Here is a 112,333-nt window from a genome sequence, read left to right on the forward strand (position 1 = left end):
CAGCCAATACCGCCTATTGAAAAACCAAACTCGCACCGCCGCTTGCGGATTGGAGAAGTCCCGGTAAAAGGAGGAGGGGCGAAGCCCCGGGGGACATTCGAGAAAAGGGGTGCCCCGCCGGCGTGATCGCGCCCTGAACGCGAAGGAACAAATAGATCTAGCGCACTTCCTTCAAATACTCGTCAGAGAAGGCGCGCTGTGCAGCAGCCATGCGCCCGTAGTCCACGCTCTTCGCGCGCGCGTACTCGGCAGCAGGCAGGAACTGCGCCTCGATGTCCTTGGGCATCGCGCTGGCGCGCACCGGCCGCAGGTAGGCCTTGGCCCAGATGGCCTGGCCTTCGTCGGACAGCGTGAAGTCGAGCACCTTCTTCGCGTCGGCCGCGTGCGGGGCCTTGGCGACCAGGCTCATCACGTAGGGAACGGCCAGGGTGCCTTCGCTCGGGATGACGAAGGCGACGTTGGCCTTGTCCTTGTACTTGGCGCGGTAGGCGTTGAAGTCGTAGTCGAGCAGGATCGCGATCTCGCCCGACAGCACGCGCGCGTAAGAGGTTTGCTTCGGCACGATGGGCTCGTTCTTCTGCAGGGCCTTGAAGTAGTCGATGGCCGGCTTGAAGTTGTCGAGCGTGCCGCCGCGCGCCTCGTTCACCGCGACCGCACCCACATAGCCCACGAAGGCGGAGGCCGGGTCGAGGTAGCCGATGAGGCCTTTGTATTCGGGCTTGAGCAGGTCGGCCCACGACTTGGGAACCGGTTTGCCCTTGAGCGCGTCGACGTTGACCATGAAGCCGAGCGTGCCCGAATGGATGGTGAACCAGTTGCCCGCCGGGTCCTTCAGCCCGTCGGGAATGTCTTTCCACGCGGCGGGCTTGTAGGGCTCCACCAGCCCGTCTTTCGCGGCCTGCACCGCGAAGGTCACGCCGAGGTAGGTCACGTCGGCCACGGGGCTGGCTTTTTCGGCCGACATCTGCGCGAGCGACTGGCCCGAGTTCTTGTTGTCGGGCGGCACGGTCACGCCGGTCTTGGCCTTGATGGCCTTGATCTGCGTGCCCCAGTCGGCCCATTCGGTCGGGCAGTTGTAGCAAATGGCGGTCTGCGCCATGGCGCCGCCGGCGGCGAACACGGCGGCCAGCACGCCGAGGCGGGCGAATCGTTGGAAGCGGAGAGACATCGAGGAGCTCCTTGGAGGATGAGTTCGAAGAACGGGAGGTAGCGAGAGGAGGGACGAGGAAGGCGAAAGGTCAGGACACTGCGGCGTTGTTGTCTTCGCGCGCGCTTGCGCACGACTCGCCGTCTCTGAAGGCATGGGGCAGCAGCAGGCTGGCATCGGCCCGCAACGCGGTGCCACCGGCCATGACCTGCATCAGCAACTCGACGCTGTGCCGGCCGATGTCGCTGTTGGGTTGCGCGATGGTGGTGAGCGCCGGCGTCAGGTCTTCGCCCAGCGCAATGCCGTCGAAACCGACCACGCTCAGGTCGTCGGGCACGGCCAGGCCGCTGAGGTGCGCGGCGCGAATGCTGCGAATGGCCAGCAGGTCGTTCGAGCAGACCAGCGCGGTGGGGCGTTGGCGCACCTGGAGTTGGGCGCACAGTGCATCGACAGCGGTCTCGACGAAGGGCACCTCGATCAGCGCGGGTGCGTCGAGGCCGGCCTCGGCCATGCCGCGCTGGTAGCCGCGGTAGCGCTGCTGCGCGCGGTCGGAGGCGGCCAGCGTGCCGCTGACCATGGCGATGCGGCGGTGGCCCAGCAGCACCAGGCGCGTGACCGCGTCGGCCACGGCGCCTTCGCTGTCGACCGACACGCACGGGTGGTCGGGGTGGCGGTTGTAGGCCAGCACATAGGGCACGCCCGCGGCCTGCAGGCGGGGCAGGGTGGCCGACGTGGACGGGTTCGACACCACCAGGATCAGCCCGTCGACGTTGCCGGCCAGCAGCAGGTGCACGGCGCGCTCTTCCTCGTCGAGCCGGTAGCCGGTCGTAACGGGAATGATGGCGTAGCCACCCGCGACCGCCGCGCGCGCGATGCCTTGCAGGCACTCGGCGAAGGTCGGGTTCAGCAGCGTGGGCAGCACCACGCCGAGCACGCGGCTGCGCTGGGTGCGCAAGGTGCGCGCGCTCGCGTTGGGCAGGTAGTTGAGCTCGCGCGCCACGCGCTCCACCAGCTCGCGCGTGGCGGGCGTGACCTTGTCAGGGAAGTTGAAGGCCCGCGACACGGTGGCCACGGAGACCCCGGCTTTGGCGGCTACGGCTTGGATGCTCATCGTGCGGAAGTCAGTGATCGGTGTTCATGTAATCGATTACATTGGACCGCGGCAGTATGACTTTGCGATGACAGGGTTTGAAGCCGGGAGAAACCCTCGGCGCCCCGCGGCACCAAAGAAAAAGGGCCCGAAGGCCCTTGCTGGTGAACGCAGGGCTCGAAAGCCCTTGTTTAAAACGCCGCTTACTTGCCCCGGCGCACCCGCCGGATCTCGTCCACGATGAGGCAGATGGCCCCGAGCGTGATGGCGCTGTCCGCCGCGTTGAACGCCGGAAAGTACCAGTTGCCCGCGTGGAAGCTCAGAAAGTCGACCACGTAGCCGTGCATCATCCGGTCGACCACGTTGCCGATGGCGCCGCCCAGGATGCAGGCCATGGAAAAGGAGAACAGCTTCTGCCCCGCGTGCGAGCGCAGCATCCACACGATGAAGATGGCCGCGCCCACGCCGATGGCCGTGAACAGCCAGCGCTGCCAGCCCGAGTGGTCGGCCAGGAACGAGAAGGCCGCGCCCGTGTTGTGCGCGCGCACGACGTTGAAGAAGCTCGTCACGTAGGTCGCGTCGCCGAGCTTGTAGTAGCCCAGGATCAGCGTCTTGGTGAACTGGTCGATGATCACGATGATCACCGCCAGCCCCAGCCAGGGCCAGATGCCCAGGCTGCCGCCGCGTGAACGCGACGCCGATGCGGAGCGTGTGGAACGTGTCGTGGCCATCAGGCAAAGCTCCGCGATTCACCGGCGCCGAACAGGTTGCTGGTGCAGCGACCGCAGATCGTCGGGTGCGCGGCGTCCACGCCCACGTCGTCGCGGTAATGCCAGCAGCGCTCGCACTTCTGCGCGGTGCTGGGCGTGACCACCGTGGCCAGCGCGTCGCCGGCCGCCAGCGCGATGGCCGAGGTGATGAAGACGAACTTCAGGTCGTCGCCCAGCGAACCGAGCAGCGCGAAGTCGTCGGCCGGCGCGGTCACCTGCAGGTTGGCCTGCAGCGACGAGCCCACCTTGCCGTCGGCGCGCACCGCCTCGATGTCCTTGTTCACCGCGTCGCGGATCTCGCGAATGCGCTGCCACTTGGCCAGCAGCGCCTCGTCGGGTGCGTCGAACTGGCTGTACGTCTGCGTGAAGATCGACTCGCCCGGCTTGCCGGTGCCCACGAACTTCCAGGCCTCCTCGGCCGTGAAGCTCAGGAAGGGCGCCATCCAGCGCAGCATGGCTTGCGAGATGTGCCACAGCGCCGTCTGTGCGCTGCGGCGCGCCAGCGAGCCGGGGGCCGTGGTGTAGAGCCGGTCCTTCAGGATGTCGAGGTAGAAGCCGCCCAGGTCTTCCGAGCAGTAGATCTGCAGCTTGGCCACCACCGGGTGGAACTCGTACACCTTGTAGTGCGCGAGGATCTCGGCCTGGAACTGCGCGGCGCGCGCCAGCGCGTAGCGGTCGATCTCGAACAGCTGGTCGAGCGGCACGGCATCTTTTGCGATGTCGAAGTCGCTGGTGTTCGCCATCAGGAAGCGCAGCGTGTTGCGGATGCGGCGGTAGGCGTCGACCACGCGCGCCAGGATCTTGTCGTCGCCCGCGATGTCGCCCGAGTAGTCGCTCGCGGCCACCCACAGGCGGATGATTTCAGAGCCCAGCTTGGTGCTGATTTCTTGCGGGTCGATGCCGTTCTTGAGCGACTTGCTCATCTTGATTCCCTTGGAATCGACCGTGAAGCCGTGCGTGAGCAGCCCGCGGTACGGCGCGCGGTCTTCCAGCATGCAGGCGATGAGCAGCGACGAATGGAACCAGCCGCGGTGCTGGTCGTGGCCTTCGAGGTACAGGTCGGCCTCGGGGCCGGCGTCGTGGTGCACCTTGGGGTGCGTGCCGCGCAGCACGTGATAGAAGGTCGAGCCCGAGTCGAACCACACCTCCAGGATGTCGGTGCTCTTGGTGTAGCTGGGGGCGTCTTCGGCGCCGAGGATTTCCTCGGTCGTCACGCGGCTCCAAGCCTCGATGCCGCCCTTCTCGACGATGTCGGCGGCCTGGTCGAGGATTTCCATGGTGCGCGGATGCAGCTCGCCGGAATCCTTGTGCAGGAAGAACGGAATCGGCACGCCCCAGCTGCGCTGGCGGCTGATGCACCAGTCGGGCCGCCCGGCGATCATGTCGTGCAGGCGGGCCTTGCCGTTCTCTGGGTAGAAGCTGGTCTTCTCGATGGCGTCGAGCGCGGTCTGCCGCAGCGTCTTGGGCGCCTTGTCCTTCGTGAACACGCCTTCGCCCTCGTCCATGCGCACGAACCACTGGGCCGCGGCACGGTAGATCACCGGCGTCTTGTGGCGCCAGCAATGCGGGTAGCTGTGCGTGATGGTCTCGGTGGTCAGCAGGCGGCCGGCGTCGCGCAGCGCGGCGATGACGACCGGCACGGCCTTCCAGATGTTCTGGCCGCCGAACAGCGGAAAGTCGGGCGCGTAGCTGCCGTTGCCCTGCACCGGGTTCAGGATGTCGTCGTACGCCACGCCATGGGCGATGCAGGAGTTGAAGTCGTCCACGCCGTAGGCGGGCGAGGAGTGCACGAGGCCGGTGCCGTCGGTGGCGGTGGCGTAGTCGGCCAGGTACACGGGCGACAGGCGCTTGTAGCCAGCGTCCACGTCGTACAGCGGGTGCTCGAACTCGAGCCCGCCGAGCGCCTCGCCCTTCACCGTGGCCAGCACCTTGCCGTCCAGCGCGTAGCGCGTCATGCACATCTCGACCAGCGAGTTGGCCAGGATGAGCAGGCCGCGCTCGGTGTCGACCAGCGAGTACTCCAGCTCGGGGTTCAGGTTGATCGCCTGGTTGGCCGGGATGGTCCACGCGGTGGTGGTCCAGATGACCGCGAAGATGTCGCCCAGGATGGTGTGGTCGGTGCCGAAGGCCTTGAGCACCTTCTCGCGCTCGTGCGCCTTGAAGGCCACGTCGATGGTCTGGCTCTTCTTGTCGGCGTATTCGATCTCGAACTCGGCCAGCGAGGAGCCGCAGTCGAAGCACCAGTACACGGGCTTCAGGCCGCGGTACACGAAGCCGCGCTCGATCACGCGCTTGAACGCGCGCAGCTCGCCGGCTTCATTGGCGAAGTCCATCGTCTTGTAGGGGTGGTCCCATTCGCCGAGCACGCCCAGGCGCTGGAAGTCGGCCATCTGCTGGGCGATCTGCTCGGTGGCGTAGGCGCGGCTCTTGGCCTGCATTTCGTCGCGGCTCAAGTTGCGGCCGAACTGCTTTTCGATGGCGTTCTCGATGGGCAGGCCGTGGCAGTCCCAGCCGGGCACGTAGAGCGCGTCGAAGCCTTCGAGCTGGCGCGCCTTGGTGATCATGTCCTTCAGGATCTTGTTCACCGCGTGGCCCATGTGGATCTGGCCGTTGGCGTAGGGCGGGCCGTCGTGCAGGATGAACTTGGGCGCGCCGTGGCGGGCGTCGCGCAGGCGGTGGTAGCGGCCTTCGTCGTTCCATTCCTTCACCCAGCCCGGCTCGCGCTTGGGCAGGTCGCCGCGCATCGGGAAGGGGGTGTCGGGCAGGTTCAGCGTGGAACGGTAATCTTTGGGGGAAGCGGCGTCAGACATGGTGGGGTGCGGCGAAACAGGAGGGCTCCGACAGGCTCAGCCCGAAGCGCGGGAAGCGTGTCGGTGCGGAAGATAAAGCCGTTCGCCCTGAGCTTGTCGAAGGGCGGCAGCACGGTGCGTGCAGGGCTAAATTCGATCGCGCGTGGTCTGGCGATGGGTTTCTGCGTGGGTCGATGCAAAGAACGCACGTGCGTCGCGCCCATCCTTCGCGATGCCCGCTGTAAGGGCCTCGAGGCTGGTGTAGCGCAATTCGTCGTGCAGTTTGTGCAGCAGTTCCACGCGCACGATTTTACCGTAGGCCCCTTCGGTCCCGAGATGGGAGGGCCACTCCAGGCAATGGGTTTCCAGCAGCACGCGCCCGCCGTTGACGTCGTTGGCGTCCAGCGAAGGGCGCACGCCCAGGTTGGCCACGCCCGGCAGCGGCCGGTCGGACAGGCCGTGCACCAGCACCGCGAAGATGCCGCTGGCGGCCGGCTTCCAGTGCTTGAAGCGCAGGTTCAGCGTGCGAAAGCCGTCGTCCTGGCCCGGCGCCGAGGCGCCCAGGGCTCGGCCCAGCTTGCGGCCATGAACCACGTGGCCCGAGATGGTGTACGGCCGCCCCAGCAGCGTGTGGGCGTCGGCCATGCGGCCTTCGGCCAGCGCCTCGCGCACGGCGGAGCTGGAAACCCGCAGGCCGTGCACCTCGTAGCTGTTCATGCGCGCCACGTCGAAGCCGCGGGCGTCGCCGGCCGCGTCGAGCATGGCGTAGTCGCCCGCTCGCCTGGCGCCGAAGCGAAAGTCGTCGCCCACCAGCACGTAGCGCGCGCGCAGGCCGTCGACCAGCACGTTCTGGATGAACTCTTCAGGCGATTGCGAGGCCAGCCGGCCGTCGAACGGCAGCACGATGGTCTGCGCCACGCCGCAGGCGGCCAGCTCGCTGAGCTTGTCGCGCAGCGTGCCGATGCGCGCCGGCGCCAGGTCGGGCTTCTTGGTGAGCGCGGCGAAATAGTCGCGCGGATGGGGCTCGAAGGTGAGCACGCAGCTCGGCAGCCCGCGCTGGCGGGCCTCGGTCTGCAACAGCGCGAGCATGGCCTGGTGGCCACGGTGCACGCCGTCGAAATTGCCAATGGTGAGAGCGCAGGCAGGGGCCACGCCCGGGTGCCGAAAGCCGCGAAAAACCTGCATCGGTGAGTATCTTTTTGATAGCGCCTTTTGCCCGCCAAATGGGCGAATCAGGCCGATTTGTCACAAAGCCGGTATATTGTGACGCAGTGCGTTGATTGGCGTGGGTTTCCGGCGCACTCCGTGTCCCTGGTCTTTCCGTGTTCTCTCCCTTTTTTGAGGAGGCGTGTGTGAAGGTCTTGAAGCTGTCGGCCCAAGGGCTGCCCCAGTCATGGATTTCGCTCGAACAAGCGGTGATCCACTATGCGGCGGACGAAGTTCGCTGGGAGGTGGGCGCGCAAGTGGCGGTCTTCCGTGGCGGCCACAACGCGGTCACCGGCGAGCAGTCGCAGATTGCCATCAACAGCATCATCGGCACCAAGGGCGTGCCGCGCATCAACCCCTTCACCCAGCGCCCCGGCCTCACCAACAGCAAGCTGTTCTCGCGCGACCGCAACGTGTGCGCGTACTGCGGCGGTCATTTCCATGAAGACGAGCTCACGCGCGAGCACATCATCCCGTTCGCCCAGAAGGGCATCGACACCTGGATGAACGTGGTCACGGCCTGCAAGCCCTGCAACCACCGCAAGAGCAGCCGCACGCCCGAGCAGGCGAACATGCCGCTGCTGTACGCGCCCTATGTGCCCAGCCTGTGGGAAGACTTCATCCTGCGCAACCGCCGCATCCTGGCCGACCAGATGGAGTTCCTGATGGCGCACCTGCCGCAAAGCTCGCGGCTGCACGACAGCTAGCTTCGGCGCAGGCGGCCTGCGGACCGCTGGCGCGTTCTTGGGCCGGCCTAGCCGGCGCCGCCATCCCTGGTTTCAGTACGTCAGCTCGAGCACGGTCGTGTGCTCGCTCGCGGCCGGCCACGTCAGCCCCGTGACGCGCTCGCGGTTGAACTCGCCGGTCACCGCACGCGGTCCCCCGCCGCCTTCCAGCCGCAGCCGGGAGGTCGCCACGCCCGCGCCCTGCGGCGGCACGCCGGGCGGCGGGCTCTTGCCGTCGAAGCGCATGGTGTCGCGCTGCGCGTCGAAATACCCGCGCGGACGCGTGAATACCACCACCGAACTGGCGCCGTTGTCCGCGGCAACGATGCGCTCGGGCTTCAGGTGCACGAAGTTGCCGCTGCGCGGAAACGGGCTGCGGTAGATGTGCGTGGTGCCGAAGCCGGGCGCGGCCAGCACGAATTCATAGCTCGTCGTGATGTTGTACGCGTTGAACGGGCCCCAGCGGCCGTCGGCGCCGACGACCTTGCTGTGCACCGCCTCGCCCAGGCGCGCCCCGGTGGCCGGGTCGACGGCATACACCGTCACCGTCGCGCCGGTCAGCGACTGGTTTTCCGCCCCGATGGCGCGGCCGTCGAGCACCGGGCTTCCCTGCGACACGAAGCTGGTCGTGCGCGGCGCCTGGCCGGTCAGGAACTGCCATGTCGCCGCGAAGGCGGCCGGCGAGAACGAGGTCTCGCGGTGGTCGACCCGTGGCAGCACCACGTTGGTCGCGCCCTTCAGCGCCGGTCCGTCGAAGCCGATGTTCGTCGGCTTGCCGGGCGCGCCGATCCACACGCCGTCGGGCTGGGCGTACTTGTCGTTGTTGTCGGAGCGCAGGGTCAGCCACTTCACGCCGGGCGTGACCTCGTCGCCGTTCGGCCCCTTGGGCGCATTGAGCTGCTGCATGAAGCCCGACAGCCCCGAGAACTCGTTGTTCTCGCGAAACCCCTTCACCGCCCAGATGCCGTGCGCCGGGTTGCCGCCCAGCGCCACCTGGCTCACCACGGCCGCGCCGCCGCCGTTCTGCACGTAGTTGCGGATGGTGTTGCCGCCGCGCGAATTGCCGATGAGCACCACCTTGCTCGCGCCCGTGGCCTTCAGCACCTGCTCGACATTCGCCTTGAGGAACGCCGCCGATTCGCCCGTCGAGCTGCGCCCGGGCTGGGCCACGGCGTCGTCGTCGCGCGCGAGCGGGTTCGGCTGGTCGAAGGCGAAGAGCCGTTCGGCGGGCCAGCCGTTCGACTCGAAGCGCCAGATCGTGGTTTGCCACAGCGCGGCCGAATCGCCGTTGCCGTGCACGAACACGATGGGCGGCCGCTCCGCCAGCGTGGGCGGTGCGTCGGGGGCGGGGGCGATGGCGCAGGCGGTCAGCATGGCGGTGGCGACGGTCGCACAGGTGGTGGTGGCGGCCATGGCAATGAAGGTACGGCGGGATTGCATGTTTCGTTCCTGGGGTGGCGTTCCACGTAAAAACGCCCGCCGGCGCAAGGCGGGCGGGCGTTGGATGCTAGGGCAGAAAAATGTCAGGCGAACACGCCGGCCGTGTCCTGCATGCGCGCGGAGACTTCGCCCAGGTGGTGCAGCGTGTCGCCGAACGTCAGTTCCATCTGCGTGAGCTTGCGGAAGTAGTGGCTGCCGATGTATTCGTCAGTTACCCCGATGCCGCCGTGCAGCTGCACCGAGTTGGCGGCCACATAGCGCATCGACGTGCCCAGCTGGTACTTGGCGCGGGCGAGCGCCTGGCGGCGCTCGTCGGCCGGGGCGTTGAGCTTGAGCGTGGCGTAGTAGCTCATGGAGCGTGCGAGCTCCAGCTGCATCTTCATGTCGGCCACGCGGTGGCGCAGCGCCTGGAAGCTGGAGATGACCACGCCGAACTGCTTGCGCTGGTTCAGGTACTCGACGGTAAGCGCAACGGTCTTGTCCATGACGCCGACCGCTTCGGCGCAGGTGGCGGCAATGCCCACGTCCACCGCGTATTCCAGCGCGGCCAGGCCGTCGGCCGTGACCAGCGTGGCGTCGGCCTTGTCGAACACCACTTCGGCGGCGCGGCTGCCGTCCTGCGTGCCGTAGCCGCGGGCCTCGACGCCGCTGGCGCTGCGCTCGACCAGGAAGAGGGCGATCTTGCCGTCGAGCTTGGCGGGGACGATGAAGGCATCGGCCTCGTCGCCCACGGGCACCACGCTCTTGGCGCCGGTCAGCGCGTAGACGTCGCCCGACTTCACGGCCGTGGCCTCGCACACGTCCAAGCGGTAGCGCGCCTTGCGCTCCTGGTAGGCCAGCACCACGATGGCCTGGCCGCCGGCGATGCGCGGCAGCCAGCTTTCCTTCATGCCGCCGTCGGCATAGCCGCTGAGCACGGCGCCGGCGATCAGCGTCTGCGCGAAGGGCTCCAGCACGATGCCGCGGCCTAGCTCTTCCATGACGACCATGCCGGCCACCGGGCCCATGCCCAGGCCGCCGTCGTCCTCGCCGATGTACAGGCCACCCAGGCCGAGCTCGGCCAGTTCGTCCCACGCTTCGCGCGAGAAGCCGCCCTTGGCCTCGATGCCGCGGCGGCGCTCGAAGTCATAGCCCTTGTCGACCCACTTGCGAACGGCGTCGCGCAGCTGTTCCTGGTCGTCGGTGAAATTGAAATCCATGTTCGTGTCTCCTCAGCCCAGGACCGTCTGCGCGACGATGTTGCGTTGCACTTCGTTCGAACCGCCGTAGATGGTGGTCTTGCGCATGTTGAAGAAGGTGGACGTGAGCGGCGCGAGCGCCGGGTTGCCGCCCGGGAAGTTGCCTTGCCAGCCGGCCTCCATGGCCTCGCGGATCAGCGGCAGCGAGTACGGGCCGCCGGCCAGCATCATCAGTTCGCTGTAGCGCTGCTGGATCTCGCTGCCGCGGATCTTCAGCAGGCCCGCCACGTCGAGCGAGTTCTTGCCCGACGTGGCCGCCGACAGCACGCGCAGCACCATCATCTCGAGCGCGACGACATCGACTTCGAGCTTGGCGATCTCGTCGCGGAAGCGCGCGTCTTCATAGACGCCTTCGGTCTTGGCGATGCGCTTCAGGCGCTCGAGCTCGCGCTTGGCGCGGTTCACGTCGGCGATGTTGGTGCGCTCGTGGCTGAGCAGGTGCTTGGCGTAGGTCCAGCCCTTGTTCTCTTCGCCGATCAGGTTCTCGGCCGGCACTTCGACGTTGTCGAAGAACACCTCGTTCACCTCGTGGCCGCCGTCGAGCAGCTTGATCGGGCGCACGGTGACGCCGGGCGACTTCATGTCCAGCAGCAGGAAGCTGATGCCGGTCTGGGGCTTGCCCTCGTTGCTGGTGCGCACGAGGTTGAACATCCAGTCGCCGTACTGGCCGAGCGTGGTCCAGGTCTTCTGGCCGTTGACGATGTACTTGTCGCCCTTGCGTTCGGCCTTGGTCTTGACCGAGGCCAGGTCGGAGCCCGAGCCCGGCTCGCTGTAGCCCTGGCTCCACCACACCTCGCCGCTGGCGATGCCGGGCAGGAAGCGCTTTTGCTGCTCGGCGTTGCCGAAGGCCATGATCACCGGGGCCACCATGACGGGGCCGAAGGGGATGATGCGCGGCGCGCCGGCCAGCGCGGTTTCTTCCTCGAACAGGTGGCGCTGCACGGCGGTCCAGCCCGGGCCGCCGAATTCCTTCGGCCAGCCGTAGCCGAGCCAGCCCTTCTTGCCGAGGATCTTGGCCCAGCCTTGCAGATCGTCGCGCGTCAGTTCGAGCGCGTTGTGCACCTTGTGCGAAATCTCCTTGGGGAGGTTTTCTTTGACCCAGGCGCGAACTTCTTCGCGGAACTTCTGTTCTTCGGGTGTGAAGCTCAAATCCATGCGTGCCTCGCTGTGTTGATCGGTTCACCGCAGACGCGGTGTGTCTCCGGAACCCGGAGTTTTAGCACGGTCGTGCTGCGATCCGGTGTCCGCGCCGCGACATGGGAGGCGGGCACGGATAATCCCGCCTCCCATGAAGAACATCGTGATCTTGATTTCCGGCGGCGGCTCGAACATGGCCGCCATCGTGCGTGCCGCCGAGCACGAGCGCTGGGCCGAACGCTTCGGCGCGCGCGTTGCCGCGGTGGTGAGCAACAAGGCCGATGCGGGCGGCCTGGCGATCGCCGGCGCGCACGGCATCGACACCGCCGTCGTCCCGCACAAGGACTTCGCGACCCGCGAGGCCTTCGACGAGGCACTGGCCCGGGTGGTCGACGCCCATTCCCCGGCACTGGTGGTGCTGGCCGGCTTCATGCGCATCCTGACGCCGGGCTTCGTGGGGCGCTATGCGGGGCGGCTGGTGAACATTCATCCTTCGCTGCTGCCGGCGTTTCCGGGGCTGCACACGCACCAGCGGGCGATCGAGGCAGGTTGCAAGGTGGCTGGCGTGACGGTGCACCAGGTCACCACCGAACTCGACCACGGGCCCATCCTGGCGCAGGCCGTGGTGCCCGTTCTGCCCGACGACACCGCCGCCACGCTGGCCGGCCGGGTGCTGGCGCAAGAGCATCTGTTGTATCCGCGTGCCATCGCGGGATGGCTTGAAGATACATTGAGTCACATTCGTTAAAGTTGTTTATATTCGCGGGTTTTCCGGGAGTGTTGACGTGAAAACCCAATCGTTGCTGTTGACCGCCTTTGGTGCCGCTCTCCTGCTGGTGGGCTGTGCCGCTCCGGCACCGGCGCCCGCCCCCGCCGCTGCGGCGGCCCCCGCGCCGCCGCCGGAACCGGTCTACCAGTGCAGCGCCGATGGCGCGCGTTTTGCCGTCGGCCAGCCCCTGACGCCCCAGCTGGAAGCCGCCGCCCGCGTGCGTGCCGGCGCCGGCACGGTGCGCGTGCTGAAGCCGAACGAAGCGGCAACGACCGAATTGAATGGCGGGCGGCTCAACCTCGACGTGGACGCGCGCAACCGCGTGACGGACGTTCGCTGCGGTTGATCGGCGCCACGAGGGTGATCTAGGAATAGGGCGGGGCCCTGCCCAGGGTGCTAGATCTTGGTGAATCTTTGCCGCGGCGTGCCGTCGATGACGACGGTCTCGCCGAACATGGCGGCCGGCCGGACCCAGAGTCCGTTGGCGCCATAGAGGGCGCGGTACAGCGTCATCGGCTCCAGCGTCTCGCTGTGGCGCACGGTGCCGATCACCTCGTACTCGCCGCCTTTGTAGTGACGGTAGCGGCCGGGGGGTGTTTCGATGAGGGGAGGGAGGTCTTCGTCGTTCAACGGGGCTTCTTTCAAAAACTGTCTTGGCTTGATGTGACGGGAGTCGGATGGATCGCGCTGATTTTGTTCACCTGGTTCGACTGAGCGAGCATGCCAGTGCGGACGACAGTGCGCGCTATCGACGCAGCGTGGCAGCCTTTGCCGCGCTCGGTTACGTGTGGGTGCTGGGCTGCCTGGCGCTCGCGGTGGGCCTCATTGTGTGGGCGCTGTGGTCGATCCGCGAGGAGCGCTTCAGCTTCACGCGCGGCTGGGTGCTGCTGTTTGCCGGCGGCCTGCTCTGGACCACGCTGCGCGCGCTGTGGGTGCGCCTGGAGGAGCCCGAGGGCGTGGAGCTCCATCGCGACGACGCGCCCGCTCTGTTTGAGGCGCTGGACCGCATCCGCGCGAAGATCAAGGGGCCGCAGGTCCATCACGTCTACCTCGACGACGAATTCAACGCCAGCATCCGCCAGGTGCCGCGCTTCGGGCTGTTCGGGGGTGCCGTCAATTCGCTGAGCATCGGCCTGCCGCTCCTGATGATGCTCGACCGGCGCCGGCTGCTGTCGGTGCTGGCGCACGAGTACGGTCACCTGCGCGGCAACCACGGCAAGCTCAGCGCGTGGATCTATCGCACGCGGATCTCGTGGCTCAAGCTCGACGCCAACCTGCAGCGCAACGAGAGCGTGATGGCGCTGTTCTCGGGGGCGTTTTTTCGCTGGTACTTCCCGCGCTTCGCTGCCAAGACCTTCGCGCTGGCGCGGCAGGACGAATACGAGGCCGACCGCATTTCGGGGCGCCTGCTGGGCACGTCGGTGGCGGCCGCGGCCCTGACCGAGATCGCCATCAAGGGCAACTGGTACGCCAACGAGTTCTGGCCCTGGCACTGGTCGCGCGCCGAGCACGACCCGCAGCCGCCCGGCCCTTTCGCCGCGTTGCGCAAGCGCGTGCGCACGCCCCCCGGCGACGACTTCGCGCGGCAGGCGCTGCGCGAGGCGATGCGCCGCGTGAGCGACATGGACGACACCCACCCGGTGCTGCGCGACCGCCTCGAGGCGCTGGGCCAGAAGGCGGCCTTGCCCGAATGGTCGCAGCGCTCGGCGCTCGAATTGCTGGAAGACCGTAAGAAGTGGATCGAGCATTTCGACAACCGCTGGCGCCGCGCCCACGCCGCCGACTGGAAGCAGCACCACGCGCACCGCTCGCGCATTCGGGAGCGCATCTCGGTGCTGGCGGCGCGTGGCGAGCACAACACGCCGGACGAGATGGTCGAGTGGGCCGATTCGGAGCGCCGGCTCGACCCGGCCGCGCCGGTGCGCCCGCGCTATGAAAGCGCCCTGCGCATCGCGCCGGAGCACCCGGGCGCGCTGCGCGGGCTGGCTCAGATGCTGCCCGCGAACGACAGGGGTGCACGCCTCGCCGTGCTCGAAAGGCTGCACGGCGCCGGCGCTGCCAGCCGCTGGTGGGCCGCCAAGAGCGCCGTGGCCTCGCTGGAAGACCCCGATGCGGGCGCGCACGACGAAGAAGCGCTGAAGCTGTGGCGCGGCCGCCTCAAGGAGGCTGAGGAGGCCGAGACGCGCGCGTGGGAAGAAATTACCGGCACGCCTTTTTTCAGCCAGATCTCGCGGCACGACCTGAGCGACTACGAACTGGGCGAGCTTCGGGCCGACCTGGTGCGCTGCCTGCCCGCGTCGCGGGCGTGGCTGGTGCGCAAGAACCTGCGCGAGTTTCCGTGGCGCCGCGCCTACATCGTCTTCGTCGACCTGCCGGGCCTGGACGACGAGGACCGGTGGCAGATGTGCCGCCAGCTGGAGCAGACGCTGACGCTGCCGGGGGCGGCGCTGGTGCTGTGGGCGGGCCATTCGCCCACGGTGGAGGACATCGAACGGCAGGCTTTCGGCGAACTCTGGGCGCGTGCCGCATAGCCTGTTTGGCGTCGCTCGGGACCAAGGGGTCGGCTGGCTGAGACAATCGGGGGATGCACCCCAAAGCCCTGTTGGAGGCCACCGCCGATCTGGTCGGCCTTGTCCTGAAATTCGATCACCCGGCCGACCAGGTCGTTTCGCGGTTTTTCCGTGACCACCGCGAGTTCGGTCCGCGCGAGCGCGCGACGCTCGCCGAAACCGTCTACACCGTGCTTCGCAAGAAGCTGCTCTTCGACCATCTCTCGCCTTCGGGCTCCGGCTCTAAGGAGCGCCGCATGGCAATTCTGGGCTTTCACGGCCCGCGCGATTTCCTGAAGAGCGCGCTGAACGACACCGAGAAGCGCTGGCTCGACAACTGCGACGCCGTCAAACCCGACGACCTGCTCGAGCGCCATCGCCACAACCTGCCCGAGTGGCTGGTCGCGCCGCTGAAAGCGCAGCTCGGCGACGGCTTCTGGCCGCTGGTCGAGAGCCTGCAGCAGCCTGCACCGCTCGATCTGCGCGTCAATGCGCTGACCGACAAGCGGGCGGAAGTGAAGGCGGAGCTTGCCAAGGCTGCTATCAAATCTGAAGTAACGCCGTTTTCGCCCTGGGGCTTGCGCATCGAAGGCAAGCCGGCGCTGACAAAGCTCGACGCTTTTGTTCGCGGCGCCATCGAGGTGCAGGACGAAGGCTCGCAGCTGCTGGCATTGCTGCTGGACGCCAAGCGCGGCGAAATGGTGGTCGACTTCTGCGCCGGCGCGGGCGGCAAGACGCTCGCCATCGGCGCGACGATGCGCAACACCGGTCGCCTGTACGCCTTCGACACCTCGGCGCACCGGCTCGACGCGCTCAAGCCACGGCTGGCGCGCAGCAAGCTGTCGAACGTGCATCCGGCCGCGATCGCGCACGAGCGCGACGACCGAATCAAGCGCTTGGCGGGCAAGATCGACCGCGTGCTGGTCGACGCGCCGTGCTCGGGCCTGGGCACGCTGCGGCGCAATCCGGACCTGAAATGGCGCCAGTCGGCCAAATCGGTCGAGGAATTGACGGTCAAGCAGACCGCCATCCTGCAAAGCGCTTCCCGGCTTGTGAAATCGGGTGGGCGTCTGGTTTACGCCACGTGCAGCGTGCTGCCCGAGGAAAACGAGGCCATCGCCGAAGCTTTCAGCGCCGCCAACCCCGATTTCGTGTCTGTGGACGCCGCGGAGCTGCTGCAAGGCTTGAAAGTGGAGGGTTTCGAGGCGCTTTGCGCAGGCGGGGAGGGTGCCAGGCGCTATCTGCGGCTGTGGCCGCATCGCCATTCGACGGACGGTTTCTTTGCGGCGGTGTGGAACCGCAAATAGGGGCGGTACTCCAAACGAGGGTTAATCTGCGGTTTTCTTGAAGGTTTAAAGGGTCTGTGTCAGGCCCGCCCCTTTAAAATCGCTGGTTATCTGAAGGCTGCACCTTCGTGTGGCCATGGAGTACCTGACTCAATGTTGCTTCCTGACTCCGCCGTTCTCGACGCGGCCATCCAATGGCTCGGACACGGCCTGTGGGACCTCGCTTGGTGGCAAGTCGTGTTGTACACGCTCGTCACCACGCACATCACGATCGCCGCGGTCACCATCTTCCTGCACCGGACGCAAACGCACCGGGCCATGGACCTGGGCCCGATTCCGTCGCATTTCTTCCGCTTCTGGCTGTGGCTGGGCACCGGTATGGTGACCAAGGAATGGGTCGCCATTCACCGCAAGCACCACGCAAAGTGCGAAACCGTCGACGATCCGCACAGCCCGCAGGTCAAGGGCATCGACGAAGTGCTCTGGCGCGGCGCCGAGCTGTATCGCGCCGAATCGAAGAACAAGGAAACGATGGAGCGCTACGGTCATGGCACGCCCGATGACTGGATCGAACGCAACCTGTACACCCGATACAGCTGGCAAGGCGTGGGCCTGATGCTGGTCATCAACCTCGCGCTGTTCGGCACGCTCGGCATGGCCGTATGGGCCGTGCAGATGCTGTGGATTCCCATTACCGCCGCCGGCATCATCAACGGCATTGGTCACTACTGGGGCTACCGCAACTTCGAGGCGCAGGACGCCAGCCGCAACATCATGCCCTGGGGCCTGATCATCGGCGGCGAAGAGCTGCACAACAACCACCACACCTACCCGACCTCGGCCAAGTTCTCGGTCAAGAAGTACGAGTTCGACATCGGCTGGGTCTACATCCAGGCGTTCCAGAAGCTGGGTTGGGCCAAGGTCAAGAAGGTGCCGCCGAAGATGCAGATGGGCGACATCCAGCCCGTTGCCAACGAGAAAACGCTCGAGGCCGTCATCGCTAACCGTTATGAAGTCATGGCTGGCTATGCGCGCGAAATGCGCCATGCCACTAGCCTGGAACTGGAAGCGCTGAAGACGAAGGGTGCCGACCTGTCGGTGCTCAAGGCTGCGAAGCGCTGGTTGCATCGCGACGACGACAAGGTGCCCGCGTCGGCCCGCACGCACGTCGTGCAAGCCCGCGCTGCCCACCCGGTGCTCGACAAGATGGTGACGATGCGCGAAGAGCTGCGCCAGCTCTGGCTGAACACCTCGCAGTCCCGCGAGCAACTGGCGGCCGATCTGGCAGCTTGGTGCCATCGGGCGGAAGCCAGCGGCATTGCCGGCCTGCGCGACTTCTCGACCCGCTTGCGTGCAGCACGCGCCTGACGAGAAAGTTTTGCTCATCAAAAAGCCGACCCTAGGGTCGGCTTTTTTGCGACTGTCATTCCCATTTTCTTCCCTCAGCCATTTCCGGGAGATGCAGGAGGGTGGGATGAAAATTGCAGGCAACAAAAAAACCCGCTGGGTGAGCAGCGGGTTTTTCGTTTGGGAAAACCAGGGCTGAATTACTTCAGCTTGATTTCCTTGTATTCGACGTGCTTGCGTGCCTTGGGGTCGAACTTCATGATCGACATCTTTTCAGGCATCGTCTTCTTGTTCTTGCTCGTCGTGTAGAAATGGCCGGTACCCGCGGTGGATTCCAGCTTGATCTTTTCGCGTCCGCCTTTGCTCGTTGCCATGATTCAGCTCCTTAAGCTTGGCCGCGTGCACGCAGGTCTGCGAGCACGGCGTCGATACCGTTCTTGTCGATCAGGCGCAGGGCAGCGCTCGAAACACGCAGGCGAACCCAGCGGTTTTCAGTTTCGACCCAGAAACGGCGGTATTGCAGGTTCGGCAGGAACCGGCGCTTGGTTTTGTTGTTGGCGTGGGAAACGTTGTTTCCGACCATCGGGCCTTTGCCCGTTACGTCGCATACGCGTGCCATGAGGACACTCTTTCTTGAACAGCTGGCACCGCTCGCAACCGGAAAGTCGCAGGGTGTTTTGCAGCTTGACCTCGCCAGAAACGGGTGGCGGTACCCCGGCTTTGCCGTGACCCTGCCCCTCGTTGAAGGGTGGCCCTATTTCGGCAAAGCCTCGGATTATAGCCCTTTCGGGCGCCGCTGGGTCAGAGCGTGCCGTCTTGCTCCAGGAAGCGCTGGGCGTCCAGGGCGGCCATGCACCCCGTGCCGGCGCTGGTGATGGCCTGGCGGTACACGTTGTCCTGCACGTCGCCGGCGGCGAAAACGCCCGGAATGCTGGTCATCGTCGCAAAGCCCTGCAGGCCGGAGCGCGTCAGGATGTAGTTGTCCTTCATCTCCACCTGGCCCTGGAAGATGTCGGTGTTCGGGTGGTGCCCGATGGCGATGAAGCAGCCCTTGAGGTCGATCTGCTCGGTGGCGCCGGTCTGCGTGTTCTTGATGCGGATGCCCGTCACGCCGGTGTCGTCGCCCAGCACCTGGTCGAGTTCGTTGTGCAGTTTCAGCACGATCTTGCCTTCGGCCACTTTCTCCATCACCTTGTCGATCAGGATGGGCTCGGCGCGGAACTTGTCGCGGCGGTGCACCAGCGTGACCTTGTTGGCGATGTTGGCGAGGTACAGCGCTTCTTCGACGGCTGTGTTGCCGCCGCCGATCACGCAGACTTCCTGCTCGCGGTAGAAGAAGCCGTCGCAGGTGGCGCAGGCGGAAACGCCGCGGCCCATGAACTTCTCTTCCGAGTCGAGGCCCAGGTACTTGGCCGATGCGCCCGTCGCGATGATCAGCGAGTCGCAGGTGTAGGTGCCGCTGTCGCCGGTGAGGGTGAAGGGGCGCTTGCTCAGGTCGACCTTGTTGATGTGATCGAACACGATCTGCGTATTGAAGCGCTCGGCGTGTTCCAGAAAGCGTTGCATCAGGTCGGGGCCCTGTACGCCGTGGACGTCGGCGGGCCAGTTGTCGACCTCGGTGGTGGTCATCAACTGGCCGCCTTGGGCGATGCCGGTGATGAGCAGGGGCTTGAGGTTTGCACGGGCTGCATAGACCGCGGCGGTGTAGCCGGCGGGGCCGGAGCCGAGAATCAAAACCTTGGCGTGTTGGGGTGCGGACATGAGTAGAAAACCTAGGATGGACGCTGCGTCAGCGTGTACATTTTCAGGGTGGTAGCGATATATATGGAGTATCACTGCCCGGTTCAACACCGGGTAAACGGTGTTTTCAATGCGCGCGATTGTAGTAATCCATGGACTCGTCTTTCGGGCTGCTCCGCGCGCTGTCTCAGGGATTGATAAATGTCGATGCTGTCCAACCTCGAATTGCTTCGGCGCGTTCCACTGTTCGCGTCGCTGACGGCCACGCAGTCCGCCAGCATCGCGGATGCGATCATCAAGAAGCGTTTCAAGCGGGGAGAAGTCGTTGTGGAGCAGGGCAAGAAATCCGACGCGCTCTACATCATCCTGACCGGACGCGCACGCGTCACCAGCGCCGACAGCCGCGGACGCGAGGTCATCCTGGCCACGCTGCACCCCGGTGACTACCTGGGCGAAATGAGCTTGATCGACGACGAGCCGCATTCGGCCACCGTGCGCACCGAAATCCAGTGCGATGTGCTCATGCTGGGCCGCGACGCCTTCGCGCGTTGCCTGCCCGAGAACTCCTCCATGGCCTACAACATCATGCGCGGCCTGGTCCAGCGCCTGCGCCATGCCGACCGCAAGATCGAGTCGCTGGCGCTGATGGACGTGTATGGTCGCGTGGCCCGCTCGCTGCTCGAATTCGCCATCGAAGACGGCGCTGGCAACCTGAAGGTGCGCGACAAGATTTCCCGCCAGGACCTGGCCAAGATGGTGGGCGCTTCGCGCGAAATGGTGAGCCGCGTCATGAAGGACCTCGAGGAGCGCGGCTTCGTGCAGACCCTGGAGGACGGGTCGATGATCGTCAAGGAACGGCTCCTGTCCCTGGCTTGAGCCCGCGGGCCGGAGCTCCCGCCGCAGGCGGTCCCGGCCTTTTGTTGTAGTGTTCGTGCCGCCGGCCCCCGTTTTTCCTGGGCCGGTTGCCGTGTTTTTCATGACTTATTCGCTCAATACGCTTCAATCTTCTTCTGCTGCCGAGGGCCAACCCGTGCGCGCGCGCGCCATGCGTTTCGCCCATGAAATCACGCTGATCGCAGGGTTCGCAGCGCTGTTGTTCTGGCTGCTCGCCATGCTGAGCTTCACGCCCTCCGACGCGGCCTGGTCTACATCGGGCACCGGAGGCGACATCAAGAACTGGGGCGGCCGCATCGGCGCCTGGCTGGCCGATGGCAGCTACTTTCTTGCTGGCTATTCCGTGTGGTGGTGCCTGGCGGCCGGGCTGCGCGCCTGGCTTTCGTCGCTGGCCGGCTGGCTGCGCGGCGGTGAGCCCGCACCCGCGGTCGAGCAACCCCCACGCGGGCGCTTCAACCGCAGCCGCCTCGCATTCTGGTTCGGCCTGGTTCTGCTGCTGTGCGCGAGCACCGTGCTGGAGTGGTCGCGCCTGTACCGCCTCGAAGCGCATCTTCCCGGCTCCGGCGGTGGCGCGCTGGGCTACCTCGTCGGCCCGGCCAGCGTGCGCTGGATGGGCTTCACCGGCTCGGCGCTGATGGCCATTGCCGGAGGTGTGATCGGCTCGGCGCTGGTGTTCCGCTTTTCGTGGAGCCTGATTGCCGAGCGCATCGGTGCACGCGCCTATTCGCTGTTCGAGTCGCGCCGTGAAAAGCGCGAGATGGCCGCCGACATCGCCATGGGCAAGCAGGCCGCCCGCGAGCGCGCCGGTGACGAAGAGCCCGTGCCGGCACCGCGCCCCAAGAAAGCGCGCCCCGCCAAGGAGGCCGGGTTCGGCGAGCCGAGCCCGCAGGAGCCGAGCTTCGACAGCGACGACGAGGACGACATCCGCATCGATCCGGCGCCCAAGCGCCGCCCGGTGTCGCCGCCGGTGCAGATCGAACCCGCGATGACCGAGGTGCCCCGCAGCGACCGCGTCGTCAAGGAGCGCCAGAAGCCGCTCTTCAAGGAGCTGCCCGACAGCAAGCTGCCGCAGGTCGACCTGCTCGACGCCGCGCAGGTGCGCCAGGAAACGGTGTCTTCCGACACGCTCGAGATGACCTCTCGCATGATCGAGAAGAAGCTCAAGGACTTCGGCGTCGAGGTGCGCGTGGTGCTCGCGTCGCCCGGCCCCGTCATCACGCGCTACGAGATCGAGCCCGCCACCGGCGTCAAGGGTTCGCAGATCCTGGGCTTGGCCAAGGACCTGGCGCGTTCGCTCTCGCTGGTGTCGATCCGCGTGGTCGAGACCATTCCGGGCAAGAACTACATGGCGCTCGAGCTTCCGAACGCCAAGCGCCAGTCGATCAAGCTCAGCGAGATCCTGGGCTCGCAGATCTACAACGAAGGCAAGTCGATGCTCACCATGGGCCTCGGCAAGGACATCATCGGCAACCCCGTGGTGGCCGACCTCGCGAAGATGCCGCACGTGCTGGTCGCCGGTACCACCGGTTCGGGCAAGTCGGTGGGCATCAACGCGATGATCCTGTCGCTGCTCTACAAGGCCGAGGCACGCGACGTTCGCCTGCTGATGATCGACCCGAAGATGCTCGAAATGTCGGTCTACGAAGGCATTCCGCACCTGCTGGCGCCCGTGGTCACCGACATGCGCCAGGCCGCGCACGGCCTGAACTGGTGCGTGGCCGAGATGGAGCGCCGCTACAAGCTCATGAGCAAGCTCGGCGTGCGCAACCTGGCCGGCTACAACACCAAGATCGACGAGGCCAAGGCGCGCGAGGAGTTCATCTACAACCCCTTCAGCCTCACGCCGGACGATCCCGAGCCGCTGAAGCGCGAGCCGCACATCGTGGTGGTCATCGACGAGCTGGCCGACCTGATGATGGTCGTCGGCAAGAAGATCGAAGAGCTCATCGCGCGGCTTGCACAAAAGGCGCGCGCGGCCGGCATCCACCTGATTCTTGCCACGCAGCGCCCCAGCGTCGACGTGATCACCGGCCTGATCAAGGCGAACATTCCGACGCGCATCGCGTTCCAGGTGTCCAGCAAGATCGACAGCCGCACCATCCTCGACCAGATGGGCGCCGAAGCGCTGCTGGGCATGGGCGACATGCTCTACATGCCCAGCGGCACCGGCCTTCCGATTCGCGTGCACGGCGCCTTCGTGAGCGACGAGGAAGTGCACCGCGTGGTGGCCTACCTGAAGAGCCAGGGCGAGCCCGACTACATCGAGGGCGTGCTCGAAGGCGGCACGGTCGATGGCGACGGTGACGGTGATCTGCTGGGCGGCGGCGACGCCGAGAAGGACCCGATGTACGACCAGGCGGTCGAGGTCGTGCTGAAAAACCGCAAGGCCAGCATCTCGCTGGTGCAGCGTCACCTGAAGATCGGCTACAACCGCGCCGCGCGCCTAGTCGAGGACATGGAAAAGGCCGGCCTGGTCAGCGCCATGAGCGGCAGCGGGCAGCGCGAAATCCTGGTGCCGGCGCGCGCGGCGGAATAATTCGCCCAGGTTCGCCCCACGGTGGACCAGGCGATATCCGTCATCCGGTTACCTGCCGACAGGCAATTTGCAAAAGCGCCATGCAGCATTGCAAATCTTCATCCAGACCTACACCCGCCGCAATTCGCGGCGGTTAAGGTCGAAGCCAATTGCCACGTTAAAGCGGCAAAGCTATTGCAGCGTTGCAAAGAATCGCGAGGAATCCAAATTGAAATTGCGTCATTGGCTATTGATCGGCCTCCTGTGTTCCGCCAACGCGTGGGCCGGCGGGCTTGAAAGCCTCGAAACCTTCGTCAAGACTGTGAAGTCCGGCCGCGCCGACTTCACCCAGACCGTGACGGCCCCGCCGCGCGAAGGGCAGCCGGGCCGCACGAAGACTTCGACAGGCACCTTCGAATTCCAGCGCCCGGGCAAGTTCAAGTTCGACTACCAGAAGCCTTTCGCACAGAGCATCGTGGCCGACGGCAAGACGCTGTGGCTGTACGACGCCGACCTGAACCAGGTCACGCAGCGCGCGCAGGCGCAGGCCCTGGGCTCCACGCCCGCGGCACTGATTGCCGCTGCCCCCGACCTGCGCGCCCTGCAGGCTGACTTCACCCTAGATGCTGCGCCCGAGCGCGATGGCCTGCAGTGGGTCAAGGCCACGCCGAAGAACAAGGACGGCCAGCTGCAGAGCGTGCAGGTCGGCTTCCAGGGCGACGCACTGGCGGCGCTCGAGATTCTCGACAGCTTCGGCCAACGCTCGGTGCTCAAGTTCAGCAAGGTGGAAGTGAACCCGTCGTTGCCCGCGAGCGTGTTCGACTTCAAGGCGCCGGCCGGCGCCGACGTCGTCAAGCAGTAAGCGAAGCAAGCACACCCGCCGCCCAATCGCTTGGCCACTACCGCCCACCAACCCCTCGCCGAACGCCTGCGTCCCAAGACGCTCGGCGAAGTCATCGGCCAGCAGCACCTGCTGGGCCCGGGCATGCCGCTGCGCATCGCCTTCGAATCGGGCCAGCCGCATTCCTGCATCCTGTGGGGGCCGCCGGGCACTGGCAAGACGACCATCGCGCGGCTCATGGCCGATTCGTTCGATGCGCAGTTCCTCAGCATCAGCGCGGTGCTCGGGGGCGTGAAGGACATTCGCGAAGCGGTCGACCGAGCCACTTCGGCACGCGACGGGCTCGAGCAGCGGCGCACCATCGTCTTCGTCGACGAGGTGCACCGCTTCAACAAGAGCCAGCAGGACGCCTTCCTGCCGCATGTGGAGTCGGGCCTCTTCACCTTCATCGGCGCGACCACCGAGAACCCTTCGTTCGAAGTCAACTCCGCGTTGCTCTCGCGGGCCGCCGTGTACGTGCTGCAGTCGCTCAACGAGGAAGACCTCAAGCAGATCGTGGCGCGCGCCCAGGCCATCCAGGCCGTGCCGGGCATCGAGGCCGTCGCGGTCGACCGCCTGGTCGCTTACGCCGACGGCGATGCGCGCCGCCTGCTCAACACGCTGGAGACGCTCGCCGTCGCCGCGCGCGCCGAGAAGCTCGCCGATATCACCGACGAGTGGCTGCTGCGTGTGCTCGGCGAGCGCATGCGCCGCTACGACAAGGGCGGCGAGCAGTTCTACGACACCATCAGCGCGCTGCACAAGTCGGTGCGCGGCAGCGACCCCGACGCGGCCCTCTACTGGTTTGTGCGCATGCTCGATGGCGGCGCCGACCCGCGCTACATGGCGCGCCGCCTGGTGCGCATGGCCAGCGAGGACATCGGCCTGGCCGACCCGCGCGCGCTGCGCCTGGCGCTGGACGCGGCCGAGGTCTATGAACGGCTGGGTACCCCGGAAGGGGAGTTGGCGCTGGCCGAGTGCGTGGTGTACCTGGCGATCGCGCCCAAGTCGAACGCGGTCTACAAGGCCTACAACGCGGTGCGTGCCCTGATCAAGAAAGACAGCACGCGCCCCGTGCCCATGCATCTGCGCAATGCGCCGACCAAGCTCATGAAGGAGCTCGACTACGGCAAGGGCTACCGCTACGCGCATGACGAAGAGGGCGGTTTTGCCGCCGGCGAACGTTACCTTCCCGACGGGCTGGAAGGCCAGGTTTTCTACGAACCGGTGGACCACGGACTCGAAATCCGCATCGGCGAAAAGCTGCGTGAACTGCGCCGCCTGAACGCTGAAGGCAACGACTGATACGGTCTTGCAACATGCCCGCAAAGCGTGCATGACCCCACGCGCATACAGCATGAGGTGAGCGGGTAAACCCCGGTCAACACGCACCAATTCGGCGCTGGTGCGTGCTTACAATCCCGCCCACAAATCCGCCGGCGACACATGTTGGCTGGTTTTTTGCTTGTCATGCCAAGGGCGCCAAACCGGTGCCTCGGTGGGTGAATGGCACCCCGCAAACGGTGCAACACATAGGGAAACGCGATATGGACATTTTGCTGCAGCAGATCATCAACGGTCTGGTACTCGGCAGCATGTACGCCTTGATAGCCTTGGGCTACACCATGGTGTACGGCATCATCAATCTGATCAACTTTGCGCACGGAGAGGTATTGATGGTGGGGGCTCTGACGAGCTGGACCATCATCGGGCTGATGCAGGAATCGATGCCCGGAACGCCCGGCTGGTTGATCCTCCTCATTTCCCTGGTCATTGCCTGCATCGTCGCGGCAACCCTGAATTTCGTGATCGAGAAGGTGGCCTACCGGCCGCTGCGCAACAGCCCCAAGCTCGCTCCGCTGATCACCGCCATCGGCATGTCGATCCTGCTGCAGACGCTGGCCATGATCATCTGGAAGCCGACCAACAAGGCCTACCCCAACCTGCTGCCCACCGACCCCATCCACGTGGCCGGCGCAGTGATCTCTCCCACGCAGGTCATGATCCTGAGCGTTACCGCGTTCTCGCTGGTGGTGCTGATGTGGCTGGTCAACTACACCAAGCTCGGCCGCGCGATGCGCGCCACCGCCGAGAACCCGCGCGTGGCCGCCCTCATGGGCATTCGCCCCGACATGGTCATCTCGGCCACCTTCATCATCGGCGCCGTGCTCGCGGCCATTGCCGGCGTGATGTACGCATCGAACTACGGCATCGCGCAACACGCGATGGGCTTCCTGCCCGGCCTGAAGGCCTTCACCGCGGCGGTGTTCGGCGGCATCGGCAACCTCGCGGGCGCGGTGGTCGGCGGCATCCTGCTGGGGCTCATCGAAGCCATCGGCTCGGGCTACATCGGCACCCTCACGGGCGGCGTGCTGGGCAGCAACTACAGCGACATCTTCGCGTTCATCGTGCTGATCGTCATGCTCACCCTGCGACCGTCGGGCCTGCTCGGCGAACGCGTGGCGGACCGTGCGTAAGGAGCAGCAACCATGAAGAACAGCAAGAACCTCGCGCTCTACATCGTCGGCATCATCGCCGTGCTCGCGCTGCCCCTGCTGCTGCAGATGCAGGGCAACGCATGGGTGCGCATCGCCGACATCGCACTGCTCTACGTGCTGCTGGCACTGGGCCTGAACATCGTGGTCGGCTATGCCGGCCTGCTCGACCTAGGCTACGTGGCCTTCTTCGCGGTGGGGGCGTACCTCTTCGCGCTGATGGGCTCCTCGCACCTGACCGAGACCTTCCCGTGGTTCAAGGCCATGTTCCCGAACGGGATGCACACCTCGCTGCTGATCGTGATTCCGCTCGCGCTCGTGGTCGCGGGTTGCCTGGGCGTGCTGCTGGGCGCGCCCACGCTGAAGCTGCGGGGCGACTACCTCGCCATCGTGACGCTGGGCTTCGGTGAAATCATCCGCGTGTTCCTGAACAACCTCGACCAGCCGGTGAACATCACCAACGGGCCGAAGGGCATCACGGCCATCGATTCCATCAAGTTCTGGGGCCTCGACCTGGGCAAGGCGTGGAAGTTCGACGGCTTCACCATCTCCTCGGTGTCGCTGTACTACTACCTGTTCCTGGCGCTGGTGATTGCCACGGTGATCATCTCGCACCGGCTGCAGGTCTCGCGCATCGGTCGCGCCTGGATGGCCATCCGCGAAGACGAGATCGCCGCCAAGGCCATGGGCATCAACACCCGCAACATGAAGCTGCTGGCCTTCGGGATGGGCGCGAGCTTCGGTGGCGTGTCGGGCGCGATGTTCGCGGCCTTCCAGGGCTTCGTGTCGCCCGAGTCCTTCAGCCTGATGGAGTCGGTGATGATCGTCGCGATGGTCGTGCTCGGCGGCATCGGCCACCTGCCCGGCGTCATCCTCGGCGCCGTGCTGCTGGCGGCGTTGCCCGAGGTGCTGCGCTACGTGGCCGGTCCGCTGCAGTCGCTCACCGGCGGCCGCCTCGACGCTTCCATCCTGCGCCAGCTGTTCATCGCGCTGGCCATGATCGTCATCATGCTGGTGCGCCCGCGCGGCCTGTGGCCGTCGCCCGAGCACGGCAAGACGCTCACCAAGAAGGGCGGCGTGCCCGTCGACGCGGCCCACGCGGCCGTGGCCCCGGGTTCGTTGCAGACGCATGCGCCGGGCATCGATACGCCCGCCGACCAGTTGCCCGGCGGTGCCGAGCGTCCCATGTCGATCAATCCGTGAGCCGAGGAGACACAGACATGACGACAAACACCGACACCATCCTCGACGTTCGCGGCATCTCCAAGCGCTTCGGCGGCTTGCAGGCGCTCTCGGACGTGGGCATCACCATCAAGCGCGGCCAGGTCTACGGCCTGATCGGCCCCAACGGCGCGGGCAAGACCACGTTCTTCAACGTGATCACCGGGCTGTACACGCCCGACAGCGGCAGCTTCGAACTCGCGGGCAAGCCTTACCAGCCGACGGCCGTGCACGAAGTGGCCAAGGCCGGCATCGCGCGCACCTTCCAGAACATTCGCCTGTTCGCCGAAATGACGGCGCTGGAGAACGTGATGGTCGGGCGCCACATCCGCACGAATTCGGGCGTGTTCGGCGCCATGCTGCGCACCCGCAGCTTCAAGGCCGAAGAAAAAGCCATTGCCGACCGCGCGCACGAACTGCTTGACTACGTGGGCATCGGCAAGTTCGCCGACTACAAGGCGCGCACGCTGAGCTACGGCGACCAGCGCCGCCTCGAAATCGCGCGTGCCCTGGCCACCGACCCGCAGCTCATCGCGCTGGACGAACCGGCCGCCGGCATGAACTCCACCGAGAAGGTGGCGCTGCGCGAACTCATCGACCGCATCCGGCGGGACAACCGCACCATCCTGATCATCGAACACGACGTCAAGCTCATCATGGGCCTGTGCGACCGCGTGACCGTGCTGGACTACGGCAAGCAGATTGCCGAGGGAACCCCGGTGGACGTGCAGAAGAACGAGAAGGTGATCGAGGCCTACCTCGGCACCGGAGGCCACTGAAATGAGCGCAGCAACCATGAGCGAACAAGAAACCGTGTCGAATGCCGCGCAAGCCAAGGCGGCCGGCAAGACGCTGCTGAAGGTCAGCGGCCTGAAGGTGGGCTACGGCGGCATCCAGGCCGTGAAGGGCGTGGACTTCGAGGTGCGCGAGGGCGAGTTGGTCTCGCTCATCGGCTCCAACGGCGCCGGCAAGACCACCACCATGAAGGCCATCACCGGCACGCTGCCCGCGGGCGCGGGCCACATCGAGTTCCTGGGCCGCAGCATCAAGGGCCGCGGCGCCTGGGACCTGGTGGGCGAAGGCCTGGTGATGGTGCCGGAAGGCCGTGGCGTGTTCACGCGCATGACCATCACCGAGAACCTGCAGATCGGCGCCTACATCCGCAAGGACAAGGCCGAGATCGCCAGCGACATGGAGCGTGTGTTCGTCACCTTCCCGCGCCTGCGCGAGCGCAAGGACCAGCTGGCGGGCACGATGTCGGGCGGCGAGCAGCAGATGCTGGCCATGGGCCGCGCGTTGATGGCGCGCCCCAAGGTGCTGCTGCTGGACGAACCCACCATGGGCCTGTCGCCCATCATGTGCGACAAGATCTTCGAGGTGGTGCAGACCGTGGCCTCGCAGGGCGTGACCATCCTGCTGGTGGAGCAGAACGCCAACCGCGCGCTGCAACTGGCCGACCGGGGCTATGTCATGGAGTCGGGGCTCATCACGATGAATGGTGAAGCCAAGGCGCTGTTGAGCGACCCGCGCGTGCGGGCCGCGTACCTCGGCGAATAGGGTCGTCGAAGTCTCACTCAGCAATACCGCGGAACCGGCATTGCCGGGCCGCTGGTATTACCGCCCGAACGGGCGGCCAGGTGCATGACACGCTGGAGGTCAGTCGACCTTTGCGCCGGTCGCCTTCACGACCGCTTCGTACTTCGACAGCTCGCTCTTCATGAACGCGCCGAACTGCTCCGGCGAGCTGGCCACCGGCTCGGCCAGCAGGCCGGCGAAGCGGGTCTTGGTTTCCGGCGCGTTCAATGCCGCCACGAAGGCCTGGTTCAGTTTCACGACCACGTCGTGCGGCGTGCCGGCCGGCGCGACCAGCCCCCACCACGTGTCGATGGAAAAGCCCTTGAGCGTGTCCGCGATGGGCGGCACCTCGGGCAGCGAGCTGCTGCGCTGCAGCGTGGTCACCGCAATGGCCTTGAGCTTGCCCGAGCGGATGTTGGGCGCGGCGGTGGCGAGGTTGTCGAAGTTGAAGTCGACCTGCCCAGAAATCAGCGCCAGCTGCGCCGGGCTGCCGCCGTTGTACGGAATGTGCAGCGCGAAGATGCCCGCTTCCTTCTTGAACAGCTCGCCCGCCAGGTGCCCGGCGCTGCCGTTGCCGCCGCTGCCGTAGTTGAGCTTGGCGGGGTTGGCCTTGGCGTAGCGGATCAGGTCGGCCACGGTGTTGATGTTCAGGCGCTTGGCGGTGTCGGCGTTCATCACCAGCACGTTGGGTACGCGGACCATCTGCGTGATGGGCGCGAAGTCGGTCGCGGCGTTGAACGGGATCTTGTTGTAGAGCCAGGGGTTCACCGCGTTGGTAGCCGTGGCCGCAATGCCGATGGTGAGACCGTCGGCCGGCGCCTTGGCCACGATGTCGGCACCGATGTTGCCGCCCGCGCCTGGCTTGTTGTCGATGATGACCGGGCCCAGCGTGTCCTTCACGCGTTCGGCCAGGATGCGCGCCGTGTTGTCGATGGGCCCGCCGGCCGCGTACGGAACTACGAGGCGAATGGGGCGCTGTTGCTGGGCCATGGCCTGGCCGGTGCCCATCAGGGCGGTGGCGCTGGCGAGCAGCGTGAGGAGGAAGTGTCTCGTCTTCATTGTTTTGCGGGTTTTTCTCAGGGAAATCAGGGGAGCCAGGGGAATCAAGGGAATCAAGGGAATCAGGAGCGTCAGGGCAGGGCCTTGTCGGCCTCCGTGGTGAACGCGTCGGCGAAGAACTCTTCTTCGGGCAGGCCGGCCAGCGCCACGTAGTCGCGCTTGGCCGAGTCGACCACGATGGGCGCGCCGCAGGCATACACCTGGTGGCCCGAGAGGTCGGCAAAGTCTTGCAGCACGGCCTGGTGGACGAAGCCGGTGCGCCCGGTCCAGTTGTCGTCGGGCGTGGCGTTGGACACGACGGGCACGTAGCGCAGGTGGGGCATCTGCGCCATCTGCTCGCGCAGCCATGCGTCCATGTACAGGTCTTCGGGGCGGCGGCCGCCCCAGTAGAGCGTGACGGGCCGCTCGATGGCCTTGTGCTTCATGTGCTCCAGCAACGCCTTGATCGGCGCGAAGCCCGTGCCGGAGGCCAGCAGCACCATCGGCTTGTCGGAGTCCTCGCGCAGGAAGAAGCTGCCGAAGGGGCCTTCGATGCGCAGGATTTCCTTCTCTTTCATCGTGCCGAACACATGGTCGGTGAACTTGCCGCCGGGCAGGTGCCGCAGGTGCAGCTCGATGCCCGTGCCGGGCTCGCCCAGTGTGTGCGGCGCGTTGGCCATCGAGTAGCTGCGGCGGGCGCCGTCGCGCAGGATGAACTCCACGTACTGGCCCGCATGGAACTGCAGCGGCTCGCCGGCCGGCAGCTGCAGTCGCACCATCATCACGTCGTGCGACAGCCGCGTGAGGCCTTGCACGCGCACCGGCATCTTGCGGATCGGCATGGCGCCGGCCTCGGTGACCTGGCGCGACTCGAGCACCACGTCGCTCGTGGCGTGGGCGCAGCAGGTCAGCACAAAACCGGCGAGCTGTTCCTCGGCGCTCAGGGCCTTGCTCTGGTGCGGGCCGAGCGTGACCTCGCCGGAGAGCTTGCGGCACTTGCAGGAGCCGCAGGCGCCATCCTTGCAGCCGTAGGGGAGGCCGATGCCCTGGCGGATGCCGGCCGCCAGGATGGTTTCGTCGCCGTGGACCACGAAGTGGCGCCCGCTGGGTTCGACGGTGATGGAAAAGCCCGCCTCGTGCGGCGCGGTAGCAGTCATCGGTATTCTTCGGGGGGTAAATATCTCCCGGCTTGCGGGCAGGCTCGGGAGCAACTGAATTCGGACAGGAACCAAGATTTTGCCTTCAATCAATAGCCCCTCCGGCGCCCTGCCGGCGCGGTTCCGGCGCGAGCGCCTCCTGATCGTCGGTTGCGGCGATGTCGGCCAGCGCGTGGCGCGCGACCTCAGAGGCCGGATGCAACTCGTCGCGCTCACGTCCTCGGCCGACCGCGTGGGCGGCCTGCGCGCGGCCGGCATCCGCCCGCTGCTTGGCAACCTGGACGACGCGGCCACCCTGCGCCGGCTCGCGGGCATCGCCACCCGGGTGCTGCACCTGGCCCCGCCCGCGCGCGACGGCGGCGCCGCCTGGTGGCGCGACCAGCGCACCACGGCGCTGGCGCGCGCGCTTCGGTTGCGCTCGGTGCCTTCGACCATCGTCTATGGCTCGACCAGCGGCGTGTATGGCAACTGCGAAGGCGCCCACGTGAGCGAAACCCGCGCCGTGCGCCCCGACACCCCGCGCGCCCATCGCCGCGTGGACGCCGAGCGCGCCATGCGATGGCTGGGCCGCAGCGCCGGCGTGCGCGCCAGCATCCTGCGCATTCCGGGCATCTACGCGCCCGACCGCGAGAACGGCACGCCCCGCGCCCGCCTGGAGCGCGGCACGCCCGTGCTGAGGCGCGAAGACGACGTGTACACCAACCACATCCACGCCGACGACCTGGCGCGCGCCTGCGTGGCGGCGCTGTTCCGGGGCAAGCCACAGCGCATCGTGCATGCGTCGGACGACACCGAGCTGCGCATGGGCGACTACATCGACCTGGCCGCCGACCTGTACGGCATGCCGCGCCCGCCACGCGTCGCGCGCGGCGAGGCCGAGCGGCAATTGCCGGTGCAGCTGCTGAGTTTCATGGGGGAGTCGCGCCTGCTGGACAACACGCGACTGAAGCGCGAGTTGCGGGTGCGGTTGGCTTATCCAACGGTGCACACCGGTTTGCAGGAAGCGGCCTGACCTGAGGGTCAATGCAGATCAGGCCGTCAAAGTGTGGTGCCCGGGGCCGGAATCGAACCGGCACACCTTTCGGTGGGGGATTTTGAGTCCCCTGCGTCTACCAATTTCACCACCCGGGCAGGGTTCTGAAGCAAGCCCAAAATTATGGCACAGTGGCTGCCATGAATTATCCGACGATCGAAGATGCCATCGGCAAGACCCCCCTGGTCGCACTGCAACGCATCCATGCGGCAGAAAACGCCAAGCGCGGCAACGTGATTCTCGGCAAGCTCGAAGGCAACAACCCCGCAGGTTCGGTCAAAGACCGGCCGGCCCTCTCGATGATCAAGCGCGCCGAAGAGCGCGGCGAGATCAAGCCCGGCGACACGCTGATCGAAGCCACCTCCGGCAACACCGGCATTGCCCTGGCCATGGCCGCGGCCATCAAGGGTTATCGCATGGTGCTCATCATGCCGGAGGACCTCTCCGTGGAGCGCGCCCAGACCATGAAGGCCTTTGGCGCCGAGCTCGTGCTCACGCCCAAGAGCGGCGGCATGGAATACGCCCGCGACCTGGCCGAGCAGATGGTCGGCCAGGGCAAGGGCCGCGTGCTCGACCAGTTCGCCAACCCCGACAACCCGCGCATCCACTACGAGACCACCGGCCCCGAGATCTGGGCCGACACCAAGGGCAAGGTCACGCACTTCGTGAGCGCGATGGGCACCACCGGCACCATCACCGGCGTGTCGCGCTTCCTGAAAGAGAAGAACCCCGCGGTGCGCATCATCGGCGCGCAGCCGGCCGAGGGCTCCCGCATTCCGGGCATCCGCAAGTGGCCGGCCGAGTACATGCCCAAGATCTTCGATCCGAGCCGCGTCGATCAGGAAATCAGCGTGACCCAGGACGACGCCGAGGAAATGTGCCGGCGCCTGGCGCGTGAAGAGGGCATCTTCGGCGGCATTTCGGCAGCCGGCGCCCTGTGGGCCGCGCTCGAGGTGTCGAAGACGGTCGAGAACGCGACCATCGTGTTCGTGGTCTGCGACCGCGGCGACCGCTACCTCTCCACCGGCGTGTTCCCCGCCTGACCCAAAGCGCCAGGACCCCGCAGTACTTCTCAACCCGCCATCCGCCCGCTCGCTCGCCAGCAGGCGCGGCCATAAAAAGAAAAGAGACTTCCATGCCCCATCCCAAGTTCTGCCAGGTCTGCGCCACGCCGCTCGAGTGGATCGCGTTGATGGAAGACGGCGGCCCTAAGGAGCGGCTGCGCTGCCCCAACTGTGGCCACACGCACTGGAACAACCCCACGCCCGTGCTCGCCGCCATCGTCGAGTACCGCGGCCAGGTGCTGCTGGCGCGCAATGCGGCATGGCCGGGCAAGATGTTCGCGTTGATCACCGGCTTCATGGAAGCCGGCGAAACGCCCGAGGAAGGCATCGCGCGCGAGGTGAAGGAAGAAACCAACCTCGACGTCAGCGCCACCAAGCTGGTGGGGGCCTACGACTTCCAGCGCATGAACCAGATCATCATCGCGTACCACGTGGTGGCCGACGGCGAGGTCAAGCTCTCGCCCGAGCTGGTCGACTACCGCCTGTACGACCTGCCGGACCTGAAGTGCTGGCCCGCCGGCACCGGCTACGCGCTCGCCGACTGGCTGCGCACGCGCGGGCATGAGCCGGTGTTCTTCACCGCCGCGGAAAACGAAGAGCGTCGCCGCGGCCTGAACCTGCCGCCGGAGCCAGGCAATGCCAGCTGAAGTCGACCGCGAACTCGACACGCGCGGCCTGAACTGCCCGCTGCCCATCCTCAAGGCGAAGAAATCGCTCAACGACATGGCGAGCGGCCAGCTGCTCAAGGTGGTGTCCACCGACCCCGGATCGATCCGCGACTTCCAGGCCTTCGCGCGCCAGACGGGCAACGAGCTGGTGGAGCAGGAGACGGTGGGGAGCGACTTCATCCACGTCCTGAAGCGCCGCTGATCCGGCAGAACAAAAGCAAAAGGGCCGCATCAGCGGCCCTTTTCACAAGCATGTTCAGCGCAACCGCGCGCTGACGCGCACGCTTACAGCTTCAGGCTCTTGAGGTACTCGCGAAACTCCGCGCCCACCTCGGGGTGCGCCAGCGCCAGCTCCACGGACGCCTGCAGGAAGCCTTCCTTGCTGCCGCAGTCGTAGCGGATGCCCTTGTACGAATAGGCGTAGACCGATTCCTTCTTCATCAGCGCAGCGATGCCGTCGGTCAGCTGGATCTCGCCGCCCGCGCCCTTGGGCTGATTGCGAATCTCGGCGAACACGCCCGGCGTGAGGATGTAGCGGCCGGCCACGCCCAGGCGCGACGGTGCGTCTTCGGGCTTGGGCTTTTCCACCATGTGGCTGACCTTGACCAGGCCATCCTCGATGGCGTCGCCGGCCACGATGCCGTAGCGCTTCACGTGTTCCAGCGGCACTTCCTGCACCGCCAGCAGCGAGCTGCCCAGGCGGTCGAAGGTGGCGGTCATTTGCGCCAGCACCGGCTGGCCGCCGACGGGGCCGACCATCAGGTCGTCCGCCAGCAGCACGGCGAAGGGCTCGTTGCCCACCAGGTGCTCGGCGCACAGCACGGCATGGCCCAGGCCCAGCATGCGCGGCTGGCGCACGTACGAGCAGGTCATGTCGTCGGGCATCACCGAGCGCGCGATGTTCAGCAGGGCGGTCTTGCCGCTGGCCTCGAGCTGGCTTTCGAGCTCGTAGGCGGTGTCGTAGTGGTCTTCGATGGCGCGCTTGTTGCGGCCCGTGACGAAGATCATGTCGCGGATGCCCGCGGCATAGGCCTCTTCCACGGCGTACTGGATCAGCGGCTTGTCCACCACCGGCAGCATTTCCTTGGGCTGTGCCTTGGTGGCGGGCAGAAAGCGGGTGCCAAAGCCCGCCACGGGAAATACAGCCTTGCGGATACGTGTCGATGGTGTGGACATGGGCAGGTTCTGCTTCAGTTTTGTTGGAAGAAGGTAAGTAAGTGCGCCGGGCGCGCTGGAACAGCAAGCAATTGCTGAACCAGCATCCTAAACGCCCCCGATTTCACACGTCTGTCAGCCGAGGCGCACAAGCTGGTCGCGCAGGCGCTCCAGCGTGGCGCTGAAGTCGGCCAGGCGCTTGCGCTCCTGGTCGATCACCGCGGAAGGCGCCTTGGCCACGAAGGCCTCGTTGCCCAGCTTGCCGTGCACCTTGGCAATCTCGCCTTCGATGCGCGCAATTTCCTTGCCGATGCGCAGCTTCTCCGCGGCCTTGTCGATTTCCATGTGCAGGCACAGGCGCACCGCGCCCACCACCGCCACGGGTGCCGCCTCGGCCGCGGCCTGCCAGGAGGCCTCGTCGTCGAAGACCTTCACTTCCTTGAGCTTGCCCAGCGCCTGCAGCACCGGCGCCGATTCGCGCAGGAAAGCCGCGCCCTCGGCATCGTCGGCCACCGCGTACAGCGGCAGGCGCATGGCGGGCGACACGTTCATCTCGCCGCGCAGCGTGCGGCAGGCGTCGACCAGGCCCTTCAGCCGTGCGACGTGCGCCTCGGCGGCTTCGTCGATCTTCTCGGGCTGGCTCTTCGGATACGCCGCCACCATGATCGACGCGCCCTCGCGCCCCGCGACCGTCGACACCTTCTGCCACAGCTCTTCGGTGATGAACGGAATCACCGGGTGCGCCAGGCGCAGCAGCGTTTCCAGCGTGCGGATGAGCGTGCGGCGCGTGGCGCGCTTTTGCGAGTCGTCGCCGGTCTGGATCTGCACCTTGGCAATTTCCAGGTACCAGTCGCAGAACTCGTCCCAGGCGAACTGGTAGATGGCGTTGGCCACGTTGTCCAGGCGGTATTCCTCGAAGCCCTTGGCTACCTCGGCTTCCACGCGCTGCAGCTGCGACACGATCCAGTAGTCGGCGCGGCTGAACTTCAGGTAGCCGTGGGCCGGGCCGCCGACCTTGCAGTCTTCCTTGGTGTGTTCCAGCAGGCCGCAGTCCTGGCCCTCGCAGTTCATCAGCACGAAGCGCGTGGCGTTCCAGAGCTTGTTGCAGAAGTTGCGGTAGCCCTCGCAGCGCTTCGAGTCGAAGTTGATGCTGCGGCCCAGCGAAGCCAGCGAGGCGAAGGTGAAGCGCAGCGCATCGGCGCCGAAGGCCGGAATGCCCTCCGGGAATTCCTTCTGCGTGTTCTTGCGCACCGCGGGTGCGGTCTCGGGCTTGCGCAGGCCCTGCGTGCGCTTGTCGAGCAGCGCGGGCAGCTGGATGCCGTCGATCAGGTCCACCGGGTCGAGCACGTTGCCCTCGGATTTGCTCATCTTCTTGCCCTGCGCGTCGCGCACCAGGCCGTGGATGTACACGTGCTTGAACGGCACCTTGCCGATGAAGTGCTTGGTCATCATGATCATCCGGGCGACCCAGAAGAAGATGATGTCGTAGCCCGTCACCAGCACGGTGGAGGGCAGGTACAGCTCGAGGTCCTGCGTCTTCCCGGGCCAGCCCAGCGAAGAGAAGGGCACCAGGGCCGACGAGTACCAGGTGTCGAGCACGTCCTCGTCGCGCACCAGCGTCTTGCCCGGTGCCTTGGCTTGCGCGTCGGCCTCGTTCTCGGCCACGTACACGTTGCCGTCCTCGTCGTACCAGGCCGGAATCTGGTGGCCCCACCAGAGCTGGCGCGAGATGGTCCAGTCCTGGATGTTCTCCATCCAGTGGTTGTAGGTGTTGACCCAGTTCTCGGGCACGAAGCGCACCTCGCCCGACTTCACCACGTCGATGGCCTTCTGCGCGATCGACTGGCCGTCGGCGCCGGGGCGCGTCATGGCCACGTACCACTGGTCGGTGAGCATCGGCTCCACGATGGCGCCCGAGCGCGCGCAGCGCGGCACCATCAGCTTGTGCTTCTTCACCTCGACCAGCAGGCCCAGCGCGTCCAGGTCGGCCACGATGGCCTTGCGCGCCACGAAGCGGTCCAGCCCGCGGTACTTCTCGGGCGCGTTGTCGTTGATGGTCGCGTCCAGCGTGAGGATGCCGATCACCTCCAGCTTGTGGCGCTGGCCGACGGCATAGTCGTTGTAGTCGTGCGCCGGCGTGACCTTGACCACGCCCGTGCCGAAGGCCTTGTCGACGTAGTCGTCGGCAATGATCGGAATCAGGCGGTCCACCAGCGGCAGCTTCACGCGCTGGCCGATCAGGTGCTTGTAGCGGTCGTCTTCCGGGTGCACCATGACGGCGGTGTCGCCCAGCATGGTCTCGGGGCGGGTGGTGGCCACGGTCAGCGTGCCGCTGCCGTCTTCCAGCGGGTAGGCGATGTGCCAGAGCGAGCCTTCTTCCTCTTCGCTTTCCACCTCGAGGTCGCTCACCGAGGTCTTCAGCACCGGGTCCCAGTTGCCCAGGCGCTTGCCGCGGTAGATCAGGCCTTCTTCGTACAGCTTCACGAAGGTGTGGGTCACCACCTTCGAGAGGTCGTCGTCCATGGTGAAGTATTCGCGGCTCCAGTCGACCGTGTCGCCCATGCGGCGCATCTGCTCGGTGATGGTGTTGCCCGACTTTTCCTTCCATTCCCACACGCGCGCCACGAAGTTCTTGCGGCCCAGGTCGTGGCGGCTGACCTTCTGCTCCTGCAGTTGGCGCTCCACCACGATCTGCGTGGCGATGCCCGCGTGGTCGGTGCCCGGCACCCACACGGTGTTGTCGCCCTTCATGCGGTGGTAGCGCGTGAGGCTGTCCATGATCGTCTGGTTGAACGCATGGCCCATGTGCAGCGTGCCCGTCACGTTGGGGGGCGGCAGCTGGATGGCGAACGCGTCGGCACCTTCCTTGGGTTGCTGCGTGCCGCGGAAGCCCGCCTTGGCGTAGCCGCGCTTTTCCCATTCCGGGCCCCAGTGCGCCTCGATGGCGGCGGGTTCGAAGGATTTCGACAGGCTGTCGAGGCCGGGTTGGGCAGGGGGGGTGATGGGTTCGCTCATGGGGAATGCAAAACGGCACCCTCGGGTGCCGTTGGTGACAGGGTGGGATTGCCGGGGATTTTACCGGCGCCGTTCCGCGTCACGGCAGCCACTCATAATTCCGGGATGCTCTTCCTGCTCTCCCCTGCAAAGTCGCTCGACTACGACACCCCGGTCCCCTCCGAAATCCCCGCCACCCAACCCCATTTCGAATCCGCCCGCGGCCCCTCGGTCGAGCTGATCAAGCTGCTGCGCGAGAAGTCGCCCCAGCAGGTCTCCGAGCTCATGCACCTGTCGGACAAGCTCTCCGCGCTGAACGTGGCCCGCTACGAGGCCTGGGCCAGCAAGAGCACCCTGAAGAACGCGCGCCAGGCCGCCTTCGCCTTCGACGGCGATGTGTACGGAGGCCTCGACGCCCGCACGCTCACCCCGGCGCAAGTGGCCTGGGCGCAGGACCACATCGGCATCCTGAGCGGGCTGTACGGCCTGCTGCGCCCGCTCGACCTGCTGCAGCCCTACCGCCTCGAAATGGGCACCCAGCTGGCCAACCGCCACGGCAAGGACCTGTACGCCTTCTGGGGCTCGCGCATTGCCGAGCACCTGAACGAGCGCCTGGCGGCCGACCGCACGCCGGTGGTGGTGAACGTCGCTTCGCAGGAATACTTCAAGTCGGTCGACCGGAAGGTGCTCAAGGCCCGCGTGGTCGAATGCGTGTTCGAGGAATGGAAGGGCGACAAGTACAAGATCGTGAGCTTCTTCGCCAAGCGCGCCCGCGGCCTGCTGGCCCGCTGGGCCGTGCAGCACAAGGCCGCCACGCCCAAGGCACTGGAAAAGTTCGACCTCGAAGGTTATGGTTTCGCCGCAGAGGTATCCACGGCCGAAAGGCTGGTGTTCAGGAGGAAAGTCTGATGTCCCAACCGATCAGCCCGGAGCTGCGCGAATGGCTGGTGGCCCAGCTCGCGGCCGGGCACTCGGTGCCAGCGTTGCGCGCTTCGATGCGCGCGGCCGGCTGGCACGACGCTGCCGCCGACGTGGCGCTGGCGCAGCTCGAAGCCGGTTTCCCCAACGTCGAGGTGGCGCTGGCGCCCGCGCGCACTGAAATGCCCGGGCCCGACCTGGACGGCGCGCCGCTGTACATCGACGCCGGCGACCGCCGCGTGCAGGTGCTGCAGACCATGCGCCACCCGCGCGTGGTGGTGTTCGGCAACCTGCTGTCCGACGAGGAGTGCGACAGCCTGATCGCCGCCGCGCGCGTGCGCCTGGCGCGCTCGCTCACCGTCGAAACGCGTACCGGCGGCGAGGTGCTCAACGTCGATCGCACCAGCGACGGCATGTTCTTCGAGCGCGGCGAGAACGAGACCGTCGCGCGCCTGGAGCAGCGCCTCGCCACGCTGCTGCGCTGGCCGCTGGAGTTCGGCGAGGGCCTGCAGATATTGCGCTATGCCCCCGGCGCACAGTACCGCCCGCACTACGACTACTTCGACCCCGGCGAGAGCGGCACGCCCACCATCCTGAAGCGCGGCGGCCAGCGCGTGGCCACGCTCGTCATGTACCTGCAGGAGCCCGAGGGCGGCGGTGCCACCACCTTCCCCGACGTGGGGCTCGAGGTGGCGCCCGTGCGCGGCACCGGCGTGTTCTTCAGCTACGACCGGCCCGACCCCGTCACCCGCACGCTGCACGGCGGCGCGCCGGTGCTGGCGGGCGAGAAGTGGGTCGCCACCAAGTGGCTGCGCGAGCGCGAGTTCAAGTAGACCCCTCACACCAAGGACCCAAGGACCGGATGAAAGTCACCGCCAACGGACTGCAGATCGAAGTCGACGACACCGGGGGCGAGGGCCGCCCCGTCATCCTGCTCATCATGGGCCTGGGCATGCAGCTGGTGGCCTGGCCCACCGCCTTCGTGCAGCAGCTGGTGGACGCGGGCTTTCGCGTGGTGCGCCACGACAACCGCGACATCGGCCTGAGCCAGGGCTTCGACCATGCGGGCACCGGCAACGTGGTGTGGCAAACCATTCGCCACCGCCTCGGGCTGAAGGTGCACTCGGCCTACACGCTGCAGGACATGACGCTCGACTCCATCGGCGTGCTCGACGCGCTGGGCATCGAAAAAGCCCACATCGTGGGCGCGTCGATGGGCGGCATGATCGCCCAGCGCCTGGCCGCCACCGCGCCGCAGCGCACGGCCAGCCTCGTGAGCATCATGAGTTCCAGCGGCGCGCGCGGCCTGCCCGGCCCGCGTCGAGAAGTGGCCGCCATGCTCATGCGCCGGCCGCGCGGGCGCAGCGAGAGCGATCTGGTGGCGCACAGCATCCGGCTGCTGCGGCTCATCCAGAGCCCGGCCTATCCGCAGACCGACGAAGCGCTGGCCGAGCGCCTCACCTTCGGCCTGCGCCGCTCGTACCATCCGGCCGGCCTGATGCGCCAGATGCTCGCCATTGGCGCCGACGCCGAGCGCCCGCAGGTGCTGCCGCGCATCCACGTGCCTACGCTGGTGCTGCACGGCGACGCCGATGCGCTGGTGCCCATCGCCTGCGGCCAGGACACGGCGAAGCGCATTCCGGGCGCCAGGTTCGTCGCCGTTCCCGGCATGGGCCACGACCTGCCACCCGAGGTGTGCACCATCCTCGCCAACCACATCGCCCCGTTCGCCCACGCCGCGGACACCGCGGACACGGCGCACACCGCGCACCCCGCGGACACCGCGTTCGCCAAGGACACAGCCCCATGAGCCACGACAACCCCCACAACACCAACACCCCCGAGCAATCGCAGCTCGGCCGCGCTTCCGCCTACGCCGACCGCTACGACCCCACGCTGCTGTTCCCCATCGCGCGCGCCACGCAGCGCGAGGCCATGGGCATCAAGCCCGACGCCTTGCCCTTCTTCGGCGCCGACCTGTGGACCGCCTTCGAGGTCAGCTGGCTCAACGCCCGCGGCAAGCCGCAGCTGGCCATCGCGCACTTCACCATCCCGTGCGAGACGCCCAACATCATCGAGAGCAAGAGCTTCAAGCTCTACCTCAACAGCTTCAACAACAGCACCTTCGCCAGCGTCGACGAAGTGCGCGAGCACCTGCGCACCGACCTGGCCGAGGCCGCCTGGCGCGGCAGCGACCGCTCGGGCGGCATCGGTGTGACGCTGCTGGCGCCCGACCTGTTCGACCGCGAGCCGGTGCACGAGCTCGACGGGCTCGACCTCGACCGCCTGGACATCGAGTGCACCCACTACCAGCCCGCCCCCGAGCTGCTCAGCAGCGACACCACGCAGGTGCACGTGAACGAAACCCTGACCAGCCGGCTGCTGAAGAGCAACTGCCTGGTCACCGGCCAGCCCGACTGGGGCAGCGTGCAGATCCGCTACAGCGGCCCGCCCATCGACCAGGCCGGGCTGCTCGCGTACATCGTGAGCTTTCGCAACCACAACGAGTTCCACGAGCCCTGCGCCGAGCGCATGTTCACGGACATCTGGAACCGCTGCAAGCCGGTCAAGCTCGCGGTGTACGCGCGCTACACGCGCCGCGGCGGGCTGGACATCAACCCCTTCCGCACCAGCTGGCCGCAGGCGCTGCCGGCGAACATCCGCACCGCGCGGCAGTAGGCCGGGGCGTGCGCAGCGCGTTCAGCCGGGTGATGCGCGCCTGCATGCACGGCTGTGTATGCGGCTGTATGTGCGGCTCGATGCACCGGACAATCCGCGTTCCTCCCGCTTTCCTGTGGCCCCTCCGGTGAACCTGCATTTCGACCTGTTCGACCTGAAACTGTTCGTCTACGTGGCGGAGGCGCGCAGCCTCACGCGCGGCGCCGAGAAGGCCTGCATTTCCCTGGCGGCCGCCTCCACCCGCATCAAGCAGATGGAAGAAGCCGTGGGCGGCAAGCTGCTGCACCGCAGCGCCCAGGGCGTGAGCCTCACGGCCGCGGGGCAGGCCGTGCTGTACCACGCCAAGCGCGTGATGCAGCAGATGGAGCACCTGCGCTGCGACATGCAGGACTTCGGCAAGGGCATCAAGGGCCATGTGCGGGTGTTCGCCAACACCACCTCCATCACCGAATACCTGCCCCAGAAGCTCGCCGGCTTTCTCACGCAGCACCCGGCGGTGCAGGTGGACCTGCGCGAATACCTGAGCGAGGAAATCGTGCGCGCCGTGGCCGACGGCGAGGCCGACATCGGCATCCTGGCCGGCGACGTGCACACCGGCGACTTCGACGCGCGCGCCTTCGGCAGCAACCAGCTGGTGCTGGTGGTGCCCGTGGCGCATCACCTGGCCGGCGCGGCTTCGGTGGCCTTCGCCGACACGCTCGACGAGCAGCACGTGGGCCTGCACCACGGCAGCGCCATCCACCGCTTTCTGCAGCGCCGCGCCGAGCTGGCGGGCCGCGGTTTCAACCCGCGCATCCAGGTCAGCAGCTTCGAGGCCATCTGCCTGATGATCGAAGCGGGCGTGGGTGTCGGCGTGCTGCCGGCGTCTTCGGCGCAGCGGCTGTCGATGGCCATGCGCATCGCCACCGTGGCGCTCAGCGACGCCTGGGCCGAGCGCGAGCTCAAGCTCATCGCGCGCAACCGCGAGCAGCTGCCGGCCTCCGCGCGCGAGCTGTTCGACCACCTCGTCGCACCCTGAAGGCACCCGCGCCATGTCCGCCGACCTGAAGTCGCTGCGCCTGTTCGTCACCGTGGCCGACCACGGCAGCATCAGCGAAGGCGCCAAGCGCTGCCACATCGCGCTGGCCGCCGCCAGCAAGCGCATTTCCGACCTCGAGGCCCGCGCGCGGCTGCCGCTGCTGGTGCGCCATGCGCGCGGCGTCACGCTCACATCGGCGGGGCACGGCCTGCTGCTGCACGCGCGCTCGGTGCTCTCGGCCATGGACCGGCTGGGCGCCGAGCTGGACGACTTCCAGAACGGCGTGGCCGGCGTGGTGAGCATCACGGCCAATGCCTCGGCCATCGCGCAGTTCCTGCCCGCGCAGATCGGCTCCTTCTTGCGGCTGCACCCGGTGCTGAAGATCGACCTGCAGGAGCGCGCCAGCACCGAGGTGGTGAAGGCCGTGCAGGCGGGGCTGGCCGACATCGGCGTGATCGAGGGCCACACCCCGGCCGACGGGCTGGAGTGCCTGCCGTACCGCACCGACGAGCTGGCCGTGGTCATCGCGCGCGACCATCCGCTGGCGCGGCGCAAGCGCATCGGCGTGGCCGAGGTGCTGGTGTACGACCACATCGTGGTGCGCGAAGGCACGGCGCTGCACCGCGTGCTGCTGGCCGCCGCGCTGGAGGCGCAGGTGCCGCTGAAGGTGCGCATGCAGGTGGGCAGCTTCGACATGGTGTGCCGCATGGTGGAGCAGGGCATCGGCATCGGCGTGCTGCCCTATGCCGCCATCCTGCCGCAGCTGCAGAACATGAAGCTGCGCTGCCTGAAGCTGGACGCCCCCTGGGCGATGCGCCGCCACCTGCTGTGCGTGCGCCGGCAGCAGGAGCTGACCGTGGCCGCGCGCTCGGTCCTGGAGCACCTCGGCCGGCCTGATTGAGCTCCTGGGGCCCTGAACCCCCTGAACCCCCTGAGCCGCGAGCCTTCGCGCCGCGCGAAGGCTCGAAGTCGCCAAAAACGAATTGTTCTCCCGCGGCCCGCGCGCAAAGATGCGTGCAAACCAAAGGAGACAACCTTGAAGATCGTTCGCGTCAGCGCCACGCCGCTGAACATTCCCGTGACCGTCGACGTGGTCGGCCTGAACAAGCAGACCTCGCTGTCGCTGTGCCTGACCGAGATCGAGACCGACACCGGCCTCGTGGGCCATGGCATGACGGCCATCACCGAGGAAGAAATCATTGCCGCCGCCGTGCGCGAGGTGGCCGGCCCCGCGCTCATCGGCGAAGACCCGATGGCCACCGAGCGCCTGTGGGACAAGCTCTACTGGCTGCTGTCGCCGCGCGGGCAGACCGGCTACGCGAGCCACACCATCGCCGCGCTCGACATCGCCCTGTGGGACCTGAAGGCCAAGGCGCTCGGCCAGCCGCTGTGGCGCCTGCTGGGCGGCGCACGCGCCAAGGTGCCGGTGTACGCCACCTTCGGCTTCGGCTTCTTCGAGCGCGACCAGCTCGCCGCCGCCGCCAAGCTGTGGGTGTCGCAAGGCTTCCAGCGCCTGAAGATGACGGTGGGCAACCACGCGCTGGCGCGCCGCGACGAGCCGCGCCCGCTCGACGAGGTCATTGCCGAAGACGTGCGCCGCGTGGCCGCCGTGCGCGAGGCCGTGGGCCCCGACGTGAAGCTGTACGTGGACGCCAACTGCGGGCTGGACCTGTTCCACGCCACCGAGCTGGCGCAGCGCATCGAGCCCTACGGCATCACCTTCTTCGAGGAGCCGCTCACGCAGAACGACGTACGCCAGATGGCCCAACTGCGCGCGCGCACCCGCATCCCGCTGGCCTGCGGCCAGAACGAGGGACTGGCCTTCCGCTTTCGCGACCTGCTGGTGAACCAGGCGGCCGACGTGCTGCAGCCCAACGTGACCATCTCGGGCGGCTATTCGCAGTGCCTGAAGATCGCCGGCATGGCGCAGGCCTTCAACGTGCCTATCGACAACGGCGGCGCCTGGCCCTTCCACAACATGCACCTGCATGCGGGCGTGTCGAACGGCGGGCTGGTCGAGTACCACTACGTGGCGGTGCAGATGCTCAAGCAGATCTTCGACGGCCTGCCGGTGCCCGACCAGGGCTGGCTCACGCTGCCCGAGACGCCGGGCCTGGGCTTCGTGCCCAATGCCGAACGCGTGCGCGAACTGGCGAAGCTGCCGACCTCGCACGGCAAGGGCAAGGCCTGAGCGGCAAGCTCTTTTTCTCGAACGACTTTTCTTCACGACCAGGCCGCGCAGATGGCCGGCGAACCCGACCACAACGGAGACATGATGAAAGACAGACAAGCAATCCGCCCGCCACGCCGGCAGGCCCTGCGCACGGCGATGGCACTGGCCCTGGCCTCGGGCGCCGCCATGCTCGCCACGTTCGCCGCCCCGGCGGCGTGGGCCCAGAAGTACCCCGACAAACCCATTCGCCTCGTGGTCGGTTATTCGGCCGGCGGCGGTGTCGACGCGGTGGCGCGCCTGCTCGGCGTGCGCCTGTCGGCCGCGCTGGGCCAGCAGGTGCTGGTGGAGAACCGCACCGGCGCCACCGGCCTCATCGCGGCCGAGTTCGTCGCCAAGGCCCCCGCCGACGGCTACACGCTGATGATGGGCGACAGCGCCTTGCTCATCGCCAAGCTGCTGCAACCGAAGATCGGCATCGATCCGCTCACCAGCTTCAAGCCGGTGGCGGGCGCCTTCGTCTCGCCGCTGATGATCGTCACGGGCAACGACTTTCCGGCGAAGACGCCGGCCGAGCTGGTCAAGGAAATCAAGGCCAATCCGTCGCGCTACTCGTATGCCACCTCGGGCGTGGGCACCGTGCAGCACCTGGGTTTCGAAATGCTCAAGCAGGCCACCGGCAGCACGGTGGTGCACGTGCCGTACCGCGGCGCCGCGCAGATCGTGCCCGACGTGATCGGGGGCCAGATTCCCATCGGCGTGGTGAGCGCCACGGCCGGCATGGCGCAGGCCAAGGCGGGCAAGCTGCGCGCGCTGGCGTTGATGAACACGGCCAAGCTCGACGGCGTGGAAGGCGTGCCGCCGCTGGCCGACGCGCTGCCTGGTTTCGACGTGGCGCCGCGCATCTTCGTGCTTGCGCCTGCGGGGACGCCGAACGACGTGGTCGACAAGCTGTCGGCCGCGGTGAAGTCCGTGCTCGACACGCCGGACGCCGGCACCGCCGCGGCCACGCTGGGCACGCTGCGTGCCTACGCCACGCCGGCCCAGCTGGGCAAGGACATGGCTGCTGAAACCACGCGGTGGAAAAAGATCATTGCTGATCAGCACATCGTGGCCGAGGGGAATTGACGTCCGCGGTTCACCCGCCCCGAAAAAGAGCACACGTGCAAAGCAACCCAATCTGGAGCCAATGAAATGACAACGCCACTTCTAGGCCTCATCGTTCCCCCCGCAGCCGGCGCGGTGCCGGTAGACGGCCCGCTGCTCTACGGCGAGCGCATTCGCTTCACGGCAAAAGGCCTGGGTCTCGGAGAGATTTCCACGCGCGGTTACCTCGACGTGATCGACTCGGTGGTCGAGAAGGCGGTCGCGCTCAAGCAAGAGGGCGTGAGTGCGGTCTCGCTCATGGGCACCTCGCTGAGCTTCTTTCGGGGGGCGGCATTCAACCGGCAACTCGAAGTCGAGATGGCGCGCGCCACCGGTCTTCCCTGCACCACGATGAGCAACGCCATCGTCGGTGCGCTGCGGCACCTGAACGTGCGGCGCGTGGCAGTGGCCACCGCGTACATCGACGAGGTCAACGTGCACCTGCGCAAGTACCTGGAGCAGAGCGACTTCGAACCGCTCGCGCTCGAAGGCCTGTCGATTTCCGATGTGCGGGCCGTGGGCGAGGTGCCCACGCAGGTGCTGGTGGACCTGTGCGTGAAGGTGTTCGACGCGCAACCCGGCGCCGACGGCATCCTGATTTCCTGCGGCGGACTGGTCACGCTCGACGCGGTGCGCGAGGTGGAAGCGCAGCTCGGCGTGCCCGTGGTGTCCAGCTCGCCCGCGGGCTTCTGGGACCTGGTGGGCAGCGCGGGGCTCGATGCGCGCTCGCCTGGGCAGGGGCGACTCTTTGCCTGATTTCGCCTGATCTGGCCTGACCAGGTCCAGGACTCAGCCCAGCCAGCGCCCCACGCGCGGCGCGGCTTCCAGCTGCCACACCCGTTCGCACAGCGCTTTCGCCTCTTCGGCCGTGGCGCCCTCGCCGTAATGCGCAAGGCGCTGCATCTTGTCTTCGATCTCGGCGCGGCTCAGGCTGTTGCCCGGGTCGCCCTTGGGCTCGTCGACGCGGCCGTGCAGCGAGCGGCCGTCGGCGGTCTGCACGCTCACCTTGCCGATCCAGCGCGCGGGGTAGGCGGTGTCGACCTCGTCGTCGAGCTGCATCGTCACCTTCTCGCGGAAGGCCGAGACCTCGGGCGACACGAAGTCGCGGTCGAACTCGCCCAGGCCCGCGCGGCCGTGCACCGCGATCAGCCCCAGCACCGTGCCCATCGAGGACTTGCCCTGGTGCACGGTGGTCGGCACCGTCACGCGGCCCAGCACGTCGATGGCGCCCTGGTGCACGTGCGTGGTCACGCGCGACACGTCGGCGGGCGCGAGCCTGTGCTGCGTCATCACCTGCAGCAACGCGTCGGCGGCGGGGTGCGTGTGGCGGCACGAGGCGTGGTACTTGAACGATGTTTCGGCCAGCGTCCAGCGCGTGCCCAGGCCGTCGGTGAGCTTCGCCGGGTCGGCATCGCTCGACATGCCCACGCCCAGGCCCTGCGCGCCTTCGAGGATCTTCGCCGCGCCGGTGAAGCCGTCTTGCGCCAGGTAGGCCGACATCAGGCCGCTGGAGGCCGCGTGCGCGCAGTGCAGCTGCTTGGAGTCGGCCGCGTCGCGCAAGAACTCCCACACGCCGGCCGACTGCGTGCCCGCCGAGCCGAAGGCATGCAGCATCTGCTGCGGCGTGAGGTCCAGCAGCCGGCCCACCGCTGCGGCCGCAGCCAGCGTGCCGGCCGTTGCCGTCGTGTGAAAGGTCTTGTAGTGCGAGCGGCCCAGGAACTCGCCCACGCGAATGCCGACCTCGTAGCCCGCGACCACGGCCGCGAGCAGTTGCGCGCCGCTGGCGCCGATGCTCTGCGCCACGGCCAGCGCGGGCGCGATGACCACGGCGGCGGGGTGGAACACCGAGCCGTTGTGCACGTCGTCCTGCTCCACGAAGTGCGAGGCCGCGGCATTCACCATGGCCGCGAACAACGGCGAGCTGGTGCGGCGCGAGGTGAGTATTTCGCTCGGCCCCTCGGCCGGACCCATCGCCTGCGCGAAGCGCTCGATGCTGCGGATGGGCCGCGCCGTGCGCGCCGCGAGCACCGAGCCCAGCCAGTCGAGCATCAGGTCTTCGGTGCGGCGCAGCACCGGGGCGGGAATGTCGGCGAATTGCAGTTCGGCGGCGAAGGTCGCGAGCGTCTTGCCGGGATGGTCGGTGGCAGGGGAAGTCATGAAGGGTCCTTTTCGTGGAACACCGAGGAACCGGCTTGGCCGGGCCTCGGGTGTGGCCCCGGCAGGGGGCTGGCGAAGCGACACGATGTGCGCGAAACCTGGGCGAATCAAAACGACCGGGGCAGGCCGAGCATGTGTTCGGCCACGTAGCTCAGGATGAGGTTGGTCGAAATCGGCGCCACCTGGTACAGCCGCGTCTCGCGGAACTTGCGCTCGATGTCGTATTCGCACGCAAAGCCGAAGCCGCCGTGGAACTGCAGGCAGGCATTGGCGGCCTCCCAGCTCGCCTTGGCCGCGAGGTACTTCGCCATGTTGGCCTGCGCGCCGCAGGGCTGGCGCGCGTCGAACAGCCGGCAGGCCTCGTAGCGCATGAGGTTGGCCGCCTCGATCTCGATGAACGCTTCGGCTATCGGAAACTGCACGCCCTGGTTCTGGCCGATGGGCCGGCCGAACACCACGCGCTCCTTGGTGTAGGCCGTGACGCGGTCGATGAACCAGTAGCCGTCGCCGATGCATTCGGCCGCGATCAGCGTGCGCTCGGCGTTCAGGCCGTCCAGGATGTACCTGAAGCCCTGGCCTTCCTCGCCGATGAGGTTCTCGGCCGGAATCTCGAGGTTCTCGAAGAACAGCTCGTTGGTCTCGTGGTTGACCATGTTGAGAATGGGCTGCACCGTGAGCCCCTTGCAGATGGCCTCGCGCAGGTCGACGATGAAGATTGACATGCCTTCGGACTTCTTCTTCACGTCCGCCAGCGGCGTGGTGCGCGCCAGCAGGATCATCAGGTCCGAATGCTGGATGCGGGAGATCCACACCTTCTGCCCGTTGACGACGTAGCGGTCGCCCTTCTTCACGGCCGTGGTCTTGATCTTGGTGGTGTCGGTGCCGGTGGTGGGCTCGGTGACGCCCATCGATTGCAGGCGCAGTTCGCCGCTGGCGATGCGGGGCAGGTACTCGCGCTTTTGCGCCTCGCTGCCGTGGCGCAGCAGCGTGCCCATGTTGTACATCTGGCCGTGGCAGGCGCCGGAGTTGCCGCCGCAGCGGTTGATTTCTTCCATGATCACCGAGGCCTCGGTCAGGCCCAGGCCCGAGCCGCCGTACTCTTGCGGAATCAAGGCGGCCATCCAGCCGGCCTTGGTGAGCGCGTCGACGAACTCGGCGGGGTAGCCACGCGCTTCGTCGACCTTGCGGAAGTAGGCGTCGGGAAACTGCGCGCACAGGTCGCGCACGGCATCGCGGATGTCGGGGTAGCTCTTGTCGTTGGCGTTGTTCATGGCGACGAATCTAGCCCGCCCTCGGGGCCAGTGGTTCTCTGATTGCGAAACCCTCCCTTCGGAAAATGCAGATGCTCGAGAAAGGACGCAGAAGGGCGGGAGGGTGCCCGCGGCGGGCGGGGTACCGCTCGGACTTCTCCTGCACGCGGCTGCGCCGGCGTCCTCCACCCCGCGGGTGCGGCCCGCCGCATCGTGGTGCCTTCTACAAAAGGAAAACACCATGGCCGATGACCTGAGCAAACGCGGGCCGCAGGATGCGCGCCGCATCAACGTGAACGAACTGCACGAAGTGCGCTACTGGACCCAGACGCTGGGCGTGACCGAGGCGCAGCTGCGCTCGGCCATTGCCGCGGCCGGCGTTGAGGTGAAGGACGTGCGCGTCTACCTCGGCAAGCCCGAGCGCGCTTGAGGGCGCCGTTTTCGCGGCCCGGGCCGCAGGGGCTTCGTAGGCTCGCTCCTACAGCCTTTGCCGGGGGGCGGCACCATACTCGTATTTCCCCTCTCGTTTCAGGAAGTACCCCGTGACCGTGCCCCTCAACCCGACGCCCGTGGCCGCCGCGCGATGAAGTCTTCTCCCAGCGCGCGCAGCTGGATCGCCGCCGGCGTGCGCCACGAATTGCTCACCCGGGCGTTGCCCGCCCTCCGGCACGACATGGCGGCACCGGTGTCGGTGATTCGCATGGCGCTGCTGATGCTCAAGCGCCAGGTGGCCGCCGCCACCATCGACCCCGCCGCCTGCGAAGAGCGCGTGGCCCTCATCGACAACCAGGTGGGCGAACTGGTCGAGGCCATCCGCTCGCTGCGCGACTGGGAGCTGGCCACCACCGACGACGGCATCACCCGCAGCGCGCTGGTCGCGCAGTGCGTGATGCTGATGCGCTCCGCCTTCGACCTGCACGGCGTGTCGCTGGACACCGACGCCGCGCTGGAGCCGCAGGAGCCGCAAGACGAGCAGCGCAAGGAGCACAAGGAGCGCGAAGAACAGGAAGAGCACCGCTGGCCTTCGGCCGCCGCCTTGCGCTACCTGTTCCTCGGTGCCCTGGGCTACCTGCACGATTCCGCCGCCGAGGCCGGTTCGATCCGCATCGAGGCCGACGGCGCCAACGCCCTGCGCCTGCAGGCCGTGCCGCGCGAGCCCGGCACCACGCATGCGGTGCTCGACGCGCACCGCGCGCCGCGCGCACTGGCCATCGACGCCGTGGCGATGCAGAACCTGGCCGAAGACCTCGGCTACGCCGTGACCCTGGACGGCGGCAGCGTGCGCCTGGTGCTCGCCACCGGCAACTGAGCTTTCCCGGCCCCCGTGCCTCGGGGGCCTGGCTTGCTCGTGCCGCCCTTCGTCACCTTCGTCACCTTCGCAACCTTCGTCACGGCGCGCCGCGCGCGCCCCTGACCCTGGCGGTGCGCCTTCAGGAAGGCCAGCATGCGCCGCTCGGCCGCATGCAGCCCGCGCGAAGGCCGCGCCTGGCTGCTGCCGCCGATCTTCTCGAACAACGCGCCCGTGGCCTCGTCGCCATCGGACAGCGCGCTGCCCAGCGCCAGCACGGCCGGGTGCACATAGGCCTTCTTGCAGACCGCCGGCGTGTTGCCCAGCTGCTTGGCCACCGCCGCCAGGATGTCCTTGGCGGTGTAGCGGCTGCCGTCGGCCGCGGTGCGGCCCGGCTCGCAGGCCAGCCGCGTGAGCTCCAGCGCCTGCACCGTGCCGTGCCAGGTGCGGAAGTCTTTCGCGGTGAAGCGCTCGCCGCGCGCGGCCTCGGCCAGGTAGTCGTTCACGTCGGTGGACGACACGCTGTGCGGTTCGCCGTCGTCGTCCGCGTACTGGAACAGGGCCTGCCCCGGCAGCTGCTGGCACTGGCGCACCACCTTGGCGACGCGCGGGTCGTCCAGCCTGGCTTCGTGCATCACGCCGCTCTTGCCCTTGAAGCGCAGCCGCAGCGCCTGGCCCTGCACCGCCGCATGGCGGTTGCGCAGCGTGGTGAGGCCGTAGGAGCCGTTGCTGCTCGCGTACTCCTCGTTGCCCACGCGCATGAGCGTGGTGTCCAGCAGGCGCACCAGCGCCGCCAGCACCCGGTCACGCCCGGGCGTCTTCTGGCCGCGCGGCAGCTTCAGGTCGCGCACCACGCGGGCGCGGATGCGGGGCAGCGCCAGGGCGAAGGCCTCGAGGCGGTCGAACTTGGTCTCGTCCTTCATCGAGCGCCAGTCGGCGTGGTAGCGGTACTGCTTGCGCCCGCGCGCGTCGATGCCGGTGGCCTGCAGGTGGCCGTTGGGCAGCGGGCAGATCCACACCTGCGTGTAGGCCGGCGGAATGGCCAGCATGCGGATGCGCGAGATTTCGTCCACGTCGCGCAGCCAGCGCCCCTTGGCGTCCCGGTAGCGAAAGCGCTCGCCGTGCTTCAGGCGCTGGATGCCCGGCATCTCGGGGGTCACGTAGACCAGTCCGTTGGCGATGGGCGTGGGCTTCGACGGTGGGGTGGAGGCGGCCGGCATGGGGTGGGGTGCGTGAGATGAAGCGAATGACACACCGCTTTTGCCAGCGCCGACAATCGAGGGTTGTAGGACGCCGCAAGAGCAGGCCGTGCGCTGGGCGCGCTTGTTGCTCTGGTGACAGCGTCTCTTTTTTCTTCGCCATCGAGTGCCCCATGACTTCTTTCTCGTCTTTCGCCTTCAACGCCCGCTGGCTGGCCGTGCCCGCCGCGGCGCTGCTCTTCACCGCGTGCGCGTCCACGTCCACGCCTACGTCCACACCGGTGGCTTCGGCACCTGCGGCAGCGCCCGCATCGGCCACGCCCGTGAAGGTCAAGGTCTTCGTCGCCGCCATGTTCGAAATCGGCCAGAACACCGGCGACCGCGCCGGCGAGTTCCAGCACTGGTACGAGCGCTACTGGAAGGGCGCCCGGCCCATCGCCGTGCCCGGCGCGCTGCAGCCCGTGTACTGCAACGCCGACGGCGTGTGCGGCGCGGTGCTGGGCATGGGCAAGGTCAACTCGTCGTCGTCGATGCAGGCCATCCTGCTGAACCCGCAGCTCGATTTCTCGCAGGCCTACTACGTCATCTCCGGCGTGGCCGGCACCCCGCCTTCGCGCGGCACCATCGGCGAGGTGAGCTGGGCCACCTGGCTGGTCGACTACGACCTCGGCCACCGCTGGGCCCCCGAAGAGAACAAGCCCGGCGAGCCCACCTTCATGCCGCGCAAGGGCTACGAGGACTACCGCCGGTTCAGGCTCAACCCCGACCTCGTCAGCTGGGCCATGAAGCTCTCGGGCAACACACCGCTCAAGGACTCCGAGTCGGCCCGCAAGTACCGCCTGCGCTACCCCGACGCCGCCGCGCGCCGCGCCCCCTTCGTGGGCACCGGCACGCACATGACCGGCGACACCTTCTTCCACGGCCCGGGCATGTCGAAGCAGGCGCAGTACATCGCCAAGCTCTACGGCGCGGACGACTACGTCATCACCGAGATGGAGGCCGCCGCCATCACCCTGGTCATCAAGCGCACCCACGGCACCGACCGCGTGATGAGCCTGCGCGGCGCGGTCAACTTCGACCAGGGCAGCCCGAAGGAAACCACGCTGCAGCACCTGGACCCTGCGCCGGGCGAGACGGCGGGCGGGTTTGCCGAGACGGTGGAGAACATCGAGCTTGTTGGCAGCCGGGTGGTGGACCACATCGTTTCGAATTGGCCGGTCTGGTCGGCGGGCGTGCCGAAGCCTTGAGCGTGTCTGGGGCGTTTGTCCAGGGCGTGTGAACAGGCCGCCGGGTACTTCCCTCCGCGAATGTCCCCCGGCCTGCGGCCTCCTCCTTGATTTCGCTGCGGGAAGCACCCGACGCCCTGTTCACCTGGGCACGCTGTGGGTTAACCGCGACGGCGTGATCGCGCCCTGAAAGCGCACCCCGAAAATGCCAACGAATCTCAAGGCGCAGCAGCGCGCAAGTGCCAGGTCACCGTGAAATCGAACGGCGTCCATCGGCCGACCGTGACACCCGACTGCCGCAGCCCGCGCCCGGTCCACGTGTTGCAGGTCTCGAAGAGGTTGTAGCCGCCGTTGGCCTCGTAGAAGGCGTCCTGGTTGTCGTAGTGCGCCCCAGCGATGGGCGTGGCCCGGCCCTGGGGCAGGGCGGCACGCACGTAGTCGACGAGTCGCGCGTACTGCGCCTGCGTCAGCGGCAGGGCGTAGGCACCACGCGCCAGCTGGCCGCGTTGCAGGTAGCTCACGTGCATCAGCGCCCGGTTGCCGCCCGACAGCGCCCCGAAGGCGCGCGACGCCGTCAGGTCGCCCCAGGTGGGCGTGTTCAGGTAGAACTCGCGGTCGCCCCAGCCGATGGCGACGAACTCGGCATCGGGCGGTGGCGCGCGAAAGTCCTTCAGCCGGAACACCTGCAACCAGTCGACCGTGGCAGAGCGGATGGGGAACACGTAGTCGGTGTGCACGCCGTTGCTGAGCACCCAGGCCTGTATTTCGGCGGGTGCTTCGGCGCTCGGCTTCGCATTCGCAGGCCACAGCACCAACGCGAAGGCCGTGGCCACGTAGAGCCCGAGCAGCGCCACCAAACCCAGCAGAGTGAAGGCGATGCGGCGCAGCCAGCGTTTGAACATGCAGTGACAGGTCAGGTCAGGTCAGAACAGCGAAGCCGTGGTGGCCTGAACCTGCGACGCCGCACGCGGCGCGCCCGCCGGTGCCAGCGCTTCCGCGCTGTCCGCCTTGGCCAGCGCGCCCACGCGCACGCCCAGCAGCCGCAGCGGGCGCTCCAGCGGCACGCGCTTCAGGCACTGGCCGCCGGTCTGGCGGATCGTCTTCGCGTCGGCCGTGAAGCGGTCGATGGTCTGGTCGCGCGTGGCGATCCTGAAGTCGTCGTAACGCAGCTTGATGCCGATGGTCTTGCCCACGTAGCCCTTGCGCCGCAGGTCTTCTGCCACCTTCTCGCACAGCTGCGTGAAGATCGCGCCCAGCTCCGCGCGGTCGCGCACCGCGTGCAGGTCGCGTTCGAAGGTGGTCTCGCGGCTCATGGACACCGGCTCGCTCTCGGTCACCACGGGCCGGTCGTCGCGGCCCCAGGCCACCTCGTGCATCCACGCGCCGGTGGCCTTGCCGAAGTTGGCGATGAGCCAGTCGCGCTCGTGCGCCGCCAGCTGGCCCACGGTCTCGATGCCGAAGCGCTTGAGCTTCTCGTCGGCCTTGGGGCCGATGCCGTTCACCTTGCGGCAGGGCAGCGGCCAGATGCGGCTTTGCAGGTCGTGCTCGTACACCACCGAGATGCCGTTGGGCTTCTCGAACTCGCTCGCCATCTTGGCAATGAGCTTGTTGGGCGCCACGCCGATGGAGCAGGTGAGGCCCGTGGCGTCGAGGATGGCCTTCTGCAGCAGCCGCGCCAGCGAGCGGCCGCCGTCGCGCTGGCCGCCGGGCACGTGGGTGAAGTCGATGTAGACCTCGTCCACGCCGCGGTCTTCCATGAGCGGCGCCACCTCGAGGATCACCTGCTTGAAGGCGCGCGAATAGCGCCGGTATTCGTCGAAGTCCACCGGCAGGATGATGGCCTGCGGACACAGCTTGGCGGCCTTCATGAGCCCCATGGCCGAGCCCACGCCGAACTGGCGCGCGGGGTAGGTGGCGGTGGTGATCACGCCGCGGCCGGTGTAGTCCTTCAGCCGGGGAAAGGCGTCGACGGGAATGTCGGCCAGCGTGCCGCCTTCGGGCAGGTCGCGAATGGCCTCGTCCACCCGCCGGCGGCCGCCGCCGATGACCACCGGCTCGCCCTTGAGCTGCGGGTAGCGCAGCAGTTCGACGGAGCCGTAGAAGGCGTCCATGTCGAGGTGCGCGATGCGGCGGATGGGGGGTGACGGCGTCGGGGAACTCACGGAAACAATTGTCTCCCGGCTCGGGCCGTTCTGCCCACGCGGGGGAATGCGCGGTGGCGCTGGTTTCAGCGTGTTTCCACGGTCTTCAGCAGCGGCGAGTCGAACATGGCCACGGGCGAGATCACGGGCTCGTCCATGGGCACCTTGTCGCCGTAGCGCTCGTGCATCTTGGCGCGCACGGCCGGGTCGGCCAGGTTGAACTCGCGGATCTTCTGCAGCTCGCCGATGCGCACGCCCAGCGCGCGCTGGTAAAGCTTCCACACCAGCTCGGAGCAGTAGATGCGCCCGTCCGACCACTCGAAGGTGAGGTCGTAGGGGCGGCCTTCGAAGTCGCTGGTCTTCGCATGCAGGCGCGCGACGGCGCCGGGTGTCAGCAGCGTGTCGGCATTGCGCAGCCGCTTCGCGACGTAGTGCCCGCCGTTGCCGCGCGCCGTCCATTGCGCCAGCGGCGTGTAGCGCACGGTCTGCACCGCCTCGAACACATAGGGCTTGCCGCCGCGCATCAGCACGATGCCCATGTGGCTGTAGCGCGAGCCGGTGGCGCGCTGCACGGCCACGCTCTGGGCGGAGCGCGAGGTGTGGAAGACGATGTCGCCGTCCTGCAGGGCGGCGGCGCGGGCGGTGCCGAGGTGCAAGGCGCACAGGAGCAGCGCGAACGTTGGAGGCAAGAGCAGCGCACACGCCGCGGGGAGCTTGAAGGTCATGTGGCGCGCATTGTGCGGCACGCCCCCGGGGCTATTTTTCGTCGGGCGGCGCGCTGCCGTCGGCCGCGTCCGGCGGTGCCATCTCGCGCATCAGCTTGTCCACCGCCTCGTCGCTCATCGGCTGGTCGGGCGCCAGCGCGGTGGGCGCGCCGCGCAGCCAGTGCGTGGTCGCGGGCACGGCCATCACCAGCGCCGTGACGCCGGCGAGCACACCCAGGTAGGGCGCGAGCGCACGCGCGATGCCGGCCAGCGGCGGGCGCGGCGCCACCTGCCCGCGCGCCAGCACCAGCGCGTAGCCGAAGGGCGGCAGCAGGAAGCCGGCCTGCAGCACCAGCAGCGTGAGCGTGGCGATCCAGGCCGCGTCGCCCAGCTGCGCGAGCACCGGCGGCATCACGATGGGCACGACCAGGAAGATCAGCTCGAAGGCATCGAGCACGAAGGCGCAGGCCAGCAGCACGGCCAGCACCGCCGCCAGGCCGAGCATCGGATGGCCCTGCAGCGACAGCATGAGCCGCGCCACGAGCCCGTCGGTGCCGAAGCCGCGCAGCAGCAGCGAGAAGGTGGTGGCCGCCGCCAGCAGCGCATAGAGCGCGCCGGTGAGCGCCATGGCGTCGTCCAGCACCTGCCACAGCACGGGGCGCGTGAGCTGGCGCGACACCGCGCCCCAGCCCAGCAGCAGCACGCAGGCGGTGGCCGCGCCCTCGACCGCGCGCACCCGGCCCAGCGTGACCAGCACCAGCAGCGCGCCGATCAGCAGGGGTACCAGCAGCACCGTCCAGCCCTCCGGGCGGGACAGCGGCTCCCGTGCCTCGGCCGGCACGCGCGGCCGGGGCTTGCGCCGCGCGCCCCACCACGCCACCGCGAGCCAGCCGAGCAGCAGCGCCGCGGCCGGCACCAGCGCGGCCTGCAGGATGTCTTGCGTATCGACGATGCGCTGGGCGGCGCTGGCGGAGGGGAGCGAGAGCGCGCGGGCCATGTTCACGCCCTCGGTGTGCGCGCGCAGCATGGCATCGCCCAGCAGCAGCAACACCAGCGAGGGCGGCACGATCACGCCCAGCGTGCTGGTCACGGCCACGAGCGCGGTGCGCTGCGCCGCGGGCAGGCCTTCGCGTGCCCAGCCCGTGCCGGCGGTGCGCGCCAGCGTCAGCAGGCTGGCGCCGACCGAGCCGTTCATGGGCGCCAGCATCAGCCCCAGCACCATGCCGGCCAGCTCGGGCGCGGCCCGCGGCGCCACCCGGGCCAGCAGCTTGCGCAGGCCCTGGTACAGGTGCCCGGCCAACGCCAGCCGGTTGAGCAGCGCGCCCACCAGCGCATAGAGCGCCAGCGCCTGCAGCAGGTCGTGCTCCAGCAGGCCGACGATGCGCCACGGCAGGTTCTGCAGCAGCGCGACATCGAAGGCGCCCAGCGCGAGCCCGGCCAGCGCGCCCAGCGTGCACACGCCCAGCAGCACGGCGTAGGTGGGCCAGCCGGTGGTCATCATCAGCGCCAGGGCCAGCGCGAGCAGGGCGAGTCCGGTCCAGGCCATCTACGGCCCGGGGCGTTCCGGTGGCTCGGGTTGCGCGGCGGGGCGCAGTTCCTGCCACAGGTCGAGCATGCCCTGCACCGCCAGCAGGCCGGCCAGCAGGAGCAGCGCGACCTTGATCATGAAATAGCCCGGGTCGAAGGTGTCGGGAAACAGCTCCAGCGCCATCACCGCGCGCACCACCGGCACGGTGGCCGTCTCGACCAGGAACAGCGCCCACGGCAGCACGCACAGCGCCGCGCCGATGCGGCGCAACCGCGCATGGCGCCCGGCGGTGTCGTCGGCCAGGTCCGGCCGCGCCACCAGGTGCGCGCCGCGGCGCCCCGCATGGCGCACCGCCACGGCCACGTACAGCGCGAACAGCCACTGCGCCAGGTCGTTGGCCTGCGTGGGCCCGCTGCCGGAATCGGCCAGGTCGCGCAGCGGCCACTGCGCGAACAGCAGCAGCGCGACGACGACGGCCAGCGGCATCGCCGCGCGGTCGATCCAGCCGAGCCAGCGCGGTGCCGGTGCGGGCCCGGATGACGGAGGTGGCGGTGGCGCAAGCTCGGTCGGCAGCACGGTTGCGGGGTTGTCTTCGGGAGGCGTCATTCGGCGCTGATCGTGTTCCGCGAACCTGACTCCCACCTGCGAAGGCGGCGGGTCATTGCTTGCGCACCGCCGCGTGCCGGTGCCATCATCCGCGCCATGCAAACCGTCGCCTCCATCCTCTGGCGCAGGCTCGACGCACCGGGTCACGACGCCTGCCGTCTCGAACGCAACGCCTCGGCCTGGCAGCTCGACGGCGCGGCCGTGTTCCGCCTGGAGGGCGGGCGCATCGGCCAGCTGCACTACCGCGTGCGCTGCGACCTGCACTGGCACACGCAATGGGGCACGGTGCGCGGCTGGCTGGGCGACGCGGCCATCGACCTGTCGATTGCCCGCGACGCGCGCGGCCACTGGAAGCTCAACGACGAGGCCGTGCCCGACCTGTCGCACTGCGTGGACCTCGACCTGGGCTTCACGCCCGCCACCAACCTGCTGCAGCTGCGCCGCCTCAACCTGGCGCAGGGCGAGGCCGCCGACGCGCCGGCGGCCTGGGTCGACATCGAAGGCGGCGGCGTGCTCAGCGAGCTGTCGCAGCGCTACCAGCGAACGGGCGAGGGCGAGTACGCCTACGAGGCGAAGCGCTTCGACTACGCGGCCACGCTGGGCGTGAGCGAAGACGGCTTCGTGCGGGACTATCCGCGGCTGTGGGTGGCCGAGGCGTAGCCACTCGGCCGCTGTCGTTCAGCCCCTCAATCGAACTGCGACCGGTCCCCGGCCACCAGCTCGCGGTTGCGTCGCCGGTCGATGGCGATCTCGTGCGCGAAGTCGTCCGTGCTGCCGCCGGCCGGCAGGTTGTACGCACCGCGCAGCCGCTCCAGCACTGCATCGCTTCGCAGCACGCGGTTGATCTCCGCATTCAGCCGCTGCACCACCGCCGCCGGCGTGCGGGCGGGCGCGAAGATGCCGAAGAGCGAGTCGCGGTTGGCCTTCTCGAAACCCAGCTCGGCCAGCGTGGGCACCGCCGGCAGTGCCTCGATGCGCGCGGGCGAGCCCACGGCCAGCGCCTGGAAGCGCCCGCCCTCGATGTACTGCAGCTGCTGCGCCGCCACGTTGGTCGACAGCACCTCGAACTGCCCGCTGAGCGCATCGTTGAGCTGTGGCCCGCCGCCCTGGTAGGGAATGTGGGTGATGTCGGTGCGGCTTTGCATGCGCACCTGCGCCAGCACCATGTGGCCGATGGTGGCCACGCCCGAGCTGGCCCAGCGCATCGCGCCCGGATGCTGGCGCGCCTGCGCGATGAGCTCGCCGAAGCCGCGGCCGGTGAATGCGGGCGTGCCCACCACCAGCACCGGCGTGCGCATCACGCTGGCCACGGGCAGCACGCCGCGCAGCGGGTCGTAGGGCACGCGCGCCAGCAACGGATGCAGCGTGAGCGGGCTGATGGCCGAGAACGCCAGCGTGCGGCCGTCGGGCGCGGCGCGCGAGAGGGCGTCCATGCCCAGGCTGCCGCCGGCGCCGGGCCGGTTCTCGATGAGCACCGGCGCGCCCAGCGCCTGCGCCAGCGGCTCCGCCAGCACGCGCGCCATGCCGTCGCTCACGCCGCCGGGCGGGTACACCACGATCAGCCGCACCGAGCGGTTCGCGCCCAGCGCCGGCGCGGCGCGCAGCAGCAGCGGCACGGCGCAGGCCGCTGCTGCTGCTGCTGCTGCTGTGGCTGCAGGTGCGGCGAGTTGAATGAAACGGCGACGCCGAAGCAGGCTCATGACCCCGGATTCTCGATCGCAAGCCGGCGCAGCAGTGCAGCGAAGTGCTGCGCGGGCAGGTTGTCTTCCTCGGCGCGCGACACCAGCGTGAGCGGCGCGTCGAGCTGTCCACCGTCGGCCAGCCGCGCGTAGGCAATGGCATGCGCGTGCACGCCGGTCATCGAGGCCGGCACCACCGACAGGCCCACGCCGGCGGCCACGAGGTTCAGGTTGGTCATCATGCGGTCGACTTCGGCCACCACGCGCGGGCGCAGGCCCTTGGCGTGGCACAGCGCGAGCAGGTCGGCGTACAGGCCGGGCGCGCCGGGGCGGCGCACGAGGATGATGCCTTCCTCGCACAGCTTCGCCAGCGCGAGCGGGCGGGACGCCTTGCCCCGCGCGCCATTCGCCGGCGCAAAACGGTGGTCGCTGGGCATGGCCACCCACACCGGCTCGCGCAGCAGCGTCTCGAACACCAGCCCTTCGGGCCGCGCCACCGGCACGCGCAGCAGGCCGCAATGCAGGCGGCCGGCGGCCAGCGCCTCGGTGAGCTCGGCGGCGTTGTCCTCGCGAAGCTGCAGCTCCACCGACGGGTAGTCGCGGCGAAAGGCGCGCAGCGCCTGGGGCATGAAGCGGTGCGCCGCGGCCGAGCTGGTGAAGCCCACGGCCAGCGTGCCCGACTGGCCGGTGGCCACGCGCGCCATGCGCTGCTTCATGGCGTCCATGTCCTGCAGCATGCGCAGCGCCTCGGCCTGGAACAGGCGGCCCGCGTCGGTGAGCGCCACGCCGCGCGGATGCCGGCGAAACAGCAGCACGCCCAGCTCGCGTTCCAACGCCTTGACCTGCTGGCTCAGCGGCGGCTGCTGGATGCCCAGCTGCTCGGCCGCGCGCGTCATGTGGCCGGTTTCGGCCACGGCGGCGAAGTACCTCAGTGCACGGATGTCCATGTGTCTCTCATATTTTTTTCGTATCGGAAGTGCCTTGTTATTTTATTTGACCCTAAGTCACTCGTGAATCTATCGTCCGGCCGCCCATTCAAAAAAGCAGCCCGCCGAGGCTGCCTGCCGGAGACAAATTCATGCGCATACAGCGCCCCGCACCCAGGTTTCGTGTCGTTCTTGGCGCCATCGGCGTCTCGCTGGTCCTTGCCGCCTGTGGCGGCGGCGGTGGGGGAGGGGGAGGCGGTGCCGGCTTCTTCCTGCCGACCTCGCCAGCCACGGGCGGCAACACGCCCCCCGACGTGAATCCGCCTGCCGACGATCCGCCGGACAACGTGTCGCCCCCGCCTGTGCTGCCGGTGCTGCCCGTCGTGTCCTGCGCCGACCTCGCCGGCAAGAGCCTGCCCGCCTCGGCCATCAGCCTGCCCACGCAGGGCGCCACCGTCACCAGCGCCACGCCCGTGGCCGCGGGCGACGTGGGGAACACGCTGGGCGACTACTGCCGCGTGCGCGGCACCATCCAGCCGGTGGACCCCGCGTCGCAGTCCATCAACTTCGCGGTGAACCTGCCCGAGCAGTGGAACCAGAAGACCATTCACTTCGGCGGCGGCGGCTTCGACGGCGTGCTCATCGACGGCACCGAGGTCATCCGCTTCGGCCCCGCCGGCAAGCCCGCGCCGCTGGCGCTGGGCTATGCCACCTACGGCGACGACTCGGGCCACCAGTCGGGCAGCATCACCGACGGCCGGTTCGCGGCCAACGACGAGCAGCTGGCCAACTACGGCGGCCAGTCGCTCAAGAAGACGCGCGACGTGGCGCAGGCGCTGGTGTTCGCGCGCTACGCGGTCAAGCCGAAGCACGCCTACTTCCTGGGCACTTCCACCGGCGGGCGCGACGCGCTCAGCTACATCCAGCGCTGGCCGCTGGACTACGACGGCGTGATCGCCAACGAGCCCGCGCTCAACTACACCGGCACGCGGCTGTCGAACGTGGCGGTGGGGCGCGCGCTGTACGGCAACGGCGCCGTCGGCTGGCTAAGCCTGGCCAAGACGCTGCTGGTGCAGAAGACCGCCATGGACGCCTGCGACAAGCTCGACGGCGCGGCCGACCGCATCGTGAGCAACGTGGAAAGCTGCCGCCAGCTGAACACGCAGATCCTGGCCTCGCTGGCCTGCCCCGGCGGGCTGGACACGGGCCCCACCTGCCTGTCGAAGGAGCAGCTGGACACCGTGCGCGCCATCGAGAACCCGCTGGACTTCACGAACTACGCGCTGGCCAACGGCGTGAAGCGCGCGGGCGGCTACAACATCCTCGAAGGCACGCTGGTGGCCGGCCCGTTCACCACGCGCGACCTTGGCACCAAGGCCACCACGCGGGACGCCAACGTGTTCGTCACCGGCGACCAGTGGATGAAGTACTTCGTGACACGCAATGCTGCCTTTGACTCGGTCAGCTTCGACCCGCTCAACCCGGCTGCCGACCAGGCCGCGCGCGTGGCCGCGGTGTCGAACCTCACCGACGCGACCGACCCCAACCTGGCGCCGTTCTTCGACCGAGGCGGCCGGCTCATCATGCTGCACGGCCTGGCCGACGAGGTGATCAGCAACAACTCGACCATCGACTACTACAAGCAGGTGGTCGCCACGCTGGGCCAGCCCGCGGTGGACAAGGGCATGCGCTTCTACACCGTGCCCGGCATGGGCCACGGCACCGGCAGCTTCATTCCCAACTGGGACTCGCTGGCCGCGCTCGAAGGCTGGGTCGAAGGCGGGCTCGCGCCGGCCACCGGCATCGCGGTCGACGCGGTGGCCGGCACCTACGGCCGCACGCGCCCGCTGTGCCGCTTTCCGGCATGGCCCAAGTACCGCGGCAGCGGCAGCCTGGACGCGGCCGTCAACTACAACTGCGTGACCGAGGTCGGCAACCCGCTGGCCTGCCCGAACCTGCCCGCGTTGCTCACCAGCTACAAGGGTGGCGACAGCTTCGGCGAAGAACTGCGCGTGCAGATCGACCCGGCCACCATGGCCTACACCGTGACCATCGACGCGAGCCTGCAGCGCGCGGCCGGCACGCAACGCACCGGCACGCTGATTGCCGAGGGCAACTGCAGCTACACGAGCGCCGAGAGCGGCGCGGTGTTCAGCTTCGGGGCCGGCGGCGTGCTGTCGGGCGGCGTGAACGCACCCAGCGGCGGCGGCTTCGCGCCCCTGGTGGCGTTCCAGAACACCTTCTCGGCGGCTCCGGTGTCGGGCGATTTCAAGTCGATCGCCAACATCTTCAACGCCGTGGGCGTTCAGCAGGGCACGGGCGGCACCAGCGCGCAGATGCTGGCGGTGCGGCTGCGCAACGCAGGCACCTTCCAGTACTGCCGCGACCCGGTCTCGAGCGGCTTCATGGTGTACGACGCGAACTGCACGCAGACCGAGAAGGGCTACGCCGCCTACAACACCTTGCGCGCATCGTTCGACGTGTTCACCACCTCGCCCACGGGCACCGCCGTGACCACCGGCGGCACGCTCAGCGGCTCGATGGTGATCGGCATGGTCAACGGCGTGGCCGTGCCGATGCACCTGGTGCGCGAGTCGGCCACCAACGCGGGGCTGCGCGTGTTCGGCCTGCAGCAGGGCCTGGTGCCGGGCGTGGCGGACGGCAGCTACGCGCTGGCCAGTGTCAAGGGCGAGAACCACGATGCGACCGTGAGCGGCAACGGTTTCAATCTGGGCGGCGCGGCCGCGACGTTGAGCTACGACACGCCGGTGCCGGGCGTGGCGCAGGCCGACGCCGGCCGCCCGGGCAGCCTCATCTTCAACAGCGGCGTTCTCGCCTTCGTCTCCTCCGATGGAGCGAACGCAGCGCTGGAACTCGGAGTACGACATTGAAAAAAACACTCTGCGGCCTCGCGGCCTTCGCCGCGCTGGGCATGGCGCCATTGCTGTCCGCGCACGCGGCGCCCGGCGCGCCGAAGCCGGCGGCCTGCCCGTCGCCCGTGCCGGACACCGCGCGCTGCTACACCGGTGAAGACGGCACTGGCGCGCTCTACTGGATCGCGATTCCGAAGGACTGGAACCGCGGCGTGCTCGTCATGCACGCGCACGGCGGCCCCGAGACCGGGCCGCCCAAGCTCGAACGCAGCGAGGAAGACCTCAAGCGCTGGGCCGTCACCGTGAAGGCCGGCTACGCCTGGGCCGCCTCCACCTACCGGCGCGGCGGCTACGGCGTGACCATGGCGGCCGAAGACACCGAGCGGCTGCGCCAGCTCTTCGTGCGCCAATTCGGCCAGCCGCAGCGCACGCTGCTGCATGGGCAGAGCTACGGCGCGGGCGTGGCGGCCAAAGCGGCGGAGCTGTATGCGCCGGCCGGCGGCGCGGACAAGCCCAGGAGCCCCTACGACGGGTTGATGCTCACCAGCGGCGTGCTCGGCGGCGGCAACAGCGCCTACGACTTCCGGCTCGACCTGCGCGTGGTGTACCAGTACGTGTGCCGCAACCATCCGCGCGCCGACGAACCGCAATACCCGCTGTGGATGGGCCTGCCGCTGGACGCCACGCTCACGCGCGCCGACCTTGCCGCGCGCGTGAAGGCGTGCACCGGCGTCGGCCTGCCCGCCGCGCAGCGCACGCCCGAGCAGGCCGCGCACCTGAAGACGATTCTTTCGGTCGTGAAGATCCAGGAGCGCTCCCTGCTCGGCCACCTCACCTGGGCCACCTGGTTGTTCCAGGACCTGGTGCAGAAGCGGCTCGGCGGGCGCAACCCCTTTGGCAACATCGGCGTGGTGTACAGCGGCTCGGCCGACGACGCCGCGCTGAACGCCGGCGTGCTGCGTTACGCGGCCGACCCGCAGGCCAAGGGCGCGCTCGCGGCCGACAGCCAGCCCACCGGGCGCACCGCGCTGCCCACCGTGGGCCTGCACGCCATCGACGACCCGACCGCCTTCGTGGAGCTGGAGCATTCGTACCGCCGCATCCGCGACGCGGCCGGCACCGGCGACCTGCTGGTGCAGAGCTTCAGCAACGAGCGCGAGCACAGCTACCTGAGCGACTCCGAATACCCCGCGCTCTTCGCCGCGCTGCTCGACTGGATCGACAAGGGCGACAAGCCCACGCCCGAAGGCCTCGCGCAGCGTTGCAAGGCGCTGGCGCCGCGCTATGACACCGACGGCAAGAACGGCTGCCACATCCAGCCCGCGTGGCAACCGCCCGCGCTGGAAAGCCGCGTGCCGGCGCGCGCACCTTGAGGGCGTGCCCGCGCGCGCCTAACTGACTTTCACCATTTCCTTTTCAAGACCTACGGAGACTTCATGAAAAAACTGTTCGCCCTCGCAGCCATTGCCGCTGCCTCGCTGGGCGCCATGCACGCGCAGGCCCAGGACTTTCCGGGTAGCAAGTCGATCACCATCATCGTGCCCTTCGCGGCCGGCGGCCCCACCGACCGCGTGGCGCGCGACCTGGCGGAGGCGCTGCGCAAGCCGCTGGGCGGCGGCACCGTCATCATCGACAACGTGCCCGGCGCGGGCAGCTCCATCGGCGCGGCCAAGGTGGCGCGCGCCACGCCCGACGGCTACACCCTGCTGCTGAACCACATCGCCATGGCGACCGTGCCCAGCCTGGTGCGCAACGTGCCGTTCAAGGTCGAGACCGATTTCGAATACCTGGGCATCGTCAACGACGTGCCGATGACGCTCATCGCCAAGCCCAGCATTCCGGCCACCAACTACAAGGAGCTGAGCAGCTGGATCGCGGCCAACAAGGGCAAGATCAACATCGGCAACGCGGGCGTGGGCTCGGCATCGCACCTGTGCGGCCTGCTGTACCAGAGCGCCACCAAGACCGAGATGACGCCCGTGCCCTACAAGGGCACGGCGCCCGCCATCACCGACCTGATCGGCGGGCAGATCGACCTGCTGTGCGACCAGACCACCAACACCACGCCGCAGATCCAGGGCGGCAAGGTGAAGGCCTATGCGGTGACCACGCCGCACCGCCTGACGCTGCCGCTGCTGAAAGACCTGCCCACGCTCGACGAGGCCGGCCTGAAGAACTTCCAGGTCACCATCTGGCACGGCCTTTACGCGCCCAAGGGCACGCCCGCGCCGGTGCTGAAGAAGCTCAACGACGCGCTGAAGGTGGCGCTGAAAGACCCGGACTTCATCCGCCGCGAAGAGCTGCTGGGCGCCGTGGTGGCGACCGACGGGCGCATCGAGCCCGCGGGGCACAAGAAGTTCGTGATCGACGAGATTGCGAAGTGGACGCCGATCATCAAGGCGGCCGGCGTGTATGCGGATTGATGGCTCGATGGGTTGATTGCCTGATCGGTTGACCCTGGCGGGCCAGAAGCGAATTGCGTACTGGGCAAAAGAGATGCTCGTGCAATTCGCTTTCATGTAATCAAAAGATTCAAGTTTGAATTCCTTTGAATTCAACAATCTTTTCTTGTGTTCACAATTGCTGGGCACAATGCCCAGCATGCCAAACATTGCATCGATCCTTAAATCCGAGATTTCACGTGTCGCCCGCAAGGAAGTGCGCGTGGAAATCGAGACTCTCAAGAAGGCATCTGTACAGCATCGCGCGGCCATTGCCGCGTTGCGCCGGCAGGTGAGTGCGTTGGAAAAGGAACTGCGCAGCGTGGCCAAGGGGGCCACGCGCAGTGCCCGCGCTAGCGAGGCGAGCGGTGCGGGCGATGAGGCGCATGAAGGCGACGGCGCCACCAAGCGGCGCTTCAGCGCGGGGCGGCTGGCCTCGCACCGCACCAAGCTGGGTATTTCAGCGGCGTCCTACGGAAAGCTGGTGGGCGTGTCGGGCCAGACGATCTACCACTGGGAGCAGGGCAAGGCCAGGCCCCGGGCGGCGCAGCTGGAAAGCCTGGCCGCGGTGCGGGGGCTCGGCAAGCACGAAGTCGCCGAACGCCTCGGCGCCGAATAGGCAACCAGGCAAGTCGCGGAAAAGATTCAGGCAGGCACCGAAGCCTGCTGCGCCTGCGCCAGTTCGTTGCGGAAGGCTTCCATCGGCGGCTTGACCGCTTCGCTCGCCTGCTCGGCGAATTCCTTCACCGGCGCCCATTTGTGGCCGCGCCCGTCCAGCGACAGGTCGTACGCGCGCTGCAGGTGCGCCAGCAATTTGCGTGAAGCCGCCTGCGCCATCAGCAGCGCGTCGATGGCGCGCGGCATGTCGAAGCGCAGCGGGTCCACCGCCGCCAGGGCCGAGGTCACGCCTTCGAGTTCGAGCGAAAGATGCAGCAGGTCGAGCGCGGTTTCGTCCTGGTGCGACTTGACCTTCTCGGCCACCGCGTAGACCGCGCCGATCAGTTGCAGCGCGCCCTGGTGCAGTGCGAGGCGCGCCGCCGCGGCCATGGCCGCGTCACGCCGGGCCTCGAGCCAGCGCTGGCGCTGCACCGCCCACAGCCCCAGTCCGATGGCCGCGACCGAGCCGAAGGCCTGCGCCCACTCGGCCCAGTCCCCGGGCGTGAGCGGCGGGTAGGCCGCGAACACGCCGATCAACGCGCCGCCAATGAGTACGGCGGTGCCATACACCGCCGCGGTTTCCAACTTTGACTTCATGCCTCTTCACGCCTCTTCGCGCGCCTAGCCCTCGGAGGCCCGAAGTATGTCCCCCGGTGCGGCGATTGAATTGGCCGAACAGAGGGGCTTAACCGGCTCAGTGGTCGTGATGCAGGTAGCTCGCCTGGCGCGGCAGGCGCAGGCTCACCACGAAGGCCAGCACCATCATGGCGCTCACGTACCAGAAGAACGCCGACTCGTGGCCCAGCGACTTGAGCCCCAGCGCCACGTACTCCGCCGAGCCGCCGAAGATGGCATTGGCCACCGCGTAGGCCAGCCCCACGCCCAGCGCGCGCACCTCGGGCGGGAACATCTCGGCCTTCACGATGCCGCTGATCGACGTGTAGAAGCTCACGATGGCCAGCGCCACGATGATCAGCACGAAGGCCAGCACCGGGCTCGTGGTGTGCTGCAGCGCCGTCAGGATGGGCACCGTGGTCAGCGCGCCCAGGCCGCCGAACAACAGCATGTTGTTGCGCCGCCCGATGCGGTCGGACAGCGCGCCGAACACCGGCTGCATGCACATGTAGACGAACAGCGCGCCCGTCATCACGTAGCTGGCGGTCTTGATCGGCAGGTGCACCGTGTTCACCAGGTACTTCTGCATGTAGGTGGTGAAGGTGTAGAAGATGAGCGAGCCGCCGGCCGTGTAGCCCAGCACCGTGAGAAAGGCCGGCGTGTGGTGCTTGAACAGCGCGGCCATGCTGCCGGCCTCCTTGTTGGCCTTGGCCTCCGCGCTCTGCGTTTCGTGCAGCGTGCGGCGCAGCAGCAGCGCCACCACCGCGGCAATGGCGCCGATGACGAAGGGAATGCGCCAGCCGAAGGACTTCAGCTCGGCCTCTGTCAGCAGCTGCTCGAGCACCACGATGACCAGCACCGCCAGCAGCTGCCCGCCGATGAGCGTGACGTACTGGAACGACGAGAAGAAGCCGCGCTGGCCCTTCAGCGCCACCTCGCTCATGTAGGTGGCGGTGGTGCCGTATTCGCCACCCACCGACAGGCCCTGGAACAGCCGGCACACCAGCAGCAGGAAGGGCGCCCACGCGCCGATCTGCGCGTAGGTGGGCAGGGCCGCGATGACCAGCGAGCCGCCGCACATCATGGTGACGGAGATCAGCATCGAGGTCTTGCGCCCGAGCCGGTCGGCCACGCGGCCGAAGAGCCAGCCGCCGATGGGCCGCATGAGGAAGCCGGCCGCGAACACGCCGGCGGTGTTCAGCAGCTGCGCGGTGGGGTCCGACTTGGGGAAGAAGGCCGGCGCGAAGTACAGCGCGGAGAACGCGTACACGTAGAAGTCGAACCACTCGACCAAGTTGCCCGACGAGGCCGCCATGATGGCGAAGACGCGGTGGCGTTTTTCTTCGGCCGAGTAGTGGGGCGGGGAGGTGCTGGACGATGCAAGCGATGAGGAGGCCGCTGGGCCTCCCGGGGTAGGCGTGACTGCGCTCATGGTGCCTTCTTGTGCCGTGCGGGCAATGTTGTTGTTGCCAAAACATTCTGCGCCGCCATGGGGGTGGGGCGTGTCAGCCGGCACCGCATCGGCCTACCCCCGAAGTGGCCTTCGGGCCCCTGCATGTGCCTTCAGGCGCCTGTCACGGCGGCACTTTAGAACGTGCCCGGCAGCAGGATGCTCGAGTCCACGTCGTCGATGTTCGTGCGCCCGCAGAAGGCCATGGTGATGTCCAGTTCCTTGCGGATGATTTCGAGCGCGCGCGTCACGCCTTCCTGGCCGTGGGCGCCCAGCCCGTAGAGAAAGCTGCGGCCGATGAGCGTGCCGCGCGCGCCCAGCGCGCGGGCCTTGAGCACGTCCTGCCCGCTGCGGATGCCGCCGTCCATCCACACCTCGATCTCGGTGCCTACCGCGTCGACGATGGCCGGCAGCGCCGCGATGGAAGAGGGGGCGCCGTCGAGCTGGCGCCCGCCGTGGTTCGACACGATGAGCGCGTCGGCGCCGCTGGAGGCCGCGAGGCGCGCGTCTTCCACGTCCATCACGCCCTTCAGGATCAGCTTGCCGCCCCAGAGCTTCTTGATCCACTCCACGTCGGCCCAGCTCAGCGCGGGGTCGAACTGCTCGGCCGTCCACGACGACAGCGACGACAGGTCTTTCACGCCCTTGGCATGGCCCGCGATGTTGCCGAAGGTGCGGCGCTTGGTGCCCAGCATGCCCATGCACCAGCGCGGCTTGGTCGCGAGGTTGATCAGGTTCTTGATCGTCGGCTTGGGCGGCGCGGTGAGGCCGTTCTTGATGTCCTTGTGGCGCTGGCCCAGGATCTGCAGGTCCAGCGTGAGCTGCAGCGCGGTCACGTTGGCGGCCTTGGCGCGCTCGATCAGGCGCTCGATGAAGTCGCGGTCCTTCATGACGTAGAGCTGGAACCAGAACGGGTGGCGGCCGGTGTGCTCGGCGATGTCTTCGAGCGAGCAGATGCTCATGGTCGACAGCGTGAACGGAATGCCGAAGGCCTTGGCCGCGCGCGCGCCCAGGATCTCGCCGTCGGCGTGCTGCATGCCGGTGAGGCCGGTGGGCGCGATGGCCACGGGCATGGCGGTTTCCTGGCCGGCCATGGTGGTGCGCAGCGAGCGGCCTTCCATGTTCACGGCCACGCGCTGGCGCAGCTTGATCTTCTGGAAGTCGCTTTCGTTGGCGCGGTAGGTGCCTTCGGTCCAAGCGCCGGAGTCGGCGTAGTCGTAGAACATCTTGGGCACGCGGCGCTTGGCGATCACCCGCAGGTCTTCGATGCTGGTGATCTTGGAAAGGTCGGACACGGCTGTCTCCTGGCTGGTCTTTGTTGGGAAGGCGGGGGCGAACCGGCCATTATCGGCAGGGCCCTTCGGGGGCCATCTGAAAAAAGCCTGCGGGGCAACTGAAATAAATTCAGCTCCCGGGCTGCAAGTCGGATAAACCTCGGCTGCCCGTTGGCCGTGCGCCGGTTCAGTCGCGCAGCGCCTCGCGCAGCCACTCCACGAAGGTCGCGCACTCCCAGCGCTCCATCGCGCCCGGCCGCCAGCACAGGAAGTACGCGTTGGGCGAGGGCACGCTGCGCGCCGACAGCCGCACCAGCCGTCCGTTGTCCAGCCAGGCGCTGCCCAGGCGAAGGTGCATCAGTACCACGCCGAAGTCTTCGGCCGCCGCGTCGAGCGCCAGCCCCAGGTCGTTGAACTGGTGGCCCGTGGCCGGCTCGGGCAGGCCGATGCCGCAGGCCTTGAACCAGGTGCGCCACGACTCCAGCGGCGTGCGCAGCAGCTGCGCGCGCGACACCTCGGCATCGGTCGCGAAGCCGTCGAAGGGGCCGTGGCGTTTCAGGTAGGCGGGGCTGCACACCGGCGAGACCTCGTCGGCCAGCAGCTGGAAGAACTCGCGGTCGTGGAACGGCCCGGTGCCGAAGCGCAGCTCGATGTCGGCCTCTTCCACCGTGGTGTTGCGCACCGGCGCGGTCACCTGCAGCATCAGCTCGATGTTGGGGTACGCATCGCGAAAGCGCGCCAGCCGCGGCAGCAGCATCTGGCGCGAGAAGGTGGGCGTGACCGCCACGCGCAGCCGCCGCACCTGCGAAGCGGGCTCGCGCCCCGGCACCTGCTGCAGCGCCGCGATGGCTTCGCGCACCCGCGCCAGGTAGGCCATGCCGTCGGCGCTCAGGCTGAAGTCGCTGCCCGCGAAGAACTTCAGGCCCAGCAGCAGCTCGAGCTGGCGGATGCGATGGCTCACCGCGCTGGGCGTCACGCTGAGCTCCTCTGCCGCCAGGTTCACGCTGCGCAGCCGCGCGACGGCCTCGAAAGCCTGCAGGCCCTGGGTCGAGGGGAGACGCGGAGAAACCATCGGTTGGGGTGGGAGGAAAGTGGCGGCGCTCGATGGTAGCGAAGGCGCCGGCTGCTACCGCTCGGGCGGCGTCACGCCGTGGCCGGTGCGGCGGGCACCAGCGACGCACCCAGCGCCTGCAGCAGCCGGCGCAGGTCGTCCACCGCCTCGCGCGCCTGTGCCGCGCCGCCCATCTGCGCCTTGACGATGGCGCCGTCGATGCCCAGCGCGGCCGCCTGCGCGATGGCCGTGCGCTGCGGGCCCGCGAGCGCCTCCGGCAGCAGGCCGGCGATGACCTCGACCATCTCGCGCTTGTGCTCGCGCGCGATGTCGCTCGCGCCCGCCACGCTGTTGCCGACCTCCACCACCGAGTTGATGAACGCGCAGCCGCGAAACGCCGGGTCGGCGAACCACTCGGCCATGGCGTCGGCCAGCACCGGCAGCGCGTGCTGTGGCTGTCCGTTGCCGATGCGCTCCTGCGCGCCGCGCCGGCCCAGCGCATCGACGAACCACGCCATCCACAGGCCGTGGCGGTGGTCGAGAAAGGCGCGCACCAGGTCGTCCTTCGAGGGGAAGTGCCGGTAGAACGTGACCTTGGTGACGCCCGAGGCCGCAATGACGCGGTCGATGCCGGTGGCGCGGATGCCGTCGGCATAGAACAGGTCGTGCGCCGTCAGCAGGATGCGTTCGCGCGCGGGGAGCGAGGCGAGGGTGGAGATGTCCATGCCGCGATTGTAGGCATGTAGACAGGTCTGTCTACATGTGGCACATTGCGCCGCATTCGCTTGTCGATTTCTTCATCCCGCCCCGGTTCATTTCGCTCCGGTTCACCTCACTTCCTTCTCAGAAAGACCGCCATGGAATCCCGCCCGCCGCTGCCGCCCTTCACCCTCGAGACCGCCACCAGGAAAGTCCAGGCCGCCGAAGACGCCTGGAACACGCGCGACCCCGTGCGCGTGAGCCTGGCCTACACGCCCGACACCGAGTGGCGCAACCGCGCCGACTTCGTCGACGGGCGCGAGCAGGTGGTCGAGTTCCTCACGCGCAAGTGGGAGCGCGAGCACGACTACCGGCTGAAGAAGCAGCTCTGGGCCTTCATGGACAACCGCATCGCGGTGCGCTTCGAGTACGAATGGCACGACGCGGCCGGGCAATGGTTTCGCAGCCATGGCAACGAGAACTGGGAGTTCGCGGAGAACGGGTTGATGCAACGGCGCTACGCGAGCATCAACGACCAGGCGATCGCCGAGTCGGAGCGCAAGTTCCATTGGGAGCGCTGACCCGCGTTGTTTTCTCTCCCGCTTGCGGGAGAGGGAGCAAGACCCCCGGCACAGCAGTTGCTTGACTGCCCCCGTTCAAACAGGAGACCGCATGAACCGCAACGACGTCACCGAGAAGATCATCACCGTCAAGGTGAGCAAGGGCATCCAGTGGGCCGACGTGGCACGCAAGGTCGGCCAGTCGAAGGAGTGGACCACCGCAGCCTGCCTCGGCCAGATGACGCTCGACGACAAGCAGGCCAGGACGGTCGGCAAGATCTTCGGCCTCACCGCCGAGGAACAGAAGTGGCTGCAGGTGGTGCCCTACAAGGGCTCGCTGCCCACGCCGGTGCCGACCGACCCGCTCATCTACCGCTGGTACGAGATCGTGAGCGTGTACGGCACCACCATCAAGGAGCTGATCCATGAAGAGTTCGGCGACGGCATCATGAGCGCCATCGACTTCAGCATGGACATCCAGCGCCAGCCCGACCCCAAGGGCGACCGCGTCAACGTGGTGCTGTCGGGCAAGTTCCTGCCCTACAAGACCTACTGAACGCCTGCTGAAGGCTACTGAACGTACTCCGCCGGATGCGGCCGGTGCCGCGGCGCGGGGCGCAGCGTGCCGGCCGTGATGCCGTAGCCCTCGATGGCCCCGGCAATCGAGCGGGCCACGCCGTCCACCGGCACCGCGATGCGCCGGTGGGTGCGCATGCGCTCACGGCAGTAGCTGGCCGCGATGCGCTCGGCCAGCGGATCGCCCGGGCCGTTGACGTCGGGGCTCACCACCGTCACGTGCAGGCGGCCCGCGTGCTCCTGGCGCAGCCCTTCCGAAATGGCGTTCACCGCGTACTGCGTGCCGTGGTACACGGCCGAGCTGGGCGACACGCCCTGCATGGCCACCGGCGCCACGTTCACGATGTGGCCCCAGCCCTGCAGCTGCATGGTCGGCAGCACGGCCGCGATGCCGAGCAGCACGCCGCGCAGGTTCACGTCGATCATGAGTTCCCACTCCTCGATCTTGCGGTTCCACAGCGGCGACATCGGCATCACGCCCGCGGCGTTGACCAGCACGTCGATCTGCTCGTGCGTCTCGAGGGCGAACTCGGCAAAGGCTTCCATGTCGGGCCGGTGCGTGACGTCGAGCCGCTGGAAGCTCGCGGTGCCGCCCGTGGCCTCGATTTCGGCCACGAGCGCCGCAAGGCGGTCGGTGCGCCGCGCACCGAGCACCACCTTGGCACCGCGCCGCGCAAGCAGCCGCGCGGTCGCTTCGCCGATGCCGCTGCTCGCGCCGGTGATGAGAACGACTTTTTCCTGGATTGCGCTCATGATGAAAACTCCTCTTGCGGTTCGTTTGCCGTGCGGCGCACACAGAAGCGGGTGCACCGGGCAGGGGAAGAAGTTTCGCGCGGCAGGGGCGCAAGGCGGTATCCGAATCGAACTTGGTTTTTGCCTGATCCTGCAAAACGCAATAGCGCGGCGCGCGGCGGCCGCTGCCGCCTGAGTGCTTTCGGCCTCGCGGCGGCGCACCCGCGCGGCGGCACGGGCTGCGCGCGCCTCGAGCGAACTTCTTGCCCGATTCGCTGGAGAAATTGCACGCTCCTCGCCGCGCGCCGACGCGTTCGTGTTGAGCACAGACCCGAAATCGAAGATGCTCTGGCGGATGGACGAAACCCTTCATGCACCCCAGCGCCCGCGCATCTACCTGGCCGGCCCCGACGTCTTTCGTCCCGATGCAAGGGAGCACTTCGTGCGGCTCGCGGCGGCCTGCGATGCGCTCGGCCTCGCTGCGCTGCTGCCCGCCGACGGCAACCAGCCGCAAAGCGCCGAGGCCCCCGAAAAGCAGATCTACGAAGCCAACATGCAGCGCCTGCGCGGTGCCGACGGCGTGGTGGCCAACCTGGCGTCGTTCAGGGGCCTGGAGCCCGATTCGGGCACGGTGTTCGAGGTGGGGGCCGCCGTGGCCCTGGGCATTCCCGTCGCGGCCTACGGCGTGCCCGAAGGCAGCTACGCGGACCGCGCGCAGGCCGCGCTGCCGTGCGGCAAGGACGCGGGCGGCGTGCTGCGCGAAAGCGCGACCGGCATCGCCGTCGAAGACTTTGGCCAGCAGCTGAACCTGATGCTGGCCTGCTCGATCCACATCGAGCCGACGCCGGAGGCGGCGCTGCGCAAGATGGCCGCGCTATTCGCGGAATTGCGGGCCGAACCGCAGGTCAGGCGATGACGGCGTCACGCTGTTCGCGCGCCGATGCGGCCAGCGCTTCGTCGAGCACCGAGAACACATCGCGTCCGCTGCTCGACACGAAGTAGTTCGCCAGGCTGGTGATGCTCGCCGCGATGTTCGTGCCCCATGGCGGGCGGGCCGCGCGGTCTTCGATGTCCCATACCACCTGCGAGGGCGCGATGGCCGCCAGCGTGGCTTTCGCGTCGCGCAATTCCGCCAGGGCCGCGGGTGCATCCGCGAAGGCGAGTCGCCCGCCGTAGAGCCCGTTCATCAGGTGCGGAAGCCGCGTGCCCCAGCCCTCGGGCTCGCAATGGGCGCTCAGGGTCGAGAAGAAGGCGTGCACGAAGCTGGGCGCGCCCAGCTCTGCGGTGGTTGAACCTGCGGTGATGCCGATGGCCATGGGCTTGTCGTCCTTCGTGGAGTGGCTGTCTGTTGGGGCGACTGTAGCGACGAGCGCGCCCCTGAAGCTGGAAACCCCTGATGCCCGCGCCCGCCACCGCGGCCTACGATGGCAACCCCTCTTTCAACCCGACCACCGGAGCACCGAATGCCGATCACCGAGACCCACTTCGACCTGCGCGCCAACGACGGCGTCACGGTGGAGGCCCACCGCTGGCAAGGCGCCACGCAGCGCGCCGTGGTGCAGCTGGCGCACGGCATGGGCGAGCATTCGCTGCGCTACAGGCACCTGGCCGAATCGCTGGTCCAGGCCGGCTACGTCGTGTATTCGAACGAGCACCGCGGCCACGGCAAGGGCGCGTCCGAACGCGGCGAGCTGGGCGAGTTCGGCCCGCGCGGTTTCGCCGGGCTGGTGGACGACATGGCGCTGCTGAGCGGCCACGTGCGCGGCGTGCACCCGGGGCTGCCGCTGATCCTGCTGGGCCACAGCATGGGCTCCTTCGCCACGCAGTACTACCTGGCGAAGCACAGCGAACTGCTCTCGGGCGCGGTGCTCTCGGGCACCTCGGCGCTCGACCTGCTGGGCGCCGCCTTGCAGTCGGGCTTCAAGCTCGAGGACATGAACGCCGCCTTGCCCGAGGTTCGCACGCCCTTCGACTGGCTCAGCCGCGACCCGGTCCAGGTCGATGCCTACATCGCCGATCCGCTGTGCGGCTTCACGGTGTCGGCCGAAGGCATGGGCTCGATGTTCGCGGACCTGGCCGAGCTGACGCCCGAGGCGATGCGCGCGCGCATCCGGCCCGAACTGCCGCTGTACCTGTTCGTGGGCGACGAGGACCCGGTGAGCAACAAGGCCGAGTGGTTCTATCCGCTGGTGCAGCGCTACCGTGCGGCGGGGCTGCGCGATGTGTCGTGCCACGTGTTCGGCGGCGCGCGCCACGAGACGCTGAACGAGACCAACCGCGACGAGGTCGAGGCGGTGCTGCTGGCCTGGATCGCGCGGGTGGTGGGGCAGCGCGGCTGACGCGCTAGGCGCCGTTCTCTCGCCGCTCCTGTCCGCCTAGGGGGGCCTGGCCGAATTCGCCCTGAACTCCTGCGGCGACATGTCGTACGCGCGTCGAAACGCCCGCGTGAAATCCGACGGGCTCTTGAAGCCGACGCCATAGGCCACGTCGGTCACCATCAGGTGCGGGTAGCGCGCCAGGTCGTTGGCCGCGTGCTGCAGCCGCAGGTGGCGGATGTACGCGCCCAGCCCGCCTTCGTGCTGGAACATCCGGTACAGCGTGGGCCGCGGCAGGTGCAGCGCCGCCAGCACCAGCTCGGGCGTGAGCTCGGCGCGGTGCAGGTTGGCCTGCACGTAGCGGCGCACCTGGCCGAACATGGCCGCGCGCGCCGCGGCGCGGGCACCGCCGCTCAGGCGCGCTTCCTTGCCGAAGCCGGCCAGCAGCAGCTCGGCGCCGGCGCGCACGGCGCTTTGCGCCGCTGGCGCGCTCAGGTGCGCAATGTCGCGGCCCAGCGCCTCGACTTGCGCCAGCGCCAGGCGCGCCAGCGGCGTGTCGGGCTGCATCGCGCGCGCATGGATGGCCATCGGGTCCGGAAAGACTTCTTCCACCAGCGAGCCGGGCACGAAGAAGGTCAGCACGCGGCAGTCGTTGCGCTGCATGCGCACGGGCTGGCCCATGTCGAGCGCCAGCACTTTCGCCGACGACGGCGCATCCTTGCCGCGCGGCGACGAGCGCACGCTCACGTCCTGCACATCGCCTTCCAGGAACACATGGAAGGCGAAGTTGCGCACGCTGTCGGTGGAAATGCGCGCCAGCGAGCGCTCCAGCCGCATGGCGTCGGAGCGGCAGTCGGTGAAGACGATGTCGCCGACCTGGTAGCGGTCGATGGCCGCTTGAAAGGGCTGGCCGGTGTCGTCGCCGGCCGGCTGCACGTCCATGACATGCCCCACGCGCTCGCGCCAGGCCTGCAGCCGCTGGGCCGGCGGCTGGGCCGACACGTCGAAATGGCTGCAGGGGAGACCGTGGGCGAACGGGGTTCGCAGGCCGGTTCCGAGGTCGAGTTGGCCCATCAAAAAGTGCGTGGAAACGGCTTTGGGCCTGTCATTGAACGGACAAATAAGACAAAAGTGCCAATAAATCCCGCAAAACGGCCGGATTCTCTCAAGAACTGAGACGCACGGTCAAGCCCGCCCGGCGCCCGAAAGCACGCTTGCGGCTGAGGTGGTTGCAAGGCCACGACCAAGGGATCTGCGCCCCGAAGGGCGCAATGCAGTCACTGACCGTTTTCGAGCGAATGAAGGCGTCCATGTCCAGAGCAAGAATCCAGCGGGTTGCCACGCAGCTGGGAAGCAGCAATCGCACCGTTTCGACCGTTCGCCTCGTACTGGAGGCAAAGCCCTTGTTCACGCCCGCACGCCGGCCGGCCAGTTACACGGTGGCCCGCGGCACCATCTCCCGGCGCAGCCTGGTCGTGAAGCGCCGGGGCGCGCAGGCGCGTGTCGCCGCGCTGCGGGAGCGGTCGCGGCGGATCGACCAGTTGTGCGTGCTGGCCTCGCCTGTGCAGGCGCTGCCGAACCCTTCGGTGCAGGAGGTCGCACCCCTGTGCGGCAGCGCCATGCGCGACAGCGGCGAGGCGCTGGTGCGCTCGATCGGCGACGACGTGCAGCCGGTCAACTCGGCGGTCGCCGCCGCGGCGGTGGGCGCGCTTTTTTCCGATTCGAACGAGGTGGAGCTGGCCTTCCTGATGCGCCTGATCGCCGAGGGCGACACGGCCACCGCGTCGCGCATCGCGCACCGCATCGTGGAGGCCAAGAGGGATGGGCACGACCTGCCTGGTGGCATGCAAGCGGTGCACGCCGATGCTGGCATCGATGCCGCGCCGCCGAAGATGCGCTGGGCCGAGCCGACGCAGAAGAAGACGCCGACCGCCCCCGCCAAGCCACGGCGCACGCCCTTGCCCGCGGGGTCGGACCATGCACGGGGCGCGCTGTCGCCGCGCGAGCTCAATGTGCTGCGGCTGATTTCACAGGGGCTCAGCAACCGCGAGATTGCCGAGTCGAGCTACCGCTCGCTGCACACGGTGGACGCGCAGGTGAAGAACATCTACCGCAAGCTGGCCGTGAACTCGCGCGCGCAGGCGGTGCGCGAGGCCATGCAGAAGGGGCTGATCAACCTGGAAGCCTGCGGCTAGCGCACCGCGGGCTTGAACTCGGGCTTGGGCTTGGGCTTGGGCCCGGGCTACTTCCTGCAGTTGCCGCCGCGGGAGACGCTGCCGTCCTTGCATTCGGTGAGCATGGCGCCGTCCGATGAAGGCGACGGTGACGGCGGCACGGTGGCCGTGCCCCGGTCGGGCCCGGCGTCTTTTTCGTAGACGATCTTCTTGCTGCCGAGCTCGCAGCTGCCCACCACCTGTCCGTTGGCCGATGCGCTGGCATCGACCGCGGTGACGGTGAAGCGCGCCACGCCAGCGGCGGCGATCTTCGATTCGATCTGGGTGCGCAGGGCGTCGCAGCTTTCGGCGCCATGGGCTGGCGCGGCCACGGTCGCCGCAATGCCGGCCAGGGCCAGCGCGAGGGGAAGCAAGCGGTGTTTCATGGGGGGCCTGCCTTGCATGGCGTTGGAGGGGGAAACAGTCTAGTCCCGCTCCGGCCCGCCGTGCACCCCTTGCGCAAGGGGTGCACGGGGAGGCGAGGGGGCAAGCCCCGCGCCTCCGGGTGGCATCGACCCTGTATCAGGCCGATGCCAGCGTCGCGTTGAGCGTTGCGCTCGGACGCATCACGGCTGCGAACTTCTCCGGGTCGGCCAGGTAGTAGCCGCCGATGTCCACGGCCTTGCCCTGCACGGCCGCGAGCTCTTCGACGATCTTCTTCTCGTTGGCAGTGAGCGTCTCGGCCAGCTTCTTGAACTTGGCCTGCAGCTCGGTGTCGTCGGTCTGCGCGGCCAGTTCCTGGGCCCAGTACATGGCCAGGTAGAACTGGCTGCCGCGGTTGTCCAGCTGACCCGTCTTGGGGGACGGGTTCTTGTTGTTGTCGAGCAGCTTGCCGGTGGCGGTGTCCAGCGTCTTGGCCAGGATGGCGGCCTGCTTGTTGCCGGTCTTCAGGCCCAGGTCTTCCAGGCTCACGGCCAGCGCCAGGAATTCGCCCAGCGAGTCCCAGCGCAGGTGGTTTTCTTCCACCAGCTGCTGCACGTGCTTGGGGGCCGAGCCGCCCGCGCCGGTCTCGTACAAGCCGCCGCCGGCCATCAGCGGCACGATCGACAGCATCTTGGCCGAGGTGCCCAGTTCCATGATGGGGAACAGGTCGGTCAGGTAGTCGCGCAGGATGTTGCCGGTGGCGCTGATGGTGTCCAGCCCGCGGACCACGCGTTCCAGCGTGTAGCGCATGGCGCGCACCTGGCTCATGATCTGGATGTCCAGGCCCGAGGTGTTGTGCTCGTGCAGGTACATCTTGACCTTGGTGATCAGCTGCGCCTCGTGCGGGCGGTAGGCGTCCAGCCAGAACACCACCGGCATGCCCGAGTTGCGCGCGCGTGTGACGGCCAGCTTGACCCAGTCGCGGATCGCGGCGTCCTTCACCTGGCACATGCGCCAGATGTCGCCTTGCTCCACGTTCTCGCTCATCAGCACTTCGCCGGTGTCCAGGTCGGTGATGTTGGCGACGCCGTCTTCGGCAATCTCGAAGGTCTTGTCGTGCGAGCCGTATTCCTCGGCCTTCTGGGCCATGAGGCCGACGTTGGGCACCGTGCCCATGGTCTTGGGGTCGAAGGCGCCGTGCCACTTGCAGAAGTTGATGATCTCCTGGTAGATGCGGGCGAAGGTCGATTCGGGCATCACGGCCTTCACGTCCTTCAGGCGGCCGTCGGCGCCCCACATCTTGCCGCCGTTGCGGATCATGGCGGGCATCGAGGCGTCCACGATCACGTCGTTGGGCGAATGGAAGTTGGTGATGCCCTTGGCCGAGTCGACCATGGCCAGCTCGGGGCGGTTCTCGTGGCAGGCGTGCAGGTCGCGCTTGATCTCGTCCTGCGTGCTCTGCGGCAGCGCGGCGATCTTGGTGTACAGGTCGACCATGCCGTTGTTGACGTTGATGCCCAGCTCGTCGAACAGCTTGCCGTGCTTCTCGAAGGCTTCCTTGTAGAAGATCTTCACGCAGTGGCCGAACACGATGGGGTGCGACACCTTCATCATGGTCGCCTTGACGTGCAGCGAGAACATCACGCCAGTCTTGTGCGCGTCCTCGATCTCCTTTTCATAGAAGGCCAGCAGTGCCTTCTTGCTCATGAACATGGAGTCGATGACCTCGCGGTCGAGCAGCGCGACCTTGGGCTTGAGCACGATGGTCTTGCCGCTCTTGGTGATCAGCTCCATCTTCACGTTGCGCGCGCGGTCCAGGGTCATGGACTTTTCGCCGTGATAGAAGTCGCCGCCGTGCATGTGCGAGACGTGCGAGCGCGAGGCCTGGCTCCAGTCGGCCATGCTGTGCGGGTTCTTGCGGGCGTATTCCTTGACGGCCTTGGGCGCGCGGCGGTCGGAATTGCCTTCGCGCAGCACCGGGTTCACCGCGCTGCCCGTGCACTTGTTGTAGCGCACGCGAATGTCCTTGTCTTCGTCGCTGGTCGGGTTCTCGGGGTAGTCGGGAATCTTGTAGCCCTTGCCCTGCAGTTCCTTGATGGCCGACTTCAGCTGCGACACCGAGGCGCTGATGTTGGGCAGCTTGATGATGTTGGCGTCGGCCTGCAGCGTGAGCTTGCCGAGTTCGGTGAGGTTGTCGGGCACTTTCTGCGCGTCGCTCAGGAATTCGGGGAATTCACCCAGGATGCGGGCGGCCACGGAGATGTCGCTCGTGGTGACGTTGATGCCGGCCGGGTTGGTGAAGGCGCGGATGATGGGCAAAAACGCGTAGGTCGCCAGCAGGGGCGCCTCGTCGGTGAGGGTGTAGACGATGGTGGGTTGCTTCGAGCTCATGCGCTTGCTTCCGTAGATGCTGGTTGTCGGGTTGGCTGGAAATCTTCAGGCGGGATCAAACCGCCGGAATCCGTGATTGTCACCCGTCGGGGCCCGGTTCGGCCCGCCATGGGTGCGATCACCCCCACGAGGGGGCTTGTCAATGGGGGTTGCGCAGGGTGGTACGCAGGGGAGGCGCAAGGTGCCGAGGCGCTTCAGCGCAGCGGCAGGCTGATGGTGGCTGCCAGCGGCACGGCGTCGATGTGCTCGGCGCTGGCCACCACGAAGGCCCGCCCGGTGGCCGGCCCTGCGAGTTCGCCCAGCGAACGCCACAGGCAGCGCACCGAGCCCGCGTCCAGCGCCGCGGTGGGCTCGTCCAGCAGCACCAGCGGGCGGCTCGAGGCCAGCGCCGCGGCCAGCCACACCTTGCGCTTGGAGCCGGTCGACAGCATGAACATCGACTTTTCCAGGTGCGGCGTGAGCGAAAGGCCCTCGACCAGCGCCTGCCACCGTGCCTCGTCGAAGCCCGCGTCGCCCTCGCGCAGCGCGGCGGTGCAGGCGTGCACCGTGCTCTGGTCGAAGCGGTCGGTGGACGGGTCGACGAAGAACACGTTGCGCCGGTATGCCTCGGGCGCGGCGGCGAGGCTGGCGCCGGCCACCGTCAGGCCGCCCCTGGCCGGGAGCGCGCCCGCAATGACCTGGAGCAGCGCCGTCTTGCCGGCCCCCGTGTCGCCGTACAGCAGCGTGACGCCGGGGCCGACGCGGGCGCTCCAGTTCGAGGCGATGGCCGGCTGGTCGGGGTAGGCGAAGCCGAGCGCGTCGATCTGCAGGACGGGGGAAGAGGGAGCGGAGCTGGATGGGTTCATGGTCGCGGGCGACTTTATCAAGCGCTCGCGCGGCGTGGGCATGCAAACCTCCGACGCGAATTGCGATGCGTGGCTACCATTCGGCTCCATGAAAAAACTGCTCACCGCCGGTTTCCTCGCGTCGCTCACCTTGGCGCTCATGGCGGGCCCCGCGCTCGCCGCACCGGCCGCGCCCACCGCGCAGGTGTTCGATGCCGTGAACAAGCCCGAGGCGCTCGACCCGCAATGGCGCGTCCGGTTGTGCGCCTTGCTGCCGCAGCCCTGCGACGTGCAGCAGATCGGCCTGTACCGCCCACGCGGCGCCACGCCCGGCGACTACCTGGTGCTCTCCGCCGAGCCGCTGGTCATGGCGCGCGTGAAGCGAAGCACCGACGCCAAGGGATGGCAGCTCACCACGCTGAACGATTTTTCCGCCTATGCCGACGCGCTGAAGAAAGACGGCGCCGAAGGCTCCGGCCCGCGCGACATGCGCCTGTCGCTCGCGCCCGCGCTCTACCCGACGGCCGAGGGCAAGTGGGCGGTGGCCGTGCTGCAGACCGTGTCGGAGATGTACTCGGGCGGCGGCGCGTCGTTCGACACGGCGGACTTCGTGCCGCTCGAACGCGAACGTGAAGGCGAGGGCGAGGGCGAAGGCAAGGCGAGGAGTGCCGTGCAGCGCGGCATTCCCTTCTCGTGCTTCAAGATGATCCGCGCCTGCTTCAGCGAGAAGGACTACAAGACCTCCAAGCATTGCCACGACGAAAGCAACGGCAGCCTGCGCATCGCGTACGGCCAGGCGGCCAAGCCCGGCGCGCCGTACGACTGGCAGTACACGTGGCTGCAGAGCGAGTGGCCGCAAGGCGAGCCGCAGCGCGCCACCACCACCTCGCGCATCCGCTTCACCGCGAAGACGACCGAACGCGCGGACTTCTGCGGCGGCCCGCAGTAGACGTTGACTGCGGCGCAGCTTTCTCGCGGATTGCTGCTTTTGGCACGCAATCTGCTTTGAGAAGTTGATCCAGGAGAAATGCCGGCCCGATGCGTCGAGTTAGTGCATTACCGAAGGCGACAGCCCATAACGCTCAGGTCCCAAGACTGGATTTTTACTGACGCTGGAGAGCGCTGACCGGCCCCGTTGCAAGGGCCGAGGGCAGCCGCCGAAGGGGCAAGCCCTGTGCGATGTGCGCGCAGGGTGAATCTCTCAGGCAAAAGGACAGCAGGGGCACACCGCGCATTGCGTGCGGCGTGTCCTTGTTCGCTTCCGGAGCCGCTTTCTTCATGACCTGTTTTCCGCAACGCCGCCAGGCCGCCACGCTGCCACGCCGCATGCAGTACGTGTGCCGCGGCGTTGCGCGTGTTCGCGCCTTTCTTTTTCAACCGGAGAACTGATCCATGCTGACGAAACGACAACTGAAAGCCATGTTCGCGGGCGCGTTGCTGGCCACGGCCGCTGCCGCTGCCTTCGCGCAGGACGCGGGCAAGGTGCTGCGCCTGGTGCCGCAGTCCGACCTGAAGATCCTCGACCCGATCTGGACCACCGCCTTCGTCACGCGCAACCACGGCTACATGGTGTACGACACGCTGTTCGGCGTGGACGAGCAAGGCAAGGTGCATCCGCAGATGGTCGACAAGTACACCACCAGCCCCGACGGAAAAACCTGGACCTTCACGCTGCGCAAGAGCCTGGCCTTTCATGACGGCAAGCCCGTCACGTCCGAAGACGTCATCGCCTCGCTGAAGCGCTGGGGCCAGCGCGATGGCCTGGGCCAGAAGATGTTCACCGCGCTGGACAAGGCCGAGGCGGTGGACGCCAACACGTTCAAGCTGGTGTTCAAGGACAGCTTCGGCATGGTGCTCGACGCGCTGAGCAAGCCCTCTTCGAACCCGCCTTTCATCATGCCCGCGCGCGTGGCCGCCACGCCCGCCGACAAGCAGATCGACGACGCCACCGGCTCCGGCCCCTACATCTTCAAGAAGGACGAGTACCGCCCCGGAGAGAAGATCGTCTACCTGAAGAACACCAAGTACGTGCCGCGCACCGAGGCCCCCTCGGGCACCGCCGGCGGCAAGAACGTGTACGTCGACCGCATGGAATGGATCGTGCTGAAAGACGCGCAAACCCAGGCCAACGCGCTGGCCAACGGCGAGGTCGACATGATCGAGTGGGTGCCGTCCGAGCAGTACACGGCGCTGAAGAACAACCCCGCCATCACCATCGACAGCCCGGTGCCCAAGGGCTCGTTCGCGCTGCACCTGAACCACTTCATCCCGCCCTTCGACAACCCGAAGATCGCGCAGGCCGCGTTCATGGCCATCAACCAGGAAGCGCTGATGCGCGCGCAACTGGTGCACAAGGAGCTCTACAACAGCTGCGCCTCCATCTACCCGTGCGGCTCGGCCTATGCCTCCGACAAGGCGAGCTACTTCACCGGCAAGCCGCAGTTCGAAAAGGCCAAGGCGCTGCTGAAGGAAGCGGGCTACGACGGCAAGCCCGTGGTGCTCATGTACCCGGCCGACTTCGCGGTGCTCAACAAGTTTCCGCCGGTGATGGCGCAGCTGCTCAAGCAGGCCGGCTTCAACGTCGACATGCAGTCGATGGACTGGCCCACGCTGGTCACGCGGCGCGCCAAGAAAGACCCGGTGGCCAACGGCGGCTGGAACCTGTTCATCACCGGCTGGGGCATCGCAGACAACATGAACCCGATGTTCTTCGCGCCGCTCACCGGCAACGGCGAGAAGGGCTGGTTCGGCTGGGCCACCGACGACAAGCTGGAGCAGCTGAAGTCGGAGTTTCTCGCCACGGCCGACGAGCCCAAGAGGAAGGAACTGGCCACGGCCATCCAGCAGCGCGTGTACGACACCGGCATCTACGCGCCCATTGGTGAATACAAGCCGCTCACGGCCTACCGCAAGGGCGTGGTGAGCGGGCTGGTGCGCTCGCCGGTGGGTGTGTTCTGGAACCTGAAGAAGAACTGATCGCGCACGCCACTCACGGAACCGCCCCATGCTGCTTTTTCTTGCACGCCGCATTCTGTCGACCGTGCCGGTGCTCGTCATCGTCGCGCTCATCGTGTTCCTGATGCTGCGGCTCGCGCCCGGCGACCCCGCGGCCGCCATCGTGGGCGACAGCGGCACCAGCGAGAACATCGCCAAGGTGCGCGAGCAGCTGGGGCTCAACCAGTCGCTGCCGGTGCAGTTCTTCCACTGGAGCGCGCAGCTGCTGCAGGGCAACCTGGGCGAGTCGTACTTCATGAAGAAGACGGTGGCCGAGCTGATCGGCCAGCGCATCGAGGCCACGGTGTCGCTGGCGGCGGTGACGCTGGTGGTCACCATCCTCATCGCGGTGCCGCTGGGGGTGATCGCGGCGTGGCGGCATGGCGGCTGGCTGGACCGCATGCTGATGGGTTTCTCGGTGATGGGTTTTTCCATTCCGGCCTTCGTCATCGGCTACGTGCTGATCTGGATCTTCGCGTTGCATCTTCAGTGGCTGCCGGTGCAGGGCTACGCGCGCCTGAGCCAGGGGCCGCTGCTGTGGCTCAAGCACCTGGTGCTGCCGTCGATCACGCTGTCGGTCATCTACGTGGCGCTGATTGCGCGCGTCACCCGCGCCGCGGTGGCCGAGGCCATGACCGAGGACTACATCCGCACCGCGCGCGCCAAGGGCATTTCGGAAAAGCGCCTGCTCATGCGCCATGCGCTGGCCAACGCGGCGATTCCCATCGTCACGGTGATCGGCATCGGCATCGCGCTGCTCATCGGCGGCGTGGTGGTCACCGAAACGGTGTTCGCCATCCCGGGGCTCGGGCAGCTCACGGTCGATGCGGTGCTGTCGCGCGACTTTCCGCTCATCCAGGGCATCACGCTGTTCTTCTCGGTCATCTACGTGCTCATCAATCTGCTGATCGATGTGAGCTACCTGGTGTTCGACCCACGCATCCGGTACTGAAGTCACCGAACCATGGAACCACGGAACCGCCCCGAACAAACACCATGACCGATTCATCTCTTTCCCTTTCACCCGATGCACCCGATGCACCCGATGCCGCCGCGGAAGCACTGCCGCCGCCCCGGCGCCGCTCGCTGCTCAAGCGCATCCTGGCCAACTGGTCGGTGCGCGCGGGCGGCAGCGTGCTGGTGCTGCTGGTGCTCATGTCGCTGGCCGCGCCCTGGCTGGGCACCATCGACCCGACCGCCATCGACCCCGGCAGCTCGAACATCCTGCCGGGCACGCGCGGCGAGTTCAACAGCCTGGCCGGCGACACCTTCGAGCACCTGTTCGTCATGGGCACCGACAGCCTTGGGCGCGACATCTGGAGCCGCACGCTGTACGGCGCGCGCGTGTCGCTCACCGTGGGCATCGCGGTGGCCGCGCTGGCCATGGTGTTCGGCATGCTCGTGGGGCTGCTGGGCGGCTACTTCAGGCGCATCGACAGCGTGCTCATGCGGCTGATGGACGGCGTCATGGCCATTCCCGGCATCCTGTTCGCGATCAGCCTGGTGGCGCTGTTCGGCGGCAAGCTGCTCACGGTGGTGGTGGCCATTGCGGTGCCCGAGATTCCGCGCGTGGCGCGGCTGGTGCGCTCGGTGGTGCTCACGGTGCGCGAGGAGCCGTACGTGGAGGCGGCCATTGCGCTGGACACGCCCACCTGGAAAATCTTGGTGCGACACATTCTGCCGAACGCGATTGCGCCGCTCATCATCCAGGCGACCTATGTGTGCGCCTCGGCGATATTGGTCGAGGCCATTCTGTCGTTCCTGGGCGTGGGCCTGCCGGCGGACATGGCGACCTGGGGAAACATCATGGCCGAGGGCCGCGCGCAGTTCAACCAGTTCCCGCACAACGTGCTGTTCCCGGGCATCTTCCTGGCGCTCACGGTGCTGGCGGTCAACATCCTGGGCGACGGGCTGCGCGACACGCTCGACCCCAAGTTCAACAAGCGCGGAGGCTGAGGCATGACGAACAACGCCGCAGTTCTTTCCGTGCGCGATCTCGCCATCGCCTTGCCCCCGGGCGCCGACCGCACGCACGCGGTCGAGCACATTTCCTTCGACGTGCCGCCCGGCAAGATCGTCTGCCTGCTCGGCGAGTCGGGCTCGGGCAAGTCGGTGATCGCCAACGCGGTGATGGGCCTGCTGCCGCCGGGGCTCACGCCGGTGCGCGGCACCATCGAACTGCAGGGCGAGAACCTGCTGGCCGCGCCGCAAGCGCGGTTGCGCGCGCTGCGCGGCCCGTCGATGGCCATGGTGTTCCAGGAGCCCATGACCGCGCTCAACCCCGTGATGACCTGCGGCGCGCAGGTCGACGAAATGCTCGCGCAGCATGTGCACATGGGCGCGGCCGAGCGGCGCCAGAAGATCCTGGCCGTCATGGCGCGCGTGCGGCTGCCCGAGCCCGAGCGCATCTACGCCTCGTACCCGCACCAGCTCTCGGGCGGGCAGCGCCAGCGCATCGTGATCGCGATGGCGCTCATCCTGAAGCCCGCGCTGCTGATCTGCGACGAGCCCACCACCGCGCTCGACGTGACCACGCAGGCCGAGATCCTCAAGCTCATCCTCGAGCTGCAGACCGAGAACGGCACCGCCGTGCTCTTCATCACGCACGACTTCGGCGTGGTGGCCGAGATTGCCGACGAGGTGGTGGTGCTGCAGCTGGGCGCCATGATCGAGAAGGGCGACAAGACCGCGGTGCTCACCGCGCCGCGCGAGCCCTACACGCGCATGCTGCTCGACGCGGTGCCCGAGCTCTCCGCGCCCAGGCGCCCGCCCGTGGCCGACGCCTACCCGCTGCTCAACGCGGTGAAGATCTGCAAGACCTACGTCACCGGCAGCTGGCCCGGCAAGCGCCGCACGGTGAACGCGGCGCGCGACGTGACGCTGGCGGTGCGGCCCGGCGAAACCGTGGGCATCGTCGGTGAATCGGGTTCGGGCAAGTCGACGGTGGCGCGCTGCATCGCGCGGCTGATCGACCCGAGCTCGGGCGACATCTTTGCCGACGGCCGCTCGGTGGCGCATGCCACGGGGCGCGCGCTGTCGCCGTTTCGCCGTACGGTGCAGGTGATTTTCCAGGACCCGTACCGCTCGCTGAACCCGCGCCAGACCGTGGGCGCGTCCATCGTCGAAGGGCCGGTGAATTTCGGCACGCCGCACGACCAGGCCTGGGCGCGGGCCGAGGAGCTGATGCACCTGGTGCGCCTGTCGCCCGACGCGCTGCGCCGCTACCCCAGCGAGTTCTCGGGCGGGCAGCGCCAGCGCATCTCGATTGCGCGCGCGCTGGCCTGCGACCCCAAGGTGCTGATCGCCGACGAGGCGGTGTCGGCGCTGGACGTGTCGGTGCAGGCGCAAATACTGCGGCTGCTCGACGAGATCCAGCAGCGGCTGAAGATCGGCATTCTCTTCATCACCCACGACCTGCGCGTGGCCAGCCAGATCTGCGACAGCGTGCTCGTCATGAGCCAGGGTGAAATCGTGGAGCGCGGCGCGGTGAAAGACGTGTTCTTCGCACCGCAGCACGCCTACACGCGCAAACTGCTGGCTGCCGCGCCGGGGCGCGACTTTGCCTTTGCACGCAGCTAGAAATACGCAGCTAGAAATACGCAGCTAGAGATATCTTCGTTCCCACGTCCAGGAAAAAAAAGGAATCCATGAAAGTCTTCATCGCCGGTTTCCAGCATGAAACCAACACCTTCGCGCCCAGCAAGGCCGACTGGGCCGCGTTCAACGCGGGCTCCAGCTTTCCGCCGTACCGGCGCGGCGCGGCCATCGTCGAGGCCTATGCGGGGCGCAACATTCCGGTGGGCGGCTTCATCGACGCGGCGCGCGAGAAGGGCTGGTCGCTGGTGCCATCGGCATGGGCCGGCGCCACGCCGTCCGCGCACGTGACCGAAGACGCCTTCGAGCGCATTGCGGGCGCCATCACCGAAGACCTGGCCGCCGCGCTGGCCGACGGCGGCATCGACGCGGTGTACCTCGACCTGCACGGCGCGGCCGTGACCGAGCACCTGGAAGACCCCGAGGGCGAACTCATCGCGCGCATCCGCACGCTGGTGGGGCCCGACGTGCCCATCGTCGCGAGCCTGGACCTGCACGGCAACATCACCGCGCAGATGCTGGCCGAGGCCGACGCGCTGGCCACCTACCGCACCTACCCGCACATCGACATGGCCGACACCGGCCGCCTGGCCGCCACGCTGCTGGAGCGCCGCATGGCGCGCGGCACGCGCGAGCCGCTGCATGCGCGGCGCTTCAGCTTCTTGCTGCCGCTGAACGTGCAGTCGACCATGATCGAGCCCGCCGCCTCGGTGTACGGGCTGCTGAAGGAACTCGACGCGCAGCACGACGCGGTGCTGAGCTTTGCCACCGGCTTTCCGGCGGCCGACATTGCCGAGTGCGGCCCGGTGGTGTGGGGCTACGGCGACGACGCTGGTGCGGCCGTGGCCACGCTGTACGAGCGCATCGACCAGCCGCGCTCGCAATGGCGGCTCGACGTGCTGGAGCCCCGCGTGGCGGTGGCGCGCGCGCTCGAACTGGCCGAGGGCGCGAGCCGGCCGGTGGTCATCGCCGACACGCAGGACAACCCCGGCGCGGGCGCCGACAGCAACACCACCGGCATGCTGCACGCGCTGCTGGCCGAGGGCGCGGGCAAGCGCTACCCGGGCCAGGTCGCGCTGGGGCTCATGTTCGACCCGGCGGCCGCCGCAGCAGCCCATGCGGCGGGCGTGGGCGCGCAGATCCGCATCGCGCTGGGCACCTCGGTGCCCACCTGGGGCGGGCAGTTCAGCGACGCGCCGGTGGAAGGCGTGTACACCGTCACCGCGCTCAGCGACGGGCAGGTGCAGGGCAAGGGACCGATGTCGCGCGGCGGCACGGTGTCGCTGGGTGCCAGTGCCTGCCTGGAGATCGACGGCGTGCGCATCGCCGTGGCCAGCGGCAAGAGCCAGATGCTCGACCGCGAGTTCTTCCGCTACGTGGGCATCGAGCCCGAGGCGATGAAGGTGCTGGTGAACAAGAGCTCGGTGCACTTTCGCGCCGACTTCGCGCCCATTGCCAGCACCATCCTCGTGGCCAAGGCGCCGGGGCCGATGGCCGCCGACCCGGCCGACCTGCCGTGGACCCGGCTGCCTGCCACGATGGCGTTGCATCCCTGAACGCCGCTGCTTTCATTCCTCGCTTCATTCACTTCGTCCACATCACTCACTTCACTCACTTCACGCAGGGCCGACGATGCCGCAGAACGCACAGCATTACCTCGAGTACATGAGAAAGCACGCCGCCGAATTCATGACGGTGCGCCAGCAGATCCACCAGAACCCCGAGCTCGGCTTCGAGGAGTTCGGCACCAGCGACCTGGTCGCCGAGCGCCTCACGGCCTGGGGCTACGAGGTGGAGCGCGGCCTGGGCGTGACCGGCCTCGTCGGGCGCCTGAAGCGCGGCGGCGGCACGCGCGCGGTCGGCCTGCGCGCCGACATGGACGCGCTGCCCATCGAGGAGAAGACCGGCCTGGCCTACCGCAGCGGACGGCCCGGCATCATGCATGCCTGCGGGCACGACGGCCACACGGCCATGCTGCTGGGCGCGGCCAAGTACCTGGCGCAGCACGGCGAGTTCTCGGGCACGCTCAACCTGATCTTCCAGCCGGCCGAAGAGGGCATGGGCGGCGCCGCGAAGATGATGGAAGACGGCCTGTTCGACAAGTACCCCTGCGACGCCGTCTACGCCATGCACAACATGCCGGGCCGCCCGCAGGGCAGCCTCGCGTTCCGCGAAGGCGCGGCCATGGCCAGCTCGGACTACGCCACCGTCACGCTCACCGGCGTGGGCGGCCACGGCGCCATGCCGCACCGCACGGCCGACCCGATCGTGGCGGCATCGAGCATCGTGATGGCGCTGCAGACCATCGTGTCGCGCAACGCCGATCCGCAGCAGATGGCCATCGTCACCGTGGGCGCCATCCACGCGGGCAAGGCCAACAACGTGATCCCCGAGACCTGCACGCTGGAAATCAGCGTGCGCTCGCTCGACCGCGAAGTGCGCGTGCTGCTGGAAAAGCGGCTGAAGGCCATCGTCAATGCGCAGGCCGAGAGCTTCGGCGTGAAGGCGCAGGTGGACTACCGCCGGGGCTACGCGGTGCTGGTGAACACGCCGGAAGAAACCGAGTTCGCGCGCCGCATCGGCTACGAGCTGGTGGGCGAGGCGCATGTGGAGGCGCAGGCCGCCGCCGTCACGGGCAGCGAAGACTTCGCCTTCATGCTCGAGAAGAAGCCCGGCTGCTACCTGTTCATCGGCAACGGCGCCGCGGGCCAGCATGGCGGCTGCATGGTGCACAACCCGGGCTACGACTTCAACGACAGCAACCTGCCGATCGGCGCGGCCTACTGGGCGCTGCTGGCGGAAACGTACCTGCAGTAGAGAGAAAAACCGTACCCCGGCTCACCGCCGTAGAAAAAAGAGGCCCCGGCTCACCGCCGGGGCACGGTCGTCGTGCCCACATGCATCGTGCGGCCCGCGCCCAGCCCGGCGACGACCAGCGCGATGCCCAGCCCGATGAACAGCCACGACGAGGCCCTGAAGCTCCCCGTCCAGCCGTGCAGCAGTCCGGCCAGCAGCGGGCCGAAGGCCGCCACCATGTAGCCCACGCCCTGCGCCATGCCCGAGAGGTGGGCGGCCACGTGCGAGTCGGGCGAGCGCAGCACGATCATCGTCAGCGCCAGCGCGAAGGTGCCGCCCTGTGCAATGCCCAGCAGCACGGCCCAGGCCCACACCCCGCCCAGCGGCGCGAACAGCATCGCCAGCATGGCGGCCACCGTCATCGCGGCCAGTACCACCGCCAGCCCGCGCTGGTTGCGCAGCTTGACCGCCACCGCCGGCACCACCAGGCAGGTGACGACCTGCGTCATGACCGACAGCGACACCACGTAGCCCGCGGTCTCGCTGCCCAGCCCGCGCTCGCGCAGGATGGGCGCGAGCCAACCCATCACGATGTAGGCGAGGGCGGACTGCAGCCCCATGAAGAAGGTGACCTGCCAGGCCAGCCTGTCGCGCCACAGCCCGCGCACGGTAAAGCCCGATTCGCTGGCCACCGGCTTGCGCGGCAGCGCCTGCGGCGCCCAGACGAGCGTGACCAGCGCGGCGGGCAGCGCCCACATGGCCAGCGCCGTGGTCCAGCCGCCGGCCAGCGCGTGCTCGATGGGCACCGTGAGTCCGGCCGCGCTCGCGGCGCCGCCGCACACGGCCATGGTGTACAGGCCCATCATCAGCGCGGCCTGCTTCGCGAAGTCGCGCTTCACCAGGCCCGACAGCAGCACGTTCGACACCGCGATGCCGCTGCCCGCGATGGCGGAGGCCAGGAACAACAGCGGAATGTTGCCGGTGCCGCGCAGCAGCGTGCCCAGCAGGATCAGCACCATGCAGCCCAGCAGCGTGCGCTCGGTGCCGAAGCGCCGGCCCAGGCCCGGCGCCAGCGGCGCGAACACGCCCAGGCACACGATGGGCAGCGTGGTCAGCAGGCTGGCCGCGGTGGCCGAGAGGCCCGTCGCCTGAATGATCTCGGGCAGCACCACCGACAGGCTGGCGAACACCGGGCGCAGGTTGAAGGCGATGAGCACCACGCTGGCGCCCAGCAGGATGCGACGCGCGAGGCTTTGTGGGCCAGCGTGTGCGGCGGCGCTGGAAGTGCCGGATGCGAGGGTGGCCGAATTCATGACGGCGTGCCCAGCGACAGCGCGTTGATCATCGGCGCCATGAAGTCGCGCACCGCCGCGGCGGCCACGTCGGGGTCGCGGCTGGCAATGCCTTCGACGATGGCGCGGTGCGCGGCCTCGTCAGGCTCGGGCAGCACCGTGCCCATGGTGCTGGCGATGGTTTCCTTGATGTAGCCGGTGATGAAGCGGCAGGTTTCGGCCAGCGCGAGGTTGCCCGACACGTCGACGATGGCCAGGTGAAAGGCCAGGTCGCGCTCGATGAACGCCGCGCCGCCATCGCCGCCTTCACCGGCATCGGGCACGCCGCGCTTGTCCAGCAGGGTGTGCAGCCGGCGCAGGTCGCGCGCGGTGTGGCGCACGGCGGCCAGCCGGGCGGCCTCGACCTCGAGCGCGCGGCGCACCTCGAACTGGTCGCGCAGGCTGGCCAGGCGCATCTTCTGCAGGCTGGAAGAGGGGTCGAAGCCCGAGCGGACATAGGTGCCCGAGCCTTGGCGCACTTCGAGCAGGCCGCGCGACACCAGCGTTTTCACCGCCTCGCGCACCGTGCCGCGGCTCACGCCCAGCAACTGCGCGAGCTGCGGCTCGATGGGAATGCGCGAGCCCACGGCCCAGCGCCCGGCGGAGATCTCGGCCCGGATGCTGTCGGCGGCGGTGTCCGCCAGGGAGGTACGGGGAGCTTGGGCAAGCATCTGGGAAGGCCTGGTCATTCAATGATTGGACGAATTCTGCCGCCATTCAGAAGCCCGGGCCAGGGGTGCGGTTGGTTGCCCGTGGTTTGGCTGTGCATCGGTGCGACAGAAGGCGCGACAGAAGTGAAGAGCCTTGTTCGCACGATTGCGCAAGTCGGTTTCAAAGATAAGTGATGAAAAAGTGAACTTCTTCCGAAATACGAAAAACGTTCACTAATTGTTACTAATTATTGCCTCATTCAATGAAAATGAAACCAAAGGTCACTGATCGACGTGCAATTTGCCCGTCCGTCAACCCCCATCGCGCAAAAAACGGAGCCCCGCAGAACTTGAAATGAAGGACTTTTCTTTGTCGGACGTGCGGCTGTTCACCAAGGCCGCCCAGCTTGGCGGACTGACGCCGGCGGCCGATGTGTTGAACGTGCCCAAGGCCTCCGCGTCGCGCCAGCTGCAGCGGCTGGAAGCCACGGTGGGCCACCAGCTGCTGCACCGCGGCGCGGCCCGCTTCGCGCTCACCGACGAGGGGCGCGAGTTTCTGGTGGCGGCCCAGCATGTGCTCACGATCCTGGACGACGTGATGCTCAACCTGTCTTCCGGCGGCAACGCCGTCAGCGGCCGGCTGCGCATCGCCGTGCCGCACTACTATGGGCGCGCGCTGCTCACCAGCCACCTGTCGGGCTTCATGAGCGCCTGCCCGCAGCTCGACGTGGTGGTCGAGACCGGCAAGGACCGCATCGACCTGTTCCGCGACGAGACCGACGTGGCCATCCGCCGCGGCCGCGAAGGCTGCGACGACCTGGTGGCGCGCCACCTGAAGAACGAGCCGCTGATGCTGTGCGCCGCGCCGGCCTACCTGGCGCCGCACGCGCCGCTCGACAGCCTGGCCGACCTGGCGCCGCACACCTTCCTCACGGCCGATGCCGAGGGCCGCAAGCGCGAGATCCACCTGGCCACCACCGAGAAGACGCACCGCGTGCGCGTGGACAGCGTGTGCCAGTCGGACGACCTGGAGCTCATCCTGCAGCTCACGCTGTCGGGCCGCGGCATCGCGCTGCTGCCCGCGTCGCTGGCCATGCCGCAGGTCGAGGCCGGCCTGCTGGTGCCGGTGCTGCCGGCGCTTGCGCTCAAGCCGCAGGAGATCAACCTGGTCTACCTGCCCGCGCGACGCAATTCGCCCAAGATCAAGACCTTCGTCGACTACATGCTGGGCGTGTTCAGGGCGTCCTGAAATCGCGGCGCCAGCTCCAGCCTTACCAGCTTCCGGACGCGCCGCCGCCGCTGCTGGAGCCCCCGCCGCTGTCGGAGGACGAGGACGACGAGGACGAGCTGCTGCTGCTCGACGAGCTGCTCCATCCGCTGTCGTCGCTGTCGCCGCCGCCGCTTTCCATGCTGTCCCAGGGAATAAAGGCGAACAGCAGCGACACGAAGGCGGCGATCACCACCGGCAGCCAGTTGAGGCCGGGCACCGGCCCGGGCTCGCTGACGTGGAACACGTAGCCGACCACGCCCAGCACGATCAGCAGGCGCACCATGAAGCCCAGCAGGCCCCGATGCCACGCCCGGCGCATGCACAGCACGATGACCGTCGCGAACAGCGCGACGCCGCCGATGCCCAGCGCCCACAGAAAGCCCCACCAGAAGCGCTCCGCGCCGAGCGTGAACGCCAGCGCGACCAGCCCCGCGACAACCAGCACGATGCCGCCCAGGATGTAGCGCATCGTGGGCGAGCGGCCGCAGCCGTAGCCCAGGCCGTAGAAGAACGCGCCCGGCATGGCCAGGCCCAGCACCATGACCGGGTTCGCCAGCGCCACCGCGCCGCCGACCAGGCCGGCGCCCGCCAGGCCGAGCGCCACGCGCCAGTCGGGCTTGCGCGGGGGGGCGCCAGGTGACTGAGCGGACTGACCGGACTGACCGGGAGGGGGCGTGATGGCCGCGACCGCGTCGCTCCAGGGTTCGGGCCCGCGGCGGACCTTGCCCTTGCCCGCGAGCTTGCCGACGCCCTTGTTCTTGCGCGGCTTTTGCTGCACCGCCGCGCGGCCGCGTGCATTGGCGGACACGCCGCGCCCATACCAGGCGCCCACGGCCAGGCTCCACGACAGCACGCCGAACAGCGCCCAGCCCTCGGGCGTGACATGGCTGCCCAGCGAAACCGGTTCGGGCGTGGTCTCGACCACGGCGTCGGAGGGCTGGTTGCCCGGGTCGATGGGCGGCACGAGCAGGGCGGGCGGGTCGATCAGCTGCGACAGCGCCTGCACCGCCGCCTGGATGCCGCCCGCGAAGTCGCCGCCACGAAAGCGCGGCGTCATCTCGCGGTCGATGATGCGGGCCGCCTGGATGTCGGTGACCGTGCCCTCCAGCCCCGTGCCCACCTCGATGCGCATCTTGCGGTCCTTCAGCGCCACCAGCAGCAGCAGGCCGTCGTCCGCGTCCGCGCGCCCGAGCTTCCATTGCGCGAACACGCGCGTGGCGTACTGCTCGATGCTGTCGCTGCCGGTGGTGGGCACGATGAGCACCGCGAGCTGGGCCCGCGTGGCCTCCTGCAGCGTGGCGATGTCGCCGCGCAGCGCCTCGGCCTCGTCCGCCTTCAAGGTGCCGGTGAGGTCGACCACGCGCGACTTCATGGCGGGCACGGCCACCTGTTTCGCCTGCGCCGCAAGCGCGGGGAGTGCGGAAAGTGCGCCCCACGCGAGCATTGCAAGGCACAGCCACACCAGCGCCAGCGCCGGTGTTCGCGCCGTGGCCGGCCATCGACGAGCATTCATTCGGGTCTCCCTCCCGCTGGGTTGTCCAGCTGTCTGTCTTGTTTTCAGCGCTTCGCGCTCTTCGTCACCACGCCCGCGCCGCGCACCTCGATGCGCCGCTGGTCGACCACCTTGCCGGCGCCGTCCACCAGCTCGATCACGTGCCGGCCCGGCCATGGCAGCCACTGCGCGCTGTTGCCGCGCGCGAAGAACTTGCCGTCGATGCGCCACTGCACGCCGCGCCCTTCGGACTCGAAGCGCACGCGCTGGCGCAGCGGCGGAATGTCGGGGTCGACCGCGATGATGGTGCCGTCCGACGGCGAGGTGATGCGCGCGAAGTTGGCGTCGTTCGCCATGCCGGTGTCCAGCGCGAACAGCGGCTGCTCGGTGCCCTGCAGAAACCATTCGCTGCGCGCGGCCTCCAGCGGGCTGCCGTCGGGGCCGGCGCCGAACTCGACGCGCGCCTCCACCAGCCCCGGCGGCGGCGCGGGCGCGCGGCTGGGTTCGCGCGCGTGCAGGAAGCGCATCACCTCGGCCCACACCGGCGCGGCGCCGCTGGTGCCGCTCACGTCCCACATCGACTCGCCGCTGGCGTTGCCCACCCACACGCCCACCGTGTAGCGCTGCGACCAGCCCACGGCCCAGTTGTCGCGCATGTCCTTGCTGGTGCCGGTCTTCACGGCCGTCCAGAAGCGGGTCGAGAGGATGCTGTCGAGCCCGAAGGTGCGCGTGCGCGCGTTCGGGTCGGAAAGGATGTCGCCGACGATGAAGGCGGCGCGCGGGTCCATGAGGGGCGCGGCGCCGGGGGTGGCGGTGGCGGTGGCCTTCGCCGTTTTCGCGGCCGGGGCTGCCTTCGTCTTGTCGGCGGTCGTGACCGGCCGCGCCGTCATCGTCGTCGTGCCGTAGCGCCCGCCGTTGGCCAGCATGCGGTAGGCGTTGGTGAGCGACAGCAGCGACACCTCGGCGCTGCCCAGGGCCAGGCTGTAGCCGTAGTAGTCGCCGCTTTCGCGCAGCGGCAGGCCCGCGGCGCGCAGCTCGCGCGCGAATGACTCGGGCGACACCATCACCAGCGTGCGCACCGCCGGCACGTTGAGCGAGGCGGCCAGCGCCGTGCGCGCCGACACCGGCCCCTTGAAGTGCCGGTCGTAGTTCTGCGGAATGTAGAGGCCGCTGGCGGTGCTGATCTGTGCCGACGAGTCCTCGATGAGCGAGGCCGCGGTGATGCGCCGCTCGGCAATCGCCTGGCCGTAGAGCAGCGGCTTGAGCGTGGAGCCGGGCTGGCGCAGCGCGGTGACGCCGTCGACTTCCGCCGCCTGGCTCAGCGGGCCCGACGAGCCGACCCAGGCGAGCACTTCGCCGGTGGCGTTGTCGAGCACCACCAGCGCGCCGTCTTCCACGTGGCGCTCGCGCAGTTCGCGCAGGTGGCGGTGCAGCGTGTCGAGCGCGAAGCGCTGCAGCGGCGCGCGCAGCGTGGTGCGAACACCTGCGTCCTTGCCGCTGTCTTTCTCCCTCCCCCCCTGGGGGAGGGCAGGGGTGGGGGCTGCCCCCGAACCCGCATTGGCTTCTGCATTCGCATCCCTGATCTCCCGCAGCACCCGCCGCGCCGCATGCGGCGCGATGCCTTCGTTCGCATCGAAGGCGCGCCGCTGCACCGCCGCGCTGGTGAACATGTCCAGCGCCTCGCAGTCGACCTTCTGCTGCGGCTCCATGGCGCGCAGCACCTCGCAGGCGCGTTGCGCCACCACCGCCGGCTTGGCGTTGGGCGCGCGCACCAGCGCCGAGGCCACCGCCGCCTCGCGCGCGTCGAGCCCGCTGGGCGCCTTGCCGAACAGCGTGCGCGAGAGCGCGTCGATGCCCACGATCTCGCCGCGAAAGGGCACCGTGTTCAGGTAGGCCTCGAGGATCTGGTCCTTGCGCCAGTTGCGCTCCAGCTGCGCCGCGGCCACCGTCTGGCCGATCTTCTGCGTGAAGCTGCGCCCGCCCGAATTGCGCCGCAGGTCGTCGTCGACCAGGCCCGCCAGCTGCATGGTGATGGTCGAGGCGCCGCGCGTGCGCGTGTTCCACAGGTTGCCCCACGCCGCGGCCGACACGGCGCGCCAGTCGATGCCGCTGTGTTCGAAGAAGCGCCTGTCCTCGCTCAACACCATGGCCGTGCGCAGCGCGGGCGACACGTCGGCCAGCGCCGTCCACTGGCCGCGCCGCACGGTCGGGTCGGTGCGCACGCGCTGCAGCAGTTCGCCGTTTCGGTCGAGCACGGCGGTGTCGGAGGAGCGAAAGTCGCGCTTCACGTCCTCGAAGCTCGTGAAGGCCCAGGCCGGATGCACGCAGGCCGCGGCCAGCAGCGCCGTGGCCAGGGTGACCAGGGTCTTGCGGGGGGAGGAAATGAAGAGCGCGAACTGCATCGAGAGGATCGGCAAGAGGCTTCGTATCCGGAAGTGTGAGGCGGTGACATTCTCCGCGATGCACCACGGGAAGCGCGCCTACTCGCAGACGGGCCGGGGACCGCCCCTGCGAGCGAAAACAGCACGCCAAAGTTCACAGCGTGCTCCACATCCGGTAACCAACTTCACGCAAGCGCTTCCATGCGGAAACCCGTTGCGTACCGGCGTGGCCTTCAATGCAGTACCGGTTCGCAGGAGGCGATTCACCGGTTAGACAACCACTCCAAGGAGAAGTCACATGACGAAGACATTGGCACTCTTGCTGGCCGCCTCGGCCATCCTTGCAGGCTGCGTGGTGGCCCCCTACGACCGCCCGCCACCGCCGCGCGCCGGCTATGGCGACCGGGACCGCGACGGCGTGCCGAACCGCTATGACCGCGACCGCGACAACGACGGCGTGCCCAACCGCTACGACCGCAGCCCCAACAACCCGAACCGCAACTGAGTGAACGGTTGAGCACGCCGCGCCGGCGTGCGAATGCAGTCAGGCACGCCGCGCCGGCGTGCGAATGCAGTCAGGCGCGCCGCGCCGGCGCGCGAATGCAAAAGGCCGCGAAGCCATGTGCTTCGCGGCCTTTTGCTTTTGTTGCCGGTGAGTGCGGTTACCGGCGGCGCGAACTCAGCCCGGCCGGCGCGCCATCAGCGCCCACACCCCGGCCGCGGTCAGCAGCGAGCCGCCCGCCAGGTTGAAGCGCTTCTGCGCGCGCGGCGACGCCAGCAGCCTGCGCGCCGAGCCCGCGAACACCGCGTACAGCGTGGCGTTGGTGGCAGCCAGCACCACGAAGGTCACTGCCAGCACCCACAGCTGGCGCGTCACGTCGGCCGCGGGGCTGATGAACTGCGGCAGGAAGGCGACGAAGAACACGATGCCCTTCGGGTTCAGCGCCGTCACCAGGTAGGTGTTGGCGAACAGGCGCAGCCGCGACACCGGCGCGGCGGGTTTTGCGACCTCGTCGGTCGGCGACACGCCCGCGCGCAGCAGCTTGATGCCCAGGTAGATCAGGTACAGCCCGCCCACCCACTTCACCACCGTGAACCAGAAGGCCGAAGTGGCCAGCAGCGCGCCCAGCCCCAGCAGCGAAACCACCAGCGCAGTCGAGTCGCCCAGCGCCACCGCGGCCACCAGCGGCACGTTGGCACGGCGGCCGTGCGACATCGAATAGCTGATGACGGTGAGGATGGTCGGTCCGGGAATGACCAGCATCACGGCGGAGGCTGCGACGAAGGCGAGCCAGAGTTCGAAGGGCATGGCGGTTGTGCTCCTGGTGTGTCGTTCAAAGATGCCGGGTCTCGGCCGGTGGAAGGTGCCAGCTGTTGTTGCGCCCGTCAACATAGGTGATGGGGGAGTTGATGAGCTCCTCGGGCTCGGCGTCGTCCAGGCAGGTGACGTTCACCCCGTAGATCGCGCCGCCGTCCTCGGGCTTGTTGCCCAGCCCGAACGACCGCACGCCGCAGTGCTTGCAGAAGAAGTGCTTGTTCTGGCGCGTGTGAAAGAGGTATTCGGTCAGCTCTTCCTGTCCGGCCAGCAGCCGGAAGGCATCGGGCTCCACGGCCGCGGGCCAGAAGCGGGTCTTGGTGCAGATGGAGCAGTTGCAGCGCAGCGTGCCCAGGCTCAGGTCGATGTCGGCTTCGAAACGAACGGCGCCGCAGTGGCAGCCGCCGGTATAGGTCTTTTTCATAACGCTTGCGTGCTCGGCAATGTGCGCGATGTGGCGCTGCGAAGCACCATAGCAAAGGCTTGGGTCGGGCGCTTGCGTTGGGTCTTTGGGGGCTCGTCGTGACCGCTCCCCGAACGGCAACCCCCAAAACCTCAACCCGCGGAACCGAACCGCACCGCACTGCGAGCCTTCGCGCGCTCCGCTTCGATCTCCCGGTCGCGCGGCTCAGCCGTCGTCACCAGCGATTCGAGAAGTCGCGCCGCCGTGGCGCTCACCTCGTCGACCGCGCGTTCGAAGGCTTCTTCGTTGGCGCGCGACGGCACGCTGAAGCCGCTGAGCTTTCGAACGAACTGCAGGGCCGCCGCGCGAATTTCCTGCTCGGTGGCCGGGGGCTCGAAGTTGTAGAGGGTCTTGATGCTGCGGCACATGGGCGCTCTCCGTTCGACAAGGGGCGCAGCACGCGAAGGCTGCGCCGCCCAGTCTAGCGAAGCAGGGCCATGGCGTGGGCATCGTGGTAGATGCCGCCGACCAGCGACGCCCGGCGCTGCAGGCCCTCGTGCACGAAACCGAAGCGCTCGTACAGCGCCTTGGCGTTCAGGTTGTCCGCACGCACGCTGAGCTCGATGCGCGTCAGCCCGCGCGCCCATGACTTGTCGATGGCCGCCTGCAGCAGTTGCGCGCCCAGCCCGCGGTGCCGCGCCTCGGGCAGCAGCGCGATGCCCAGCAGGCCGATGTGCGCGCGCGAATGGCCGAACACCGGCGACACATCGCACCAGCCGACCACCTTCTCGCCGTCGAGCGCGACGAAGTGCGCAAAGCCGCTGTCGATCACGCCGCGGTAGAACGCCAGCGACTTTTCCAGCGGCGGCGCCTGCATCAGCGCCAGGAACCGGTGCTCGCGCGCCACCACGTCGAGCGCGCGGTGCAGGCTTTCGAAATGGGCTTCGGTGGTGGCGACGACCGCGCAGCTCATGCGCCGCGCTCCCTCGCGGCGAGCAGCCGCGCCTCCAGCCGCGCCTCCAACTGCGCCTTCACCTGCGGCCACTCGTCATCGATGATGCTGAAGCGCACCGAGTTCCGCTTGCGCCCGTCCGGCATGATCCGCTCGTGCCGCACGATGCCCTCCTGCTTCGCGCCCAGCCGCAGGATGGCGGCGCGCGACTTCGCGTTGATCTCGTCGGTGGTGAGCTGCACGCGCACGCACTGCATCGCTTCGAAGGCGTGGCGCAGCATCAGGTACTTGGCCTCGGTGTTCACGAAGGTCTTCTGCCACGAGGCCGCGATCCAGGTGCTGCCGATTTCCAGCTTGCGGTTGATGCGGTCGATTTTCCAGAACCGCGTGGAACCGATGACCCGGCCCGTGTCGGGCAGCACGGTGGCAAAGGGCATCACGGTGCCCGCCGCCTGGCCCGCGAGGGCGTTGCCGATCCAGGCGTCGACGGTGTCGGCTGAGGGCACGACGGTGAACGGCAGGTTCCAGAGCGCGCCGTCGGCGGCGGCTTCGACCAGCGCCGCCGCGTCGGACGCCAGCAGCGGGCGAAGGAGCAGTCTGGCGCTGGAGAGTGAAGGTTGCGGTTCGGTGAGGGACATGAACCGGAAGATAGCCGATGACGGCATGGCGCCGTCACCGGATACCACCGGCTCCATCTTGCCTCAGGCGGGCCGCACCACCCGTTCCGCGGCCAGCGCCACCGCGGCCAGGCGCGCGTCGTCGCCGCGCACCGAAGACAGCATCAGCCCCACCGGCAGTTCGCCCGGTGCATGGCACGGCAGGCTGAAGGCGCAGCCGTCGAGCAGGTTGATGGCGAAGGTGTTGCGCAGCAGCAGGCCGTTGGCCTTGAAGAAAGCGGCGTCCTCCGCCAGCGACTCGATGGGCGGCGCGACGACGGGCACGGTCGGGCACACGAGCGCGTCGAAGCCTTCGATGGCGCGCTCCATGCGCCCGATCCAGTCGCGGCGGCGGTCCTGCATGGCGATGTAGTCGGCGGCGCGCACCTCGGTGCCCAGCGCGATGCGCGCGGCCACGCGCGAATCGAAACCGTCGCGCTTCGTGGCGAAGCGCTCGCGGTGCACGCCCGAGGCCTCGACCGGCGAGAAGCCGCCCGGTGCGTTGACGGTCGCGATCTCCGCGAGCTCGGCCAGCGTGATGTCCACGATGTGCGCGCCCGCGGCCGACAGCGCCTGCAGCGCGCGCTCGAAGGCCTGCGCCACGGCGGGCTCGATGTCGTCGAACATCAGCGTGCGCGGCACGGCCAGCCGCATGCCCTGCAGTGGACGGCGGCTCACGGCGAGCGGCGTGTCGGCAATGGCGGCGTCGGCGGCCAGGCAGTCTTCCACGCTGCGCGCCATGGCGCACACCGTGTCCAGCGAGCGGGCCAGCTCGAAGGCGCCGGTGCGCGGCACGCGCGACTGCGTGCTCTTGAAGCCGACCAGCCCGCACAGCGCGGCCGGAATGCGGATGGAGCCGCCCGTGTCCGAGCCCAGCCCCGCCACCGCGAGGCCCAGCGCCACCGACACGGCCGCGCCGGAAGACGAGCCGCCCGGAATGCGCGCCGTGACGGCGTCCGCCGGATTGGCCGGCGTGCCGTGGTGCGGGTTGATGCCCACGCCCGAGAACGCGAACTCGGTCATGTTGGTCTTGCCGACGATGGCCGCGCCCTGCGTGCGCAGCCGCGCCACGGCCGCCGCGTCGTGCGCGGCCGGCGGCTCGCCGGCGCACACGGCGGAGCCCGCCATGGTGGTCTCGCCGGCCACGTCGTACAGGTCCTTGACCGTCACGGGCAGGCCGGCGAGCGGCCCGAGCTCGATGCCGGCCTTGCGGGCCGCGTCGGCATGGCGCGCCGCGGCGCGGGCGCCGTCGGCGTACAGGCGCGTGAACACGTGCGCCGCCGCGGGCTGCGCCGCGGCCTCGAGCACCTGGTCGACCAGGGCCTCGTGCGACAGCTCGCCGCGGGCGATGCGCGCGCGCAGGGCGGCGATGGTGGCGATGGTGAAGTCGCTCCCCATCACGCCACCACCGGCAGTGCCTGCACCGCGTAGCGATGCACGATGCGCCGCTGCAGCCGGGGGTCGTGCAGCTCGATCTCCATCTGCGCCGCCGGGCGAATGCCTTCGCCCCTGGCGTTGGGCAGTGCGCCCAGCGTGCCGCAGGTCATGAACAGGCCCTCGGGGGCGGCGTCCACGCCGGGCATGCCGTCGCGCAAGGCGGCCAGCGGGCGGATCGAGGCGAGCGTGCCGCGCTGGTAGTCGACCCAGCGGCCGTCCTCCAGGATGCGCGAGTGCAGCTCGATGCTGTCCTGGTGCGCCTGCACGTCGGCCCAGCGCCAGGCGGTCTCGGCCACGGGCTTGGCGCACATCTGCTTGGAGACGGCCACCGAGTAGCTCTCGACCTGCCGGTCGGTGTGGTCCGAGGCCACGCTCAGCCACCACTCGCCCTGCGAGAAGAAGAACACCGGCTCGGCCTCGCCGGAGCTCTGCTCGCCCAGCGCCTCGATGTCGGGCGACTGCGTGAGCAGCTGCGCGGCCACGCGGTAGTACAGCGGCACGCTCGAAGGGCGCGGCACGCCGATGGCCGCCAGCTCCTCGATGTGGTGCTCGATGGCCGCGGTGTCGCGGCCGGTCCAGCCTGCCACCACCAGCGCGCGCGGCGCGAAGGTGTGCACGGCGGTGGAGCGCGTGCCGCTGGCGGAAACGCTCTCGCAGGCGAAGCTCAGTCGTTGTGTGCTCATTTTTTTCAGATCTCCAGCGGACGCTTGGCGGTCTCGCGTGCCACGGCCAGGGCAACCAGCGTCAGGCCCAGCGCACCCACCACGTACAGCGACACGGCGGTGGTGCTGCCCCACGACTTGAACAGGCTCGCGATGATCAGCGGCGCAAAGCCGCCGCCCAGGATGCCGGCCAGCGTGTAGGCCAGCGAGGCGCCCGCGTAGCGCACGCGGCCGGGGAACTGCTCGGTCACGAAGGCGGCCTGGGGGCCGTACATCATGGCGTGGATCAGCAGGCCGACCACCACCGCCGCGCAGATGGCGACCGGGTGCGCGCTGTCCATCAGCACGAAGAACACGAAGGCCCACACCATGCCCAGCAGCGCGCCGGCCATGTAGACCGGGCGGCGGCCGATGCGGTCCGACAGCCCGCCGAACCACGGCACGGCAATCGCGTTGCAGGCCGCGCCGATCATCGTGGCGGTGAGCGCCAGCGGACGCGACAGGTGCAGCACCGTGGTCACGTAGGTCAGCGTGAACACCACCACCAGCGCATACAGCACGTCGGAGCCGATGCGCGAGCCGCCGGCCACCAGCAGGCTGCGCCAGTGCTGGGTGAACACTTCCTTGATGGGCGTCTTGGCGGTGGCCTTCTTCTGTTCCATCTCGAGGAACACGGGCGTCTCGTCCACGCCGCGGCGCAGCCACAGGCCGAACAGCACCAGCGCGACGCTGGAGATCAGCGGCAGGCGCCAGCCCCAGGCCTGGAATTCCTCCGGGCTCAGCCAGGCCGACACGATGGCGATGAAGCCCGTGCCGATCAGCGTGCCGCACGACGGGCCCACCTGCGTGAACGAGGCGTTGCGCCCGCGCTCGTCGGGCTTGCCGTGTTCCATCGACAGCAGCACCGCGCCGGCCCATTCGCCGCCGAGCGCCACGCCCTGCACGAAGCGCAGCGCCACCAGCGCCACCGGCGCCCAGATGCCCCAGCTGGCATAGGTGGGCAGCAGGCCCATCAGGCCGGTGGAGATGCCCATGATGACCAGCGTGGCCACCAGCACGAAGCGCCGGCCCAGCCGGTCGCCCAGGTGGCCGAACACCACGCCGCCCAGCGGGCGCGAGATGTAGCCGACCGCGTAGGTCGAGAAGGCCAGGATGGTGCCGGTCAGCGGGTCGAACGAGGGGAAGAACACCGCGTTGAAGACCAGCGCGGCCATGATGTTGTAGACGGTGAAGTCGTACCACTCGAGCGTGGTGCCGATGGAGCTGGCCATGGCCAGGCGGCCCATCTTGGGCGCACCGGCGGCACCGGTCGCGGCGGCCGGCGTGGCGGGAAGAACATGTTCGGTCATCGGAGTACCTTGGTTCGGTGAAGACATGGGGGTCGGGTCAGCGCAGCTCGGCCGCGCTCAGCTTCCAGCCGAGCGCGAGCAGCCAGCCGGTGGCGGGGTCGGTGTCGAAGGCGGCGGCGGCCGAGGCACGCGCGGTGCGCGCCGCGGCAACGTGGCTGGTTTCGACGACCAGCATGGGCTGCAGCACGCGGCCTTCAGTGGATTCGCGCGGCAGCGGCGTGCTCAGCGCGGTGTCGGGCACGAGCAGGTACGACTGCACGAACCCTGCCTGCTCGGCCAGCGCGCTGCCCACGCGCGTGGCGTGGGCGGCCAGCGCCTCGATGTCCGCCGCGGCGGACAGGGGCAGCACGACCGCATGGCTGCCGCTGCCGAAGCCGGTCACGGCGCGCACGGCGCACACGCGGCGGATCGGCTGGCGCATGCGATCGAGGTTGGCGACGGACCACGGCGTCTGCTTCTCGAACGCGGCGCGGTAGCCCGGCGAGCCGAACACGGCCAGCGATTCGGTGCGGTACAGCCCGAGGTATTTGCGACCGCCTTCGAGCGACGAATACCGCGCGCCCGACAGGAAGCCGGGAATGCGCACGCGCTCTTCCACGTGCTCGCGGTCGTACCAGCGGTTGAAGTCGGCATCGTCGGCGGCGTCGACGTCGGAGGCGACGAACAGCAGGCCGTTCACGGCCGCGGCGTCGGTGTCAGGAAGGGCGGAAGAAGCGGGAGTGGTCATGGCGGCGGAGGGGCGGGCGGGCCTTCGAAATTTGAAGGCGCGATCTTCCGTCGCAGGGTGCCGCTGTCACAAACGAGTTTTTCTGGGCGACAGCCACAAGAATTACTGGCCCCTTCCTGGGGCGGAAATGCACGTTTTCGAGGGTTAACCCTCTGAAGCCCCGCTCCAGGTTGGTGCGATTGCAGAGGCCGTGAACTGGTCCGACGCGCGGCACGCCAGCTCGGCCACGAGCCGGATGGCGTCGGAGTCGGCGGCCTCCAGGTGGCTCACCACCAGCCGCTGCGGCGAGATGAGCGCATCGCATTCGATGATGCGCACGTCGCCGATGGCCACGTACTCGTACACCGGCGGCAGCGGCACCAGCGCGTTGCCGAAGCCCGCCTTCACCAGCCGCGCGAGCGCGGAAATCGAGCTCACGCAGTGCACCTTGCCGAGCGGGATGCCCACCGCGCGGTACAGGTTCTTCAGCGCCTCGTGCGGCTGCGAACCCGGGCTCATGGTGAGCACCGGCTGGCGCAGCAGCTGCTCGACGGTCTGCGTGCCCTCGGCGCTCATCTGCCCGACCCAGCCCATGGGCATCGGCAGGCAGGGCGTGCTCACGATGCCCGCGCCCGCGATGTGGTCGGTCTGCAGCGCGATGTCCAGCGCGCCCTCGCGCAGGCCGCGGTGCAGCGCCAGCGTGGTCTCGGAGGTCAGCTGCACCTCGATGCCGGGGTAGGTGGAGCGCAGGTTGGTCAGAAAGCCCAGCAGCCAGGTGTGCACCACCGTCTCGATGGCGCCGATGCGCACCAGCCCCAGCAGGTCTTCGCGCGGGCGGCCGAGCGAGACGATTTCGCGGCGCAGCTCCAGCAGCCGCTCGCCGTAGTCCATGAGCCGCACGCCCACCGGCGTGAGCCGCAGCTCGCGCGCGTCGCGCTCGAACAGGCGCGCGCCGATGTCTTCTTCGAGCGAGGCCACGCGGTTGGACACCGCCGCCTGCGTGATGTGCAGCCGGTCGCTGGCCGCGCGGAAGCTGCCTAGCCTTGCGGCCCAGAGAAAGGCTTCGACAAATCTTGTATTCATGAGGGCACCTGCGGGGCATTTTGCCGGGATTCGGGCCGGCGTCGTGCAGGTGCGAGTGCGGTGCAGGTGCGGTGCAGTGCCTTGCGTGCCCCCGCTGCCTCAGCCGCCCATCGAATAGAAGAACTCCTCGCGCACGATGGCGCCGTCCTTCACCGTGTAGAGCCCGGCCTCTTCCATGGTGAAGCGCTGGCCCGTGGCCTTCATGGTCACGTCGAACTCGAAGCCGACGATGAAGCGGTCGTCGTGCGGCCAGGGCCCGGTGATCTTGGCCGAGTGCACCTCGTGGTTGTCGCTCCACCACTTGCCCTTGGCCTCGATGGCGGCCAGGCCGACGGCCTCGCGTTGCCCACCGGGTGGCGCGCCCGCCTCGACGCTCACGGCGTCGTCGGCGTAGAGCGCCCTCGCTTCGTCGAACTTTCCGTCCCGGCACAGCGCGACGAGCCGGGTCGCGATTTCCATCGTGGTCATGGCGTTCTCCTGAAAAAAGAGGGGAAGGCAGTTTAGGCCGATGGATGTGACGCCGGGCTTTCAACACTGCCCGTGTCGCGGTCAGCCGTTCGGCGATGCCGGTGCCTTGTCCTTGCGCACCCAGCCCAGCGAGAACACATAGCGGCTGCCGCCCACCACGCGCGTCACGCTGTGCTCGCAGGCGTCGGGCCTGAAGAGCTTGATGCGGCGTGTGGCGAAGATCGGCGCCGCGCACACGAACTCGCCGCCCGCGCGCGGCGACTTCAGCACGATGTTGAGCCGGTAGTGCCGCCCGACCTGTACCGGGTCGGTGTGCGGCGGGATCTCGGCGCCTTCGGGGTAGCGGATGAGATAGCTGTCGAAGGGCAGCGGCCAGCGCGCGGTGGCCAGCAGCATCTTGTCGTAGCCCGTGCCCTGGCGCCCGCGCTGCCAGCGGAAGGCCAGCGAGAGGTAGCTGCGCAGCGATGCGGGGAAGGACATGGCCATGGCTGGCGTCAGCCCACGCTGGGCGCGGCAACGCCGAAGAGCGTGGCGGTGAAGGCGCGGTCGTAGTCGGGGTCGCCGCCGAAGCTCAACGCGATGTGGCCGCGCCAGGTGATGTCGAACCGGTCGGTGCCCGCGACGCGCTCGAACCGGATGCGGTGGCGTGCGACCGCGCCATGGCCGAAGAGGTAGATGTGGAAGGCGTTCGCGGCCTGGTCGGCGGGCGGTGGGTCGTCCACCGTCGCTTCGAAGCCGTCGAGGCCCTGCAAGCTGTAGCCCGCCACTGGCCCCACCTTGAAGCCGGGGAACCCTGGCCACTTCGTGGACGAGAGGGTGCAGCGGTGGTAGTTGGTCCAGACGCCGGGGGCTTCCCAGTCGGAGGCGAAGTCTTCGCCATCCTCTTCGCCATCCTCTTCGTCATCGTCTTCTTCATCGGCCTGCTCGATCTCGCGCTCCGCGTCGTAGGCGGCCGTCTGCAGGTGCAGGTCGAACCACACGTTGCCGTCGCGCACGCTGGCCGTCCACTGGAAGCTTTCCACCGGGTGGCCTTCGGGCCAGGGGTTGCCGGGGAAGAGGATGCGGTCCTGGGTCATCGGGTCATCGGGTCATGCGTCGTTCGGCTGGATCAGGTCCCACCGGTTGCCGCACAGGTCCTGGAAGACCGCCACGGTGCCGTGCGGCTCGTGGCGCGGCGCTTCGAGAAAGCGCACGCCGTGCGACACCATGTGGGCATGGTCGGCCGCGAAGTCGGGGGTGTGAAGAAACAGGAAGACCCGGCCGCCGGCCTGTTTGCCGACGCTGGCCTCCTGCTCGTCGGTCACGGCCTTGGCCAGCAGCAGCGCGGCGCCGCCGTCGCGTGCGGGCGCCACCACCACCCAGCGCTTGCCGGGGCCGCGCGGCGTGTCCTCGACAAGCTCGAAGCGCAGGGCCTGGGTGAAGAAGCGAATGGCTTCGTCGTAGTCGCGCACCAGCAGGGTGACGGTCGCCAGGCGGCGTGGAAGCGGGATTGGGAGCGGATGTGCAGAGGGGGCAGGGCTCATGGGGCGCCGCCCGCGTTCAGGCAAAGACGATGGCCGTCTTGTGCGCAATGCTCAGCCGTGCCATTTCATACAGCAGCAACCACGACGCGTATTCGCGGTACAGCCCTTCGTCCGTCTCGCCCAGTGCGTCGATGCGCGCGGCTTCCTCGTCCGACAGCTGCCCGTCGACCAAGGTGATGCCCAGCGCGGGCGCGACCTGCACCAGCTCGTCGCGCAGCCGGTACGACGAACCCAGCATGCCGCCGGTCAGCGCCTCGTCTTCCGACTCGGCGTCGGAGAACAGCACCTCGTCGAACTCGACCGGCACATAGAAGCCTTCCGCGTCCGAGTGGCAGATGAGGTGGCTCTCGGCGATGTCGAGCGCGGCCTGCACCGCCGGGTCTTCCGACGGGTCGGCACCTTCTTCCACCGGCGTTGCCGTCCAGCCCGGCGACACCACGCTGTGCGCGTAGGCGCGGCGCAGGTAGTGGATGAACGAGTACGGAAACCCGTCGAGCGACGCGCGCGAATCCAGCGCGGGCAGCTCGCGCGGCTCGTCGTGCGGCGGCAGGCCCGCCGACGCGAGCACGCCGTTCACGATCTCGAAGTCGCCCTCGAACCATTCGGCGCCTTCGGGGTCGTTCTGCAAAAAGTCGGCAAGCGTGCCGACGCTGATGGCCAGTCCCATGGGGGTCGTCCTTGTGTCGTGTCTGTCGTGTGTGTGTCGTTCGTGGAAGGCGGCTTACTTCGCCGCCTCCACCTTCACGCGCGCATTGGGCGCCTCGCCGAACATCTCCGGCGCGTACATCGCCTCGACGCGGCTCGGCGGCAACGCGAAGTCGCCGACGTTGTTCAGGCGCACGGTGTACTCCATCTTCACCACGCCCTTGGGCAGGTACTCGTAGTAGCTGCGGAAGGCCTCGAAGCTGCGTTCCTCGAAGGCCGGCCAGCCGGCGCCGCTCTTCTTCTCGCCCTGCGTGGCGATCTGCGAGTCGCGGCCCAGGCCGCTGCCCAGGATGGTGGCGCCGCCCGGCACCGGGTCGCTGATCACCACCCAGGTCATGTCGGCGCTGGCGTTCACCTCCAGCGTCACGCGCAGCACGTCGCCGCGCGTGTACTTGCCGGCGGTGGCCTGCTCGACCGGGGTGATGGTCTTCTTGATGGCGTAGCCCGCCGCGAACGGCGCCTTCAGCTGCACCGCGGCAATCGACTGCAGCGTGAGCCACGGCTTGCCGGTGCCTTGCTGCGTGACCAGCAGCGTGTCGCGCACCGGAGCGCCCGACGAAGACGCTGCCCACGGCAGGAACATCGTGTTGTTCTTCAGGTTGCCCGGCGAGGCGGGCGCGCCGAAGAAGGTGGTCTGGTTGGGCGCGCCGGCGGCGTCGCTGGTCTTCACGCGCTCGACCTTGCTCCAGTCGACCTGCGCCTTTACCGCGCCCAGCGTGGCGGCGGTGATGCCGGTGACCGGCGTGCTCTCGAACACCTTGCTGAATTTCTCCAGCGCCAGTCCGCCCCACAGGTTGGCGGTGGTGGTGTGCCAGGCGCCGTTCTGCTGGCGGCCGATGAAGCCGTTGGCCAGCTTGCCGATGTCATCCTTCCAGGCCGGGTCGTCCATCACGCTGAGCAGCAGGCGGGCGGTGTTGACGTCGCCGTTGGTCATCAGCCACCACCAGTAGTCGTCCTGCTCGGTGCTGAAGATGAGCTTGGTGCCCTGGTACGACAGGCGCGCCTTGAGCACGTTGTTGGCCTCGTCCAGGCGCTGCTGGCGCTGCGGCACGTCGTTCACGCGCTTCAGGATGTTCAGCCAGTCGATCACCGCGCTGGTAGGCCACTGGTTGGGCGCGATGGTGATGCTGCCCAGCATGCTGCCCCTGGCCTTGCCGTAGCGCGAGAGCGCTTCCAGCGCGGCGAGCTTGCGCACGTCCAGGTCCTTGCGCGGGCTCCAGAACTCGCGCGTGATGCGGCCTTCGACGAAGGCGATCAGGCCCGACTCCATGGGCGCGCGCACGTCGTCGGCCAGCGCGAAGGCGGGGTCGAGGGCGCTGGCTTCGCTGGTGGCCGCGAGCAGGTACGAGGTGAGGATGTCGCTGCCGCGGTTGGCCTCGCCGTCGCGCGGCGGGAAGTAGTTGGCCAGGCCGTCGCTGTCCAGGTAGGTGGGCAGCGTGGCCAGCACGCCCTGCCACATCTTGGCGTCGCGCAGGCCGACCGACTTGCTGGTCTTCTGCTCGAGGCAGATGAACGGGTAGTTGGCGAACCAGTCGCGCACGCCCGGCAGGCCTTCGGCCAGCTTGGGTTGCAGCGACATCTTCAGGCCGCCGCGGCCGGGGAGGGCGTCGGCCGGGGGCGCCACGTCGAGCGTGAACGGCCCGTCGACCTGCACCAGCGTGGCCTGCTGCACCGTGAGCGGCACCGACGGCACGATGCGCTGGCGCACCTTGAGCGCGTCGCGTGCGCCGCCCACGGTGTCCTTGGCCTCGATTTCCCACAGGATGGCCTCGGCGCGCGTCTGCGCGAGCTGCGCGGGCGCGGTCACGGTCCATGCCACTTCACGCGCCTCGCCGGCGGGGATGTCGACCGTCTGCGGCTCCAGCGTGAGCAGGGTGGCGCGCGGCGTGGCCTCGACCTTCATGGGCTTCTGCGTGGTGTTGCGCAGCGTGATCTGGGCGCGGAACTGGTCGTCCTCGCGCACCAGCGGCGGCAGGCCGCTGATGATCTGCAGGTCTTGCGTGGCCTGGATGCTGGTCTGCCCGGTGCCGAACAGGTTGGCGCCCGAATCGGCCACGGCCACGATCTTGAAGGTGGTGAGCGCGTCGTTCAGCGGCACCGTCACCACGGCCTGGCCGTTGGCGTCGAGCACCACTTTCGGGTTCCACAGCAGCAGGGTGTCGAGCAGTTCGCGCGTCTGGCCCTTGCCGCCGCCGCCGCCCGCGGGCACGGCCTTGCGCCCGTAGTGGCGCCGGCCGACGATTTCCATCTGCGCGGTCGAGGTGCTCACGCCCCAGCTGCGGCGTTGCAGCATGGCGTTCAGCAGCGCCCAGCTGTCGTTGGGCATCAGCTCCAGCAGGGCCTGGTCGACCGCGGCCAGCGCCACTTCGGCGCCGGCGGCGGGCTTGCCGTCGGGCAGCTTGGCGGTGATGGTCACCTGCGCCTTGCTGCGGATCGGGTAGCTGGGCTTGTCGCTGGTGACGCTCACGTCCAGCTGGTGCGCCTGCGTGCCGACGCGGATCTCGGCCATGCCCAGCCGGTAGGCGGGCTTGCTCAGGTCGACCATGGCGGTTGGTGCCACGTATTCCTTGCCTTCGTACCAGAAGGCCGTCCACCACTCGCGCGGCGACTTGAAGCCCCAGGTGAAGAAGCTGTACCACGGCACCTCGCGCAGCCGGCCGCGCAGCGCGAGCACGCTCACGTAGGCGTTGGGGCCCCACTCGGGCTTGACCTGCAGGGTGACGGTCGGGTCCTTGCCGTCGAGCTGCACCACGTGCGTCTCGATGATGCCTTCGCGTTCCACCGCCACCAGCGCGGTGGCGAAGCGGAAGGGGCTGCGCACCTGGAACTTGGCGACCTCGCCGGGCTGGTAGCTCTTCTTCTCGGGCAGCACGTCGATGCGGTCGTTGTCCTCGCCGCCGAACCACAGCTCGCCCTGCTTGGTGACGTACACCGAGCTCACGGCCTTGGCGTCGCGCCCGTCGCTGTCGGTGGCG

The 112,333-nt window shown here is 68.3% G+C and carries 106 protein-coding genes, 1 tRNA gene and 1 riboswitch (1 of these 108 cut by a window edge); of the genes, 49 read left to right on the plus strand and 58 right to left on the minus strand.

The genetic code is table 11. The features are described 5' to 3' along the window. Positions 1-157: 157 nt before the first annotated feature. The 5 genes from AB6807_RS32960 to AB6807_RS32980 all read right to left on the minus strand — a co-directional run bounded on the left by AB6807_RS32960 (position 158) and on the right by AB6807_RS32980 (position 6,981). Positions 158-1,168 (minus strand): ABC transporter substrate-binding protein, encoded by a 1,011-nt coding sequence (locus AB6807_RS32960; protein ID WP_371087869.1) that lies wholly within the window; start codon positions 1,166-1,168, stop codon positions 158-160. 70 nt (positions 1,169-1,238) lie between these two features. Then, a complete protein-coding gene (locus AB6807_RS32965) occupies positions 1,239-2,258 on the minus strand; it encodes a LacI family DNA-binding transcriptional regulator (RefSeq protein ID WP_371087870.1) in 1,020 nt (339 codons plus the stop codon). Positions 2,259-2,440: 182 nt separating this feature from the next. Further along, on the minus strand, positions 2,441-2,968 hold the full coding sequence (gene lspA, locus AB6807_RS32970; RefSeq protein ID WP_371087871.1) for a signal peptidase II: 528 nt from the start codon (positions 2,966-2,968) through the stop codon (positions 2,441-2,443). Continuing rightward, positions 2,968-5,817 carry an isoleucine--tRNA ligase gene (gene ileS, locus AB6807_RS32975; RefSeq protein ID WP_116908406.1) on the minus strand — a complete coding sequence of 950 codons (2,850 nt, stop codon included), beginning with the start codon at positions 5,815-5,817 and terminating at the stop codon, positions 2,968-2,970. Before ileS ends, lspA begins: the two co-directional genes overlap by 1 nt. Positions 5,818-5,943: 126 nt before the next feature. Further along, on the minus strand, positions 5,944-6,981 hold the full coding sequence (locus AB6807_RS32980) for a bifunctional riboflavin kinase/FAD synthetase (protein WP_116908405.1): 1,038 nt from the start codon (positions 6,979-6,981) through the stop codon (positions 5,944-5,946). 167 nt (positions 6,982-7,148) lie between these two features. On the opposite strand from AB6807_RS32980, the gene AB6807_RS32985 reads away from it, so the two are divergent. Further along, a complete protein-coding gene (locus tag AB6807_RS32985) occupies positions 7,149-7,709 on the plus strand; it encodes an HNH endonuclease (RefSeq protein WP_093440106.1) in 561 nt (186 codons plus the stop codon). A gap of 72 nt (positions 7,710-7,781) precedes the next feature. On the opposite strand, the gene AB6807_RS32990 is transcribed toward AB6807_RS32985, so the two are convergent. The 3 genes from AB6807_RS32990 to AB6807_RS33000 all read right to left on the minus strand — a co-directional run bounded on the left by AB6807_RS32990 (position 7,782) and on the right by AB6807_RS33000 (position 11,560). Then, the gene (locus AB6807_RS32990) at positions 7,782-9,167 is read right to left on the minus strand and encodes an alpha/beta fold hydrolase (RefSeq protein ID WP_371087872.1); all 1,386 of its coding nucleotides are present in this window, start codon (positions 9,165-9,167) and stop codon (positions 7,782-7,784) included. Positions 9,168-9,250: 83 nt separating this feature from the next. Continuing rightward, complete coding sequence (locus tag AB6807_RS32995; protein ID WP_371087873.1) at positions 9,251-10,366, minus strand: acyl-CoA dehydrogenase family protein; 1,116 nt, start codon at positions 10,364-10,366, stop codon at positions 9,251-9,253. Between the two features lie 12 nt (positions 10,367-10,378). Next, on the minus strand, positions 10,379-11,560 hold the full coding sequence (locus AB6807_RS33000) for an acyl-CoA dehydrogenase family protein (protein WP_116908402.1): 1,182 nt from the start codon (positions 11,558-11,560) through the stop codon (positions 10,379-10,381). A 133-nt stretch (positions 11,561-11,693) separates the two neighbouring features. Between AB6807_RS33000 and purN the strand changes: the two genes are divergently transcribed. Further along, positions 11,694-12,290, plus strand: a complete 597-nt coding sequence (purN, locus tag AB6807_RS33005; RefSeq protein ID WP_371087874.1) for a phosphoribosylglycinamide formyltransferase — start codon at positions 11,694-11,696, stop codon at positions 12,288-12,290. A 37-nt stretch (positions 12,291-12,327) separates the two neighbouring features. Continuing rightward, the gene (locus AB6807_RS33010) at positions 12,328-12,657 is read left to right on the plus strand and encodes an I78 family peptidase inhibitor (protein WP_116908400.1); all 330 of its coding nucleotides are present in this window, start codon (positions 12,328-12,330) and stop codon (positions 12,655-12,657) included. A gap of 50 nt (positions 12,658-12,707) precedes the next feature. Here the strand turns inward: AB6807_RS33010 and AB6807_RS33015 are convergent, their stop codons facing one another. After that, a complete protein-coding gene (locus AB6807_RS33015; RefSeq protein WP_371087875.1) occupies positions 12,708-12,941 on the minus strand; it encodes a DUF1653 domain-containing protein in 234 nt (77 codons plus the stop codon). Positions 12,942-12,988: 47 nt separating this feature from the next. On the opposite strand from AB6807_RS33015, the gene AB6807_RS33020 reads away from it, so the two are divergent. The 3 genes from AB6807_RS33020 to AB6807_RS33030 all read left to right on the plus strand — a co-directional run bounded on the left by AB6807_RS33020 (position 12,989) and on the right by AB6807_RS33030 (position 17,514). Beyond that, positions 12,989-14,842 carry a M48 family metallopeptidase gene (locus AB6807_RS33020; RefSeq protein ID WP_371087876.1) on the plus strand — a complete coding sequence of 618 codons (1,854 nt, stop codon included), beginning with the start codon at positions 12,989-12,991 and terminating at the stop codon, positions 14,840-14,842. A gap of 53 nt (positions 14,843-14,895) precedes the next feature. Then, on the plus strand, positions 14,896-16,167 hold the full coding sequence (locus tag AB6807_RS33025; protein ID WP_371087877.1) for an RsmB/NOP family class I SAM-dependent RNA methyltransferase: 1,272 nt from the start codon (positions 14,896-14,898) through the stop codon (positions 16,165-16,167). Positions 16,168-16,299: 132 nt separating this feature from the next. Then, positions 16,300-17,514, plus strand: coding sequence for a fatty acid desaturase (locus AB6807_RS33030; protein WP_116908396.1), 1,215 nt, complete (start codon positions 16,300-16,302; stop codon positions 17,512-17,514). Positions 17,515-17,693: 179 nt separating this feature from the next. Here the strand turns inward: AB6807_RS33030 and rpmG are convergent, their stop codons facing one another. From rpmG to trxB, 3 genes are all read right to left on the minus strand, one after another. Continuing rightward, positions 17,694-17,867 carry a 50S ribosomal protein L33 gene (gene rpmG, locus AB6807_RS33035; RefSeq protein WP_007830291.1) on the minus strand — a complete coding sequence of 58 codons (174 nt, stop codon included), beginning with the start codon at positions 17,865-17,867 and terminating at the stop codon, positions 17,694-17,696. 11 nt (positions 17,868-17,878) lie between these two features. Continuing rightward, positions 17,879-18,112: a 50S ribosomal protein L28 gene (gene rpmB / locus AB6807_RS33040; RefSeq protein WP_007830293.1), complete on the minus strand. Its 234-nt coding sequence runs from the start codon at positions 18,110-18,112 to the stop codon at positions 17,879-17,881. A 182-nt stretch (positions 18,113-18,294) separates the two neighbouring features. Then, a complete protein-coding gene (trxB, locus tag AB6807_RS33045) occupies positions 18,295-19,254 on the minus strand; it encodes a thioredoxin-disulfide reductase (protein ID WP_371087878.1) in 960 nt (319 codons plus the stop codon). A 180-nt stretch (positions 19,255-19,434) separates the two neighbouring features. Between trxB and AB6807_RS33050 the strand changes: the two genes are divergently transcribed. The 8 genes from AB6807_RS33050 to AB6807_RS33085 all read left to right on the plus strand — a co-directional run bounded on the left by AB6807_RS33050 (position 19,435) and on the right by AB6807_RS33085 (position 28,795). Next, positions 19,435-20,109, plus strand: a complete 675-nt coding sequence (locus AB6807_RS33050) for a Crp/Fnr family transcriptional regulator (RefSeq protein WP_116908394.1) — start codon at positions 19,435-19,437, stop codon at positions 20,107-20,109. A 100-nt stretch (positions 20,110-20,209) separates the two neighbouring features. Continuing rightward, positions 20,210-22,663: a DNA translocase FtsK gene (locus AB6807_RS33055; RefSeq protein ID WP_371087879.1), complete on the plus strand. Its 2,454-nt coding sequence runs from the start codon at positions 20,210-20,212 to the stop codon at positions 22,661-22,663. A gap of 208 nt (positions 22,664-22,871) precedes the next feature. Further along, positions 22,872-23,504 (plus strand): outer membrane lipoprotein chaperone LolA, encoded by a 633-nt coding sequence (gene lolA / locus AB6807_RS33060; RefSeq protein ID WP_371087880.1) that lies wholly within the window; start codon positions 22,872-22,874, stop codon positions 23,502-23,504. Positions 23,505-23,534: 30 nt separating this feature from the next. Continuing rightward, a complete protein-coding gene (locus AB6807_RS33065) occupies positions 23,535-24,827 on the plus strand; it encodes a replication-associated recombination protein A (RefSeq protein WP_371087881.1) in 1,293 nt (430 codons plus the stop codon). 242 nt (positions 24,828-25,069) lie between these two features. Beyond that, on the plus strand, positions 25,070-25,999 hold the full coding sequence (locus tag AB6807_RS33070; protein WP_116908391.1) for a branched-chain amino acid ABC transporter permease: 930 nt from the start codon (positions 25,070-25,072) through the stop codon (positions 25,997-25,999). Positions 26,000-26,011: 12 nt separating this feature from the next. Then, positions 26,012-27,220, plus strand: coding sequence for a branched-chain amino acid ABC transporter permease (locus tag AB6807_RS33075; RefSeq protein ID WP_371087882.1), 1,209 nt, complete (start codon positions 26,012-26,014; stop codon positions 27,218-27,220). 17 nt (positions 27,221-27,237) lie between these two features. Next, positions 27,238-28,017 carry an ABC transporter ATP-binding protein gene (locus AB6807_RS33080; protein ID WP_116908389.1) on the plus strand — a complete coding sequence of 260 codons (780 nt, stop codon included), beginning with the start codon at positions 27,238-27,240 and terminating at the stop codon, positions 28,015-28,017. Between the two features lie 16 nt (positions 28,018-28,033). Next, on the plus strand, positions 28,034-28,795 hold the full coding sequence (locus AB6807_RS33085) for an ABC transporter ATP-binding protein (protein ID WP_116908571.1): 762 nt from the start codon (positions 28,034-28,036) through the stop codon (positions 28,793-28,795). 99 nt (positions 28,796-28,894) lie between these two features. On the opposite strand, the gene AB6807_RS33090 is transcribed toward AB6807_RS33085, so the two are convergent. Both AB6807_RS33090 and AB6807_RS33095 read right to left on the minus strand, forming a co-directional pair. Then, positions 28,895-29,872, minus strand: a complete 978-nt coding sequence (locus AB6807_RS33090) for a Bug family tripartite tricarboxylate transporter substrate binding protein (protein ID WP_371087883.1) — start codon at positions 29,870-29,872, stop codon at positions 28,895-28,897. Between the two features lie 71 nt (positions 29,873-29,943). Then, a complete protein-coding gene (locus AB6807_RS33095; RefSeq protein ID WP_371087884.1) occupies positions 29,944-31,008 on the minus strand; it encodes a CDP-6-deoxy-delta-3,4-glucoseen reductase in 1,065 nt (354 codons plus the stop codon). Between the two features lie 79 nt (positions 31,009-31,087). On the opposite strand from AB6807_RS33095, the gene AB6807_RS33100 reads away from it, so the two are divergent. Continuing rightward, positions 31,088-32,020, plus strand: a complete 933-nt coding sequence (locus AB6807_RS33100; RefSeq protein WP_371087885.1) for an NAD-dependent epimerase/dehydratase family protein — start codon at positions 31,088-31,090, stop codon at positions 32,018-32,020. A 34-nt stretch (positions 32,021-32,054) separates the two neighbouring features. Here the strand turns inward: AB6807_RS33100 and AB6807_RS33105 are convergent. Next, positions 32,055-32,139 (minus strand) — tRNA-Leu (locus tag AB6807_RS33105). A gap of 42 nt (positions 32,140-32,181) precedes the next feature. Here AB6807_RS33105 and cysM point away from each other — a divergent pair. The 3 genes from cysM (at position 32,182) to AB6807_RS33120 (ending at position 33,975) form a co-directional block, all read left to right on the plus strand. After that, entirely contained in the window at positions 32,182-33,084 is a 903-nt protein-coding gene (cysM, locus tag AB6807_RS33110) for a cysteine synthase CysM (RefSeq protein ID WP_116908386.1), read from the plus strand. Positions 33,085-33,176: 92 nt separating this feature from the next. Then, a complete protein-coding gene (locus AB6807_RS33115; RefSeq protein ID WP_116908385.1) occupies positions 33,177-33,752 on the plus strand; it encodes an NUDIX domain-containing protein in 576 nt (191 codons plus the stop codon). Then, positions 33,742-33,975 carry a sulfurtransferase TusA family protein gene (locus AB6807_RS33120; RefSeq protein ID WP_371087886.1) on the plus strand — a complete coding sequence of 78 codons (234 nt, stop codon included), beginning with the start codon at positions 33,742-33,744 and terminating at the stop codon, positions 33,973-33,975. The genes AB6807_RS33115 and AB6807_RS33120 overlap by 11 nt, the downstream gene beginning before the upstream one ends. A gap of 83 nt (positions 33,976-34,058) precedes the next feature. Here the strand turns inward: AB6807_RS33120 and galU are convergent, their stop codons facing one another. Next, positions 34,059-34,949 (minus strand): UTP--glucose-1-phosphate uridylyltransferase GalU, encoded by an 891-nt coding sequence (gene galU / locus AB6807_RS33125; protein WP_116908383.1) that lies wholly within the window; start codon positions 34,947-34,949, stop codon positions 34,059-34,061. Positions 34,950-35,063: 114 nt separating this feature from the next. Next, positions 35,064-37,943: a valine--tRNA ligase gene (locus AB6807_RS33130; protein WP_371087887.1), complete on the minus strand. Its 2,880-nt coding sequence runs from the start codon at positions 37,941-37,943 to the stop codon at positions 35,064-35,066. A gap of 105 nt (positions 37,944-38,048) precedes the next feature. Between AB6807_RS33130 and yaaA the strand changes: the two genes are divergently transcribed. The 9 genes from yaaA to AB6807_RS33175 all read left to right on the plus strand — a co-directional run bounded on the left by yaaA (position 38,049) and on the right by AB6807_RS33175 (position 46,609). Beyond that, entirely contained in the window at positions 38,049-38,831 is a 783-nt protein-coding gene (gene yaaA / locus AB6807_RS33135; RefSeq protein WP_371087888.1) for a peroxide stress protein YaaA, read from the plus strand. Beyond that, positions 38,831-39,673 (plus strand): 2OG-Fe(II) oxygenase, encoded by an 843-nt coding sequence (locus AB6807_RS33140; RefSeq protein ID WP_116908380.1) that lies wholly within the window; start codon positions 38,831-38,833, stop codon positions 39,671-39,673. The genes yaaA and AB6807_RS33140 overlap by 1 nt, the downstream gene beginning before the upstream one ends. 29 nt (positions 39,674-39,702) lie before the next feature. Further along, positions 39,703-40,650 (plus strand): alpha/beta fold hydrolase, encoded by a 948-nt coding sequence (locus AB6807_RS33145; RefSeq protein WP_371087889.1) that lies wholly within the window; start codon positions 39,703-39,705, stop codon positions 40,648-40,650. Continuing rightward, positions 40,647-41,519, plus strand: a complete 873-nt coding sequence (queF, locus tag AB6807_RS33150) for an NADPH-dependent 7-cyano-7-deazaguanine reductase QueF (RefSeq protein WP_371087890.1) — start codon at positions 40,647-40,649, stop codon at positions 41,517-41,519. The genes AB6807_RS33145 and queF overlap by 4 nt, the downstream gene beginning before the upstream one ends. Positions 41,520-41,646: 127 nt before the next feature. Then, positions 41,647-42,537: a LysR substrate-binding domain-containing protein gene (locus AB6807_RS33155; protein WP_116908377.1), complete on the plus strand. Its 891-nt coding sequence runs from the start codon at positions 41,647-41,649 to the stop codon at positions 42,535-42,537. 13 nt (positions 42,538-42,550) lie between these two features. Next, positions 42,551-43,438 (plus strand): LysR family transcriptional regulator, encoded by an 888-nt coding sequence (locus AB6807_RS33160; protein ID WP_371087891.1) that lies wholly within the window; start codon positions 42,551-42,553, stop codon positions 43,436-43,438. Positions 43,439-43,573: 135 nt separating this feature from the next. Next, a complete protein-coding gene (locus AB6807_RS33165) occupies positions 43,574-44,728 on the plus strand; it encodes a mandelate racemase/muconate lactonizing enzyme family protein (RefSeq protein ID WP_371087892.1) in 1,155 nt (384 codons plus the stop codon). Between the two features lie 84 nt (positions 44,729-44,812). Beyond that, complete coding sequence (locus AB6807_RS33170; protein ID WP_371087893.1) at positions 44,813-45,835, plus strand: Bug family tripartite tricarboxylate transporter substrate binding protein; 1,023 nt, start codon at positions 44,813-44,815, stop codon at positions 45,833-45,835. A 66-nt stretch (positions 45,836-45,901) separates the two neighbouring features. Beyond that, on the plus strand, positions 45,902-46,609 hold the full coding sequence (locus AB6807_RS33175) for an arylmalonate decarboxylase (RefSeq protein WP_371087894.1): 708 nt from the start codon (positions 45,902-45,904) through the stop codon (positions 46,607-46,609). A gap of 33 nt (positions 46,610-46,642) precedes the next feature. Here the strand turns inward: AB6807_RS33175 and AB6807_RS33180 are convergent, their stop codons facing one another. Together AB6807_RS33180 and AB6807_RS33185 are read right to left on the minus strand one after the other, a co-directional pair. After that, on the minus strand, positions 46,643-48,010 hold the full coding sequence (locus AB6807_RS33180) for an MmgE/PrpD family protein (protein ID WP_371087895.1): 1,368 nt from the start codon (positions 48,008-48,010) through the stop codon (positions 46,643-46,645). A gap of 107 nt (positions 48,011-48,117) precedes the next feature. Next, on the minus strand, positions 48,118-49,281 hold the full coding sequence (locus AB6807_RS33185) for an acyl-CoA dehydrogenase family protein (protein ID WP_371087896.1): 1,164 nt from the start codon (positions 49,279-49,281) through the stop codon (positions 48,118-48,120). 220 nt (positions 49,282-49,501) lie between these two features. On the opposite strand from AB6807_RS33185, the gene AB6807_RS33190 reads away from it, so the two are divergent. After that, a complete protein-coding gene (locus AB6807_RS33190; RefSeq protein WP_116908371.1) occupies positions 49,502-49,690 on the plus strand; it encodes a DUF3606 domain-containing protein in 189 nt (62 codons plus the stop codon). 153 nt (positions 49,691-49,843) lie between these two features. Then, the gene (locus AB6807_RS33195; RefSeq protein WP_371087897.1) at positions 49,844-50,569 is read left to right on the plus strand and encodes a hypothetical protein; all 726 of its coding nucleotides are present in this window, start codon (positions 49,844-49,846) and stop codon (positions 50,567-50,569) included. Here the strand turns inward: AB6807_RS33195 and AB6807_RS33200 are convergent. Next, positions 50,512-51,768: a DNA topoisomerase IB gene (locus AB6807_RS33200; RefSeq protein WP_371087898.1), complete on the minus strand. Its 1,257-nt coding sequence runs from the start codon at positions 51,766-51,768 to the stop codon at positions 50,512-50,514. The two genes, AB6807_RS33195 and AB6807_RS33200, sit on opposite strands and share 58 nt — an antisense overlap. Positions 51,769-51,920: 152 nt before the next feature. On the opposite strand from AB6807_RS33200, the gene AB6807_RS33205 reads away from it, so the two are divergent. Then, positions 51,921-52,994: a purine nucleoside permease gene (locus AB6807_RS33205; RefSeq protein WP_371087899.1), complete on the plus strand. Its 1,074-nt coding sequence runs from the start codon at positions 51,921-51,923 to the stop codon at positions 52,992-52,994. A 197-nt stretch (positions 52,995-53,191) separates the two neighbouring features. Here the strand turns inward: AB6807_RS33205 and AB6807_RS33210 are convergent, their stop codons facing one another. From AB6807_RS33210 to AB6807_RS33230, 5 genes are all read right to left on the minus strand, one after another. Then, the gene (locus AB6807_RS33210) at positions 53,192-53,875 is read right to left on the minus strand and encodes a TIGR02117 family protein (protein ID WP_371087900.1); all 684 of its coding nucleotides are present in this window, start codon (positions 53,873-53,875) and stop codon (positions 53,192-53,194) included. A gap of 21 nt (positions 53,876-53,896) precedes the next feature. Next, positions 53,897-55,135: a DNA polymerase IV gene (locus tag AB6807_RS33215; protein ID WP_371087901.1), complete on the minus strand. Its 1,239-nt coding sequence runs from the start codon at positions 55,133-55,135 to the stop codon at positions 53,897-53,899. Positions 55,136-55,200: 65 nt separating this feature from the next. Beyond that, the gene (locus AB6807_RS33220) at positions 55,201-55,839 is read right to left on the minus strand and encodes a YiiX family permuted papain-like enzyme (protein ID WP_371087902.1); all 639 of its coding nucleotides are present in this window, start codon (positions 55,837-55,839) and stop codon (positions 55,201-55,203) included. Between the two features lie 31 nt (positions 55,840-55,870). Then, entirely contained in the window at positions 55,871-57,364 is a 1,494-nt protein-coding gene (locus AB6807_RS33225) for a TRAP transporter large permease subunit (protein WP_371087903.1), read from the minus strand. Then, the gene (locus tag AB6807_RS33230) at positions 57,365-57,952 is read right to left on the minus strand and encodes a C4-dicarboxylate ABC transporter substrate-binding protein (protein ID WP_371087904.1); all 588 of its coding nucleotides are present in this window, start codon (positions 57,950-57,952) and stop codon (positions 57,365-57,367) included. A gap of 96 nt (positions 57,953-58,048) precedes the next feature. Here AB6807_RS33230 and AB6807_RS33235 point away from each other — a divergent pair, with 96 nt between their 5' ends. Next, complete coding sequence (locus AB6807_RS33235; RefSeq protein WP_371087905.1) at positions 58,049-58,612, plus strand: putative glycolipid-binding domain-containing protein; 564 nt, start codon at positions 58,049-58,051, stop codon at positions 58,610-58,612. A gap of 26 nt (positions 58,613-58,638) precedes the next feature. Here AB6807_RS33235 and AB6807_RS33240 read toward each other — a convergent pair whose 3' ends face one another. Beyond that, positions 58,639-59,652: a Bug family tripartite tricarboxylate transporter substrate binding protein gene (locus tag AB6807_RS33240; RefSeq protein WP_371087906.1), complete on the minus strand. Its 1,014-nt coding sequence runs from the start codon at positions 59,650-59,652 to the stop codon at positions 58,639-58,641. Beyond that, positions 59,649-60,578, minus strand: a complete 930-nt coding sequence (locus AB6807_RS33245) for a LysR substrate-binding domain-containing protein (RefSeq protein ID WP_371087907.1) — start codon at positions 60,576-60,578, stop codon at positions 59,649-59,651. Before AB6807_RS33245 ends, AB6807_RS33240 begins: the two co-directional genes overlap by 4 nt. A gap of 131 nt (positions 60,579-60,709) precedes the next feature. Here AB6807_RS33245 and AB6807_RS33250 point away from each other — a divergent pair, with 131 nt between their 5' ends. The 4 genes from AB6807_RS33250 to AB6807_RS33265 all read left to right on the plus strand — a co-directional run bounded on the left by AB6807_RS33250 (position 60,710) and on the right by AB6807_RS33265 (position 66,490). After that, complete coding sequence (locus tag AB6807_RS33250; protein ID WP_371087908.1) at positions 60,710-63,448, plus strand: tannase/feruloyl esterase family alpha/beta hydrolase; 2,739 nt, start codon at positions 60,710-60,712, stop codon at positions 63,446-63,448. Positions 63,449-63,489: 41 nt separating this feature from the next. Further along, positions 63,490-64,803: an alpha/beta hydrolase family protein gene (locus AB6807_RS33255; protein ID WP_371087980.1), complete on the plus strand. Its 1,314-nt coding sequence runs from the start codon at positions 63,490-63,492 to the stop codon at positions 64,801-64,803. Positions 64,804-64,866: 63 nt separating this feature from the next. After that, a complete protein-coding gene (locus tag AB6807_RS33260; protein WP_116908357.1) occupies positions 64,867-65,853 on the plus strand; it encodes a tripartite tricarboxylate transporter substrate-binding protein in 987 nt (328 codons plus the stop codon). A 178-nt stretch (positions 65,854-66,031) separates the two neighbouring features. Then, on the plus strand, positions 66,032-66,490 hold the full coding sequence (locus tag AB6807_RS33265) for a helix-turn-helix domain-containing protein (protein WP_371087981.1): 459 nt from the start codon (positions 66,032-66,034) through the stop codon (positions 66,488-66,490). Positions 66,491-66,516: 26 nt separating this feature from the next. On the opposite strand, the gene AB6807_RS33270 is transcribed toward AB6807_RS33265, so the two are convergent. The 5 genes from AB6807_RS33270 to AB6807_RS33290 all read right to left on the minus strand — a co-directional run bounded on the left by AB6807_RS33270 (position 66,517) and on the right by AB6807_RS33290 (position 71,643). Further along, positions 66,517-67,125 (minus strand): hypothetical protein, encoded by a 609-nt coding sequence (locus AB6807_RS33270; protein ID WP_132748743.1) that lies wholly within the window; start codon positions 67,123-67,125, stop codon positions 66,517-66,519. 97 nt (positions 67,126-67,222) lie between these two features. Beyond that, on the minus strand, positions 67,223-68,575 hold the full coding sequence (locus AB6807_RS33275; RefSeq protein WP_116908354.1) for an MFS family transporter: 1,353 nt from the start codon (positions 68,573-68,575) through the stop codon (positions 67,223-67,225). A gap of 155 nt (positions 68,576-68,730) precedes the next feature. Beyond that, entirely contained in the window at positions 68,731-69,888 is a 1,158-nt protein-coding gene (locus tag AB6807_RS33280) for an L-lactate dehydrogenase (RefSeq protein ID WP_371087909.1), read from the minus strand. 166 nt (positions 69,889-70,054) lie between these two features. Beyond that, entirely contained in the window at positions 70,055-70,939 is an 885-nt protein-coding gene (locus tag AB6807_RS33285; RefSeq protein WP_116908352.1) for a LysR substrate-binding domain-containing protein, read from the minus strand. 71 nt (positions 70,940-71,010) lie between these two features. Further along, positions 71,011-71,643 (minus strand): TetR/AcrR family transcriptional regulator, encoded by a 633-nt coding sequence (locus AB6807_RS33290; RefSeq protein WP_371087910.1) that lies wholly within the window; start codon positions 71,641-71,643, stop codon positions 71,011-71,013. A gap of 132 nt (positions 71,644-71,775) precedes the next feature. Between AB6807_RS33290 and AB6807_RS33295 the strand changes: the two genes are divergently transcribed. Next, positions 71,776-72,198 (plus strand): nuclear transport factor 2 family protein, encoded by a 423-nt coding sequence (locus tag AB6807_RS33295; protein ID WP_116908350.1) that lies wholly within the window; start codon positions 71,776-71,778, stop codon positions 72,196-72,198. A gap of 91 nt (positions 72,199-72,289) precedes the next feature. Then, a complete protein-coding gene (gene cynS, locus AB6807_RS33300; protein ID WP_286513013.1) occupies positions 72,290-72,733 on the plus strand; it encodes a cyanase in 444 nt (147 codons plus the stop codon). Positions 72,734-72,747: 14 nt separating this feature from the next. On the opposite strand, the gene AB6807_RS33305 is transcribed toward cynS, so the two are convergent. Further along, complete coding sequence (locus AB6807_RS33305) at positions 72,748-73,506, minus strand: SDR family oxidoreductase (RefSeq protein ID WP_116908348.1); 759 nt, start codon at positions 73,504-73,506, stop codon at positions 72,748-72,750. Positions 73,507-73,840: 334 nt separating this feature from the next. Between AB6807_RS33305 and AB6807_RS33310 the strand changes: the two genes are divergently transcribed. Further along, positions 73,841-74,401, plus strand: a complete 561-nt coding sequence (locus AB6807_RS33310) for a nucleoside 2-deoxyribosyltransferase (protein WP_371087911.1) — start codon at positions 73,841-73,843, stop codon at positions 74,399-74,401. Here AB6807_RS33310 and AB6807_RS33315 read toward each other — a convergent pair. Beyond that, positions 74,391-74,801, minus strand: a complete 411-nt coding sequence (locus tag AB6807_RS33315) for an Imm70 family immunity protein (protein WP_371087912.1) — start codon at positions 74,799-74,801, stop codon at positions 74,391-74,393. The genes AB6807_RS33310 and AB6807_RS33315 overlap by 11 nt on opposite strands. Before the next feature lie 147 nt (positions 74,802-74,948). On the opposite strand from AB6807_RS33315, the gene AB6807_RS33320 reads away from it, so the two are divergent. Further along, positions 74,949-75,824 (plus strand): lysophospholipase, encoded by an 876-nt coding sequence (locus AB6807_RS33320; RefSeq protein ID WP_371087913.1) that lies wholly within the window; start codon positions 74,949-74,951, stop codon positions 75,822-75,824. Between the two features lie 36 nt (positions 75,825-75,860). On the opposite strand, the gene AB6807_RS33325 is transcribed toward AB6807_RS33320, so the two are convergent. Further along, positions 75,861-76,874, minus strand: coding sequence for an AraC family transcriptional regulator (locus tag AB6807_RS33325; protein ID WP_371087914.1), 1,014 nt, complete (start codon positions 76,872-76,874; stop codon positions 75,861-75,863). A 329-nt stretch (positions 76,875-77,203) separates the two neighbouring features. Here AB6807_RS33325 and AB6807_RS33330 point away from each other — a divergent pair, with 329 nt between their 5' ends. Beyond that, a complete protein-coding gene (locus AB6807_RS33330; RefSeq protein WP_371087915.1) occupies positions 77,204-77,995 on the plus strand; it encodes a response regulator transcription factor in 792 nt (263 codons plus the stop codon). 47 nt (positions 77,996-78,042) lie between these two features. Here the strand turns inward: AB6807_RS33330 and AB6807_RS33335 are convergent, their stop codons facing one another. The 3 genes from AB6807_RS33335 to AB6807_RS33345 form a co-directional block, all read right to left on the minus strand. Next, positions 78,043-78,399 carry a DUF1161 domain-containing protein gene (locus AB6807_RS33335; RefSeq protein WP_371087916.1) on the minus strand — a complete coding sequence of 119 codons (357 nt, stop codon included), beginning with the start codon at positions 78,397-78,399 and terminating at the stop codon, positions 78,043-78,045. 136 nt (positions 78,400-78,535) lie between these two features. Then, the gene (locus AB6807_RS33340) at positions 78,536-80,767 is read right to left on the minus strand and encodes an NADP-dependent isocitrate dehydrogenase (RefSeq protein ID WP_371087917.1); all 2,232 of its coding nucleotides are present in this window, start codon (positions 80,765-80,767) and stop codon (positions 78,536-78,538) included. A gap of 194 nt (positions 80,768-80,961) precedes the next feature. Continuing rightward, on the minus strand, positions 80,962-81,612 hold the full coding sequence (locus AB6807_RS33345; RefSeq protein WP_371087918.1) for an ATP-binding cassette domain-containing protein: 651 nt from the start codon (positions 81,610-81,612) through the stop codon (positions 80,962-80,964). 88 nt (positions 81,613-81,700) lie between these two features. Here AB6807_RS33345 and AB6807_RS33350 point away from each other — a divergent pair, with 88 nt between their 5' ends. The 7 genes from AB6807_RS33350 (at position 81,701) to AB6807_RS33380 (ending at position 90,996) form a co-directional block, all read left to right on the plus strand. Continuing rightward, a complete protein-coding gene (locus AB6807_RS33350) occupies positions 81,701-82,540 on the plus strand; it encodes a hypothetical protein (protein ID WP_371087919.1) in 840 nt (279 codons plus the stop codon). Positions 82,541-82,693: 153 nt separating this feature from the next. Continuing rightward, a riboswitch (glycine riboswitch) is annotated at positions 82,694-82,818 on the plus strand. Between the two features lie 165 nt (positions 82,819-82,983). Next, complete coding sequence (locus AB6807_RS33355) at positions 82,984-84,567, plus strand: ABC transporter substrate-binding protein (protein ID WP_371087920.1); 1,584 nt, start codon at positions 82,984-82,986, stop codon at positions 84,565-84,567. Between the two features lie 28 nt (positions 84,568-84,595). Next, the gene (locus AB6807_RS33360) at positions 84,596-85,537 is read left to right on the plus strand and encodes an ABC transporter permease (RefSeq protein WP_116908339.1); all 942 of its coding nucleotides are present in this window, start codon (positions 84,596-84,598) and stop codon (positions 85,535-85,537) included. 44 nt (positions 85,538-85,581) lie between these two features. Further along, complete coding sequence (locus AB6807_RS33365; protein ID WP_371087921.1) at positions 85,582-86,541, plus strand: ABC transporter permease; 960 nt, start codon at positions 85,582-85,584, stop codon at positions 86,539-86,541. Between the two features lie 3 nt (positions 86,542-86,544). After that, positions 86,545-88,164 carry a dipeptide ABC transporter ATP-binding protein gene (locus AB6807_RS33370; RefSeq protein WP_371087922.1) on the plus strand — a complete coding sequence of 540 codons (1,620 nt, stop codon included), beginning with the start codon at positions 86,545-86,547 and terminating at the stop codon, positions 88,162-88,164. A gap of 68 nt (positions 88,165-88,232) precedes the next feature. Beyond that, on the plus strand, positions 88,233-89,735 hold the full coding sequence (locus tag AB6807_RS33375) for a M81 family metallopeptidase (protein WP_371087923.1): 1,503 nt from the start codon (positions 88,233-88,235) through the stop codon (positions 89,733-89,735). 76 nt (positions 89,736-89,811) lie between these two features. Further along, entirely contained in the window at positions 89,812-90,996 is a 1,185-nt protein-coding gene (locus AB6807_RS33380) for a M20 aminoacylase family protein (RefSeq protein ID WP_116908335.1), read from the plus strand. Positions 90,997-91,046: 50 nt separating this feature from the next. On the opposite strand, the gene AB6807_RS33385 is transcribed toward AB6807_RS33380, so the two are convergent. Then, positions 91,047-92,288 (minus strand): CynX/NimT family MFS transporter, encoded by a 1,242-nt coding sequence (locus AB6807_RS33385; protein WP_371087924.1) that lies wholly within the window; start codon positions 92,286-92,288, stop codon positions 91,047-91,049. Beyond that, complete coding sequence (locus tag AB6807_RS33390) at positions 92,285-92,977, minus strand: FadR/GntR family transcriptional regulator (protein WP_116908333.1); 693 nt, start codon at positions 92,975-92,977, stop codon at positions 92,285-92,287. Before AB6807_RS33390 ends, AB6807_RS33385 begins: the two co-directional genes overlap by 4 nt. Positions 92,978-93,311: 334 nt before the next feature. On the opposite strand from AB6807_RS33390, the gene AB6807_RS33395 reads away from it, so the two are divergent. Next, positions 93,312-94,205 (plus strand): LysR family transcriptional regulator, encoded by an 894-nt coding sequence (locus AB6807_RS33395; protein WP_371087925.1) that lies wholly within the window; start codon positions 93,312-93,314, stop codon positions 94,203-94,205. A gap of 22 nt (positions 94,206-94,227) precedes the next feature. Here AB6807_RS33395 and AB6807_RS33400 read toward each other — a convergent pair whose 3' ends face one another. Together AB6807_RS33400 and pbpC are read right to left on the minus strand one after the other, a co-directional pair. Next, positions 94,228-95,739 (minus strand): YgcG family protein, encoded by a 1,512-nt coding sequence (locus AB6807_RS33400; RefSeq protein WP_371087926.1) that lies wholly within the window; start codon positions 95,737-95,739, stop codon positions 94,228-94,230. Positions 95,740-95,783: 44 nt separating this feature from the next. Beyond that, positions 95,784-98,120, minus strand: a complete 2,337-nt coding sequence (pbpC, locus tag AB6807_RS33405; protein WP_371087982.1) for a penicillin-binding protein 1C — start codon at positions 98,118-98,120, stop codon at positions 95,784-95,786. Positions 98,121-98,397: 277 nt separating this feature from the next. Here pbpC and AB6807_RS33410 point away from each other — a divergent pair, with 277 nt between their 5' ends. Beyond that, on the plus strand, positions 98,398-98,604 hold the full coding sequence (locus AB6807_RS33410; RefSeq protein ID WP_116908329.1) for a hypothetical protein: 207 nt from the start codon (positions 98,398-98,400) through the stop codon (positions 98,602-98,604). A 174-nt stretch (positions 98,605-98,778) separates the two neighbouring features. Here AB6807_RS33410 and AB6807_RS33415 read toward each other — a convergent pair whose 3' ends face one another. From AB6807_RS33415 to AB6807_RS33490, 16 genes are all read right to left on the minus strand, one after another. Then, complete coding sequence (locus AB6807_RS33415) at positions 98,779-99,408, minus strand: LysE family translocator (protein ID WP_116908328.1); 630 nt, start codon at positions 99,406-99,408, stop codon at positions 98,779-98,781. Positions 99,409-99,433: 25 nt separating this feature from the next. Continuing rightward, the gene (locus tag AB6807_RS33420) at positions 99,434-99,838 is read right to left on the minus strand and encodes a GFA family protein (RefSeq protein ID WP_371087927.1); all 405 of its coding nucleotides are present in this window, start codon (positions 99,836-99,838) and stop codon (positions 99,434-99,436) included. 131 nt (positions 99,839-99,969) lie between these two features. After that, positions 99,970-100,245: a DUF2277 domain-containing protein gene (locus tag AB6807_RS33425; protein WP_371087928.1), complete on the minus strand. Its 276-nt coding sequence runs from the start codon at positions 100,243-100,245 to the stop codon at positions 99,970-99,972. A 53-nt stretch (positions 100,246-100,298) separates the two neighbouring features. Next, the gene (locus AB6807_RS33430) at positions 100,299-100,790 is read right to left on the minus strand and encodes an N-acetyltransferase family protein (RefSeq protein ID WP_371087929.1); all 492 of its coding nucleotides are present in this window, start codon (positions 100,788-100,790) and stop codon (positions 100,299-100,301) included. Further along, complete coding sequence (locus AB6807_RS33435) at positions 100,787-101,407, minus strand: GNAT family N-acetyltransferase (protein WP_371087930.1); 621 nt, start codon at positions 101,405-101,407, stop codon at positions 100,787-100,789. Before AB6807_RS33435 ends, AB6807_RS33430 begins: the two co-directional genes overlap by 4 nt. 63 nt (positions 101,408-101,470) lie before the next feature. Further along, positions 101,471-102,823, minus strand: coding sequence for an amidase (locus AB6807_RS33440; protein ID WP_371087931.1), 1,353 nt, complete (start codon positions 102,821-102,823; stop codon positions 101,471-101,473). After that, a complete protein-coding gene (locus tag AB6807_RS33445; RefSeq protein WP_371087932.1) occupies positions 102,823-103,545 on the minus strand; it encodes a DUF2848 domain-containing protein in 723 nt (240 codons plus the stop codon). The genes AB6807_RS33440 and AB6807_RS33445 overlap by 1 nt, the downstream gene beginning before the upstream one ends. 5 nt (positions 103,546-103,550) lie before the next feature. Beyond that, positions 103,551-104,873, minus strand: coding sequence for an MFS transporter (locus tag AB6807_RS33450; RefSeq protein ID WP_371087933.1), 1,323 nt, complete (start codon positions 104,871-104,873; stop codon positions 103,551-103,553). 37 nt (positions 104,874-104,910) lie between these two features. Next, positions 104,911-105,600 (minus strand): hypothetical protein, encoded by a 690-nt coding sequence (locus tag AB6807_RS33455; RefSeq protein WP_371087934.1) that lies wholly within the window; start codon positions 105,598-105,600, stop codon positions 104,911-104,913. Positions 105,601-105,744: 144 nt separating this feature from the next. After that, positions 105,745-106,662 (minus strand): LysR family transcriptional regulator, encoded by a 918-nt coding sequence (locus AB6807_RS33460; protein ID WP_116908321.1) that lies wholly within the window; start codon positions 106,660-106,662, stop codon positions 105,745-105,747. A 99-nt stretch (positions 106,663-106,761) separates the two neighbouring features. After that, complete coding sequence (locus AB6807_RS33465) at positions 106,762-107,130, minus strand: SnoaL-like domain-containing protein (protein ID WP_371087935.1); 369 nt, start codon at positions 107,128-107,130, stop codon at positions 106,762-106,764. An 81-nt stretch (positions 107,131-107,211) separates the two neighbouring features. After that, the gene (locus AB6807_RS33470; protein ID WP_371087983.1) at positions 107,212-107,610 is read right to left on the minus strand and encodes a 2OG-Fe(II) oxygenase; all 399 of its coding nucleotides are present in this window, start codon (positions 107,608-107,610) and stop codon (positions 107,212-107,214) included. Between the two features lie 14 nt (positions 107,611-107,624). After that, the gene (locus tag AB6807_RS33475; protein ID WP_371087936.1) at positions 107,625-108,206 is read right to left on the minus strand and encodes a hypothetical protein; all 582 of its coding nucleotides are present in this window, start codon (positions 108,204-108,206) and stop codon (positions 107,625-107,627) included. Between the two features lie 12 nt (positions 108,207-108,218). Further along, positions 108,219-108,653: a VOC family protein gene (locus AB6807_RS33480; RefSeq protein WP_371087937.1), complete on the minus strand. Its 435-nt coding sequence runs from the start codon at positions 108,651-108,653 to the stop codon at positions 108,219-108,221. A 16-nt stretch (positions 108,654-108,669) separates the two neighbouring features. Then, positions 108,670-109,320: a hypothetical protein gene (locus AB6807_RS33485; RefSeq protein WP_116908318.1), complete on the minus strand. Its 651-nt coding sequence runs from the start codon at positions 109,318-109,320 to the stop codon at positions 108,670-108,672. A gap of 54 nt (positions 109,321-109,374) precedes the next feature. Next, a protein-coding gene (locus AB6807_RS33490) for an alpha-2-macroglobulin (protein ID WP_371087938.1) crosses the window boundary here: on the minus strand, positions 109,375-112,333 show its 3' end. Its footprint extends 3,074 nt past the window's final position; 2,959 of the gene's 6,033 nt are visible here — the last part of the coding sequence; the start codon falls outside the window, past its right edge; its stop codon occupies positions 109,375-109,377.

It is taken from the genome of Variovorax sp. RCC_210 (genome assembly GCF_041355175.1).
Lineage (GTDB): Bacteria > Pseudomonadota > Gammaproteobacteria > Burkholderiales > Burkholderiaceae_C > Variovorax.

Coding starts and splice junctions, on each gene's coding strand:
- AB6807_RS32960 (WP_371087869.1), bottom strand. CDS start 1,168: ATGTCTCTCCGCTTCCAACGATTCGCCCGCCTCGGCGTGCTGGCCGCC.
- AB6807_RS32965 (WP_371087870.1), bottom strand. CDS start 2,258: ATGAGCATCCAAGCCGTAGCCGCCAAAGCCGGGGTCTCCGTGGCCACC.
- lspA (WP_371087871.1), bottom strand. CDS start 2,968: ATGGCCACGACACGTTCCACACGCTCCGCATCGGCGTCGCGTTCACGC.
- ileS (WP_116908406.1), bottom strand. CDS start 5,817: ATGTCTGACGCCGCTTCCCCCAAAGATTACCGTTCCACGCTGAACCTG.
- AB6807_RS32980 (WP_116908405.1), bottom strand. CDS start 6,981: ATGCAGGTTTTTCGCGGCTTTCGGCACCCGGGCGTGGCCCCTGCCTGC.
- AB6807_RS32990 (WP_371087872.1), bottom strand. CDS start 9,167: ATGCAATCCCGCCGTACCTTCATTGCCATGGCCGCCACCACCACCTGT.
- AB6807_RS32995 (WP_371087873.1), bottom strand. CDS start 10,366: ATGGATTTCAATTTCACCGACGACCAGGAACAGCTGCGCGACGCCGTT.
- AB6807_RS33000 (WP_116908402.1), bottom strand. CDS start 11,560: ATGGATTTGAGCTTCACACCCGAAGAACAGAAGTTCCGCGAAGAAGTT.
- purN (WP_371087874.1), top strand. CDS start 11,694: ATGAAGAACATCGTGATCTTGATTTCCGGCGGCGGCTCGAACATGGCC.
- AB6807_RS33020 (WP_371087876.1), top strand. CDS start 12,989: ATGGATCGCGCTGATTTTGTTCACCTGGTTCGACTGAGCGAGCATGCC.
- AB6807_RS33025 (WP_371087877.1), top strand. CDS start 14,896: ATGCACCCCAAAGCCCTGTTGGAGGCCACCGCCGATCTGGTCGGCCTT.
- AB6807_RS33030 (WP_116908396.1), top strand. CDS start 16,300: ATGTTGCTTCCTGACTCCGCCGTTCTCGACGCGGCCATCCAATGGCTC.
- rpmG (WP_007830291.1), bottom strand. CDS start 17,867: ATGGCAACGAGCAAAGGCGGACGCGAAAAGATCAAGCTGGAATCCACC.
- rpmB (WP_007830293.1), bottom strand. CDS start 18,112: ATGGCACGCGTATGCGACGTAACGGGCAAAGGCCCGATGGTCGGAAAC.
- trxB (WP_371087878.1), bottom strand. CDS start 19,254: ATGTCCGCACCCCAACACGCCAAGGTTTTGATTCTCGGCTCCGGCCCC.
- AB6807_RS33050 (WP_116908394.1), top strand. CDS start 19,435: ATGTCGATGCTGTCCAACCTCGAATTGCTTCGGCGCGTTCCACTGTTC.
- AB6807_RS33055 (WP_371087879.1), top strand. CDS start 20,210: ATGACTTATTCGCTCAATACGCTTCAATCTTCTTCTGCTGCCGAGGGC.
- AB6807_RS33070 (WP_116908391.1), top strand. CDS start 25,070: ATGGACATTTTGCTGCAGCAGATCATCAACGGTCTGGTACTCGGCAGC.
- AB6807_RS33075 (WP_371087882.1), top strand. CDS start 26,012: ATGAAGAACAGCAAGAACCTCGCGCTCTACATCGTCGGCATCATCGCC.
- AB6807_RS33080 (WP_116908389.1), top strand. CDS start 27,238: ATGACGACAAACACCGACACCATCCTCGACGTTCGCGGCATCTCCAAG.
- AB6807_RS33085 (WP_116908571.1), top strand. CDS start 28,034: ATGAGCGAACAAGAAACCGTGTCGAATGCCGCGCAAGCCAAGGCGGCC.
- AB6807_RS33090 (WP_371087883.1), bottom strand. CDS start 29,872: ATGAAGACGAGACACTTCCTCCTCACGCTGCTCGCCAGCGCCACCGCC.
- AB6807_RS33095 (WP_371087884.1), bottom strand. CDS start 31,008: ATGACTGCTACCGCGCCGCACGAGGCGGGCTTTTCCATCACCGTCGAA.
- cysM (WP_116908386.1), top strand. CDS start 32,182: ATGAATTATCCGACGATCGAAGATGCCATCGGCAAGACCCCCCTGGTC.
- AB6807_RS33115 (WP_116908385.1), top strand. CDS start 33,177: ATGCCCCATCCCAAGTTCTGCCAGGTCTGCGCCACGCCGCTCGAGTGG.
- AB6807_RS33120 (WP_371087886.1), top strand. CDS start 33,742: ATGCCAGCTGAAGTCGACCGCGAACTCGACACGCGCGGCCTGAACTGC.
- galU (WP_116908383.1), bottom strand. CDS start 34,949: ATGTCCACACCATCGACACGTATCCGCAAGGCTGTATTTCCCGTGGCG.
- AB6807_RS33130 (WP_371087887.1), bottom strand. CDS start 37,943: ATGAGCGAACCCATCACCCCCCCTGCCCAACCCGGCCTCGACAGCCTG.
- yaaA (WP_371087888.1), top strand. CDS start 38,049: ATGCTCTTCCTGCTCTCCCCTGCAAAGTCGCTCGACTACGACACCCCG.
- AB6807_RS33140 (WP_116908380.1), top strand. CDS start 38,831: ATGTCCCAACCGATCAGCCCGGAGCTGCGCGAATGGCTGGTGGCCCAG.
- AB6807_RS33145 (WP_371087889.1), top strand. CDS start 39,703: ATGAAAGTCACCGCCAACGGACTGCAGATCGAAGTCGACGACACCGGG.
- queF (WP_371087890.1), top strand. CDS start 40,647: ATGAGCCACGACAACCCCCACAACACCAACACCCCCGAGCAATCGCAG.
- AB6807_RS33160 (WP_371087891.1), top strand. CDS start 42,551: ATGTCCGCCGACCTGAAGTCGCTGCGCCTGTTCGTCACCGTGGCCGAC.
- AB6807_RS33170 (WP_371087893.1), top strand. CDS start 44,813: ATGAAAGACAGACAAGCAATCCGCCCGCCACGCCGGCAGGCCCTGCGC.
- AB6807_RS33175 (WP_371087894.1), top strand. CDS start 45,902: ATGACAACGCCACTTCTAGGCCTCATCGTTCCCCCCGCAGCCGGCGCG.
- AB6807_RS33180 (WP_371087895.1), bottom strand. CDS start 48,010: ATGACTTCCCCTGCCACCGACCATCCCGGCAAGACGCTCGCGACCTTC.
- AB6807_RS33185 (WP_371087896.1), bottom strand. CDS start 49,281: ATGAACAACGCCAACGACAAGAGCTACCCCGACATCCGCGATGCCGTG.
- AB6807_RS33190 (WP_116908371.1), top strand. CDS start 49,502: ATGGCCGATGACCTGAGCAAACGCGGGCCGCAGGATGCGCGCCGCATC.
- AB6807_RS33195 (WP_371087897.1), top strand. CDS start 49,844: ATGAAGTCTTCTCCCAGCGCGCGCAGCTGGATCGCCGCCGGCGTGCGC.
- AB6807_RS33200 (WP_371087898.1), bottom strand. CDS start 51,768: ATGCCGGCCGCCTCCACCCCACCGTCGAAGCCCACGCCCATCGCCAAC.
- AB6807_RS33205 (WP_371087899.1), top strand. CDS start 51,921: ATGACTTCTTTCTCGTCTTTCGCCTTCAACGCCCGCTGGCTGGCCGTG.
- AB6807_RS33210 (WP_371087900.1), bottom strand. CDS start 53,875: ATGTTCAAACGCTGGCTGCGCCGCATCGCCTTCACTCTGCTGGGTTTG.
- AB6807_RS33220 (WP_371087902.1), bottom strand. CDS start 55,839: ATGACCTTCAAGCTCCCCGCGGCGTGTGCGCTGCTCTTGCCTCCAACG.
- AB6807_RS33225 (WP_371087903.1), bottom strand. CDS start 57,364: ATGGCCTGGACCGGACTCGCCCTGCTCGCGCTGGCCCTGGCGCTGATG.
- AB6807_RS33230 (WP_371087904.1), bottom strand. CDS start 57,952: ATGACGCCTCCCGAAGACAACCCCGCAACCGTGCTGCCGACCGAGCTT.
- AB6807_RS33235 (WP_371087905.1), top strand. CDS start 58,049: ATGCAAACCGTCGCCTCCATCCTCTGGCGCAGGCTCGACGCACCGGGT.
- AB6807_RS33240 (WP_371087906.1), bottom strand. CDS start 59,652: ATGAGCCTGCTTCGGCGTCGCCGTTTCATTCAACTCGCCGCACCTGCA.
- AB6807_RS33245 (WP_371087907.1), bottom strand. CDS start 60,578: ATGGACATCCGTGCACTGAGGTACTTCGCCGCCGTGGCCGAAACCGGC.
- AB6807_RS33250 (WP_371087908.1), top strand. CDS start 60,710: ATGCGCATACAGCGCCCCGCACCCAGGTTTCGTGTCGTTCTTGGCGCC.
- AB6807_RS33255 (WP_371087980.1), top strand. CDS start 63,490: ATGGCGCCATTGCTGTCCGCGCACGCGGCGCCCGGCGCGCCGAAGCCG.
- AB6807_RS33260 (WP_116908357.1), top strand. CDS start 64,867: ATGAAAAAACTGTTCGCCCTCGCAGCCATTGCCGCTGCCTCGCTGGGC.
- AB6807_RS33265 (WP_371087981.1), top strand. CDS start 66,032: ATGCCAAACATTGCATCGATCCTTAAATCCGAGATTTCACGTGTCGCC.
- AB6807_RS33270 (WP_132748743.1), bottom strand. CDS start 67,125: ATGAAGTCAAAGTTGGAAACCGCGGCGGTGTATGGCACCGCCGTACTC.
- AB6807_RS33275 (WP_116908354.1), bottom strand. CDS start 68,575: ATGAGCGCAGTCACGCCTACCCCGGGAGGCCCAGCGGCCTCCTCATCG.
- AB6807_RS33285 (WP_116908352.1), bottom strand. CDS start 70,939: ATGGTTTCTCCGCGTCTCCCCTCGACCCAGGGCCTGCAGGCTTTCGAG.
- AB6807_RS33290 (WP_371087910.1), bottom strand. CDS start 71,643: ATGGACATCTCCACCCTCGCCTCGCTCCCCGCGCGCGAACGCATCCTG.
- AB6807_RS33295 (WP_116908350.1), top strand. CDS start 71,776: ATGGAATCCCGCCCGCCGCTGCCGCCCTTCACCCTCGAGACCGCCACC.
- cynS (WP_286513013.1), top strand. CDS start 72,290: ATGAACCGCAACGACGTCACCGAGAAGATCATCACCGTCAAGGTGAGC.
- AB6807_RS33305 (WP_116908348.1), bottom strand. CDS start 73,506: ATGAGCGCAATCCAGGAAAAAGTCGTTCTCATCACCGGCGCGAGCAGC.
- AB6807_RS33310 (WP_371087911.1), top strand. CDS start 73,841: ATGGACGAAACCCTTCATGCACCCCAGCGCCCGCGCATCTACCTGGCC.
- AB6807_RS33315 (WP_371087912.1), bottom strand. CDS start 74,801: ATGGCCATCGGCATCACCGCAGGTTCAACCACCGCAGAGCTGGGCGCG.
- AB6807_RS33320 (WP_371087913.1), top strand. CDS start 74,949: ATGCCGATCACCGAGACCCACTTCGACCTGCGCGCCAACGACGGCGTC.
- AB6807_RS33325 (WP_371087914.1), bottom strand. CDS start 76,874: ATGGGCCAACTCGACCTCGGAACCGGCCTGCGAACCCCGTTCGCCCAC.
- AB6807_RS33335 (WP_371087916.1), bottom strand. CDS start 78,399: ATGAAACACCGCTTGCTTCCCCTCGCGCTGGCCCTGGCCGGCATTGCG.
- AB6807_RS33340 (WP_371087917.1), bottom strand. CDS start 80,767: ATGAGCTCGAAGCAACCCACCATCGTCTACACCCTCACCGACGAGGCG.
- AB6807_RS33345 (WP_371087918.1), bottom strand. CDS start 81,612: ATGAACCCATCCAGCTCCGCTCCCTCTTCCCCCGTCCTGCAGATCGAC.
- AB6807_RS33350 (WP_371087919.1), top strand. CDS start 81,701: ATGAAAAAACTGCTCACCGCCGGTTTCCTCGCGTCGCTCACCTTGGCG.
- AB6807_RS33355 (WP_371087920.1), top strand. CDS start 82,984: ATGCTGACGAAACGACAACTGAAAGCCATGTTCGCGGGCGCGTTGCTG.
- AB6807_RS33360 (WP_116908339.1), top strand. CDS start 84,596: ATGCTGCTTTTTCTTGCACGCCGCATTCTGTCGACCGTGCCGGTGCTC.
- AB6807_RS33365 (WP_371087921.1), top strand. CDS start 85,582: ATGACCGATTCATCTCTTTCCCTTTCACCCGATGCACCCGATGCACCC.
- AB6807_RS33370 (WP_371087922.1), top strand. CDS start 86,545: ATGACGAACAACGCCGCAGTTCTTTCCGTGCGCGATCTCGCCATCGCC.
- AB6807_RS33375 (WP_371087923.1), top strand. CDS start 88,233: ATGAAAGTCTTCATCGCCGGTTTCCAGCATGAAACCAACACCTTCGCG.
- AB6807_RS33380 (WP_116908335.1), top strand. CDS start 89,812: ATGCCGCAGAACGCACAGCATTACCTCGAGTACATGAGAAAGCACGCC.
- AB6807_RS33385 (WP_371087924.1), bottom strand. CDS start 92,288: ATGAATTCGGCCACCCTCGCATCCGGCACTTCCAGCGCCGCCGCACAC.
- AB6807_RS33390 (WP_116908333.1), bottom strand. CDS start 92,977: ATGCTTGCCCAAGCTCCCCGTACCTCCCTGGCGGACACCGCCGCCGAC.
- AB6807_RS33395 (WP_371087925.1), top strand. CDS start 93,312: ATGAAGGACTTTTCTTTGTCGGACGTGCGGCTGTTCACCAAGGCCGCC.
- AB6807_RS33400 (WP_371087926.1), bottom strand. CDS start 95,739: ATGAATGCTCGTCGATGGCCGGCCACGGCGCGAACACCGGCGCTGGCG.
- pbpC (WP_371087982.1), bottom strand. CDS start 98,120: ATGCAGTTCGCGCTCTTCATTTCCTCCCCCCGCAAGACCCTGGTCACC.
- AB6807_RS33410 (WP_116908329.1), top strand. CDS start 98,398: ATGACGAAGACATTGGCACTCTTGCTGGCCGCCTCGGCCATCCTTGCA.
- AB6807_RS33415 (WP_116908328.1), bottom strand. CDS start 99,408: ATGCCCTTCGAACTCTGGCTCGCCTTCGTCGCAGCCTCCGCCGTGATG.
- AB6807_RS33420 (WP_371087927.1), bottom strand. CDS start 99,838: ATGAAAAAGACCTATACCGGCGGCTGCCACTGCGGCGCCGTTCGTTTC.
- AB6807_RS33425 (WP_371087928.1), bottom strand. CDS start 100,245: ATGTGCCGCAGCATCAAGACCCTCTACAACTTCGAGCCCCCGGCCACC.
- AB6807_RS33430 (WP_371087929.1), bottom strand. CDS start 100,790: ATGAGCTGCGCGGTCGTCGCCACCACCGAAGCCCATTTCGAAAGCCTG.
- AB6807_RS33435 (WP_371087930.1), bottom strand. CDS start 101,407: ATGTCCCTCACCGAACCGCAACCTTCACTCTCCAGCGCCAGACTGCTC.
- AB6807_RS33440 (WP_371087931.1), bottom strand. CDS start 102,823: ATGGGGAGCGACTTCACCATCGCCACCATCGCCGCCCTGCGCGCGCGC.
- AB6807_RS33445 (WP_371087932.1), bottom strand. CDS start 103,545: ATGAGCACACAACGACTGAGCTTCGCCTGCGAGAGCGTTTCCGCCAGC.
- AB6807_RS33450 (WP_371087933.1), bottom strand. CDS start 104,873: ATGACCGAACATGTTCTTCCCGCCACGCCGGCCGCCGCGACCGGTGCC.
- AB6807_RS33455 (WP_371087934.1), bottom strand. CDS start 105,600: ATGACCACTCCCGCTTCTTCCGCCCTTCCTGACACCGACGCCGCGGCC.
- AB6807_RS33460 (WP_116908321.1), bottom strand. CDS start 106,662: ATGAATACAAGATTTGTCGAAGCCTTTCTCTGGGCCGCAAGGCTAGGC.
- AB6807_RS33465 (WP_371087935.1), bottom strand. CDS start 107,130: ATGACCACGATGGAAATCGCGACCCGGCTCGTCGCGCTGTGCCGGGAC.
- AB6807_RS33470 (WP_371087983.1), bottom strand. CDS start 107,610: ATGTCCTTCCCCGCATCGCTGCGCAGCTACCTCTCGCTGGCCTTCCGC.
- AB6807_RS33475 (WP_371087936.1), bottom strand. CDS start 108,206: ATGACCCAGGACCGCATCCTCTTCCCCGGCAACCCCTGGCCCGAAGGC.
- AB6807_RS33480 (WP_371087937.1), bottom strand. CDS start 108,653: ATGAGCCCTGCCCCCTCTGCACATCCGCTCCCAATCCCGCTTCCACGC.
- AB6807_RS33485 (WP_116908318.1), bottom strand. CDS start 109,320: ATGGGACTGGCCATCAGCGTCGGCACGCTTGCCGACTTTTTGCAGAAC.